The 113385-nt window shown below is 59.8% G+C and carries 110 protein-coding genes, 1 tRNA gene and 2 pseudogenes (1 of these 113 only partly in view); 48 read left to right on the top strand and 65 right to left on the bottom strand.

Annotation, left to right across the window (positions count from 1 at the left end; all coding sequences use genetic code 11):
- Nucleotides 1–175, top strand: the final stretch of a protein-coding gene (locus ACSSVY_RS00565) for an Lrp/AsnC family transcriptional regulator (RefSeq protein ID WP_009816885.1). 284 nt of this gene lie to the left of the window's left edge; only the last 175 of its 459 coding nucleotides appear in the window; the start codon falls outside the window, past its left edge; its stop codon occupies nucleotides 173–175.
- Between the two features lie 6 nt (nucleotides 176–181).
- Here the strand turns inward: ACSSVY_RS00565 and ACSSVY_RS00560 are convergent, their stop codons facing one another.
- From ACSSVY_RS00560 to ACSSVY_RS00515, 10 genes are all read right to left on the bottom strand, one after another.
- The gene (locus tag ACSSVY_RS00560; RefSeq protein ID WP_454267429.1) at nucleotides 182–1162 is read right to left on the bottom strand and encodes a Hint domain-containing protein; all 981 of its coding nucleotides are present in this window, start codon (nucleotides 1160–1162) and stop codon (nucleotides 182–184) included.
- 96 nt (nucleotides 1163–1258) lie between these two features.
- A complete protein-coding gene (gene tdh / locus ACSSVY_RS00555; protein WP_454267820.1) occupies nucleotides 1259–2281 on the bottom strand; it encodes an L-threonine 3-dehydrogenase in 1023 nt (340 codons plus the stop codon).
- 11 nt (nucleotides 2282–2292) lie between these two features.
- A complete protein-coding gene (locus ACSSVY_RS00550; protein ID WP_454267428.1) occupies nucleotides 2293–3486 on the bottom strand; it encodes a glycine C-acetyltransferase in 1194 nt (397 codons plus the stop codon).
- A gap of 77 nt (nucleotides 3487–3563) precedes the next feature.
- The gene (locus ACSSVY_RS00545) at nucleotides 3564–5564 is read right to left on the bottom strand and encodes a hydantoinase/oxoprolinase N-terminal domain-containing protein (RefSeq protein WP_454267427.1); all 2001 of its coding nucleotides are present in this window, start codon (nucleotides 5562–5564) and stop codon (nucleotides 3564–3566) included.
- A gap of 20 nt (nucleotides 5565–5584) precedes the next feature.
- Nucleotides 5585–6667, bottom strand: a complete 1083-nt coding sequence (gene queG / locus ACSSVY_RS00540) for a tRNA epoxyqueuosine(34) reductase QueG (protein WP_454267819.1) — start codon at nucleotides 6665–6667, stop codon at nucleotides 5585–5587.
- A 118-nt stretch (nucleotides 6668–6785) separates the two neighbouring features.
- Nucleotides 6786–7451 (bottom strand): FtsZ-binding protein FzlA, encoded by a 666-nt coding sequence (fzlA, locus tag ACSSVY_RS00535; RefSeq protein WP_009816879.1) that lies wholly within the window; start codon nucleotides 7449–7451, stop codon nucleotides 6786–6788.
- A 59-nt stretch (nucleotides 7452–7510) separates the two neighbouring features.
- The gene (gene mtgA, locus ACSSVY_RS00530) at nucleotides 7511–8230 is read right to left on the bottom strand and encodes a monofunctional biosynthetic peptidoglycan transglycosylase (RefSeq protein WP_454267426.1); all 720 of its coding nucleotides are present in this window, start codon (nucleotides 8228–8230) and stop codon (nucleotides 7511–7513) included.
- 90 nt (nucleotides 8231–8320) lie between these two features.
- Nucleotides 8321–12853, bottom strand: coding sequence for a glutamate synthase large subunit (gltB, locus tag ACSSVY_RS00525; RefSeq protein ID WP_454267425.1), 4533 nt, complete (start codon nucleotides 12851–12853; stop codon nucleotides 8321–8323).
- A 48-nt stretch (nucleotides 12854–12901) separates the two neighbouring features.
- Nucleotides 12902–13324 (bottom strand): GFA family protein, encoded by a 423-nt coding sequence (locus ACSSVY_RS00520; protein WP_454267424.1) that lies wholly within the window; start codon nucleotides 13322–13324, stop codon nucleotides 12902–12904.
- 137 nt (nucleotides 13325–13461) lie between these two features.
- Complete coding sequence (locus ACSSVY_RS00515; RefSeq protein WP_454267423.1) at nucleotides 13462–14895, bottom strand: NAD(P)-dependent oxidoreductase; 1434 nt, start codon at nucleotides 14893–14895, stop codon at nucleotides 13462–13464.
- A gap of 219 nt (nucleotides 14896–15114) precedes the next feature.
- On the opposite strand from ACSSVY_RS00515, the gene ACSSVY_RS00510 reads away from it, so the two are divergent.
- Entirely contained in the window at nucleotides 15115–15918 is an 804-nt protein-coding gene (locus ACSSVY_RS00510; protein WP_454267422.1) for an undecaprenyl-diphosphate phosphatase, read from the top strand.
- Nucleotides 15919–15921: 3 nt separating this feature from the next.
- On the opposite strand, the gene ACSSVY_RS00505 is transcribed toward ACSSVY_RS00510, so the two are convergent.
- The gene (locus tag ACSSVY_RS00505) at nucleotides 15922–16905 is read right to left on the bottom strand and encodes a complex I NDUFA9 subunit family protein (RefSeq protein WP_454267421.1); all 984 of its coding nucleotides are present in this window, start codon (nucleotides 16903–16905) and stop codon (nucleotides 15922–15924) included.
- A 146-nt stretch (nucleotides 16906–17051) separates the two neighbouring features.
- Between ACSSVY_RS00505 and ACSSVY_RS00500 the strand changes: the two genes are divergently transcribed.
- The 6 genes from ACSSVY_RS00500 (at nucleotide 17052) to ACSSVY_RS00475 (ending at nucleotide 23902) form a co-directional block, all read left to right on the top strand.
- A tRNA-Leu gene (locus ACSSVY_RS00500) sits at nucleotides 17052–17137 on the top strand.
- 733 nt (nucleotides 17138–17870) lie between these two features.
- Nucleotides 17871–19133: an imelysin family protein gene (locus ACSSVY_RS00495; RefSeq protein WP_454267420.1), complete on the top strand. Its 1263-nt coding sequence runs from the start codon at nucleotides 17871–17873 to the stop codon at nucleotides 19131–19133.
- A gap of 120 nt (nucleotides 19134–19253) precedes the next feature.
- Nucleotides 19254–20279: a hypothetical protein gene (locus ACSSVY_RS00490; protein WP_454267419.1), complete on the top strand. Its 1026-nt coding sequence runs from the start codon at nucleotides 19254–19256 to the stop codon at nucleotides 20277–20279.
- A gap of 90 nt (nucleotides 20280–20369) precedes the next feature.
- Nucleotides 20370–21845 (top strand): di-heme oxidoreductase family protein, encoded by a 1476-nt coding sequence (locus ACSSVY_RS00485; protein ID WP_454267418.1) that lies wholly within the window; start codon nucleotides 20370–20372, stop codon nucleotides 21843–21845.
- Entirely contained in the window at nucleotides 21842–22828 is a 987-nt protein-coding gene (locus ACSSVY_RS00480; protein WP_454267417.1) for an imelysin family protein, read from the top strand. Before ACSSVY_RS00485 ends, ACSSVY_RS00480 begins: the two co-directional genes overlap by 4 nt.
- 3 nt (nucleotides 22829–22831) lie before the next feature.
- The gene (locus ACSSVY_RS00475; protein WP_454267416.1) at nucleotides 22832–23902 is read left to right on the top strand and encodes a DUF1513 domain-containing protein; all 1071 of its coding nucleotides are present in this window, start codon (nucleotides 22832–22834) and stop codon (nucleotides 23900–23902) included.
- Between the two features lie 253 nt (nucleotides 23903–24155).
- Here ACSSVY_RS00475 and ACSSVY_RS00470 read toward each other — a convergent pair whose 3' ends face one another.
- Both ACSSVY_RS00470 and ACSSVY_RS00465 read right to left on the bottom strand, forming a co-directional pair.
- Nucleotides 24156–24692, bottom strand: coding sequence for a putative glycolipid-binding domain-containing protein (locus tag ACSSVY_RS00470; protein WP_454267415.1), 537 nt, complete (start codon nucleotides 24690–24692; stop codon nucleotides 24156–24158).
- 178 nt (nucleotides 24693–24870) lie between these two features.
- The gene (locus ACSSVY_RS00465) at nucleotides 24871–26067 is read right to left on the bottom strand and encodes a winged helix-turn-helix domain-containing protein (RefSeq protein ID WP_454267414.1); all 1197 of its coding nucleotides are present in this window, start codon (nucleotides 26065–26067) and stop codon (nucleotides 24871–24873) included.
- A 103-nt stretch (nucleotides 26068–26170) separates the two neighbouring features.
- On the opposite strand from ACSSVY_RS00465, the gene ACSSVY_RS00460 reads away from it, so the two are divergent.
- Nucleotides 26171–27406 (top strand): metallophosphoesterase family protein, encoded by a 1236-nt coding sequence (locus ACSSVY_RS00460; RefSeq protein WP_454267413.1) that lies wholly within the window; start codon nucleotides 26171–26173, stop codon nucleotides 27404–27406.
- Nucleotides 27406–30840: an AAA family ATPase gene (locus tag ACSSVY_RS00455; RefSeq protein WP_454267412.1), complete on the top strand. Its 3435-nt coding sequence runs from the start codon at nucleotides 27406–27408 to the stop codon at nucleotides 30838–30840. Before ACSSVY_RS00460 ends, ACSSVY_RS00455 begins: the two co-directional genes overlap by 1 nt.
- Before the next feature lie 30 nt (nucleotides 30841–30870).
- Here ACSSVY_RS00455 and ACSSVY_RS00450 read toward each other — a convergent pair whose 3' ends face one another.
- The 7 genes from ACSSVY_RS00450 to ACSSVY_RS00420 are packed head-to-tail and all read right to left on the bottom strand — an operon-like array spanning nucleotide 30871 to nucleotide 36061.
- A complete protein-coding gene (locus ACSSVY_RS00450) occupies nucleotides 30871–31149 on the bottom strand; it encodes a DUF6522 family protein (RefSeq protein ID WP_454267411.1) in 279 nt (92 codons plus the stop codon).
- 11 nt (nucleotides 31150–31160) lie between these two features.
- Entirely contained in the window at nucleotides 31161–31385 is a 225-nt protein-coding gene (locus tag ACSSVY_RS00445) for an NnrT protein (RefSeq protein WP_454267410.1), read from the bottom strand.
- Nucleotides 31382–31558 (bottom strand): protein NnrT, encoded by a 177-nt coding sequence (locus ACSSVY_RS00440; RefSeq protein WP_454267409.1) that lies wholly within the window; start codon nucleotides 31556–31558, stop codon nucleotides 31382–31384. Before ACSSVY_RS00440 ends, ACSSVY_RS00445 begins: the two co-directional genes overlap by 4 nt.
- A gap of 1 nt (nucleotide 31559) precedes the next feature.
- The gene (locus tag ACSSVY_RS00435) at nucleotides 31560–33443 is read right to left on the bottom strand and encodes a VWA domain-containing protein (protein ID WP_454267408.1); all 1884 of its coding nucleotides are present in this window, start codon (nucleotides 33441–33443) and stop codon (nucleotides 31560–31562) included.
- 5 nt (nucleotides 33444–33448) lie between these two features.
- Nucleotides 33449–34243 carry an AAA family ATPase gene (locus ACSSVY_RS00430; RefSeq protein ID WP_454267407.1) on the bottom strand — a complete coding sequence of 265 codons (795 nt, stop codon included), beginning with the start codon at nucleotides 34241–34243 and terminating at the stop codon, nucleotides 33449–33451.
- Nucleotides 34244–34246: 3 nt separating this feature from the next.
- Entirely contained in the window at nucleotides 34247–35596 is a 1350-nt protein-coding gene (locus ACSSVY_RS00425) for a cbb3-type cytochrome c oxidase subunit I (protein ID WP_454267406.1), read from the bottom strand.
- Nucleotides 35597–35608: 12 nt separating this feature from the next.
- A complete protein-coding gene (locus ACSSVY_RS00420; protein ID WP_454267405.1) occupies nucleotides 35609–36061 on the bottom strand; it encodes a c-type cytochrome in 453 nt (150 codons plus the stop codon).
- Nucleotides 36062–36181: 120 nt separating this feature from the next.
- Between ACSSVY_RS00420 and ACSSVY_RS00415 the strand changes: the two genes are divergently transcribed.
- Nucleotides 36182–36394, top strand: coding sequence for a DUF1858 domain-containing protein (locus tag ACSSVY_RS00415; RefSeq protein WP_454267404.1), 213 nt, complete (start codon nucleotides 36182–36184; stop codon nucleotides 36392–36394).
- Nucleotides 36395–36400: 6 nt separating this feature from the next.
- Here the strand turns inward: ACSSVY_RS00415 and ACSSVY_RS00410 are convergent, their stop codons facing one another.
- Complete coding sequence (locus ACSSVY_RS00410; RefSeq protein ID WP_454267403.1) at nucleotides 36401–37129, bottom strand: Crp/Fnr family transcriptional regulator; 729 nt, start codon at nucleotides 37127–37129, stop codon at nucleotides 36401–36403.
- Between the two features lie 145 nt (nucleotides 37130–37274).
- Between ACSSVY_RS00410 and ACSSVY_RS00405 the strand changes: the two genes are divergently transcribed.
- The 4 genes from ACSSVY_RS00405 to ACSSVY_RS00390 all read left to right on the top strand — a co-directional run bounded on the left by ACSSVY_RS00405 (nucleotide 37275) and on the right by ACSSVY_RS00390 (nucleotide 42057).
- The gene (locus tag ACSSVY_RS00405) at nucleotides 37275–37706 is read left to right on the top strand and encodes a pseudoazurin (protein ID WP_454267402.1); all 432 of its coding nucleotides are present in this window, start codon (nucleotides 37275–37277) and stop codon (nucleotides 37704–37706) included.
- Between the two features lie 56 nt (nucleotides 37707–37762).
- On the top strand, nucleotides 37763–38980 hold the full coding sequence (gene nirK / locus ACSSVY_RS00400; protein ID WP_454267401.1) for a copper-containing nitrite reductase: 1218 nt from the start codon (nucleotides 37763–37765) through the stop codon (nucleotides 38978–38980).
- 14 nt (nucleotides 38981–38994) lie between these two features.
- Nucleotides 38995–39744 (top strand): formylglycine-generating enzyme family protein, encoded by a 750-nt coding sequence (locus ACSSVY_RS00395; RefSeq protein ID WP_454267400.1) that lies wholly within the window; start codon nucleotides 38995–38997, stop codon nucleotides 39742–39744.
- 525 nt (nucleotides 39745–40269) lie between these two features.
- On the top strand, nucleotides 40270–42057 hold the full coding sequence (locus ACSSVY_RS00390) for an OmpA family protein (protein ID WP_454267399.1): 1788 nt from the start codon (nucleotides 40270–40272) through the stop codon (nucleotides 42055–42057).
- 146 nt (nucleotides 42058–42203) lie between these two features.
- Here ACSSVY_RS00390 and polA read toward each other — a convergent pair whose 3' ends face one another.
- The 3 genes from polA to ACSSVY_RS00375 form a co-directional block, all read right to left on the bottom strand.
- The gene (gene polA, locus ACSSVY_RS00385; protein WP_454267398.1) at nucleotides 42204–45014 is read right to left on the bottom strand and encodes a DNA polymerase I; all 2811 of its coding nucleotides are present in this window, start codon (nucleotides 45012–45014) and stop codon (nucleotides 42204–42206) included.
- Between the two features lie 424 nt (nucleotides 45015–45438).
- Entirely contained in the window at nucleotides 45439–46176 is a 738-nt protein-coding gene (locus ACSSVY_RS00380; protein ID WP_454267397.1) for a DsbA family protein, read from the bottom strand.
- 16 nt (nucleotides 46177–46192) lie between these two features.
- Nucleotides 46193–46372, bottom strand: coding sequence for a zinc-finger domain-containing protein (locus ACSSVY_RS00375; protein ID WP_454267396.1), 180 nt, complete (start codon nucleotides 46370–46372; stop codon nucleotides 46193–46195).
- Nucleotides 46373–46446: 74 nt separating this feature from the next.
- Between ACSSVY_RS00375 and ACSSVY_RS00370 the strand changes: the two genes are divergently transcribed.
- Entirely contained in the window at nucleotides 46447–47376 is a 930-nt protein-coding gene (locus ACSSVY_RS00370; RefSeq protein ID WP_454267395.1) for an ABC transporter ATP-binding protein, read from the top strand.
- Here the strand turns inward: ACSSVY_RS00370 and zapE are convergent.
- Nucleotides 47373–48434, bottom strand: coding sequence for a cell division protein ZapE (gene zapE, locus ACSSVY_RS00365; protein WP_454267394.1), 1062 nt, complete (start codon nucleotides 48432–48434; stop codon nucleotides 47373–47375). The two genes, ACSSVY_RS00370 and zapE, sit on opposite strands and share 4 nt — an antisense overlap.
- Before the next feature lie 4 nt (nucleotides 48435–48438).
- Nucleotides 48439–49416: a prolyl aminopeptidase gene (gene pip, locus ACSSVY_RS00360; RefSeq protein ID WP_454267393.1), complete on the bottom strand. Its 978-nt coding sequence runs from the start codon at nucleotides 49414–49416 to the stop codon at nucleotides 48439–48441.
- A 48-nt stretch (nucleotides 49417–49464) separates the two neighbouring features.
- Between pip and ubiG the strand changes: the two genes are divergently transcribed.
- Nucleotides 49465–50211, top strand: coding sequence for a bifunctional 2-polyprenyl-6-hydroxyphenol methylase/3-demethylubiquinol 3-O-methyltransferase UbiG (gene ubiG, locus ACSSVY_RS00355; protein WP_454267392.1), 747 nt, complete (start codon nucleotides 49465–49467; stop codon nucleotides 50209–50211).
- Here ubiG and ACSSVY_RS00350 read toward each other — a convergent pair whose 3' ends face one another.
- Genes ACSSVY_RS00350 through ACSSVY_RS00335 form a run of 4 tightly spaced genes read right to left on the bottom strand, consistent with a single transcriptional unit; the run spans nucleotide 50212 to nucleotide 52486 of the window.
- Complete coding sequence (locus ACSSVY_RS00350) at nucleotides 50212–50661, bottom strand: MarR family winged helix-turn-helix transcriptional regulator (protein ID WP_009816814.1); 450 nt, start codon at nucleotides 50659–50661, stop codon at nucleotides 50212–50214.
- Nucleotides 50662–51492, bottom strand: coding sequence for a carbon-nitrogen hydrolase family protein (locus ACSSVY_RS00345; RefSeq protein WP_454267391.1), 831 nt, complete (start codon nucleotides 51490–51492; stop codon nucleotides 50662–50664).
- A gap of 5 nt (nucleotides 51493–51497) precedes the next feature.
- Nucleotides 51498–51755 carry a glutaredoxin 3 gene (gene grxC / locus ACSSVY_RS00340; RefSeq protein ID WP_454267390.1) on the bottom strand — a complete coding sequence of 86 codons (258 nt, stop codon included), beginning with the start codon at nucleotides 51753–51755 and terminating at the stop codon, nucleotides 51498–51500.
- A gap of 32 nt (nucleotides 51756–51787) precedes the next feature.
- Nucleotides 51788–52486, bottom strand: coding sequence for a double zinc ribbon domain-containing protein (locus ACSSVY_RS00335; protein ID WP_454267389.1), 699 nt, complete (start codon nucleotides 52484–52486; stop codon nucleotides 51788–51790).
- Between the two features lie 47 nt (nucleotides 52487–52533).
- On the opposite strand from ACSSVY_RS00335, the gene ACSSVY_RS00330 reads away from it, so the two are divergent.
- Nucleotides 52534–53352 (top strand): methyltransferase domain-containing protein, encoded by an 819-nt coding sequence (locus tag ACSSVY_RS00330; protein ID WP_454267388.1) that lies wholly within the window; start codon nucleotides 52534–52536, stop codon nucleotides 53350–53352.
- Nucleotides 53353–53412: 60 nt separating this feature from the next.
- Nucleotides 53413–54477, top strand: a complete 1065-nt coding sequence (hemH, locus tag ACSSVY_RS00325) for a ferrochelatase (protein WP_454267817.1) — start codon at nucleotides 53413–53415, stop codon at nucleotides 54475–54477.
- A 71-nt stretch (nucleotides 54478–54548) separates the two neighbouring features.
- Here hemH and ACSSVY_RS00320 read toward each other — a convergent pair whose 3' ends face one another.
- Together ACSSVY_RS00320 and ACSSVY_RS00315 are read right to left on the bottom strand one after the other, a co-directional pair.
- A complete protein-coding gene (locus tag ACSSVY_RS00320) occupies nucleotides 54549–54737 on the bottom strand; it encodes a hypothetical protein (protein WP_037247631.1) in 189 nt (62 codons plus the stop codon).
- 144 nt (nucleotides 54738–54881) lie between these two features.
- Nucleotides 54882–55484: a L,D-transpeptidase gene (locus tag ACSSVY_RS00315; protein ID WP_454267387.1), complete on the bottom strand. Its 603-nt coding sequence runs from the start codon at nucleotides 55482–55484 to the stop codon at nucleotides 54882–54884.
- Between the two features lie 170 nt (nucleotides 55485–55654).
- On the opposite strand from ACSSVY_RS00315, the gene ACSSVY_RS00310 reads away from it, so the two are divergent.
- Nucleotides 55655–56170: a CAP domain-containing protein gene (locus tag ACSSVY_RS00310; protein WP_454267816.1), complete on the top strand. Its 516-nt coding sequence runs from the start codon at nucleotides 55655–55657 to the stop codon at nucleotides 56168–56170.
- On the opposite strand, the gene ACSSVY_RS00305 is transcribed toward ACSSVY_RS00310, so the two are convergent.
- From ACSSVY_RS00305 to hslO, 5 genes are all read right to left on the bottom strand, one after another.
- Nucleotides 56171–56671, bottom strand: a complete 501-nt coding sequence (locus ACSSVY_RS00305; protein ID WP_454267386.1) for a L,D-transpeptidase family protein — start codon at nucleotides 56669–56671, stop codon at nucleotides 56171–56173. It lies immediately after the preceding gene.
- A gap of 75 nt (nucleotides 56672–56746) precedes the next feature.
- Entirely contained in the window at nucleotides 56747–57970 is a 1224-nt protein-coding gene (locus tag ACSSVY_RS00300; RefSeq protein WP_454267385.1) for a class I SAM-dependent RNA methyltransferase, read from the bottom strand.
- A 38-nt stretch (nucleotides 57971–58008) separates the two neighbouring features.
- On the bottom strand, nucleotides 58009–59157 hold the full coding sequence (locus ACSSVY_RS00295) for a CCA tRNA nucleotidyltransferase (protein ID WP_454267384.1): 1149 nt from the start codon (nucleotides 59155–59157) through the stop codon (nucleotides 58009–58011).
- Nucleotides 59154–59756 carry a CoA pyrophosphatase gene (locus ACSSVY_RS00290; protein ID WP_454267383.1) on the bottom strand — a complete coding sequence of 201 codons (603 nt, stop codon included), beginning with the start codon at nucleotides 59754–59756 and terminating at the stop codon, nucleotides 59154–59156. The genes ACSSVY_RS00295 and ACSSVY_RS00290 overlap by 4 nt, the downstream gene beginning before the upstream one ends.
- On the bottom strand, nucleotides 59734–60729 hold the full coding sequence (gene hslO, locus ACSSVY_RS00285; RefSeq protein ID WP_454267382.1) for an Hsp33 family molecular chaperone HslO: 996 nt from the start codon (nucleotides 60727–60729) through the stop codon (nucleotides 59734–59736). Before hslO ends, ACSSVY_RS00290 begins: the two co-directional genes overlap by 23 nt.
- Before the next feature lie 75 nt (nucleotides 60730–60804).
- On the opposite strand from hslO, the gene ACSSVY_RS00280 reads away from it, so the two are divergent.
- Complete coding sequence (locus ACSSVY_RS00280; RefSeq protein WP_454267381.1) at nucleotides 60805–61248, top strand: NUDIX hydrolase; 444 nt, start codon at nucleotides 60805–60807, stop codon at nucleotides 61246–61248.
- Here ACSSVY_RS00280 and ACSSVY_RS00275 read toward each other — a convergent pair.
- Nucleotides 61223–62488 carry a PP2C family protein-serine/threonine phosphatase gene (locus ACSSVY_RS00275; protein ID WP_454267380.1) on the bottom strand — a complete coding sequence of 422 codons (1266 nt, stop codon included), beginning with the start codon at nucleotides 62486–62488 and terminating at the stop codon, nucleotides 61223–61225. The genes ACSSVY_RS00280 and ACSSVY_RS00275 overlap by 26 nt on opposite strands.
- 158 nt (nucleotides 62489–62646) lie before the next feature.
- On the opposite strand from ACSSVY_RS00275, the gene ACSSVY_RS00270 reads away from it, so the two are divergent.
- Entirely contained in the window at nucleotides 62647–62982 is a 336-nt protein-coding gene (locus ACSSVY_RS00270) for an Hpt domain-containing protein (protein WP_454267379.1), read from the top strand.
- Nucleotides 62983–62985: 3 nt separating this feature from the next.
- Here ACSSVY_RS00270 and ilvA read toward each other — a convergent pair whose 3' ends face one another.
- Both ilvA and ACSSVY_RS00260 read right to left on the bottom strand, forming a co-directional pair.
- Complete coding sequence (gene ilvA / locus ACSSVY_RS00265; RefSeq protein WP_454267378.1) at nucleotides 62986–64224, bottom strand: threonine ammonia-lyase IlvA; 1239 nt, start codon at nucleotides 64222–64224, stop codon at nucleotides 62986–62988.
- 39 nt (nucleotides 64225–64263) lie between these two features.
- A complete protein-coding gene (locus ACSSVY_RS00260) occupies nucleotides 64264–65001 on the bottom strand; it encodes a threonine dehydratase (RefSeq protein WP_454267377.1) in 738 nt (245 codons plus the stop codon).
- A 125-nt stretch (nucleotides 65002–65126) separates the two neighbouring features.
- Here ACSSVY_RS00260 and ACSSVY_RS00255 point away from each other — a divergent pair, with 125 nt between their 5' ends.
- The 4 genes from ACSSVY_RS00255 (at nucleotide 65127) to mutS (ending at nucleotide 70540) form a co-directional block, all read left to right on the top strand.
- Complete coding sequence (locus tag ACSSVY_RS00255; RefSeq protein WP_454267376.1) at nucleotides 65127–66353, top strand: argininosuccinate synthase; 1227 nt, start codon at nucleotides 65127–65129, stop codon at nucleotides 66351–66353.
- Nucleotides 66354–66358: 5 nt separating this feature from the next.
- The gene (tmpT, locus tag ACSSVY_RS00250) at nucleotides 66359–66997 is read left to right on the top strand and encodes a thiopurine S-methyltransferase (RefSeq protein ID WP_454267375.1); all 639 of its coding nucleotides are present in this window, start codon (nucleotides 66359–66361) and stop codon (nucleotides 66995–66997) included.
- Nucleotides 66998–67114: 117 nt separating this feature from the next.
- On the top strand, nucleotides 67115–67783 hold the full coding sequence (gene msrA, locus ACSSVY_RS00245) for a peptide-methionine (S)-S-oxide reductase MsrA (protein ID WP_454267374.1): 669 nt from the start codon (nucleotides 67115–67117) through the stop codon (nucleotides 67781–67783).
- A 123-nt stretch (nucleotides 67784–67906) separates the two neighbouring features.
- On the top strand, nucleotides 67907–70540 hold the full coding sequence (gene mutS / locus ACSSVY_RS00240; RefSeq protein ID WP_454267815.1) for a DNA mismatch repair protein MutS: 2634 nt from the start codon (nucleotides 67907–67909) through the stop codon (nucleotides 70538–70540).
- A gap of 14 nt (nucleotides 70541–70554) precedes the next feature.
- Here the strand turns inward: mutS and ACSSVY_RS00235 are convergent, their stop codons facing one another.
- Nucleotides 70555–71115, bottom strand: coding sequence for a nucleotide exchange factor GrpE (locus ACSSVY_RS00235; RefSeq protein ID WP_454267373.1), 561 nt, complete (start codon nucleotides 71113–71115; stop codon nucleotides 70555–70557).
- A gap of 9 nt (nucleotides 71116–71124) precedes the next feature.
- Nucleotides 71125–72189: a heat-inducible transcriptional repressor HrcA gene (hrcA, locus tag ACSSVY_RS00230; RefSeq protein WP_454267372.1), complete on the bottom strand. Its 1065-nt coding sequence runs from the start codon at nucleotides 72187–72189 to the stop codon at nucleotides 71125–71127.
- Nucleotides 72190–72305: 116 nt separating this feature from the next.
- Between hrcA and rph the strand changes: the two genes are divergently transcribed.
- From rph to hemW, 3 genes are read left to right on the top strand one after another with little or no spacing between them, the layout of a single operon-like run.
- On the top strand, nucleotides 72306–73022 hold the full coding sequence (gene rph / locus ACSSVY_RS00225) for a ribonuclease PH (protein WP_009816789.1): 717 nt from the start codon (nucleotides 72306–72308) through the stop codon (nucleotides 73020–73022).
- On the top strand, nucleotides 73015–73623 hold the full coding sequence (gene rdgB, locus ACSSVY_RS00220) for an RdgB/HAM1 family non-canonical purine NTP pyrophosphatase (protein ID WP_454267371.1): 609 nt from the start codon (nucleotides 73015–73017) through the stop codon (nucleotides 73621–73623). Before rph ends, rdgB begins: the two co-directional genes overlap by 8 nt.
- Nucleotides 73586–74776: a radical SAM family heme chaperone HemW gene (hemW, locus tag ACSSVY_RS00215; RefSeq protein WP_454267370.1), complete on the top strand. Its 1191-nt coding sequence runs from the start codon at nucleotides 73586–73588 to the stop codon at nucleotides 74774–74776. The genes rdgB and hemW overlap by 38 nt, the downstream gene beginning before the upstream one ends.
- A 3-nt stretch (nucleotides 74777–74779) precedes the next feature.
- Here hemW and ACSSVY_RS00210 read toward each other — a convergent pair whose 3' ends face one another.
- The 7 genes from ACSSVY_RS00210 to hemJ all read right to left on the bottom strand — a co-directional run bounded on the left by ACSSVY_RS00210 (nucleotide 74780) and on the right by hemJ (nucleotide 82140).
- Nucleotides 74780–75685, bottom strand: coding sequence for a ParB/RepB/Spo0J family partition protein (locus tag ACSSVY_RS00210; RefSeq protein WP_454267369.1), 906 nt, complete (start codon nucleotides 75683–75685; stop codon nucleotides 74780–74782).
- 17 nt (nucleotides 75686–75702) lie between these two features.
- Nucleotides 75703–76512: a ParA family protein gene (locus ACSSVY_RS00205; protein WP_454267368.1), complete on the bottom strand. Its 810-nt coding sequence runs from the start codon at nucleotides 76510–76512 to the stop codon at nucleotides 75703–75705.
- The gene (gene rsmG, locus ACSSVY_RS00200; protein WP_454267367.1) at nucleotides 76505–77110 is read right to left on the bottom strand and encodes a 16S rRNA (guanine(527)-N(7))-methyltransferase RsmG; all 606 of its coding nucleotides are present in this window, start codon (nucleotides 77108–77110) and stop codon (nucleotides 76505–76507) included. The genes ACSSVY_RS00205 and rsmG overlap by 8 nt, the downstream gene beginning before the upstream one ends.
- Entirely contained in the window at nucleotides 77107–78969 is a 1863-nt protein-coding gene (gene mnmG / locus ACSSVY_RS00195; RefSeq protein ID WP_454267366.1) for a tRNA uridine-5-carboxymethylaminomethyl(34) synthesis enzyme MnmG, read from the bottom strand. The genes rsmG and mnmG overlap by 4 nt, the downstream gene beginning before the upstream one ends.
- Before the next feature lie 12 nt (nucleotides 78970–78981).
- Nucleotides 78982–80268 carry a tRNA uridine-5-carboxymethylaminomethyl(34) synthesis GTPase MnmE gene (gene mnmE, locus ACSSVY_RS00190; protein WP_454267365.1) on the bottom strand — a complete coding sequence of 429 codons (1287 nt, stop codon included), beginning with the start codon at nucleotides 80266–80268 and terminating at the stop codon, nucleotides 78982–78984.
- A gap of 27 nt (nucleotides 80269–80295) precedes the next feature.
- Nucleotides 80296–81567: a transcription termination factor Rho gene (gene rho, locus ACSSVY_RS00185; protein WP_045685915.1), complete on the bottom strand. Its 1272-nt coding sequence runs from the start codon at nucleotides 81565–81567 to the stop codon at nucleotides 80296–80298.
- Between the two features lie 123 nt (nucleotides 81568–81690).
- The gene (gene hemJ / locus ACSSVY_RS00180; protein ID WP_454267364.1) at nucleotides 81691–82140 is read right to left on the bottom strand and encodes a protoporphyrinogen oxidase HemJ; all 450 of its coding nucleotides are present in this window, start codon (nucleotides 82138–82140) and stop codon (nucleotides 81691–81693) included.
- 419 nt (nucleotides 82141–82559) lie between these two features.
- Between hemJ and ACSSVY_RS00175 the strand changes: the two genes are divergently transcribed.
- Genes ACSSVY_RS00175 through dnaQ form a run of 4 tightly spaced genes read left to right on the top strand, consistent with a single transcriptional unit; the run spans nucleotide 82560 to nucleotide 85300 of the window.
- On the top strand, nucleotides 82560–83159 hold the full coding sequence (locus ACSSVY_RS00175) for a Maf family protein (protein ID WP_454267363.1): 600 nt from the start codon (nucleotides 82560–82562) through the stop codon (nucleotides 83157–83159).
- Nucleotides 83156–84004, top strand: a complete 849-nt coding sequence (locus tag ACSSVY_RS00170) for a shikimate dehydrogenase (RefSeq protein WP_454267362.1) — start codon at nucleotides 83156–83158, stop codon at nucleotides 84002–84004. The genes ACSSVY_RS00175 and ACSSVY_RS00170 overlap by 4 nt, the downstream gene beginning before the upstream one ends.
- Complete coding sequence (gene coaE / locus ACSSVY_RS00165) at nucleotides 84001–84612, top strand: dephospho-CoA kinase (RefSeq protein ID WP_454267361.1); 612 nt, start codon at nucleotides 84001–84003, stop codon at nucleotides 84610–84612. Before ACSSVY_RS00170 ends, coaE begins: the two co-directional genes overlap by 4 nt.
- The gene (gene dnaQ, locus ACSSVY_RS00160) at nucleotides 84605–85300 is read left to right on the top strand and encodes a DNA polymerase III subunit epsilon (RefSeq protein ID WP_454267360.1); all 696 of its coding nucleotides are present in this window, start codon (nucleotides 84605–84607) and stop codon (nucleotides 85298–85300) included. Before coaE ends, dnaQ begins: the two co-directional genes overlap by 8 nt.
- On the opposite strand, the gene secB is transcribed toward dnaQ, so the two are convergent.
- From secB to ACSSVY_RS00125, 7 genes are all read right to left on the bottom strand, one after another.
- Entirely contained in the window at nucleotides 85297–85791 is a 495-nt protein-coding gene (secB, locus tag ACSSVY_RS00155) for a protein-export chaperone SecB (RefSeq protein ID WP_454267359.1), read from the bottom strand. The two genes, dnaQ and secB, sit on opposite strands and share 4 nt — an antisense overlap.
- 56 nt (nucleotides 85792–85847) lie before the next feature.
- Nucleotides 85848–86666 carry a hypothetical protein gene (locus ACSSVY_RS00150; protein WP_454267358.1) on the bottom strand — a complete coding sequence of 273 codons (819 nt, stop codon included), beginning with the start codon at nucleotides 86664–86666 and terminating at the stop codon, nucleotides 85848–85850.
- A gap of 278 nt (nucleotides 86667–86944) precedes the next feature.
- On the bottom strand, nucleotides 86945–87778 hold the full coding sequence (locus tag ACSSVY_RS00145; protein ID WP_454267357.1) for a hypothetical protein: 834 nt from the start codon (nucleotides 87776–87778) through the stop codon (nucleotides 86945–86947).
- A 92-nt stretch (nucleotides 87779–87870) separates the two neighbouring features.
- The gene (locus ACSSVY_RS00140) at nucleotides 87871–88311 is read right to left on the bottom strand and encodes a winged helix DNA-binding protein (protein WP_009816771.1); all 441 of its coding nucleotides are present in this window, start codon (nucleotides 88309–88311) and stop codon (nucleotides 87871–87873) included.
- A gap of 56 nt (nucleotides 88312–88367) precedes the next feature.
- Nucleotides 88368–89672 (bottom strand): TRAP transporter large permease, encoded by a 1305-nt coding sequence (locus tag ACSSVY_RS00135; protein ID WP_454267356.1) that lies wholly within the window; start codon nucleotides 89670–89672, stop codon nucleotides 88368–88370.
- Nucleotides 89662–90222 (bottom strand): TRAP transporter small permease, encoded by a 561-nt coding sequence (locus ACSSVY_RS00130; protein WP_454267355.1) that lies wholly within the window; start codon nucleotides 90220–90222, stop codon nucleotides 89662–89664. The genes ACSSVY_RS00135 and ACSSVY_RS00130 overlap by 11 nt, the downstream gene beginning before the upstream one ends.
- 58 nt (nucleotides 90223–90280) lie before the next feature.
- Entirely contained in the window at nucleotides 90281–91255 is a 975-nt protein-coding gene (locus tag ACSSVY_RS00125) for a TRAP transporter substrate-binding protein (RefSeq protein ID WP_454267354.1), read from the bottom strand.
- A 116-nt stretch (nucleotides 91256–91371) separates the two neighbouring features.
- Here ACSSVY_RS00125 and ACSSVY_RS00120 point away from each other — a divergent pair, with 116 nt between their 5' ends.
- Nucleotides 91372–94977, top strand: coding sequence for a hydantoinase B/oxoprolinase family protein (locus tag ACSSVY_RS00120; RefSeq protein WP_454267353.1), 3606 nt, complete (start codon nucleotides 91372–91374; stop codon nucleotides 94975–94977).
- Nucleotides 94978–94990: 13 nt separating this feature from the next.
- Here ACSSVY_RS00120 and ACSSVY_RS00115 read toward each other — a convergent pair whose 3' ends face one another.
- Genes ACSSVY_RS00115 through ACSSVY_RS00100 form a run of 4 tightly spaced genes read right to left on the bottom strand, consistent with a single transcriptional unit; the run spans nucleotide 94991 to nucleotide 98902 of the window.
- The gene (locus ACSSVY_RS00115; RefSeq protein WP_454267352.1) at nucleotides 94991–95722 is read right to left on the bottom strand and encodes a peptidase; all 732 of its coding nucleotides are present in this window, start codon (nucleotides 95720–95722) and stop codon (nucleotides 94991–94993) included.
- Between the two features lie 15 nt (nucleotides 95723–95737).
- The gene (locus tag ACSSVY_RS00110) at nucleotides 95738–96538 is read right to left on the bottom strand and encodes a transglutaminase family protein (RefSeq protein WP_454267351.1); all 801 of its coding nucleotides are present in this window, start codon (nucleotides 96536–96538) and stop codon (nucleotides 95738–95740) included.
- Between the two features lie 3 nt (nucleotides 96539–96541).
- Nucleotides 96542–97483 carry an alpha-E domain-containing protein gene (locus ACSSVY_RS00105; protein WP_454267350.1) on the bottom strand — a complete coding sequence of 314 codons (942 nt, stop codon included), beginning with the start codon at nucleotides 97481–97483 and terminating at the stop codon, nucleotides 96542–96544.
- A 3-nt stretch (nucleotides 97484–97486) separates the two neighbouring features.
- On the bottom strand, nucleotides 97487–98902 hold the full coding sequence (locus ACSSVY_RS00100) for a circularly permuted type 2 ATP-grasp protein (RefSeq protein WP_454267349.1): 1416 nt from the start codon (nucleotides 98900–98902) through the stop codon (nucleotides 97487–97489).
- A gap of 293 nt (nucleotides 98903–99195) precedes the next feature.
- Between ACSSVY_RS00100 and ACSSVY_RS00095 the strand changes: the two genes are divergently transcribed.
- Genes ACSSVY_RS00095 through ACSSVY_RS00070 form a run of 6 tightly spaced genes read left to right on the top strand, consistent with a single transcriptional unit; the run spans nucleotide 99196 to nucleotide 103953 of the window.
- A complete protein-coding gene (locus ACSSVY_RS00095) occupies nucleotides 99196–99912 on the top strand; it encodes a succinate dehydrogenase/fumarate reductase iron-sulfur subunit (RefSeq protein WP_454267814.1) in 717 nt (238 codons plus the stop codon).
- Nucleotides 99905–100237, top strand: coding sequence for a succinate dehydrogenase (locus tag ACSSVY_RS00090; protein WP_454267348.1), 333 nt, complete (start codon nucleotides 99905–99907; stop codon nucleotides 100235–100237). The genes ACSSVY_RS00095 and ACSSVY_RS00090 overlap by 8 nt, the downstream gene beginning before the upstream one ends.
- Nucleotides 100234–100575 (top strand): succinate dehydrogenase, cytochrome b556 subunit, encoded by a 342-nt coding sequence (gene sdhC / locus ACSSVY_RS00085; RefSeq protein WP_454267347.1) that lies wholly within the window; start codon nucleotides 100234–100236, stop codon nucleotides 100573–100575. Before ACSSVY_RS00090 ends, sdhC begins: the two co-directional genes overlap by 4 nt.
- A complete protein-coding gene (locus ACSSVY_RS00080; protein WP_454267346.1) occupies nucleotides 100575–102329 on the top strand; it encodes an L-aspartate oxidase in 1755 nt (584 codons plus the stop codon). The genes sdhC and ACSSVY_RS00080 overlap by 1 nt, the downstream gene beginning before the upstream one ends.
- Nucleotides 102326–103285, top strand: coding sequence for a fumarate hydratase (locus tag ACSSVY_RS00075; RefSeq protein ID WP_454267344.1), 960 nt, complete (start codon nucleotides 102326–102328; stop codon nucleotides 103283–103285). The genes ACSSVY_RS00080 and ACSSVY_RS00075 overlap by 4 nt, the downstream gene beginning before the upstream one ends.
- Nucleotides 103282–103953, top strand: a complete 672-nt coding sequence (locus ACSSVY_RS00070) for a fumarate hydratase C-terminal domain-containing protein (RefSeq protein WP_454267342.1) — start codon at nucleotides 103282–103284, stop codon at nucleotides 103951–103953. Before ACSSVY_RS00075 ends, ACSSVY_RS00070 begins: the two co-directional genes overlap by 4 nt.
- On the opposite strand, the gene ACSSVY_RS00065 is transcribed toward ACSSVY_RS00070, so the two are convergent.
- Nucleotides 103950–104693 carry a sulfite exporter TauE/SafE family protein gene (locus ACSSVY_RS00065; protein ID WP_454267341.1) on the bottom strand — a complete coding sequence of 248 codons (744 nt, stop codon included), beginning with the start codon at nucleotides 104691–104693 and terminating at the stop codon, nucleotides 103950–103952. The genes ACSSVY_RS00070 and ACSSVY_RS00065 overlap by 4 nt on opposite strands.
- A complete protein-coding gene (locus tag ACSSVY_RS00060; RefSeq protein ID WP_454267339.1) occupies nucleotides 104690–105598 on the bottom strand; it encodes a LysR family transcriptional regulator in 909 nt (302 codons plus the stop codon). The genes ACSSVY_RS00065 and ACSSVY_RS00060 overlap by 4 nt, the downstream gene beginning before the upstream one ends.
- 144 nt (nucleotides 105599–105742) lie before the next feature.
- On the opposite strand from ACSSVY_RS00060, the gene ACSSVY_RS00055 reads away from it, so the two are divergent.
- From ACSSVY_RS00055 to ACSSVY_RS00025, 7 genes and pseudogenes are all read left to right on the top strand, one after another.
- Nucleotides 105743–106720 carry a Bug family tripartite tricarboxylate transporter substrate binding protein gene (locus ACSSVY_RS00055; protein ID WP_454267337.1) on the top strand — a complete coding sequence of 326 codons (978 nt, stop codon included), beginning with the start codon at nucleotides 105743–105745 and terminating at the stop codon, nucleotides 106718–106720.
- A gap of 76 nt (nucleotides 106721–106796) precedes the next feature.
- A complete protein-coding gene (locus ACSSVY_RS00050) occupies nucleotides 106797–107288 on the top strand; it encodes a tripartite tricarboxylate transporter TctB family protein (RefSeq protein WP_454267336.1) in 492 nt (163 codons plus the stop codon).
- Nucleotides 107285–108775 (top strand): tripartite tricarboxylate transporter permease, encoded by a 1491-nt coding sequence (locus ACSSVY_RS00045; protein WP_454267335.1) that lies wholly within the window; start codon nucleotides 107285–107287, stop codon nucleotides 108773–108775. The genes ACSSVY_RS00050 and ACSSVY_RS00045 overlap by 4 nt, the downstream gene beginning before the upstream one ends.
- A 201-nt stretch (nucleotides 108776–108976) precedes the next feature.
- Entirely contained in the window at nucleotides 108977–109417 is a 441-nt protein-coding gene (locus ACSSVY_RS00040) for a YeeE/YedE family protein (RefSeq protein ID WP_454267333.1), read from the top strand.
- Nucleotides 109418–109420: 3 nt separating this feature from the next.
- On the top strand, nucleotides 109421–109855 hold the full coding sequence (locus ACSSVY_RS00035) for a DUF6691 family protein (protein ID WP_454267331.1): 435 nt from the start codon (nucleotides 109421–109423) through the stop codon (nucleotides 109853–109855).
- Nucleotides 109852–110736, top strand: a complete 885-nt coding sequence (locus tag ACSSVY_RS00030; RefSeq protein WP_454267330.1) for an MBL fold metallo-hydrolase — start codon at nucleotides 109852–109854, stop codon at nucleotides 110734–110736. The genes ACSSVY_RS00035 and ACSSVY_RS00030 overlap by 4 nt, the downstream gene beginning before the upstream one ends.
- 37 nt (nucleotides 110737–110773) lie before the next feature.
- Nucleotides 110774–111731, top strand: a pseudogene (locus tag ACSSVY_RS00025) (SulP family inorganic anion transporter); the annotation flags it as partial.
- 236 nt (nucleotides 111732–111967) lie between these two features.
- Here the strand turns inward: ACSSVY_RS00025 and ACSSVY_RS00020 are convergent.
- From ACSSVY_RS00020 to ACSSVY_RS00010, 3 genes are read right to left on the bottom strand one after another with little or no spacing between them, the layout of a single operon-like run.
- Nucleotides 111968–112414 carry a YeeE/YedE thiosulfate transporter family protein gene (locus tag ACSSVY_RS00020; protein WP_454267328.1) on the bottom strand — a complete coding sequence of 149 codons (447 nt, stop codon included), beginning with the start codon at nucleotides 112412–112414 and terminating at the stop codon, nucleotides 111968–111970.
- 42 nt (nucleotides 112415–112456) lie between these two features.
- The gene (locus ACSSVY_RS00015) at nucleotides 112457–112771 is read right to left on the bottom strand and encodes an ArsR/SmtB family transcription factor (protein WP_454267327.1); all 315 of its coding nucleotides are present in this window, start codon (nucleotides 112769–112771) and stop codon (nucleotides 112457–112459) included.
- Between the two features lie 34 nt (nucleotides 112772–112805).
- Complete coding sequence (locus ACSSVY_RS00010; RefSeq protein WP_454267325.1) at nucleotides 112806–113174, bottom strand: hypothetical protein; 369 nt, start codon at nucleotides 113172–113174, stop codon at nucleotides 112806–112808.
- 56 nt (nucleotides 113175–113230) lie between these two features.
- Here ACSSVY_RS00010 and ACSSVY_RS00005 point away from each other — a divergent pair.
- Nucleotides 113231–113385: pseudogene (locus tag ACSSVY_RS00005) on the top strand (c-type cytochrome); the annotation flags it as partial.

The following is a 113385-nucleotide window of genomic DNA, read 5'->3' as shown; positions in this document are numbered from 1 at the left end:
CGAATGCCACCTCACCGCCGGCACCGCCGACTATATTCTCAAGGTCGTGGCCGAAGATACCGAGGATTTCGCCCGCATCCATCGCCAATACCTCACCCGTCTGCCCGGTGTCGCCAAGATGCAATCGAGCTTTGCGTTGCGCACCGTGTTCAAGACCACGGCCCTCCCGATCTAAGGGTGCCTAAAGCATCGCCATCCGCGCCACCGGCATCCGCGCGCCCACCACGCACCGCGCCTCGCGATAGGTCAGAATCGGGCGCGCGGCGCGATAGGGCGGCAGTCCCTCCGGCAGTTCAGCGCGCAAGAGCCCCGTCGCCACATCCCCCGGAAACAAGCTCTCACATGGGGCACCGCCCGCCGCGTCAAGCAGCGCGTGCCGCTCCAAGAGCAGGTGCACATAGGTCACGCGTGCAACAGGCGCCGCACGGATCGCCCGCCCCTCGATCATCGCCTTGGCGGGCACCAACACCACATGCGCGCCAAAGAGCAACTCTGCCATGGGGGACCAGATCATCACCCGATGCTGCGGCGAGAGCAGCAGTGTATCGCGATTGCCGATGCTCCCCGGCGCGAACCGCACCGGCGCATCCGCTCCAATACCCCGCACCACGCGCCGCCCAGCCCAGAGCACCCGCTGCGCCCCATCATCCCGCGTCTCTACCCTGTCACCGGGTTCCAGCGTCTCGACCCGCCGCGCGCCCTTGGGTGTGGCAATCCTCGTGCCCGCCGCAAAACAGACGAATTGATGGGTATAGCCGGTATTCTGGTCCGAAGTATAAAACCCGGGCGAAGCACCTTGGCTGAAATTCGACCAATACCAATTCTCCAAATCGAATTCCGGCGTCCACACGACCTGCGCCAACGCGCCATTCTCATCCAGACCCTCGAACACCACGATGCCGCCGCCGTTGGGTGCCAGATCGCTGCGCACGACGACGGCATCCTCCAACAGACCGCCCCCGCCATTGCCGGTCCAGCTTACTGTATAGCTTTCTCCAATCTGAAAGAGGTTGGGATTGGCATCCCCCTCATGCGAGGTGACAAGCAGATCGAATGTGCCATTAGGCGGATAATCAAAGGTCGATGTCCCCGACCCAGTGTTGACATTGCCGCCCGTCGCCACCGCGAATTCGTTATCGAGGCCCTCAAAAGTCTTGACCATGCTGCGCCGCTCCTTTGCGGCACCTTGGGTCAGAGACTATGAAACGCGGCCTAACGGCCCCGCTCTATTTGCCTAGAATTGCAGGCAATCCGGCCCTCACCAATCCATCACCACCTTGCCCGAATTGCCCGAAATCATCGCGGCAAAGCCTTGCTCGAAATCATCAATCCCGATCCGGTGGGTGATAAGACCCGACACATCGAGCCCCGATTGCACCAGCGCAATCATCTTGTACCAGGTCTCGAACATCTCGCGGCCATAGATGCCCTTGATATGCAGCATCTTGAAGATCACCGCGTTCCAATCCACCGCAAACTCCGTCGGCGCAATCCCCAACAGCGCCAGCTTGCCGCCATTGTTCATCCGCGCGATCATCTGCTGCATGGCCGGGGCAGCCCCCGACATCTCAAGCCCCACGTCAAAGCCTTCGGTCATGCCGATCTCTGCCATCACATCGCGCAGCTGCTCGCGGCCCACATCGACCACGTGCTGCACCCCCATTCGCCGCGCCAGATCGAGGCGATAGGGGTTGATATCAGTGATCACCACCTTGCGCGCGCCCACCTTTTGCGCGACCAGCGCGCCCATGATGCCGATGGGTCCGGCCCCCGTGACCAGCACGTCCTCGCCCACCAGATCAAAGCTGAGCGCGGTATGCACCGCATTGCCAAAGGGATCGAAAATCGCCGCGATTTCATCGGGAATATCTTCGGGGATCGGCACCACGTTCATCTCGGGAATACAAACATATTCGGCAAAGCTGCCGGGCCGATGCACGCCCACTCCCTTGGTGTTACGGCAGAGATGCCCCCGCCCCGCGCGACAATTCCGGCAGGTGCCGCAGACGATATGCCCCTCGCCGCTCACCCGTTGTCCGATCTTGTACTTCACCGCCGCAGGCCCGGTATCGACGATCTCGCCGACGAATTCATGCCCCACCACCATCGGCACCGGCACGGTCTTGGCCGAAAACTCATCCCATTTCCAGATATGCACATCGGTGCCGCAAATGGCGGATTTCTTCACCTTGATCAGCACATCCGACGGCCCCACCTCGGGCACCGGCACATACTCCATCCACAGCCCCGGCTCCGCCTTGGCCTTGACCAGCGCCTTCATCTCGTTCTGCATCAGATCACTCCCAATTCGCGGCCCACGGTGCCAAAGGCGTCAATCGCCCGGTCCAGCATCTCGCGGCTCAGCCCGGCGCTCATTTGCGTTCTGATCCGGTCCTGCCCCTTGGGCACCACCGGGAAACTGAAGGCGGTCACATAGACGCCCCGCGTGTTCAGCCGTGCCGCCATCTCCTGCGCCAGTTTCGGATCGCGCAGCATCACCGGAATGATCGCGTGTTCGCCGGGCAAAAGCTCAAATCCGAGCGTGCTCATCCGGTCCCGGAAATAGGCTGCATTCTCCCAGAGCCGCGTGCGCCGCTCCGCGCCGTCCTCCAGCATGTCAAACACCCTGAGCGAGGCCCCCGCAATCACCGGCGCCAGCGTGTTGGAAAACAGATAGGGGCGCGAGCGTTGCCGCAGCCAATCCACCACCTGCGCGCTCGCCGCCGTATAGCCGCCCGAGGCCCCGCCCAGCGCCTTGCCCAGCGTGCCGGTCATGATATCCACCCGGTTCATCACCCCGAACCGTTCCGGCGTGCCGCGCCCAGTCTCGCCGACAAACCCGGTGGCATGGCAGTCATCCACCATCACCATCGCATCATAGCGCGCGGCCAGATCGCAAATCTCATCCAAGGGCGCGTAAGTCCCATCCATCGAGAACACGCCATCCGTGGCAATCAGCCGATGTCGCGCCCCCCGCGCCTCACGCAAACACCGCTCCAGATCAGCCATGTCACGATTGGCATAGCGATAGCGCTCCGCCTTGCAGAGCCGGATACCGTCGATGATGCTCGCATGGTTGAGCGCATCGCTGATGATCGCATCTTCCGGCCCCAAAATGGTCTCGAACAACCCGGTATTGGCATCAAAGGCCGCCGCATAGAGAATCGCATCTTCCTTGCCCAGAAACCCGGCAATCCGCGCCTCCAGCTCTTTATGCTCTTCCTGCGTGCCACAGATGAACCGCACGCTCGCCATGCCGAACCCGTAGCGATCCAGCGCGCCATGCGCCGCCGCGATCACCTCCGGGTTATCCGCCAGCCCGAGATAGTTGTTGGCGCAGAGGTTCACCACGCCGCGCCCATCCGCCAGCCGCACTTCGCCCGCCTGCATCGAGGCAATCACCCGCTCGCTCTTGTAGAGACCCTCGGCGCGCAGGCCGTCCAGCCGCTCCGCCATATCAGTGTCAAATCGATCTGCCGCTGTCATGTCGCCCTCCCTTTCAGTGTTCCCGAAATACTCCGGGGGAGTCGCCCATCGGGCGACGGGGGTCGCGCCCCCACCCTTCAAACGGCAATTCTTGGCCGTCCACTCGCCTCTACCACGATTTCCGCCTCCAGAAATACCCGCCTCGCCTCGGCCTGCGCCTCTTTCACGGCGCGCCGCGCTGTCACATGGATGTCGACCGCCCCGGCCGCTTCGGCCTCGGCCTGCGCTTCGGCCCTGAGCACCGCCTCCAACGCCGCCATGGCGACCTCTGATGCGGCATAGTCCACTGGCCCGCTCTCCAGATGCACGCGGTATTTGCCCTCGGACGGCGATGTCACGGTACCGCCTCGCCGGATCGTGACCCGGCCCACCACCGCGCCAATCGCATTGGCCACGCCACCATGCGCGGGCAGGATCATTTCGCATCCCAGCCGGTCGCCCACCGCGCCATAATAGCTCGCCGCAGAGGCGCCCAGCCCGATCACCGGCACCGCCAGCCCGCTCTCGATCCGCACCAGACCGCGATGCCCATCAAGACCCTTTTGCATCAGCACATGCTCTGCCAGCGCCGCCGGCGAGAGGCCAAAATCCATCTCTTCTTCGGCAAAAGCAGTCTCTAACAAAGCCAAACTTGTCTGATGCGTCAACCGATCCACGATCATCCGCGCCAAATGCTCCGGCCCGTCGGCCAGCCTGTTGCCCGATCCTGTCCGCTTGCGCGCCACCAGTTCCAGCGCCATGCGCGCGGCCTCAGCATCCCAACTGTCCAATCCGCCCAGCACATGGCTTGCGTCGGATGGCGTGATGCCCGCGACCTGCACCAGTCCCCGGCGCACCAGACGTGTCAGCGCCGCGCCATCCATCCGCGTCTTGAGCACTTTGCCCACGGGGCGCACATCGTCCCCAATCCGGCCCAACAGAGCCTCTTCGCGCTCGCCAAGGCCTCCGGCCTCGATCCCCGACACCGCGCGCACGAACCGCGCGTCATGCTCACCGGGGGCCGCTGCGCGCAATTGTTCCTCCAGCACGCCATGCACCGCCTCGCGCGCCTCTGCCGCCATCAGACTCACCGGCACCACGCGCCGCGGCCCAAGGGTCACGCCCCCTTCCAGCCCCTCGTCGCGCACATGCACCTCGCTGTCGCCACCCAGACCAAAGGTCCGCATCGCGACCGCCTCGACCATGGTGCGCCATGGGCCGACCCGCGCGCCTTCGGGGTCGATCGCCGGTCGTCCCTCGCGTAGCACCGCCACATCGGTCGTCGTCCCACCAATATCCGACACCAGCGCATGCTCCGCCCCGGTCAACCAGCGCGCGCCCACAATGCTTGCCGCAGGTCCGCTCAGGATCGTCTCGATGGGCCGTTCCCGCGCCTGATCCGCACTGATCAGCGCCCCATCGCCCCGCACCACCATCAGCGGCGCGTGGATGCCCAACTCGCGCAGTTTGCCCTCTGCCCGGTCGATCAACCGCGCGATCATCCCGATCAGCCGCGCATTAAGCAGCGCGGTCAGCGCCCGTTTCGGTCCGTTGAGCTTGGCCGACAGATGATGCGACAGGCTCACAGGCCGCCCCGTGACCGCGCGGATCATCTCTGCTGCCGCCAATTCATGCGCGGGATTACGAGTGGCAAAGAGCGAGGCCACCGCATAGGCCTCAGCCCCTGTTCCAGTCTCTAACCAAGCCAAAAGCGCGTCTTTATCCAACGGCACCGCCTCGCCCCCAGCGTGGTTGTGGCCGCCTGTAAGCACAATCGCCGGATCACCGCCCAAGGCTTCGGCCAGCCCATGCGCCTGCAAATCCGCCGCGCGAAATCCGATATAGACAAGTCCCGCACGCCCGCCTTGCCCTTCCACCAACGCATTGGTCGCCAAAGTGGTCGAGAGCGAGGCCAGACCGATATCGGCCACATCGGCACCGCTCTCGCGCAGCACGGCCTCGACCGCAGCCCCGATTCCAATCGCCAGATCAGCCCGTGTCGTCAGCGCCTTGGCGCTCGCGATCACCTCGCGCTCATCCCGGATCAGCACGGCATCGGTATAGGTGCCGCCCGTGTCCACGCCCAACAACAACGCCATCTGCCTGCCCTCTTTGCCTATCAGGCTAGGGGTGTAGCGGGTTTCACGCGCGATGCCAGCCCGTTTGCGTCACGATCCAGTCGCAGCACGGCCCAGCGCGCCGCATCCGCCACCGCCGCATCGGCATCCTCGCACTGCGCTTGCGCCACGCCGCGCAGGGACGCATCGCCGGAATTGCCAATCGCATAGAGCACATTGCGCAGAAACCTGTCGCGCCCGATCCGCTTGATGGGGCTTCCGGAAAACCGCGCGCGAAACGCCAAGTCGTCCAGCGCTGCCAGCTCCGCCAGCGGTGGAGTCACCAGATCCGCGCGCGCGTGATACTTCACCTCGCGCGCGGCAACGGCAAACTTGTTCCACGGACAGACCGCCAGACAATCGTCACAGCCATAGATCCGATTACCCAAACCGGCGCGCAAATGCTCATCCACCGGCCCCTTATGCTCGATCGTCAGATAGGAAATGCAGCGCCGCGCGTCCAATTGATAGGGTGCAGGAAACGCATCGGTCGGACAGATGTCGAGACAGGCGCGACAGGACCCACAATGATCGACTTCCGCCGGATCAGTCTCTAAGTCCAATGTCGTGAACACGGACCCAAGGAAGAACCAGCTTCCCAACTCGCGGCTCACCAGATTGGTGTGCTTGCCCTGCCACCCGACTCCTGCCGCCTGTCCCAGCGGCTTTTCGGGTACGGGGGCCGTGTCCACAAACACCTTCACCTCTCCACCGCCCGCCTCGATCAACCACCGCGCCAGCCGCTTCAATCGCTTCTTGACCGTATCGTGATAGTCTCTGTTGCGTGCATAAACCGAGATATTGCCACAATCCCGCCGCGCCAGCCCCGCCAGCGGATCGCCCTCTGGCGTATAGCTCTCTCCCAGCATGATCACCGTCCGCGCCTCGGGCCAGAGCACCTCAGGCGCGCCGCGCCATTCGCTGCGCTCCGCGAGCCACCCCATCTGCCCGTGATAGCCCCGCGCCAGAAACGCCGCCAACCGCTCCGGCACATGCCCCACATCCGACGGACGACACAGCCGACAGGCGTCAAACCCTTCGGCGCGCGCCTGCGAAACCAGTCTCTGTTTCAGCCCATTATTCATCATGCCGGCAAATACTCCGGGGTGAATTGGCCGCAGGCCAAGCGGGGCAGCGCCCCTGAGTCATGTCGCATGTTCGAGTAGCTCAAAACCGGTTCCCACTTTTGAGCAACCTGCTTTGTCAAAAATCCAGATCGGCATAATGCGGGGGCGGCGGGAATCCCGGCACCTGATCCGCGAGAATCCCCCGGAACGCCGGGCGCGACTTGATCTTGGCATACCAATCCTTGACCGCCTCGCTGCGGGTCCAATCCACATCGCTGATGTAATCCAGCGCGCTCAGATGCGCCGCAGCGGCAAAATCCGCCAGCGTCATGACATCTCCGGCCAACCACCGGCGATGATCCAGGAGCCACGCCATGTAATCCAGATGGTATTTGACCGCCCGCGCCCCATCCTTGACATTGCGACTGTCGGGAAAGCCCAGCTTCATCACCTTCTTGTTGACCCGCTCATAGACCAGCTTGCTCGTCACTTCGCGGTGAAACTTGTCGTCAAACCACCCGACCAGCCGCCGCACCTCATAGCGCGCATCGGTGCCCTTGGGCATCAACGACGGTTCGGGATATTTCTCCTCGAGATACTCACAGATTGCCGCGCTCTCCGACATGGTCTTGCCGTCGATCTTGAGCACGGGCACCTTACCGGCCGGGTTCCGACGCAAGAAATCCGGGTCCTGCTCCCAATAGCGCTCCTCGACCAACTCGCATTCGATCCGCTTTTCGGCCAGGCTCAGCCGCACTTTGCGACAATAGGGCGACAGGGGAACGTGATAGAGTTTGGCCATGGAAAATCACACCTTGGGTCTTGGGGGTTACCCCTCAATGCCCCCTTTGGCCGCGATTTTCAATCCTCGAAACAGGCGGCCCGCCCGTCTCGGTCAATCGTCGCCGCCCCGTCCAGAATTCCAGCCGCCCGGTTGCGCAAGGCTTGCGACGGCTTTGACGCGGATCGCCCCTTGGGATCGGGCAAAACCGCCGCCAGCCGCGCGGCCTGAACCGCGTTCAGGTCTTGGGCGCTCACGCCGAAATAATGCTGCGCCGCCGCCTCAATGCCAAACACACCCTCATCGAATTCCGCCACGTTGAGATAGACCTCGATGATCCGCCGCTTGGACCAGACCGTCTCGACCACCGGCGTAAGGCTGGCCTCCAGCGCCTTGCGCAGCCAATTGCGCCCATGCCAGAGATACACATTCTTGATCACCTGCTGGCTTAGGGTCGAGGCACCCCGCCCTGATCCTTCGGCAATCGCAGTGCGAATCGCGGCCATGTCAAAGCCCCAGTGCTGACAGAAATTCGCATCCTCCGCCGCCACCAGAGAGCGCGCCATCACAGGCGCTATCCGCGCCATTGGCACCCAGTCGCGCGCGATTGTGCCCAACCGTCGCTCTTCCTGTCCCATGTAATAGGTCTTGGGCGGCTCGATTTCCCGATGCACGGCAATGACGCCCAGCATGATCAAGACGGCCACCACAGCCACACGCCATGCCCACCGCAACAGCCATGCTGTCGGGTTCAATCGTGCCGTGCTTCGCGAAGCACTTGATTTGCGCGCCCGTGCCATGACTCTGCTATAGCGACACCGCGCGCGCAGCAAAACCCGTTTGGCAGCGCTGGCCCGATTTCTTGCAGAGAAACCGGGCCGCAACAGGCTCTATTCTGCCGGAATCGGCTCTGGCACCACACCCAAAGGATGGCTCAGCTTGTTAAGCATCTCCTTGGGGCAAAGCTGGATGAAATTTACCCGCTCCTGATCCCAGTATTGCAGGATATCCTGCCCACAACGGCTTCCGGTCTCGGCCACATGCCGCTCGATCAGCCCTTTCAACTCGGCCTCCCAATGCGGCTCTGTTACGGCGCAACTCACCAATGTCTCGCCATTGACCAGGGCCGGAGCGCGACCTTGCGGATCATAGAGATAGGCCATGCCACCGGTCATCCCGGCCCCAAAATTGGCCCCGATATCGCCCAGAATCACCGCCACACCGCCGGTCATGTATTCACAGCCGTTGCTGCCACAGCCCTCGATCACCACCTTCGCACCCGAGTTGCGCACGGCAAACCGCTCGCCTGCGCGCCCGGCGGCAAAGAGATACCCATCGGTCGCGCCATAGAGCACGGTATTGCCGATGATCGTGTTCTGCGATGCCACCAGCGGGCTTGCCATCGGCGGACGCACCACGATGGTTCCCCCCGAGAGACCCTTGCCAACGTAATCATTGGCATCGCCCGAAACTTCGATCTTCAGCCCCGGCGCGGCAAAGGCACCCAGCGATTGCCCCGCACTCCCCGTCAGTTTCACCGTCAGGTGATCCGGTTGCAGGCTGTTGCGCATGCCAAACTTGCGCACGATATGGCTCGATACCCGCGTGCCCACCGTCCGATGCGTATTCTGCACCGCATAATGCAACTGCATCTTTTCGCCATCGTTGAGGAACCGCTGTGCATCTCGCACGATTTCCGCATCAAGGGTATCGGGCACTTCGTTGCGCGGACGCAACCGGTCATAGCGCTGATCCTTGGCCCCATCGACGGTGATCAGCATCGGGTTGAGATCCAGATCGTCCAGATGCGCCGACCCACGGCTGACCTGCGTCAACAGATCCGCGCGCCCGATCACGTCATCCAGACTGCGCGCACCGATGCTGGCCAGAATCTCCCGCACTTCCTGCGCGTAGAAGGTGATGAGGTTCACCACCTTCTCGGCATTGCCGGTAAACTTGGCGCGCAGCGCCTCGTCCTGCGTGCAGACGCCCACGGGACAGGTATTGCTCTGGCACTGACGCACCATGATACAGCCCATGGCGATCAGCGCGGCGGTGCCGATGCCGTATTCCTCGGCCCCCATCATCGCCGCCATGACGATATCACGACCCGTGCGCAGACCCCCATCGGTGCGCAGCGTGATCCGCTCGCGCAGATTGTTCATGCTCAGCACCTGATGCGCCTCGGTCAGCCCCATCTCCCACGGCAGACCCGCGTATTTGATGCTTGTCGCGGGACTTGCGCCCGTACCGCCATTATGCCCGGAAATCAGGATCACATCCGCCTTGGCCTTGGCCACACCGGCGGCAATCGTGCCCACACCGGATTGCGCCACCAGCTTGACGCAGACCTTGACGTTGGGATTGATCTGCTTGAGGTCATAGATGAGCTGCGCCAGATCCTCGATGCTGTAAATATCGTGATGCGGCGGCGGGCTGATCAGCATGACACCTTCGGTCGAATGCCGCAGCCGCGCAATCAGCTTGGTCACTTTCATGCCCGGCAACTGCCCGCCCTCACCGGGCTTGGCCCCTTGGGCGACCTTGATCTCCAACTCCTCGCAATTGTTGAGATATTCCGCTGTCACTCCAAAGCGACCGCTCGCCACCTGCTTGATCTTGGCCGACGGGTTGTCGCCATTCGCCTCCGGCGTGAAATGCGCCGGATCTTCACCGCCCTCGCCACTGTCCGAGCGCGCCCCGATCCGGTTCATCGCCACGTTGAGCGTCTTGTGCGCCTCGGGGCTCAGCGCCCCTAGGGACATGCCCGGCGTGACAAACCGCTTGCGGATCGCCGTCACGCTCTCGACCTCTTCAATCGGGATCGCCTTGCCCATTGGCTTGATCGCCATCAGATCGCGCAGATGGATCGGCGGATTGGCCTGCATCGCGGCGCTATACCGCTTCCAGAGCTCATAGCTCGCGTTGTTGCACGCGGTTTGCAGGATATGCATCGTCTGCGCGCCCCAGGCGTGGGTTTCGCCAGATTTCCGCGCCTTGTAGAATCCGCCGATCGGCAGAATATCCTGCCCTCCGACATAGGCGCGCCCATGCACCTCTTCCAGCTTGGCCTGGATCCCCGACACACCGATACCGCTGATCCGGCTGGTCAGACCGGGGAAGTACTCCGCGCACATGGCGCGGCTCAGCCCCACCGCCTCGAAATTTAGACCACCGCGATAGGAGGAAATCACCGAAATCCCCATCTTCGACATGATTTTCAAGAGACCCTGATCAATCGCCAAGCGATACCGCGCCACCGCCTCGGTCAGGCTGCCGTCGATCAGGCCGCGTGCGATCCGGTCGGCAATGCTGTCCTCAGCCAGATAGGCATTGACCACCGTCGCCCCGGCACCGATCAGCACCGCAAAATAATGTGGGTCGATACATTCGGCCGACCGCACATTCAGGCTTGAAAACGTCCGCAATCCCTTGCGTGTCAGGTGGCTATGCACCGCACTCGTCGCCAGAATCATCGGCATGCCAACCCGGCTCTCACCTTGGTTCTGATCCGTCAGGATCAGATGCCCGGTGCCCGAACGGATGGCATCCTCTGCCTCGGCCCGAATCCGCTCCAGCCCCTCTTGCAGGGCGTTCTTGCCGGGCGCAAAGGTACAGTCGATCTCAGTCACATCGGCGTTGAACTGTTTGATCATCTCCGCCCATTGGGCATTGCCCACGAACGGACTTTCCAGCACCAGAATTTCGGTCTGCGCGCTTGACTCGTCCAGTACGTTCTTGAGATTGCCGAACCGCGTCTTGAGGCTCATCACCCGATATTCGCGCAAGCTGTCAATCGGCGGGTTCGTCACCTGGCTAAAGTTCTGCCGGAAAAAATGGCTCAGTGGACGATATTGCTTGGACAGCACAGCGCTCGGCGTGTCGTCGCCCATGCTCGCCACCGCTTCTTTGCCATCCTCGGCCATTGGGGCCAGGATTTGCTCCAGCTCTTCGATACTATAGCCCGCCGCGATCTGCCGCTTGCGCAGCTCCGCCCCGGAATAGATCGGCGCTTCGCTCACCACCGCCAGCGCCTCGTCCAATTCGTTGATCTTGCCGACCCACTCGCCAAAGGGCTGCGCATTGGCCAGCCGGTTCTTGATCTCCGAATCGTGATAAAGCTTGCCCTCGGCCATATCCACGGCAAGCATCTGCCCCGGCCCAAGCGCACCCTTTTCCTTGACCGTGCGTTCGTCGATCGGCACCATTCCCGCCTCAGACCCGGCAATCACAAGACCGTCACCGGTCACCACATAGCGCATCGGGCGCAGCCCGTTGCGGTCAAGCCCGGCGCAAACCCAACGACCATCGGTCATCGCAAGCGCAGCCGGACCGTCCCAAGGCTCCATCACCGAATTGCAATAAGAATACATATCCCGCCACGCCTGCGGCAGCTCCTCGGCCTGCTTGGACCACGACTCGGGCACCAGCATGGTCTTGGCCATCGGCGCAGACCGTCCGGCGCGCACCAGCACCTCGAACACCGCATCCAGCGCGGCACTGTCGCTTGAACCTTGCGGGATGATCGGCTTGATATCCTCTGCCAGATCACCAAAGGCCCCGCTTGCCATGCGAATCTCATGGCTTTTCATCCAGTTGGTATTGCCCTTGAGCGTGTTGATCTCACCGTTATGCGCCAGCATGCGGAACGGCTGCGCCAGCCACCATTGCGGGAATGTGTTGGTCGAATAGCGCTGGTGATAGATCGCAAAGGCGCTCTTGAACCGCTCGTCCATCAGATCGGGATAGAACACCGCCACCTGCTCGGCCAGCATCATCCCCTTGTAGATGATGCTGCGGCAACTCAGGCTTGCCATGTAGAATCCCATGATCCCAGCCGCCTGCACTGCCTTTTCAATCCGGCGGCGGATGACATACAACTCGCGCTCGAATGTTTCCTCATCCAATCCCTTGGCATCCGAAATCAGGATCTGCTCGATCTCGGGCCGGGTCGCGTTGGCCTTGTCCCCCAGACAGGAAATATCCACCGGCACATGCCGCCAGCCATAGATCGTGTGACCCATGCGCAGCACTTCAGTTTCCACGATGGTCCGGCACTGTTCCTGCGCGCCGAAATTGGTGCGCGGCAAGAACACCTGACCGACAGCAACCAAACGGCTCTCGTCGGGTTCATGCCCGGTGCGGCGAATCTGATCGTAAAAGAACGGCACAGGGATTTGCACATGAATGCCCGCGCCATCGCCGGTCTTGCCATCGGCGTCGACAGCGCCCCGGTGCCAGATCGCCTTGAGCGCGTTTATCCCTGCCTCGACCACGCGACGCGACGGTTGGCCATCAATCGACACCACAAGACCAACACCGCAAGAGGAATGCTCCTCTTCATGGGCATACATCCCGTTCTCGGCCATCCAGTCGCGCTTGGCCTCTTCTTTGGCGGCCCAGTTGCTATCGAAGTTTGACATCGCAATCACTCCTCATCCTGCGCCGCGGCGCATCCGTTTTATTCTTCATCACGACTGATCCCGCACGGCGCGCTCTGACGCCTCGTATTCTGCCCGCGTCACGCGCTTGTGCCCGCCCGCCAGCGTGACGCTGGTAAATGCTTGGTCAACGTAGATCTCATGCGAGAGCGAAAGCGCGCGCGCCTGATCAAACAACCCCGGCATTATCTCATATGGCCCGTCGTCGTCCTTGATCCAGAGGTGCGTTCCGCAAGCGCCGCACCAAGCCCGTTCGGCAAAAGATGACGAGCGATAGCGCTCCACCGGCCCCGCCACCGCGACCGAGTCCACCGGCACCTCCAGAACCCACATCGCCGCGCCGCTCCACCGGCGGCACATGGAACAATGACAGGCGCTCACCGCCCCGGCATGCGACAGGGCCGTGAGCGTCACAGCGCCGCACAGGCAATGTCCCGTCATGCTTCCCGTCATCGGTCTTAACCCTTCCTTTCGCGGTGGGTCAGGGACGCTGCCCTGTCTGTCATGTCGCGCCTTCTCGTTGCCGGTCATCGGGCGTCGTGTAATCTTGTACAAAATCCACGTAACTTATGTACGGTTTGTAAGGTCGCTCACTCCGCCGCGACGGCCTGCGCGCCGTTCAGGTAATTCAGGATCGCTGCCGCCGAATCCCGTCCGTCCCGGATCGCCCAGACCACAAGCGATGCCCCGCGCACGATATCGCCCACGGCATAAACTCCCTCCATCGCCGTCTGTCCGGTGGTGAACTCGGCCTTAATCGTCCCCCAACGGGTGACTTCCAATTCCTTTTGATTCCAAAGGCTTGGCAGGTCTTCGGGCTCGAACCCGAGCGCCTTGATCACCAGATCGGCAGGTGCATTCTCAATGGCGCCCTCAATCGGCTCCGGGCTCTGCCGCCCTGTGGCATCCGGCGCACCAAGGCGCATCTTCTGCACCTTGACGCTTGTCACCGGATCACCCACAAACCCAACCGGCGCACTAAGCCATTCAAACTTAACGCCTTCTTCCTCGGCATTGGCCACTTCACGCTGACTGCCAGGCATGTTTTCGCGGTCCCGACGGTAGAGGCAGGTGACCGATGTCGCACCCTGCCGGATCGCGGTGCGAACACAATCCATAGCGGTGTCGCCACCGCCAACCACAACGACTCGTTTTCCATCTGCATTCAACTCGCCGCTCTCATACTCCGGCACATCATCGCCAAAGCATACCCGGTTGCTCGCGGTCAGATAATCAATCGCCCGCACGATCCCCTTGGCGCCTGCGCCCGGCCCTTCCAGATCGCGGCTTTTGTAGACCCCGGTCGCAATCAGCAAGGCATTGTGTTTCTTGCGAATTTCATCAAAACTGATGTCAGTGCCCACATTGCAATTTAGCACGAATTTGACGCCACCCTGCTCCAACTGATCGACGCGGCGCATCACCACGTCTTTCTCCAGCTTGAAACCGGGAATGCCATAGGTCATCAACCCACCGCCGCGGTCATAGCGGTCATAAACCGTAACCTGCACCCCTGCCCGTCGCAGCACATCCGCAGCGGCAAGACCACCGGGACCAGCACCAATTATCCCAACGGATTCAACACGTTCTACGCTCGGCTTGATCACCTCGACCCAACCCTCGTCCCAGGCTGTATCGGTGATATACTTCTCAACCGCGCCGATTGTGACAGTGCCGTGACCCGATTGCTCGATCACGCAATTGCCCTCGCAGAGTCGATCCTGCGGACAAATCCGCCCACAAATCTCAGGAAACGTATTGGTCAATTGACTGATTTCATAAGCTTCTTTCAGGCGACCTTCAGCCGTTAGCCGCAACCAGTCGGGGATATTGTTGTGCAGGGGGCAATGGCTCTGGCAGTAGGGCACACCACACTGACTGCATCGCCCCGACTGCTCTTTGGCTTTGGCATCAGCAAATTCCGCATAGATCTCATGGAAATCCTGCCGCCGCGCCGCCGCGCCACGCTTCTCGGGCATGTCCCGTTCGACGGTCACGAATTTCAGCATAGGTTGCTTCGCCACGGCTTATCCTCCCGAGTCACCTTCGTCCGCGAAGGTTTACCCCAGTCGATTTATAATTAAAAGTCACAAACTATGACCTATTATGAATTAATATCTACTGGACAGCACTGACCCTTAGCAAAATTTTCATATTTTAATTCCGATTCGGACCTACAATCAGGTTTGCCTTTGAAACACAATGGTTTATAGGATTGCAAAAATGAGCATAAGGCAGTCCAGATGGCACTTTTCCATATTTTCCTTGTCGCTATCGTGCAGGGGATCACGGAGTTTCTGCCGATCTCCTCATCTGGCCATCTGATCCTTTTGCCGAATCTGTTGGGCATTCCGGACCAAGGGCTGATCATTGATGTGGCCGTGCATGTGGGCACACTCTTTGCCGTCATGATCTATTTCTGGTCTGACTTGCGCGGCGCTGTCGTGGGGCTCCCGCGCCTCATTTCTTGCCGCGCCGATACGCCGGGCGCCCGACTTGCACTACTCTTGATCGTGTCCTCGGTTCCGGTCATGGCCTGCGGCCTCCTGCTGAAACTCTCAGGGCTTGATGAGGCGCTCCGCTCGATCGCCGTGATTGGCTGGACCACATTGATCTTCGGGGTCTTACTCTATTGGGCCGATCAAACCGGAAAGGTCGAAAGAGCGAGCGAAAACTGGAACATGCGGGATGCTATCGTCTTGGGACTGTGGCAAGCAATCGCGCTCATTCCGGGCACATCCCGCTCTGGTATCACCATCACCGGCGCGCGTTTTATAGGGTACGCGCGCGAAGATGCTGCCCGCATCTCGATGCTCATGTCAGTGCCTACAATCATCGCCAGTGGCGTTCTTTTGGGTGGTGAGGCCGTTATGCAAGCTGATCTTGGGCTCTTGCGTGATGGCGCTATTGCCGCCGCTTTCGCCTTTGTGGCGGCATTGCTGGCCCTCAGCCTGATGATGCGTCTGCTCCGCAGCGTGAGCTTTACGCCCTACGTGGTCTACCGTTTGATCCTAGGTGTGACCCTGCTGGCGATCGCTTATACGTGACACCTAGCGCGCGCGCAGGTTTTTGGCCGATTCCTTGATCGCGGAATATTGGCCGGCAGGACGGAACCGCCACAGATAATCGGACAGAACAGCCCCCAAAGCCATAGGGGATATTCCAAGAGAATCAAAGCCCTTGGCCTGCTCAGACACCACATTATCAACACGCAGGCTACGGACCTGATCGCGCGTGATCTGCGGCGGAATCAACCCAAATGTCACAGTCTCCACCAGTTCCATTACCCCTGCCAAAATCGCAGCCACCCCAAACGGGATATTCACAATCAAACGAGATCTGCGGATCACCCCGAGCATTTGCTGCATCAAGGTACGAAAGCTAGCCACCTCTGGCCCACCCAATTCGTAAATGCCCGGCGCAGCCTGTCCCATGGCACCCATGACCGCCGCTTGCGCTACGTCATCCACGTAAACCGGTTGAAACCGCGTCTCGGCCCCGACAACGGGCAACACCGGGCCAAACCGCGTCATTGCGGCAAATCGGTTGAAAAACTGATCCTCCGGCCCAAAGATCACCGATGGCCGCAAGATCACAGCTCCCGGAAAATACTTGAGAATCCCAGCCTCCCCTGCTGCCTTGGACCGGGCATAGGCGCTATCCGACTCTGCATCCGCACCGATCGCGGATACGTGCACCAAATGCGCCACGCCCACCTCCGCCGCCATCCGCGCAACCCGCGTTGCACCTTCGGCTTGGATCGCGTCAAAACTGTTCTTGCCCTTGCGATCAAAGGTGCCCACGCAGTTCACCACCGCATCGGCTCCCTGCATCACAGCTCGTACGCTGGCATCATCCCGGATGTTGCAAAACACCGGCTCAACTTGACCGACGACGCCATAGGGTTTGACATGAATCGCCTCGTTGGGACGTCGCACCGCGACACGCACCCGCCAACCGGCCTGCGCCATGCGCCGCGCGATATAGCGGCCCACGAACCCTGATCCGCCGTAGATGGTGACTAGCTTTGACATTTTGGCCTCCGGGGCTGTGCGCATTCGCTCACTTTCCTACCGCTCTCGCGCGGTTTGGACAAGACGATAAGGCAATTGCACAACACCCGTAAAATCGCCGTTGACACTATGATGGGCGAGCGATAAACGCCTGCTTCACGACACCTGCCCAGGTGGCGGAATGGTAGACGCGCTGGCTTCAGGTGCCAGTGGCCGCAAGGCCGTGGAGGTTCGAGTCCTCTCCTGGGCACCAATTTCCATTGAAATCATTGACTTTTCATGCTCGTTTCGTGACAAACGCGACACCGCGTTTGGCGACAGTTATGAGCCTTTTGGTTGAAATCGAGCTAGAACATCTGAGGCTCGGGAAGGCCAGCAAGGCAAAGTGGCGAGGGCCGATAAAGCCCGAGAAACGACAGGCGTTGCTGATCAAAGACAGTTTAGAATACAGCGCTACAGGGTCTGGCAATAGACATTGTCGTTGTGCCCGCCTCAGTTGGTGTCGCTACAGTCTCTCAGTGAAGTCGGGTTCGGGTTTTGCGGACAACATCTCGGCCTCAGGCAGGCACCCTCTTGCAGTCAGGTCGAACACAGAAACATCGGCCTTCACCAGAAGGGATGAGGGCAGAGCCCGAGTCCAGATGCTATCAATGTCGATCTGCGATAGCGGAATGCCCATTAATGCGCCCAAGAGGAGCAAGCCGTCTTGACCGCAGTTTTCAACCGCTTCTCCACGAAATGTGCCGCGTCCGGCATTCTCGCCTGCCAAGTGGCGCGACAGCGCTCCACACGCGCAGAATTGGGCGAAAGCCTGACGGAAAATATTGGGTATTGCCTAAGCTTACTAAATCAGTCAACTTACAAGCGGGCGCTTCGGATGCACTGGAATTGTCAAGTTGGCCGTTATCGACCGCGGAACAAGAAACATGTGCCAAAACTGACACCGTTGCAGCGCGAAACGTTGAAACACACAACAGGACAGATAGATGCTCCGCACCATATTGACCTCCACCGCCATCGCCACTGCGCTGTTGGGTTCCGCTCAGGCACAGACCGCAAATGAGGTGCTCGACACCTATGCAGATATCGCCGAGGCGAACTATGGCGACAGTTTGCAAGCTGTCCGGGCACTGGAAAAGGCAGTCAAGGCGATGGTCAAAAACCCCTCAGCCGAGTCCATGTCCGCCGCTCGCGAAGCCTGGTTGCAAGCGCGCGTCCCCTATCAGCAAACCGAGGTCTTTCGCTTCGGCAACCCGATCGTCGATGACTGGGAAGGTAAGGTGAATGCGTGGCCGCTGGACGAGGGGCTGATCGACTATGTCGACGGACTCTACGGCGGTCCGACCGATACAAACCAGTTTGCAGCGCTCAATGTGATCGCCAATCCGAGCTTCTCTCTCTCGGGAAAGGAGATTGACGCGACCGAGATAACGCCAGACTTGCTAGAGAACATCCTGCATGAGGCTGATGGGATCGAGGCGAATGTTGCCACAGGTTATCATGCCATCGAATTCCTGCTTTGGGGGCAGGATCTCAATGGCCATGGTGACGGCGCAGGCAGCCGCCCTTGGACCGACTATGCCCAGAATGAAGACTGCACCAACGGCAACTGCGAACGCCGGGCTGACTACCTGATGGCAGCGACCGATCTTCTGTCATCCGATCTCGAATGGATCACCGCGCAATGGGCAAAGGGCGGCGAAGCCCGTACGACGATTACCGCAGAGGAACAGGCGGGGCTCACTGCCATTCTGACCGGCATGGGGAGCCTGTCTTACGGTGAGACGGCGGGCGAGAGAATGCGGCTCGGCCTGATGCTCAACGATCCCGAGGAAGAGCATTCCTGCTTTGCCGACAACACCCACAATGATCACTACTACAACGGCGTTGGTATCCGGAGCGTCTACTTGGGCAACTACGTGCGCACCGACGGCACGACGGTCAGTGGCGCCTCTCTTTCCGACCTTGTCGCGGATATCGACCCAGAATTGGATCGAGAGATGCGCACACGTTTGGCCGAAGCGGTTTTGGCCCTTGGCCGTATCAAGACAGCCGCCGAATCTGGCTTTGCCTATGACCAGATGCTGGCGCGCGGCAACGAAGGCGGAGAGGCGCTGATCATGGGTGGCGTCGATGGTCTGATAAACCAGACCCGGTCGATTGAGCGCGTTGTCACGGCATTGGATCTCGGCGGAATCGAGATCGAAGGCTCTGACAGCCTCGACAATCCCTCGGCAGTCTTTCAGTAACGCCAATCGCCTGCGGTCCTGCTCGGCGGACAGGAAAGCTATCTTGCAGATAGGTATGTTATCACATAACACATAGATGACGTTGCAGACCGTCATCCAAGAACAAACCAAGGATCAGTTATGAAAACCCTACCTTTATCGCTTGCCGCTTGCGCGGCACTCGGCGCGACTGCGGCACAATCACAAGAAATGAACTCGCGGTTCTCTGCCGAATTCTCGGTCGAACTGCAAAGCGATTTCACAGTCGAGTCCTCAGCACCCGGAGGCGAGATCAACAACACATTCGCCACCGTCGAGGGTGCGCTTTCGTTCGCCTTCACGTCCCAAACCTCAATCAACAGCACCGTGGTTCTGGAACAGATCACCCCACCCACCTCTGACAGCTTTCTAGAGGATCATGGACTCTACGCTGAAGAACTCTATTTCGCGCACGACTTCGGCGCAGCACAGGTGGTGCTTGGCAAGTTCAACCCCGGCTTTGGAACGGCTTGGGACGTGGCGCCGGGGATATACGGCGTCGATTTCGCAGAGGACTACGAGGTCACCGAAAGGATCGGAGCGGGCCTCGTGATCCCATTCTCCACTGGCCAAATTGAACATGAGCTCAGCGTGTCGATCTTCAGCGCAGATCGCAGCGTGCTCAGCGAGTCGCTTGGCGAGAACCGCGGGCGCACCAATCGCAATGATGGTGGCGTATCGAATACCAGCGGGCCGGAGTCCTTTTCCATCACCCTATCGGGAGCCTTCGGCGCGACCGCCTATAACCTCGGCCTGCAATCCCAAGCGCGGGGTGTCGGCGACGTGGAGGATCAGAACGGCATCGTGGGCGGCGTCAGCCATGATTTCGGATCCGGTTCTATGCCTGTCACGCTGCTCGCTGAAGTGGCCTATTTCGATCATTTCGACGGCACCGCCGACAGCGCCACCTTTGCCACAGTCGGAGTTGAAGCTCTGGTCGGGCCTGTCACGCTCTCAGGAGTCTATGCGTTGCGCGACGTCGAGACCCTGCCACGCGATCATCTGGCCACGCTCTCTGGCGAATTCGAGATCCTCGAAGGTCTCAGCGCCGCGTTGGCCTATCGTTATGGCGAAGAGGGTGGAGATGAGACCCATACCATTGGCGCGCTGCTTGCCTATGCATTCTAAGGAACGCTAAAGAAGATCATGCCCGTGTCCAAGTCAAAGCCATATCAAGTTATCCTTCAAGTCGTGGGATTACTCAGCATCTGCGCGGGCATGACCGTCGCCCAACCTCTAGAAGACATTCATCTCGACACCGTGCCCCGCACTGACGCAGAGCGCGCGCGCGTGGCCAATATCACGGCCCTGCCCAAGGATTTCTCGGCGCCTTGGCAATTCGAAGAAAATTCCGCCGGCGCGCAGACCGTTCGGGCGCGCGGGACGCCCGATGCCTTTTCCCAGCCCGCCGACAACCTGACCTTCGAACAGGAGCTGGATTTCCGGATCGGCAATGGAATGTTCCGGCGAACCTGGGTCTCGGCACCGGCGTCGACGCTGGCCTCGGATGGTCTGGGGCCGTTGTACAACGCGCGCTCCTGCCAGCGCTGCCACCTCAAGGACGGTCGCGGCCACCCGCCCGAAGGACCGGAGGACGGGTCCGTGTCAATGTTCTTGCGAGTCTCGATCCCGGCACCGGAGCCGTCAGAGATCAATGCCTATATTGAGGGCACACATGCGACGGCCCCCGATCCCACCTATGGCACGCAGCTTCAGGACCTCAGCCTGCCGGGCCATGCACCAGAATACCAGCTTCGGATAGACTATCAGGATGTCAAAGTTGACATGTCAGGGAGTGAGGTAGCCACTCTCCGAAGCCCGACCTATACTGCCGCCGATCTCGCCTATGGCCCACTTCACCAGAACGCCATGCTGTCGCCCCGCATCGCCCCGCAGATGATCGGTGTGGGACTATTGGAGGCGATTCCAGTGCAGGATATCCTGGACTGGGCCGACCCTGACGACACCGATGGTGACGGCATCTCGGGTCGTCCCCAAATTGTCTGGTCCGATGTACATGACCGGCCCATGCTGGGCCGGTTTGGCCTGAAAGCGGGCAATCCAACCGTGCTGGAACAGACCGCAAGCGCGTTTGCGGGCGATATCGGAATTTCAAATCCCATCCATCCAGCGGGGTCGGGCGACTGCACTGATGCGCAGACCGATTGCACCGCCGCCGTGCATGGTGATGACCCCGAACAGAATGGCTTCGAGCTTGATCAAGTTGGGCTGGACCTTGTGACCTTTTACAGCCAGACATTGGCCGTTCCGGCCCGGCGAGACGTGAGCGATCCAGAGGTGTTGCGTGGGCGCGAGGTGTTCTTCAAGACCGGCTGCTCGGCCTGCCACCGCCCCAACTTTGTCACTTATCGGCTGAAAGACAATAACCCGGCCAGCTTTCAGTTGATCTGGCCATATACCGACATGTTGCTGCATGATTTGGGACCGGGCTTGGCCGACGACCGCCCCGAGGGGCGCGCGAATGGTCAAGAATGGCGCACCGCTCCGCTCTGGGGTTTAGGCATGACCGAGACCGTTTCCGGCCACACCTATTTCCTGCATGATGGACGGGCGCGGTCGCTTCTTGAGGCCATTCTTTGGCATGGCGGTGAGGCGCAAAAGGCCCGTGAGCGGATTGTCTCGATGCCACCCGACGACCGCAACGCTCTGATCCGCTTCTTGGAGAGCTTATGAGACCTCTGCCCATCATCAGTCTGACCCTCGGTCTTGCCACACCAGCGCTTGCGGGGGTGGATACCGCATTGAACCAACACATCCTGCCCGGCTTCAACGCCTTCGCACAGAGCGCCGACACGCTAGCCGACGCCGCTGCCAAGGATTGCCAGCCAGACTCGGTACGGCCCGCCTATCAGGCCGCCTTTGATGCCTGGATGCGCGTGGCTGATTTGCGTTTGGGCCCATCCGAAACCGGTGCGCTGTCCGTCGGCTTCTGGCCGGATCCGCGCGGCTTTACCCAGCGCACACTGTCCCGGTTGGTTGCCGAAGAAGATCCGGTGGCGGGCGACCCGACCGGCTATGCGGATGTTTCAATTGCCGCCCGTGGCCTCTTCGCGCTGGACATGCTGATCTACGACCCGGCGTTTTCCAGCTACGTGTCCGGCAGCTACACCTGCGACCTTGTCGCCACACTTGCCGCCGATTTGAGCAATCAAGCCGAGGCGTTGGACTCCGACTGGCAAGAGGGATTCGCCGCCACACTGCGCAACGCGGGCGAGACAGGTAACACGACTTTCCTGTCAAAGGACGAGGCTCTGCGCGCGCTCTACACGCAGGTCCTGTCGTCACTGGAATTCACCGCGAAGAGGCGGCTGGGTGAACCCATGGGCACCTTCGACCGCCCGCGCCCTGAATTGGCCGAGGCACGTCGATCCGGGCGCAGCCTGCGAAATGTAGTGCTTGCAGCCGAGGCAGCGCATGGGCTGTCCGCTGCACTGGCCGATTGGCCCATCCCCGCGACTGACGCGGCGCTGGACACTGTGCAAGAGGCCGCCAAACGAATTGGATCCCCAACCTTTCAAAACGTGAGCGATCCGCAAGGACGGCTACGCGCCGAGGTATTACAACAAGCAGTGACGGGTTTGCGCACGGCAATCAAAAATGAGATCGGCGCGCGCTATGGCATTGAACCCGGCTTCAACTCGCAAGACGGAGATTAAACCATGACATCGCGCCGCCAATTTATTGCAGCGCTCTTGGCCACAGGAGTTGCTCCGCGCATTGGCTGGGCAGCCGTAGGAAATCCCGCCTATCTGGCCGCCGCAAAGGATTTGGGCGGGCGCTTTGCTCTCTATGGGCTAAGCGAGGGCGGCGCAGTCACATTCCGCGTGCCGCTACCAGCTCGCGGCCATGCCGGGGCCGGTCATCCGCGTCGGGCCGAAGCTGTGGCCTTTGCCCGCCGTCCAGGTCTATTTGCGCTGGTGATCGACTGCGCATCGGGCGATGTGCTGCACCGATTGGCTCCACCGCCGGGGTATCACCTGAACGGTCACGGCGTCTTTGCCGAGCGAGGCGCGCTCCTGCTCACCAGCGAACAAAAGGCTGATAGCAGTGAGGGCATGATCGGTGTCTGGGATGTGGAGGCAGGATACACCCGTGCCGGGTCATTCTCGTCAGGTGGCATCGGACCGCATGAGATCCGCCTCATGCCTGATGGAGCGACATTGGTCGTCGCCAACGGCGGCGTCGCCACCGACCCAGCCGACCGTGCCAAACTGAACCTTGCTACGATGCGGCCAAACTTGTCATACCTGACTTTGGATGGCTCGTTGCGGGACCGGTTCGAGCTCGACAGAGATCTGCATCAGAATTCGATCCGGCATCTGGCGGTTCGGGCCGATGGCCTGGTGGGCTTTGCAATGCAATGGGAAGGTGCGCCGGGCGCGGCAACCCCATTGTTGGGACTTCACCGAGTGGGAAAAGCCCCCGTTCTGGCCGAGGCTCCGTTGCCTGATGAACTGGCCATGCAGGACTATGCCGGAAGTGTTGCCTTCAGCGGCGATGGCGACGAATTGGCTATCACGTCGCCCCATGGCGGACGGCTTCATAGGTTCAGGGACACCGGCGCTTTTCTGGGTGCGATATCCAGATCCGAAATCTGCGGGCTGGCCCCCTTACCCGGCGGCTATCTGGCGAGCGATGGCCTGGGCGGCCTGATGACTATCGGGCGAGAAGGGCCGGCAGTTTTGGCGCGGCTGGGTTGCACCTGGGACAATCACATCGTGACCCTCTGACGGCTCCACAGCCTTTCATGATCCTATAATCTCGTCGTTTCAATCCAACGCGGCGAGCCTGAAAAGTTCTCTCGTGAATAGTGAAACAGAGACTCGATTGACACGTTTTATCATGCGCCCAATACATGAGGGTGGCACTCGTACCATCAACACGAACTCTGGTGGAGCGTCAGCCAGAGAACGCCACACCCGGTTCCAACGCCGGGTCATTAGGGACAGCTATCGGATCGCATCAACTATTCTCAATCCGCGATCACGTCTGAGCAATCCAATGCCCGCTGTAGCTTCGAACGATGTTGTGTTTGTCCACCAAAAGGTGGGCTGTCATGCCCGTTTCGGTGTTCAGGCAGTCGTAGGTCTCGTTTGAAATGCGTCGAAATACGAGGCGAAGAGGCGTGAGTCGTTCCGTCTCGAGATCGAGCCTTGCGACCAAGATCTCTGTGTCCTCACCTAGGCCGAGGTTCAGGCGACGGATGGGCAAAGTAAGAGCGGCAGGCGTAAAGCCCAGATAAATATCCTTGGCACCGGTGACCTGCGGGAACGGTGCGCCATTCAACATCCATGTGTCATCAGGCGCCCGCCGCACAAAGATGCGCGACTTGGACCCGATACGAGCGCGCCGTGTTGTCCCATCGCCCCGTGCCCGAATACGGTAGCGCAAAATATTCCAGTCCGCATCCGTCGACGAACCGTCAATCAGATAGCCACCCTCAGCGTCAGCAAAACGGCAGGCGTCATTTCCCGGACGGTCCTGCCTGACCCAAACGACTGCATGTGCTCCTGCGATCATGGTAAAGACTCCCTCCATCTAGATATCTTATCACACTGAGGTTTTCGATCACCATATATTGCTCCTCACTGAGGCTAAGGCAGCCGTGGCCTGTCTTGGTTCAACACTTTGATCGGGCGAAAGGGTTTGTCGTGACGCTTTGGTGAGGGTGGTGTCTCCGCCGCCGAGAGGCATGCAATCAAATCCGGAGCCAATCGCTCGAAAAGTCGATGGCATCAGCGTTGGCCAAGTGTTTCACGCGTTCCAGTTCTGCCGTGAGGCTGGCGAGTCGTGCCTTACCCATCTTGACGCCAACCTCGGGCCAGAAGGCTCGGACGTTCAGGGTCCCTCCGTCGCGTTTGACATCAAGGCGGCCGATCAGGCGATCTCCCTGCAACAGCGGAAATACATAATACCCATAGCGCCTTTGCGCTTCGGGAACGAATATCTCAATTCGGTAATGAAACCCAAATAGCCGTTCCGCACGTGACCGGTCACGCAAGGCCGGATCGAACGGAGACAAGAGGCGCACGCGCGATGAAGGCTCCGGCAGGGACGAGACATCATCGAGAATGGCTTTGGTTGTGAAACTGCGCCGTAGTGAGCCATCTGCCATGGCAATATCCGCTTCGATGATGCGTCCGTCCGCTGTTGCGGTCTGGCACCAGGCTTTAGCCTCCTCTCGCGTCACGATGTCAAAGAAACCAGCAAGCTCCCCACTGGTCCCGAATCCAAGTCTGTCGAGCGCGCCCATCATGGCCCAGTCTATGATCTCGGCCTCGTCTCGTTGGTCTTTCAGGTGTTCTGTCGGGATCACCCGCTCGGAGAGATCGTAATACTTCCGAAATCCCTCGCGATGACAGACCGCGAGTCTGCCAGACCGCCACAGGAATTCGAGGGCCGTCTTGGACGGATGCCAATCCCACCAGCCAGACGTCCCCCTCTTTTCGTCTTTTCCGACATCAAGAGAGCAGGCGGGCCCGTGGTCGGCTATGTGCTGGAGAACGGTATCGATTTCGGCATCCCATCCCTCTCGGCGCCATTGCGGCCAACGCGCCCTCATGCGCGCTTCGTCTCTGACGAACTTCAACCGCCACATCGGATAGAACTGCATCGGGACGGCGGCTGCATCGTGAGTCCAGTGTTCGAAAGCGGACCGATGCCGGGCAACGAGATACGTTAAGTTCTGTGGTCGGTATTTACCTTGTCTGGACCACAGGATCAGGTCATGGGCCCGCGCCAGCGTGTTGACGCTATCGACTTGCACAAATCCCAGGGCATGCAGCAGCCGATTGAGATCTGCGCCCTTGCCAGTTCCCGCGTCGGGTCGTAGCAAAAGATGCCTGTCCAAAAAAAGACGGCGCGCAGTGCAATTGTCCAGAAGCGGGCGAAACATCTCGTCAGATGTATCCTTGATGCTGATCCGGAGCAATTGGGATTACCAACCACAGCTTGAGCTTTCCCGCTGTGGCTGACATGGTCCAAGTGGGAGGCGTGTTTTGATCAGGATCCTGCATACAGCTGACATCCATCTCGACTCGCCGCTCAAATCTTTAGCGCTGCGCGACCAAGACCTGCGCGCGACAGTCGCAGCAGCGACGCGCGCGGCCTTTGTCCGGATCATCGACCTCGCACTTTCGGAACGCGTCGCTGCGGTGCTCATCGCGGGCGACCTCTTTGACGGCAAGGAACGGAGCGCGCGCACGGCCGCGTTTCTGACCGGGCAGTTGGATCGCCTGCGCGACGCGGGCGTCCGAGTGTTCTACATCAAGGGGAACCATGATGCCGAGAACCCGATCACAGGCGCGCTCGATCTGCCTGACAATGTGCATGTCTTTGATGCGCGCGGTGGCAAGGTTCAACTGACCGAGGATGTCTGGGTCCACGGCGTCAGCTTTGCCGACCGCCACGCACCCGAGAGCCTCTTGCCGCGCTTTTCAGCCCCTGTGCCGGGGGCAGTCAATATCGCCATGCTGCACACATCTCTGGCCGGGGCGGCTGGGCACGACATTTACGCGCCCTGCGCATCCGGTGATCTGGTGGCCATGGGTTTCGATTATTGGGCGCTTGGCCATGTCCACAAGCGTCAGGTTCATTCAGAGGCACCTTGGGTTGTGATGCCCGGTATGCCGCAGGGCCGCGACATCGGCGAGTCGGGCCCAAAATCCGCATGCTTGCTGAGCATCTCGGAGGGCAAAATCGCTGTGGAGGCGGTGCAAACCTCGGTGGTGGAGTTCACTGCCCTACCTTTGGATATCTCGGATGTGGAGAGCGACGACGCCCTGCGCGCATGCCTGCGCGAACATATGCGAAACTTGGCAAGTGGTCTGCGCGCCCCGGCAGGGGTTGTCCGCCTGACCCTTACAGGCGCGCCGGACCGGCATTGGCAAATCCTGCGGGATCGGGCTTACTGGGAGGAACAGGCTGCGGCGGTTGCCCGCGACACAGGCTGCCTCTGGCTCGACAAGCTCACCTTCGAGATTGACGCACCGTCAGTCGGCGAGGGCACTGGCAGCGCCACACGGGAGCTGGCAGACCTCATGGAAACGATCCGGGCCGAACCCGGCTTTGCCTCCACAAGCTGGGCAGAGGTCGATGAGGTGATTGGCGATCTGCCACAAGCACTGCGCGCCCGTCTCTTGCCCGACGAAACAGTGGCCCGGTCTCTGACTGATCGTCTGGCCGAGACGGGCGCGCGCCGGGTTCTGGCGCGGATGAAAGGTGCCGAGATCTGATGCGGCTCCGAAGCCTTTCTCTAGATCGCTTCGGGCATTTCACCGACCGCGCATTTGATTTCGGTGTTGTCGGCGACAGGCCAGATTTTCATATCATCCACGGCCCGAACGAGGCCGGAAAGACCACCACAATGGAGGCGGCACTGCGCCTCTTTTACGGGTTTCCACTGCGTGACGGATATGCGTTCAAGCATCAACGCCCCAATTTGCAAGTCTCGGGCCTGCTCGAGATCGACGGGCATCCCCGCCGCTTTACACGCCTGCCCAAGCGCAGCGGGTCATTGGTTGATGAGACAGGCACCGCCCTACCTGAGGCAGCGTTGGCAGCGCATCTGGGAGGCCTGTCAGAAGAGGATTACCGCAATCTGCTCTGTCTCGATGATGACACGATCGAGCGCGGCGGCGAAGAGATTGCGCAGGCGCGGGGCGATATCGGTCGGCTGTTGTTTTCCGCCGCCGCAGGAGTGGCGGATCTGAGTAACGCGCTCGAGGACGTACGGGCACAAGCAGATGCACTCTGGCGCAAGCGGGCACAGAAAACCCGCGTGGCTGATCTGAAACGTGATCTGTCAGAGGTGGAGAAGGCGATCCGCGAGCGCGATGTCACAGCCAGCGCTTGGCGCGGCCTCAAGAAAGCGTTGGCCGAAGCGCGCGAGGCTGAGAACACAGCCCGCGCAACCCGCGACACCATGTACGAAAGGGCAGCCGGGATTGCCGCCCGCCATCGGGCCTTACCCCTTCTGACCGAAATCGACGCGCTCGTCCTGCGTCTCGCGCCCTTCGAAGCATACCCGGAGCGCTTGGATTTCGACCCGGAACGCCTCGTCATATTGCTGGCAGAAGAGACCGGAGCCAAGGCTGATATCCGACGCCTGACCACCGAGATCGAGGCATTGACCGCGACCCAACAAAGCCTCCCGCACGCGCCAAAGCTGGCGGGTCTTGCTGAGGAGTTGGAGGCGCTGGACGACGTGCGCGCCCGCGATGTCACTGCCGGGCTGGATCTTGATCGTCGGCGTGATCAGGTTCGCGAAGCCGAGGCCGCAATGGCCCGCGCCGCACGCGATCTTGGGTTGCCTGAAGAATGTGATCCGCGTGCGCTGGTACTGTCCCCGGCGCAACTTGCAAGGATCGAGACCGCACGCGAGAGGGTGCGAGACGCAGAGTCCGCCGCGCAGATGGAGGCGCGCGAAATCGCCGCTTTGACAGAACGTCGCGACAAGGCGCAGACCGCCCGCGACGAACTGACCGGCAAACCGCAGACCGCACAACGGGTCGGCGACATTCTGGCGCGGCACGACTTGGATCGGCTGCTTCCGGCTCTTGCCAAGGCGCGGCAGGCGATGGAAGCCGCCGAAGACGCAGAGCGCCGGACCCTGGTCGCCCTCTCGATTGGCACCGTGACGTTTGAAGTGCTGCCCGACTGCCCGACGAGCGCGACCCGAGCGCTGGAATGGGCCACTCTGCACAGGGACATCACCCAGAAAATCGGCACGGCCGAAGACGCGCTCGCCCATCATCTTGCAGATGTCGCCGCACGTCACGCGCAATGCGAACACCTCACGGCACGCGGCCGCTTTGTCCCCGATACCGAAGCACGGGCTCTGCTGGCCGAACGCGACCACCTCTGGCAGGCGCATCGCATCTCGCTTGATGCGACAAGCGCGCAGGCGTTTGAGAATTCCATGAAAACCCTCGACGCGGCCATGCTGTCCCGACTGGATCAGGCCAGCGATCTAGGGCAGCTCCGCCAGATCGAACAGGCCCGAGCAGAGGCGCAGGCGCGTTCAGTTCAAACTGAAACCCGGCTGACGGAATTGCGCGATCAGCGAACCGCGCTTGAGGCCTTGGTGGAAAGCGCTGCCGCCACAATCGGTCTGCCGGTGCCACTCTCACCTCAGGAATGGCACGACTGGGTTACGCGTCAGGGGGCCGCGTTCGAGGCCAGAGAAACCGTCCGACACTTGCACCAGAAACATCACCCCGACCTTGACCGCGCGCAACGCCTGCTCGAAACGCTTGCGCCGCATCTGACTCTGGACGCCCCCGAGTTCGACGCCGCGGTGGCCGCTGCACGCAAACTGGCAGAGGTCGAGCGAGAGGTGATTGCCGCCTTTGACAAGGCGCAAGACAAGCTTGAAGCACTCGAAAAAGACTTGGCCGCGCGCCGGATAAATTGCGAAACGCTGCGGAAAGAGGCGGACACGGCCCGGAAAGCATGGGACGCTCTTCTGTTCGACTGTTTCGGTGATGCAATAATACCAGATACAGTGCTTGCCTCGCTCGAGCCGCTGCGCGTCCTGCGTGCGCAGGACGAACGGCGCACAGAAGCCGCACAGCGCGTCGCGACTATGCAAACCGATCAAGCCAGCTTCGCTGAGGCGGTCGCAGCACATGCCGCCACCCATAACCTGCCCCTGCAAGAAACGCCTGCCGCCACCTATCAAATGCTGCGCGAGCGGTCTAACGCGGCCAAGGCCGCCGAAGCGCAGGCGACAGAACTGGCCGATAGTATCGAATCGGCCCGCACCGCTCTGACCGAGGCGCAAGATCGGCTGGACGCCGTCGCGCGCGAGGTCGCTGCCATGGGCCAGATTTTTCCCGAGGATGCGTTCGTCGATACGCTCGATGGGCTCCGCCGCGCTGCGTTGCAAGCGCAGCAGATCATCTCCGACCGGAACGAAAAGACCAAACTGGAGCGTCAGAGCCTCACTGAACTGGGGGCAACAGACCTCAAGACGGCCCGCGCGATGCTCGACGGTGTCACCCTTGCAGGCCTGGAGGCGGAGGCTGGGACCGTCAAATCTGATCTGAGCACCGCCGAGCGAAACCTGACCGAGGCAACCGAGTTGCGGGTCACCGCCGAGCAAGCCCTCTCCCGCGTGACCGGAGACGCTGATATCGCAGCACTCGCCGAACGCAAGGCCACGCTGGACCTCGAGCTGGAAGACGCAGCGCTGGACCATTTGGAACTGTCGCTCGGTCACCGGCTGGCGGAAGAAGCAATCCGACGCTACCGCGACACTCACCGAAGCGGCATGATGTCCGCGACCGAACGCTGCTTTGCCATGCTGACGCAAGGCGCCTATTCGCGCCTTACCACCCAGCCCGATGGCAGTAATGAAACGTTGCTCGCGGTCGACGCCGGGGGAACTTCCAAACGCGTCGCCGAAATGTCAAAGGGCACGCGTTTTCAGCTCTACCTCGCCCTGCGCGCCGCCGCCCATGAACAACTTGTTGCTCAAGGCACCTGCTTGCCGTTCTTCTGCGACGACATCTTTGAAACATTTGACGAAGACCGCACCAGTGCTGCCTGCCGCGTCTTGGAACAGATCGGTCGCAGCGGACAGGCGATCTATCTCACTCATCATCGCCATGTCGTCGACATCGCGATGCAGGTCTGCGACAGCAAGCCCATCGTGCACGAGATCTGAGAGCCCTCGGACATGTAAGGCCAAAGGCTCTTACGGCAAGTGACTACCGTTCAGCGCGCGGGGACCGACATCGGTCCGCATCGTCTTTAGAACTGTGCCATCTGTGGAGCATGTCAGGCGCACGGTTTTGCCACCGTGAAAGAAGCTGAGGCGTATCCGTCCGGCGTCTTTGCCTTCGCCGGTTTCAAACCGGCTCGTAATCTCACCTGCACGCATCTTTGCCTGAACTTCTGCTGGTGTCAGGCCCAGCAGGCCAGACAGATCCGTTGCGTCCACGACGGGTTGCCCATCTCTGATTTCAATCTTCATTGCCCGTACTTTCACTCTGCCACATCCATCAAATGCCGGATGTGGCGTGCGAAATACCATGTCGCCGGCACCCCGATGACGCAACCCAATCCAATCGACCAGCCGGTTGTCGCCACGGGCCCACCGATCCAGCTAAAGATCAACGACGCAAAAAACACGTTGACCGCTGCCGCCCCCGCCCCAAAGGGATAGAGCGCGAGTGCGATCCGTGCCGCGGACCATCCGTGGCGTGTCACTTGCGCGCCACCAACCGCTGCACCAGAACCAGCGCTGCGATCATCGCGATGCTGCCCAAGGCGAACCATAACTCTGCCGTAGCTGACTGAGCTTGTGGGATGGGTCGGTCAAAGCTCTTTGCGAAGACCGGTGATGCGATAAGAGTGGTAAAAACGACTGTCAGACAGCGCATGTCAATTCTCCTGTGTCAGGGTGCGATAGATATCGGGCAAGGCGCGGGTCAGGCGCTCGGGGTTCGGCAGAAGAGAGAAGCCGCCACGCCCAAAGATGCGGGCAAACCAATCCTGACCGTCCTCGTCAATGATGATCCCATGCAGGCTGTGACCTGCCTTGCGGGCCTCTCGAACGGCCATGTGACTGTCTTCGATGCCGTACCGCCCCTCGTAATGGTCAAGATCGTTGGGCTTGCCGTCAGTCAAGACGATCAGCAGTTTGCGCGCACTTGGCTCAGCCGCCAACTGGGTGCTGACGTGGCGGATCGCCGCCCCAAGCCGCGTGTAATGTCCGGGTTTCAGCGCGCCGATATTGGCGATGATCTCGGGGGACATTTGATCCTCGAACCTCTTGCAGCGGGATAGAAACACCCGGTCCCGGCGCAGCGACGAAAACCCCCAAATTCCCAGCCGATCCCCTGCCGCGTCGATCCCTGCAGCTAGGGCGGCCATCGCTTCGCGGGCCACCTCAATCACAGACGTGTCGCCAATCGCTGCTTCGGTAGAACGAGACGTGTCGATCAGGAACGCCACTGACAGATCACGATCGGTCTGACGCGCCGACTGCCAGATGCGGTCAGAGCCACGCCCCGTGGCCAAGAGGTCCGCGCGCGATGTCAAGAGCGCATCAAGGTCGAGTTCTGTTCCCTCAACCTGACGCGGTTGCAGGATACGGCGCGGGCGGAGCGCCTCAAATTGTCGGCGCACTTCGCGCATGCGGCGTTCACTCGGTACAAACACTGTGTCGGCAGGTGTCACAGGTGCATCCAGCACACGGCAATGATCCGTCAAATAGCTGCGCGACCGGTGGTTCCATTCAGGATAGGTATATGTGCCGGCCAAAGCCTCGTGATCAGCATCCGCCGGCGAGAGGTCAAGATGCAGGCGCAGGCGCGTTGCGGCCTTTCGATTCTGTTTGGACAGGGTGATCTCGTCCTGATCGTCAGCAGCCTTTTGGGCGTTCTCTTGATCGTCATCATCGACGCTACGGTTGAGGTTCATCGATTCGACCCAAGAGAGGATCGATTCAAAACGGTGGATGATAAAGCTGTCTTTGCGGTTCTGCTGGTCCTGATCCTTGCGCCGCCCCAGTTTACGGCTGGTTTGCGCCGCATCCGGCGGTGGCCCCGCAGTGTCAGCCGGGTCATCGGTCGCCGCGTTGCCACGGCCCGGTGCGGCAAACCGAATCCAGATCGGGACTGGCGCAAATGGCATATGGCCACGCGCCTCTGATGTGGAAATGATATCAGGAGACGATCCGCACATCTGGTTGCAAATCGCCGTTTCAATGATTGCTTCCTGAGCTGGTCGAAACACATCTGGCCGCGCCTTGACGCAAAGGCTGGTCATGGCCGCGTAAGCAGGTCTCAAGCCGGGACAGATAGCATACGCCGCATCAGCCGCCGCAGCGTTGGCACGGATCTGAACGCAGTCCCAAGCCGGGCCGTCACCCGCCAAATCAAAGTTTCGGAGATCGCTGGTCGCCGCCAGTGCGGTCAACCAAAAGAACGCCGCTCGGTTCAACGTCGGATCAGGAAAATCGGCGATGAGGGGCGGAAGGCTCAGCCGCTCGCCATCAAATCCGGCGACCCATTCGCGGTCCCGCTCGGCCCCCAACTTGCGGCGCAGCGGTTGACGGTGGCGCACAAGCGTCGCCGGTGCCTCGCAGAGCTCCACTGCTGCCGCCCCCCCAAGGGAGCGGAACAACATTGCAAGACTGGGCCTGACCGAGCGAAGCGCGACACCAGCCTCGGGATGGCCGGTATTCGCCCCGATCCCGCTTGCCATGTCATGCCAGAGGTTGCCGACCGTTTCTTCGGGTTCCATGAGATCGCGAAGTTGCATCTTTCTTATCCGTAGATTGTGGCGATGAGATCGCGCAACGCCTGCTGCACGTCTGGCTCGTCACTCAAAGGTTCGATTACTGCGGCCTCCAAGGCCTGATCCACGCCCATTCCGTTCGCCATCAAGGTGGCGGCGTAAATCAGAAGGCGCGTCGAAACGCCTTCCTCCAGATCCATGCCCGATAGATTGCGAATATGGCCGGCCAGCCGCACCAAAGGTGCGACGCGTCCGGGCTCCAAGCGGCTTTCTTTGGCCACAACCGCGATCTCCGTTTCGAAATTCGGGAAACTGAACGAGATCGAGAGAAACCGCTGGCGGGTAGACGGCTTCAATCGCTTGAGGACATTCTGGTAGCCTGGGTTGTAGCTGGCCACCAGCATGAACCCCTGCGGAGCCGCCAGTTCTTCGCCGGTCCGGTCTATCATCAAGGTTCGACGCGTGTCTGTCAGGGGATGCAAAACGACTGTCACATCCTTGCGCGCCTCAACCACCTCGTCGAGGTAACAGATCCCGCCTTCGCGCACGGCACGGGTCAACGGGCCGTCGACCCAGACAGTCTCGCCGCCCTTGAGCAGATACCGTCCGATAAGATCCGAGGCCGACAAGTCGTCATGACAGGCCACAGTATAGAGCGGCTTGCCCAGACGGGCGGCCATATGCTCGACAAAGCGGGTCTTGCCGCATCCGGTCGGCCCCTTGAGCAAAAGGGGCAAACCGTTGTCATAGGCCATCTCGAACAATTCGCATTCACGACCCGTCGTCTGATAAAACGGCAAACTTGGTTTCAGTGCCATATTCATCGCTCATTCTCCAGGAACAGTGGTGGCGAGACCGGGTTGGATGACCTCGGACTTTCGGACGACCAGCAGCGAATAGATGTATAGCAAGGCACCGATGACCACCGCAGCCCCTGCACCAAACCGCATCAGATAGAACAAGGACAGGCCGTCCTGTACATCCATGTAATAGTCGCCAACCACACGCTGCATATGCGTCTGGATTGTGCCTGCAAAGGTCAGCACGAAAGTCATGAAGGCCATGCCGCCAGTCATCAGCCAGAAAGATGCCATGTTCAGCACCTGATTATAGGGCGCACGTCCCCGCAGGATCGGCATCGCATAGGTGAAGATCGCGAGATTCAGGGCGACATACGCACCATAAAAGGCAAGGTGTCCATGTGCTGCGGTGATCTGCGTGCCGTGACTGTAGAAATTCACACCATGCAGCGTGTGCAGAAATCCCCAGACGCCCGCCCCAAAGAAGGCCACGGTGGACGACCCAAGCGACCACAGCAGAGCGGCCTTGTTCGGATGGTTCTTGCGGCCTTTCCAGACCATAACAAAGGCAAAGGACATCATCAGGAAGAAGGGGATGACTTCGAAGGTCGAGAAGATCGAGCCAACCCATTGCCAGTAGCCCGGCAGACCGATCCAATAAAAATGGTGCCCGGTGCCAAGGATGCCCGAGAAAAGCGCCGTGGCGACGATGACATAGAGCCATTTTTCCACCACTTCACGGTCCACGCCTGTCAGCTTCAGCAGCAAAAAGGCCAGGATCGCAGCCATCACCAATTCCCAGGTCGCTTCGACCCAAAGGTGGACAACGAACCACCAGTACATCTTGTCGAGGCTGAGGTTGTCAGGGTTGATGAAGGCAAAAACCCACAGAAGAGACAGCAGCCACAGACCCATCAAGAGCACGTTGGTGATCGCAGTCTTCTTGCCAGCAAGGACCGTCATTGAGATGTTGAGAAGAAAGATCAGGGCGGCGACAAGGATGCCGAACTTGACCCACAGAGGCTGTTCAAGGAATTCCCGCCCACCGTGGATACCCACCAGATACGACCCGACCGCGCCCAGCGTTCCCACGACAAGGATGATGAGCTGAAGATAGGCGAGCTTGGGCGACCAGATTTCGCGCTCCGATTCCTCGGGAACCAGATAGTAAGCAGCCCCAAAGAAACCCAGCAGAAGCCAGACGATCAGGGCGTTGGTATGGATCATGCGGATGATATTGAAGGGCAGTATCTCGGCCAGAAAATTGGGTGAGACATAGACCCAGCCCGCCAGCAACCCACCCAGCACCTGAATGCCGAACAGGGCCATAGCGGCAACGAAATAATAGAACGCAACGTGTTGGGATTTGTATTTCATCGATTCTACTCCTTAGCCAGCATCATTGGGCGGCCAGCCCTGCGTGTCGGTTTGATCGGCCCAACGCAGAAATTCCGCGAGTCCGCGGATATCTTCGTCGGTGAGGTTGAAATTCGGCATCTGGCGGCGGCCCGGTGTGCCGCTTGGCTGGCTTTCCATCCAGCCTTTGAGGATCTCGAATGCGTCCTCGGGGCTATCCTGAACACCCCAGCGGGTCATGACGTTACCCACCTCCGGCGCGAAGTACGCGCCTTCGCCGTGGAGCGTATGGCAATTGATGCAAGAGTGCCTTTCCCAGACATGCTTGCCGTGGATCACCTCTTCACTGAGGGCCATGCCCGCCGTCGAGGTTTGCACAACATACTTGTGGCTATGGACGGTCATCGCCACGAAGATCACGACAAAAAAGATCGAGCCCCCGTAGAAGATGTTGCGCGCCCTCGATTTTGTTAAGATTTCAGCCATGGTCAGGCCTCCTTGAATTCGGGATGGCCTGTTGTAAGCGGGCTCTCGACATCAAAGTTTGTTGCAGCGCAATGTTTGGCACGATTGCGTGACTAGGGTTGTTGGAGAAAGGAGCGCTCGATGCGGCACCCCCAACCAGATGACCCGGATCTCTCACTTATAGAGTTGATGACGCTCTGGCCTCAGACGATACCGGTCTTTGTCCGGCACCGGATGCTGTGCGTGGGGTGTCTCGTCAGCCCGTTCCACACGGTCACGGACGCCTGTGAAGAATACGATCTCGACGAAGGAGAATTCCTTGCGGAGCTTAAAGTGGCTACCGGGTCGGCGTGATCTGTCTCAGCTCTGACTGAGCACCACAAGAGCATGCGGATCACACACCTTGATGCGCTTGCGTCTGCTCTCAACAAGCCCCTGCTTTTCCCATCCGCTCAGCAAGCGGCTGACCGTGTGCAACGTGGTGGCCGTCAATTCCGAAAGATCCTGGCGCGTGATCGGAAAATCAATCTCGATCCCGCCCTCGACTTTGCGTCCGGTCTGATTGATCAGGCGCAAAAGCGCATTTGCCACCCGCTGCTCGACTTGCTGTGTCGCCAGTTCAACGATACGTGTGTTCATCTCACCGACACGGTGGCCCAGTGTCTTGTAGGTCTCGGTGGCAAATCCTTCATAGTCAGACACGAATGTATCCCATAGGCGCGTAGGCCAACTCAGCGCGATAGAGTCCGTCGCAGTGATCGCGGTGGCAGGATAGGTGGTCCGCCCAATGGCCTTGGCGATACCCAAAAGTTGACCCGCTGGAATGTGAAGCGCTGTCACTTGTTCCCCGGTTGGCGTGATGCGCACCACCCGCACATAGCCATCGAGCAGCATATAGAAGCGCTCGGCAGGATGACCTTCGCTGAACACCGCCACGCCGACCTCATAGCGCCGCGAGGTCGCCTGATCCAGAATCGTACGAATCTGACGCCGCTCAAGCCGTGAGAACGGCGGCAGATGCGTCAGCAGGCTTTCGTCAAGCCGCGGCAATGTCTTGCGGGCGGGAAGAGCATCCATAAAGCGCGTCATCGCACAGATCCCAGTGCAACGCCACAACCGGATCATCCGGCATCACTGCATCTATCGTTCAGGAGTTTGCGCCAGAGCAAAATCGCGTCGGCGAAATCCGATACTCTTGTGACCAAGCCATAGAGCGACATGAAAGGAACAAGACATGATCCGTAAACTGACAACCGGCCTCGCCCTCGCGGTCCTGATGGCACCTGCGGCCTTCGCTGACACCTTTGAAGTTCGGATGCTGAACAAAGGCTCGAACGGGGAGCGCATGGTTTTCGAACCGGCGTTCGTTCACGCGGCCCCCGGTGACACCATTCGCTTTCTGGTCGCCGACAAAGGCCACAACGCCGAAATCAACGCTGGAATGCTGCCAGACGGGGCTGACCCCTTCGCCGGCAAGATCAACGAAGAGATCGAAGTCGTGCTCGATGTCGAGGGTGTCTACGGCGTGATCTGCAAGCCGCATTACGCAATGGGAATGGTGATGACCATCGCCGTCGGCGACGTGGACGCACCCGACTCATTTCTCGAGGGGCGCGTTCCGCCCAAAGCCAAGCAACGCTTTGAAGAACAAATCGGAAATCTCTGACCCATTTTCGGCGCTCGGGCTTAGGCCCTGCCGCCATCAACCTCATGGAGGACACGATGACCAAAATCATCAATCCCGGACTTGTGAACACCAGCCGTCGAAACGTTCTGCGCGGCTCTATGCTCGCTGGCGCAGCTGCGGTGGTCGGGGCCGGAGCAATGGCGGCATCGCGCGCACCGAGACTCACCACGGCCAACACGACATCCGCCAACCTCTACAAGGCCGCCAGCCAACAGGTGTCTGAAACCACGGCCAAACCGGCCGATCTCTCCGGCTATACGCGGGTCAGACAAGAGTTGGTCGCACCACCCTTTGCTCCCGCGCACGAGCAGGTTGCCACAGGTGGACCCAAGATCATTGAGATCACCATGGAAACCACGGAACGCCTGATGGTGGTGGACGAAGATACCGGCGCATCGATCTGGGCGCTGACCTACAACGGTTCGGTCCCCGGCCCTCTTATCATCTGCCATCAAGGCGACATGGTCGAACTGACGCTGCGCAATCCAACAGACAGCATGATGGAACACAATATCGACTTTCACGCGTCCACCGGCGCTTTGGGCGGCGGCGGTCTGACCCACGTCTATCCCGGTGAGGAAACCATTTTGCGCTGGAAAGCGACCAAACCGGGCTGCTTTACCTACCACTGCGCACCCGGTGGCGCGATGATCCCTTACCACGTTACACATGGGATGAACGGCGCTGTCATGGTTCTGCCACGCGATGGCCTGAGAGACGGCAACGGCAACCCACTCAAATATGACAGCATCGCCTATATCGGAGAACAGGATTACTACCTGCCGATGGATGAGAACGGCGATTTCCGCAGCTATGAGGCTGCCGGTGACGACTATGCTGACAGCCTCAATGCGATGCGTACCTTGACCCCGACGCATTCGGTGTTCAACGGCGCAGTCGGAGCCCTGACCGGAGAGCGCGCGCTGCGGGCCACGGTCGGCGAGACTGTCTTGATGATCCACAATCAAGCGAACCGCGACTCGCGTCCGCACTTGATCGGAGGGCACGGCAATTTTGTCTGGGAAAGCTCTTTCACCGACGCTCCGATGACCGGCATGGAAACATGGTTCGTGCGCGGCGGCAGCGCCGTGGCGGCGATGTACACCTTCGAACAACCGGGCGTTTACGCCTATGTGAACCACAACCTGATCGAAGGCGCGATGCTTGGCGCAACCGCTCACTTCGTCGTTGAGGGCGATTGGGACAACGAGTTGATGGAACAAGTCGTCGCCCCTCATGCCTTTGCCACATAACCAGAGAGTTTGACATGACAACCGCCGCCGCAAATCGCCCATCGCTGTTCAGAACGTCCCTTCGTTTCGTGGCACTTGGGCTCTTGTTGGCGGCCATCGCCGGGGTCGCGCTTACGCAGCGCGGCCCCGAACCGGCCTCTGCGCCCATCATGGCGCATCAGCCGGTGGTGTTTCCGGATGGGCATCTGCTCTACGTGCAGCGCTATGAGGTGACGATTTCTGAGTGGTCCATCTGCGTGGCTCAGGGGGCGTGCAGCCTGCAAATTCGTGCCCGTCCCGGCCACGATCCGGCGGTCACGCCCGCAACCGGTCTCAGCTATCTGGATGTTCAGGAATACATCGCCTGGATCAACAAAGTTCCAGGCTATTCCTACCGTTTACCGACCATAGAAGAGTGGAACGTCATGGCAGCTTCGGTGCTTCCCAAAACCACCGACCCCGTATTCACCGATCCATCACTGACATGGGCATCGGCCTATCTTACCAAGGGCGCAGCGCCCCGTGCCCTCAAACGCCAAGGCAGCTTTTCATCCTCGCCCGAAGGCATTGCAGACCTTGATGGCAGTGTTTGGGAATGGACGCAGGACTGTTACTCCGGGGTCTCCGAAGTTGTGGATCTAGACCGCTGTCCTGCCTTTTTCGTTGGAGGCGAACACGTCGCTGCGATGTCCTACCTCGTCCGCGACCCGGCACGCGGTGGCTGCGCTGTCGGTAGCCCACCGGCCCACCTTGGCATGCGCATAGTCACAGATCGTCCACTCTAATCCGTCCTGCCTTCGGCTCCTTTCGAGGGAGGGGAAAGGGGACCAAAACTTCCTATATCCACAATGTGCAGACCAGACCCTTGCCAAGCGCAAGGCTCTTTGGCACGGGCCGGTGTTGCCCTCATGTGTGGCGACCGGTTGGTTCCGTAATTCGCGCACTTGTCCGATGAGATGTCATCTGTCTCATTCATGTCGAAAGTTCAGATCACCTCGGGGCCCTTGTCCCCCAATTTGAGACCCAAGCCGTACCCTGAATCAGCTAACGCCGAGCCATTTGATTTCGCTTGAAGAGGTCGCGGCGCACCTGTGGCACGGGATGGCCGTTGCGCCGTTGACACCGGTTCGCGGACACCCAAGAGCGCTTCATTGCCGAAATGTGCTTCACAATTGGCGGGGTATCGCCGAATCGCTGACACAATCGACACTGTTCCGCTGCCTGGCCTTGACGGGCCCAGTCACAAGGGCCTTTTGATGTAAGGCCCGGCGCGGCGCAAATCTTCTTTTCTTTCAATGCGAGGAAACGACATGACCGGCAGTTCCCTGAAATCGACCACCGCGATCGTGATCGCTCTCTCCCTGCTCCAACCCTATCCCGTGGTGGCACAATCCAGTTCGGACGCACAGGCTGCGCAAGAGATCCCAATTCAAACGCCCGAAGAAATCTGCGCCGAAGCACAGATCCTTGATGAGTTGACATGTGATCTACACATTGCCGAACTCAAAGCGACGGCCGCCAGCGAATCCGAGGCCCAAGCCGCCGTTGAGGAGCAACCGGTCGAAGACCCAGAGGCGCAGGCCGATGCAGAAGCAGCGCCGGAAACGCAAGCCGAAGCCGCTAAAGAAGCCGAAGCCGAAGCCGACGCCGCAGCAGAGGCGCAAGCCGCTCAAGACAGCGCTGCTGAGGCAGAGGCCAGAACCGCAGCGGAGGCGCAAGCCGAAGCAGAGGCCGCAGCAGAGGCGCAAGCCGCTCAAGACAGCGCTGTTGAAGCAGAGGCTGCCGCAGAGGCAGAGGCCGAAGCCGCAGCGGAAACGCAAGCCGATGCAGAGGCTGCCGAGGCAGAGGCCGACGTCGCAACTGACACTAATGCAGCAGAAGCCACTGCGGACGCAGAGGCAACGCCCGAATCTAACGCCGAAACCTCTGCCGAACCACAAGACGCACAGGAACCAGAGGTCGAGCCAAAGACAGAGACCCAGTCAGCAGAAGAAGAGCCCGCTGAAAATACGCTTCCCGTTACCGAGAGCGGGTCTACCCAAGCCCTTGCCGCCGAAACAGATAGCGAACCAACCGCTGACGTGACGACCGAGACTGTGACCGAAGAAACAAGCCGTTCCAGTGACGAAGAGTTTAAGGAGAACGCCCCTGACGCGGCGACCGCATCCACACAAACCACTGCGGCACAGTCCAATAACAACAACGGAATGAGCGATTTGCAACGTGCCGGATTGGTCGCCCTTGGCGCGGCGGTCGTGGGCGCGCTCGTGTTGAACAACAAGCGGGTAGAATCAAACACCGGCGACCGGGTTGTCGTTGTCGATGAGAATGACGAGTACCAGATCCTCAAGGACGACGATGCTCTCCTGCGCCAACCCGGATCAGACGTTCGCACCGAACGCTTCAGCGACGGATCAACCCGCAGCAATGTGATGCGCGCCGATGGCTCTGAAATCATCACCATCCGCGATGCAACTGGCCGCGTGCTGCGACGAGTACAGGTTGACCCCAACGGGCGCGAGTATCTGCTCTTTGACGACACCCGCAGCTTTGAGCCGGTAGAGGTCCGCAACCTGCCCAAGCCTGCCAATGACTCCTTCGACTATCAGGCCGCCAGCGACCGCGACGCCCTGCGCCGCGCCCTGCTAGCCGCTGACCGAGGCGACATCGGCCGCACATTCAGCCTGCGTCAAGTGCGTGAAACCGTCGAGGTCCGTCAACTGAGCCCAGAAATCAATCTGCAGAATGTCACCTTCGCCAGTGCCTCCGCGGCGATTCAGCCTTCTCAGGCAGAAAATCTGCGTGAGATGGGGGTGATGATGCGCGATCTTATTGCGGAAGACCCGACCGAGTTGTTCCTGATCGAGGGCTATACCGACGCTGTCGGCGCACCCGGTTACAATCTGCTGTTGTCTGATCGCCGCGCCGAATCAGTCGCGCTGGCCTTTAGCGAGTATTTCGACGTGCCTGCAGAAAATATGGTTGTCCAAGGCTATGGCGAAAGTTACCTCAAGGTGCCGACGCAGCAGGCCGAACGCCTGAACCGCCGCGTCGCCGTGCGCCGGATCACGGCGCTCGTCCAGAACGCCGCGCGGTAAAGAAATATGAGATAGGAAACACGACCCTCACCGCCTTTAAGCCTCTCTGATGCACGCGTAAACGCGGCCATGAGAACACCCCTAGCGTTCGGTTTGCGCTCCCTAGCCGCTTTGGCGAGCCTGAGCGCCGGTAAGTCTTGCCAGTCTCAATGCGCCTCTGCCCAGTTCGCACCCTGTCCCGCATCCACGACCAAAGGCACATCGAGATGCACAGCCGGGCTTGCAGCTCCCTGCATCACATCGCGCGCAATCTCGATCAGTCTGTCTGTAGCCTCTTCGGCCACTTCAAAGATCAACTCGTCATGGACCTGCAAAAGCATCTTGCAGGGCAGCCCTTCAATCGCGTCCGGCATTCGGATCATCGCGCGGCGAATGATGTCGGCGGCGCTGCCCTGAATTGGCGCATTGATCGCCGCACGGCGGGCAAATCCGGCGCGCGGACCTTTGGCGGCAATCTCGGGGGCGTGGACCTTGCGGCCAAACAGAGTCTGAACATAGCCGTGTTCCTTGGCAAAGGCGACCGTCGCATCCATGTAATCCTTGATCCCCGGAAAGCGTTCGAAGTACCGGTCGATAAATCCTTGGGCCTCGGACCTCGGGATGCGCAGGTTGCGCGCGAGACCAAAGCCCGAAATCCCATAGATGACCCCAAAGTTGATCGCCTTGGCCTGGCGGCGAATCTCGGGGGTCATCTGATCCAGCGGCACATTAAACATCTCTGATGCCGTCATGGCGTGGATGTCATGCCCCTCTCTGAACGCCTGCTTGAGCGTCTCTATCTCCGCCACATGCGCGAGAATGCGCAGCTCGATCTGGCTGTAGTCGAGACTGACAAGGCGGTGGCCAGACGCGGCAACAAAGGCCTCGCGGATGCGGCGGCCCTCCTCGCTCCGCACTGGGATGTTTTGCAGATTGGGATCGGTCGAGGCGAGCCGCCCAGTGTTTGCCCCCGCTTGGACATAGGATGTATGAACTCGTCCCGTATCCGGGTCGATATGATCCTGAAGCGCATCGGTATAGGTCGATTTCAACTTGCTCAACTGCCGCCAATCAAGCACACGCGCCGGCAACTCGTGTTCGGTCGCGAGGTCTTCAAGCACATCTGCACCGGTCGCATATGCTCCGGTCTTACCTTTCTCGCCGCCCGAAAGACCCATCTCATCAAATAGGATTTCCCCCAATTGCTTGGGCGACCCAACATTGAAGCTGCGCCCCGCAAGCTCGTGGATTTCAGACTCCAACGCTGCCATTTTCTGAGCAAACTTGCCCGACATGGCACGCAGCGTGGCGCGATCAACCTTGACGCCGTAGCGTTCCATCTGGGCCAGAACCGGCACCAAAGGGCGCTCTAGCGTTTCATAGACCGTCGTGACGCGGGCGCGGTGGAGTTGCGGCTTGAAGGTCAGCCAGAGGCGTAACGTGATATCTGCGTCCTCAGCGGCATATTTCACCGCCTCATCAACCGGCACACGGTCAAACGTCACAGCAGTTTTGCCAGACCCAAGCAGCGATTTGATCGGAATCGGCGTATGCGTCAAATACCGTTCTGACAGCGCGTCCATACCATGACCATGCAGCCCCGCATGCAGCGCATAGGACATCAGCATCGTGTCGTCGATCGGCTCGACCGTAATGCCACGCGCGGCAAATATCTTGGCGTCGTATTTCATGTTTTGGCCGATCTTGAGGATGGCATCATCCTCCAGAACAGGCTTAAGGGCGGCGAGAACATCTGCCACCGGCATTTGCCCCTCTGCCATTTTGTCAGACCCAAAGAGGTCATCCGCCGCGCCGTCCTTATGCGTCAGCGGGATATAACAGGCCCGGCCCGGTGCGATGGCCAGGGATATACCGACCAGATCAGCCTGCATTTCATTGAGCGAGGTGGTTTCGGTGTCAACCGCCACATAGCCCTGCGCCCGGATCGCTGTGATCCACGCGTCGAGGCTCTTTTGATCCGACACGCGCTCGTAGGTTTCAGGCTCTATTGCAGGCCAATCCGCGACGGATTGCCCCTCATCCGCCGCTTGCTGTGGCGTCGGTTCGGGAATGCTAGGTGCGTCTTTCCCCAAGGCATCCGCGATGCGTTTCGACAGGGTGCGAAACTCCATCTGCGCCAGAAAGCCCAGCAAAACATCCGGATCAGGATCGCGCACCTCGAGGTCGTCAAGCGTGAACTCAAGCGGTGTGTTGCAGTCGAGCTGCACAAGCCGCTTGGACATCTCGATCTGATCGCGCTTTTCAATCAGGGTGTCGCGACGCTTCGGCTGCTTGATTTCCCCAGCGCGGTCCAGAAGCGCCTCCAAAGAGCCGAATTCGTTGATCAGGAGCGCCGCAGTCTTGATCCCGATCCCCGGCGCGCCCGGCACGTTATCGACACTATCACCGGCCAAAGCCTGCACATCGACCACGCGGTCAGGGGTCACGCCGAACTTCTCACGCACGCCGTCGACATCAATAAGCCGGTTCTTCATTGCATCCAGCATCTCAACGCCGTTACCGACAAGCTGCATCAGATCCTTGTCAGACGAGATGATCGTCACGCGCCCGCCCAGATCGCGCGCCTGACAGGCAAGCGTGGCGATGATGTCATCCGCCTCAAACCCCTCGATTTCTTCACATGCAATGTTGAAGGCGCGGGTCGCCTCACGAGTAAGCGGGATCTGCGGGCGCAAGTCCTCGGGCATCGCCTCGCGATTGGCCTTGTATTCGGGATAGAGATCGTTGCGGAACGTATGGCTGCCCTTGTCGAAAATCACCGCCACATGCGTCGGCGCGTCAGGACCGTTATTCCCTTCTACATAGCGTTGGAGCATGTTGCAAAACCCCGAGACCGCCCCGATGGGAAGTCCGTCGGATTTGCGCGTGAGCGGTGGCAACGCGTGATAGGCCCTGAAAATGAACGAAGAGCCATCAATCAGATGCAGGTGACAGCCTTTTCCGAATTGCATGGTCATGAGAGCCCCGCTCAACTGTTTGAATTACGTCTGATGGTGTGCCACGAAGTGCCCGCTACTTCCAGACAGTTCATGCTCTGCCAAGATGTCGCCACATTTTCTCCGAATTGGCGACACAGTTTTTCCAACTGCCCCGTAGATCAAACCGCCTCGACTTGACACACTGGGGTTGCGGAGGGCGGCCCGCCCAAGTTTTTCAATGGTTTTTAAGTAGTCGTTTCAGGCCCTGTGCCTCCGCACGAAAATATACCCGCAGCGCCGGTCAGGCGCAGTTTGGCCGGCAGCCGCAGATCAGCGGAGACGCAAGATGGCAGACACAGCCCCAAAACCCAGAGAGCCCGCACCGGCATCCGGTATACCTCGCAAACCCATTTCAACACCAAAGATGATCTTTAAAGATTTTGCATCCATCTGACGCCACGGTTCACCGGCACGGATAGGGCACAGGTTCAGCCCGCTCCATGACCAGAATGCGATGCAACTGACGTGTTGTCAGGTTTCCCAGAATGACAGTTCGGCCGATCACAAAACCAGGCGTGCCGTAAAATCCCAGTTGCCGGGCCAGCATCGCGGATTGGTTCAGTCTCTGTGCTACTCGGGCAGAGTTCATATCATGCAAGAGACGGTCACCGTCTATGCCCTGATCTGCGGCCAACCGTCTGAGATAGGCGTCATTGGGCAGGAACGGAGTGCCCATCAGACGGGCGTGAAAGGCGGCATAGGCCCCCTGCAACCCGGCGGCGAGCGAGGCGCGGGCAGCAACCTGTGAGGCCGATCCGAGCAGCGGCAACTCGTGCCAGGTCACGTCTACGCCGCCCTCTGTCTCAATCTCCTTGAGGGCTGGCGAGAGCGTTCGGCAAAAAATGCAGCGCGCATCCGAGAAATACGCCAATGGAACTGTATCCTCGGGTCGCTCTGGGCCAAAGAGCGCCGCGCAGTCAATAGTGGTCCCCGGCGCTCCGGCGGGATCATCGCTTACATCCAAAAGCGCCAGGGGCTGCCCTGCGGAAACCTCACTTGTCACCAGACGCCGAAAACCGGGCAGACCGGGCATCGCCTCAAATGTCAGGGATGGCTCAATAGCACGCCGGATAAGGGTGCCGCCGCCATAGACACTTGCAACCGCAGCACCGGAAACAAGCAATCCGCGGCGCGTCAGCATGATGTTTGCCTGAATGTCAGACCTTGCCCTCGAACTCCTTGTGGACCAGCTTGGCATCACAATAGGGGCACTCGACAAACCCCGTCTCATGCGGGATTTGCAGCCAGACACGGGGATGGCCCAGCGCGCCCTCACCCCCGTCGCAAGCGACACGATAACTGTCAACAATGCGGGTTTCCGGGGCTTGCGTGACCATCGAGACGTTTCCTTTTGCCGTGCTTTCCACTAGGTCCGAATATGAGTGAACACGAGCCAAGGGGCAAGAGCAGCATGGCGGCAAATGCCATTGAAATCCGCGGACTGACAAAGATCTACGGCGGCAGTCGCAATAGCCCAGAGAAACTGGCTCTCAAGGGGATTGATCTCGATATCCCTCAGGGGTCTGTCTTTGGTCTCTTGGGGCCAAATGGTGCGGGCAAATCGACGCTGATCAACATTCTGGCAGGGCTTGTGGTCAAGACTGCCGGTCAGGTGACGATCTGGGGATTTGATCAGGATCGCAACCCCCGTCAGAGCCGCGCTTCGATAGGCGTGATGCCGCAGGAATTGAACCTTGATCCCTTCTTTACCCCACGCGGCGCGCTCGAAGTGCAGGCGGGGCTTTACGGCGTCCCCCGCCGCGAGCGGCGCAGCGACGAGATCTTGCGACTGGTTGGGCTGGAAGATAAGGCCGAAGCCTATGCCCGCACCCTTTCAGGCGGTATGCGCCGTCGGCTGCTTCTGGGCAAGGCGCTGGTGCATCATCCACATATTCTTGTTCTCGACGAACCAACCGCAGGCGTAGACATCGAACTGCGACAGATGTTGTGGGAAAATGTCCGGCAACTGAACCGGCAGGGAATGACGATCATCCTGACCACGCATTACCTCGAAGAGGCCGAGGAAATGTGTGACGAAATCGCCATTATCAATCTCGGAGAGGTGGTAGCGCGCGACAGCACCGCCAATCTTTTGGGCAGGCTCGATCACAAAACGATGATCATTCAACCCGACAAGCCGGTTGCAACCCTGCCGCATGCTGAGGGTCTGACAGTCACGAAACGTGGCGATGGTGCGCTGGTGATCACCTATAAATCCGGTGCCACCTCCGCCGAGGAGGTGCTCGCCGCCGTTCATGCCGCCGGCATCAGCATTCGCGATGTGAAAACCGAACAGGCGGATCTACAGGATGTTTTCTTGGAACTGACGCGGAGCCGCTAATCCTCCCGGCCCCAGCCTTCGGACTGCATTTCCCGCATCCGGCTGGCGGTGCGCTCAAACTCGAACGATCCCTCTCCCTCGATATAGAGATATTCCGGCACCGCCGCCGCCGAACAGATCAGCCGCACGCGAGCCTCATACAGAGAGTCGATCAATGTGACAAAGCGCTTGGCTTCGTTGAAATTGCTGCGCCCCATTTGCGGGATATTCTCTAGGATCAATACCCGCGCCGCCGCGGCCAAAGCCAGATAATCCGCCGGGCCCAGAGGATTGCCGCAGAGATCATAGAATGTGGCCCGAGCCACGCCATTGTGAAACGCTGGAATTTCCACCGCCCGTTTGTTGACGATGATCGTATGTGGCCTGCCGCGCCCACCTGTCAGATCCTGCCAAATCGTCTCTATCTCAGCCCGACTCTCTGAATTGATCGGGCTAAAGTAACTTGGACTGCCAGTCAGTCGGTCTTGCCGGTAATCAGTGGGGCTGACCATTTCGTGAATGACCATCCGCTCTTTCAACAGGTCGATAAACGGCAGAAACAACTGTCGGTTGAGACCGTTTTTGTAAAGATCGTCCGGCAGGCGGTTTGAGGTTGTGACAACCACAACGCCTGCCGCGAACAGAGCCTCAAAGAGTCGCCCCACGATCATCGCATCGGTGATGTCGGTGATCTGCATTTCATCAAATGCCAATAGGCGGACGGATTTGGCAACATCAGCCGCCACCGGGGCCAGCGCATCCTTCTCATTCCGGGCCCGCGCAGCATGCAATCCGGCATGGATTTCCTGCATGAAGGCGTGAAAGTGCACGCGCCTGCTCGGCACCTCCAGCGTTTCGACAAAGAGGTCCATCAGCATGGATTTCCCACGTCCAACGCCGCCCCAGATGTAGAGGCCCTTGGGTGGCTCTGCCGAACGGCGAAACCAGCCCTTCCTCGGCAACTCGGCCAAGGCAACACGCATCCGCTCAAATTCGGGCAAAAGTTCCTCTTGCGCCGGATCACGGGTCAATTTGCCATCAGCCACGAGGCGGGCGTAGAGATCAGGCAGGGTTTCCATCAACCTATCGTGCGATGCGGGCAAGCTTCTGCATCACGCCCACAAGCTCGGCACTGATCCCCGGCTCTGACAGGGCATGCCCCGCCACCGGGATCATCCGCAAATCAGACTTTGGCCAGCGCTCGGCCAATCGATGCGCCGTCACAGGAGGGCAGATCATATCATAGCGCCCCTGCACGATCGTGCCGGGAATGTGTCCTATCCGACCCATCCGGTCGAGGATCTGCCCATCGTATTCCAGAAAACCGCGATGCGTGAAATAGTGATTCTCAAGCCGGGCGAAGGCGCGCGCATAATCGGCGGGGCTGTCACCTCCGACGCCTGTAGAATGCACAGATGCCAAGGCGTTCTCCCATGCGGACCATGCCTTGGCAAAGGCGACCTCCTCACTGAGATTGCCAGAGAAAAGACGCCGATGGTATGCGGCGATCAGGTCATCCCGTTCCTCTTCCGGGATCAACTCCACGAACCGCGCCCAGGTTTCAGGCCAGAATGATCCGGCACCGCCTCCGTAAAACCAGTGCAATTCGGCCTCGGTCATTGTGAACACACCGCGCAGAACCAGATGCAAGACTCGATCAGGATGGCTCTGCCCATAGATGAGGGCCAGCGTCGCCCCCCAACTTCCGCCAAAGACGATCCATTGCTCGATACCGAGCTTTGCGCGAATATGCTCTATATCGGCCACCAGATGCCAAGTTGTATTTGCCTCGACACTTGCATGCGGGCGCGACCGACCACAGCCGCGTTGATCGAACAGGATGATCCGATAGACCGCCGGATCAAAGTAACGCCGCATCGCCGGACTGCACCCGCCCCCCGGCCCACCATGCAGCACAATCACCGGAAGGCCATCGGGGCGGCCCGATTGCTCCATGTAGACACTATGCCCATCGCCCACATCCAGCATTTGCCGATCAAAGGGCTCGACCGGGGGATGAAGATATTGCACTGCGCTCTTTTGGCCTGAGAATTTGTCCATGGATGTCCTATATAAGCCGCGAGACCAAAAGAGCATATGGAGAGCAGAATGCAAGCCGCTCAGAGCACGATTGATCCCACCGAGGTTGCCAAGTTCGAGGCGATGGCCGCGGAATGGTGGGACCCGAACGGGAAATTCAAACCCCTGCACATGCTCAACCCCTGTCGCCTCGATTATATCACCGCCCAGATCGCGGCGGAATTCGACCGTGACTTGCGCGACAAGGCACCCTTCGCCGGCCTGCGCCTGCTCGATATTGGCTGCGGTGGCGGCCTCCTGAGCGAGCCGATGGCGCGTCTGGGTGCCACCGTGATCGGCGCCGATGCCGCCCCCCGCAACATTCCCGTCGCACAGGTCCATGCCACACAATCCGGCCTCGACATCGACTATCGCCACACCACGGCCGAGGATCTGGCAGCGGCGGGCGAACAGTTTGACACCGTGCTGAACATGGAAGTGGTCGAACATGTGGCCGATCCGCTGACCTATCTCACCGCCTGCCAGCAGCTTTTGAAGCCGGGCGGGCTCCATATCTGCTCGACCATCAACCGCAACCCCAAAAGCTATGCCATGGCCATCGTTGGGGCCGAATATGTCATGCGCTGGCTGCCCAAGGGCACCCATGATTGGGCCAAATTCATCACCCCGGACGAGCTTTTCGATCTCTTGCGCAACGCCGGATTGGAGCCGGTGGACCGCAAGGGCTTCGTGTTCAACCCGATCACTTGGGGCTGGCGCCTGTCCGACCGGGATCTGAGCGTCAATTACGTGACCGCGAGCGTCAAGCCCAGTTGATCAAGTTCCTGGCGGCTCCAGCCGCGCCCGTAACTCGCGCAACACCGGCAGGCTGGCGCGCACGCGGTCCTCGCCCAGATCGCGAATCAGGTCCGACACCATAGGCGTGATCGCGGCCATCGCGGCATCGCGCGCCTGACGGCCCGACGGGCTGATCGCCACCATCTTGCGCCGCGCATCGTCCCAATCGGGGCGGATATGCACATACCCCGCCCATTCCAGTTTAGACAGCGTGTTGGTCATCGCCCCACGCGTCACATGAAAGCTTTTAGCCAACTGCGCCGGGCTGCGTTCATCCCCGATCCGCGCCAGATGGTTCAGCACCGAGAAATGCGAAATTTCCATACCCTTGGGCAAAACCCGCGTCAGCCGATTTCGAATCAACTGCTCATTCGTGAGAATCTCGCTAAAGAGCGCCACGGCGAGGGAATTGCTGGTCGTGTCAGTCATTCAGGGCCCGTCAAACGCTCGATCATGGCGCAGCGAAGGCACGCGCCTGCGCGCTTGTGCCACCGCATCGGGGTCAAGATCAACCATCACGATGCCCGGCTCCGTGCCGCCATCAGCCAGAACCTCGCCCCAAGGGGCTACAACCAGACTATGACCATGGGTTTGACGCGTGCGGCCGCTGGTAGCGGTATGTGTGCCGGTCTGCGCCGGGGCCAGCACGAAACACCCGGTTTCAATTGCGCGGGCGCGCAACAGCACCTCCCAATGCGCGGCACCGGTGACATGGGAAAACGCCGCTGGGACCGTCAGAATAGTTGCGCCCGCCTGTGCCAAACGGCGATGCAGGTGCGGAAAGCGAATGTCGTAACAGATCGTCAGGCCCAGCTTGCCCAGCGGCATATCGGCCAGAACTGCGCGGTCTCCGGGGCGGAACCCATCCGATTCGCGATAGGTTTCCTCGGGGCTGACGTCCACATCGAACATGTGGATCTTGTCATAGCGCGCGACAACGCCGCCGTCCGGTCCGATCAAAAAGGAACGATTGGCAAAACGCCCATCGGGATCGTCGGTCCTCAGCGCGAGTGACCCGATCAAGAGCCAGACACCGGCCTCAGCCGCGCGCGCGCGGAGGGCCGCCAACGTCGGATCGCTCTCTTCCGGATGCAGCACGGATTTCTGATGCGTGCGGCTGCCCGAGACACAATTCGTGACCTCTGGAGTCAGAATGAATGTGGCACCATCCGCAATTGCCGTATCCATCATCGCCCGCGTGATCGTCAGATTTGCCTCTGGATCATCACTGCTGTTGAGCTGAAGAAGGGCCGTGCGCATGATCCTCACCCGCGCAGCAGCGCATCAAGTTTGCCCGCCTGATCCAGCGCGTAGAGCTCATCACAGCCCCCGACATGGGTGCTGCCAATGAAGATCTGCGGCACAGTATGGCGCCCGTTTGCCCGTTTCAACATCTCGGATTTGCGCGCAGGCTGGGCCAAAACATTGATCTCAGAGAAATTCACACCCTTCTTTTGCAAGAGGCGTTTGGCAGAATGACAAAAACCGCAGAGCGGCGACGTGTAGATTTCGACTGGTTGCATGGTTAGGTATCCCGTTTCGCTTTGTCGCGAACTTATGCATCCTTGGCCGCGCGCGCCAGTGTCAGAATGCTCACTTCCCCGGCACCTGCGGAAAAACAGGCCTGTGCAGCGACGGAAAGCGTCGCACCAGAGGTCATCACATCGTCAACAATCAGAATGAATCGACCTGCCATCTGCGCCCGATGTCTTGGATGCACGCGGATCGCATCCGCGAGCATGGCATGCCGCACCTCGACGCTCATTCCTTTGAGGGTTTGCGTACGCTTGGGGCGAATCAACAGATCAGGACAACAGCGCAACCCGGTCTCACGCGCGACGGCCTGCGCGAGCAGCGCGGATTGATTGAACCGCCGCGACAGCATCCGCATCCAATGCAGCGGTATGGGCGCAATCAGCGTATCGGGTCGTAACAGGGGCTGCGCTGCCCGCGCCATCCATTTTGCCGCCGGACGTACCACGTCGTGCCGGTCTCCATGTTTGAGCATCAAGACCAGTTTACGCCCATTCTCGTGATAGCGCATCGCCGCGCGTCCCTGTGACCATGGTCGCGCGATGTGCAGACAATCGTCGCAATACTCGGCTCCCGCATGCACCTCACCGGGCAGAGGCACACCGCAGGTGTCGCAGACAAGACCAGAAATAAACGGCGTATCGCGCCAGCACGGACCGCAAAGGCCAAAATCGCTCTCCACCACCGCCCCGCAGAGCGTACAGCGCGGCGGATAGATCATGTGAACCGCCGTTTGAAAAGCCGCTGTCAGCACTCTATTCTCGCCCCATGACCCAAACGCCCCTGACCGACCGCGCCGCCCTGACCAAGAATCGCCAGCGTGCTCTTTGCGCGCCGGTTCTGTTCCTGCATGAGATCGCCGCCGCTGAGGTCGAGGATCGCCTGAGTGTGGTTAACAAATCCTTTACCGCGCCCGCCGTGGTGACGGGTTTTCCACAGTTCTGGCACTCCCGTATGCCAGAGGCGCACATCGTATCTGATGACGAGGTGCTGACACTGGACCCCGGCGCGCATGATCTGGTCGTTCACGCGCTCTGCCTGCACTGGGCGAATGACCCCGTGGGCCAGCTCATTCAGGCTCGACGCGCCTTGCGCCCCGATGGCCTGCTCCTCGTGGCGCTCTTTGGCGGTGCCACGCTCAGCGAATTGCGCAGCGCACTGGCACAGGCTGAGGCAGAGATCAGCGGCGGCCTCTCGGCCCGCGTCCTGCCCATGGCCGAGATCCGCGATCTGGGCGGTCTGATGCAGCGCGCAGGCCTCACCCTGCCGGTGGCCGATACCCTGCCCCTCACCACCAGCTACGCCAACCCTATGGCTCTCATGCGCGAACTCCGGGACATGGGCGAGGGCAACGCAATGAGCGCTCGGCGCAAGACGCTCTCCCGCCGCAACGTGCTGCTCCGTGCCTGCGACATATATGCACAAGCCTTCGGCACAGCCGACGGGCGCATCCCCGCCACCTTCGAGATGATTTTCCTCACAGGTTGGGCCCCAGACGCCAGTCAACCCCAACCCTTGCGTCCCGGATCAGCCAGCGCGCGGCTGGCGGATGCGCTGGGCGCGGTCGAGAGGCCCCTGAAAGATTGACCTTTCAAGCACAGCCTATATGTCACCTCTGATCAAAAGGTGACAGGAATGACCCACGCCATGCTCGATGCCAGCCAAAATGCCGCCCGCCCCGAACACGCCGCTGCCGATCACCCCAAGGTGCCGCGTGCGAAAACCGGCGTGCTCCTGGCCAATCTTGGCACGCCCGATCACTACACCTACTGGCCGATGCGCCGCTATCTCAACGAATTCCTGTCCGACCGCCGGGTGATCGACTATAGCCCGTGGAAATGGCAGCCGCTCCTGCAGCTCATCATCCTGACCAAGCGGCCCTTTACCAGTGGGCATGCCTACAAATCCATCTGGAACGAGGAAAAGGGCGAAAGCCCGCTGATGACCATCACCCGCGACCAGACCGCAAAGATGGCAGCGTCGATGCAAGAGCGCTATGGCGATCAGGTGATGGTCGATTTCTGCATGCGCTATGGCAATCCCTCGACCAAATCCAAGGTGCGCCAGATGGTCGAGGCGGGCTGCACCCGCATCCTCTTCTTCCCGCTTTATCCGCATTACGCCGGTGCCACCTCTGCCACCGCGAATGACCAATTCTTCCGCGCCCTGATGGATGAGACATGGCAGCCCATCGCCCGCGTGGTCGAACCCTATTTCCAGAACCCGCTCTATATCGAGGCGCTCGCGCAATCGGTCGAGCGCGCCTATGCTGCGGTCGAGACGCGACCTGAAATCCTCGTCGTGTCCTATCACGGCATGCCGAAACGCTATCTGATGCAGGGCGACCCCTATCATTGTCAGTGCCAGAAAACCACGCGCCTGCTCAAGGAGCGGCTTGGCTGGACCGACACCGAAATAACGACCACATTCCAATCCGTCTTTGGCCCCGAGGAATGGCTCAAGCCCTATACAGTGGATGAGGTCGCGCGGCTGGCGCGCGAAGACGGCAAAAAACGCATCGCCGTCATGGCCCCCGCCTTTTCCGCCGATTGCATTGAAACGCTGGAAGAGATCAACGAGGAAATCCGTGAAAGTTTCGAAGAGGCCGGCGGCGAGAAATTCACCTATATCCCCTGCCTCAATGATGACGACGCCCATATTCGGGCTCTGTCATCTATCGTCGAGTCGAACCTGAAGGGCTGGCTCGACTGATAACGCCGCGTCCCGCAAACAAAAAAGGCAGCGGTTTCCCACTGCCTCTTTTACATAGTGCAGATGCTGGATTAGTCAGCAGCGATAACCGCAGCAACAATTGCCAGCAGAACCAGCGGAACCCACACGCCAGCGGCGGACGAGCTTGCATTGGTTTCTTCAACAACGACCGGTGCCTCAATGACGGGCTCGGACAGGTTACCTGCAAAAGCGGTCGAAGCGGCAGCGCTCAGGGCAGCAGCGAGAACGAGTTTCTTCATGATTATCCTCCAGATATTGGCCTGACGCTGCATAGCGCAACGGCAAGCACCCAAGACTTAACCTCGTAGATTTTTCTAATCAGCAAACTTGATCGAATGCAAATGTATCTTGAGGAGGATAGTGCGAGAAGCGCTAAAATCTCGTCAAATTAGCAACACTTGCGTGCCAACTTTGGTCAAACTGAACAACTCGGCGATGTGTTCATTGTAGAGACCCACACAGCCATTAGATGACCTGCGCCCGATTTTGCGAGTGTCATGCGTGCCATGGATGCGGTAATAGGTCCAGCTGAGGTAAAGGGCGTGGGTTCCCAATGGGTTATCTGGTCCCGGCGGCACAAACGCAGGCCATTCCGGGTTACGCTGGAGCATGGATGGCGTCGGACGCCAGCTTGGCCCCTCGACTTTGCGAACCACTGCGGTCCGGCCACGCCGTGTCAAATCTTCCGTCAGCGGTACGGAAGAGGGGTAAAGTTTGTAAACCGATTGGTCCGCACTCCAGAAATGCACCGCGCGCGAATCGATATCGACCAGAATCGCACCATTGTTGAGACTCGAGAAATATGGTCGCCAATCGAGCATCCTGAAGCCCGAAATATTGCGGCGTACCGTTTCTTCGATATCGCGCTCCATCTCGACAGTATCGTCACTATCAAGGCTCTGCGCGAGGGCAGGCGCACCCATCAATGCTGCGGCACCCGTCAGAAACGTCCGCCGATTCCAAGAAATGCGAGAGTTTGAGGCCATTTGCGTATCTCCACCCGGTCATAGCAGTCATCAACTGAATATATGGCGCGAAGGACGCAGTCGCAAATCAAACAACACCCCTCAGGCAATCTAGCGCGCATGTGGGTTTGAATCGCAACGCAAGCCGGGCTAAAGCAAATGTTGAAACAAATATCAGGTGGTTCTGGATCATGGCGCGTCTCTACATTCTAATGGTGTCGGCTCTTTTGGCTCTTTCGGCCTGCGCCGCACCCCCGGCACCGCCGCAAATAGGCTCTGACGGAAAGCCGCTGCCGCGGGTCTACCGAATCAGCGCCGGCCAAACGTCTGAAATTCAGTTCCGCATGCTCGATTCGGTGAATTCCCTGCGTCAGGCCTCCGGCCAGCCACCGCTCACACTCGATTCGTCCCTTACCGCCGCCGCCGCGACTCATTCCCGTGACATGTCGATCCAGAACCGGCCATGGCATTTCGGCTCTGATGGATCCTCGCCGATCGACCGTATTCGCCGCGTTGGCTATTCTGGCAATCTGGTGGGCGAAACCATATCGGAAACCTACGAGACCGAGCTTCAGACCCTCGCCGCATGGATGGAAGAAGAGGGAACGCGTCGCGTGATCCTGTCCCCCGACGCGCGCAAAATGGGGTTCTCATGGCTTCAGGAACGGGGCGGCAAGATTTGGTGGACTATGATTTTGGGAAGCTGATCACGCATTCAGCGTGATCGGCGTCCCGTCGCGAACCATTGCGTAGACATCTTCCATCTCTCGGTTCTTGACCGAGATACAGCCCGCTGTCCAATCCCGGCTGAGAACGGCAAGAGCATTCGGTTCGCCGTGGATAAAGATATCCCCGCCCGGCGTTTCGCCCATCGCCTCGGCATAGGCAATATCCGCCTCGTTCGGATAGGAAATCCCCAGCGACAGATGAAACGAGCTGTTCGGGTTGCGTCGGTCGATGAAATACTCGCCCTCGGGCGTGCGGCCATCACCCTCGAATCGTTTGTGTCCCGCAGGGGCAAAACCAAGATCGACCTTGTATCGCTTGAGGACCTTGTTGTGATGCAACAGATACATCTCGCGCTCACCCTTGTTGACGATGACTCGCGTCACCTCAGGGCCACGGTAGCTCCGGAATTTGGAATTTGTGCCACAGGCGGACAGAGCACATAGCCCCGCCATCACCACAAAGCGCCTCTTCAGTTTCATTGTTTTTGATCCGCTTACTGCTCGCGACTCTTTTACCTCAAACCAAAGCCCTTGCGGTAGAGATTTTTCACGAAATCACGCGATATTCAGCCTGAATCCCGCCACCAGTTCCACATGTGACGACCACCTGAATTGGTCCACCACCCGCACCGGGCCCATCTTGTAGCCCGCCGCTATGAGAACCCGCGCATCGCGGGCAAATGTCACCGGATTACAGGACACATAGGCCAGACACCGCAGTCGTGATGTGGCGATTTCCGCAATCTGCGCTTCGGCCCCGGCGCGAGGCGGATCAATCACCGCAGCGTCGAACCGCGATAACTCATCCGGCAGGAGCGGACGACGAAAGAGGTCCCTTGTCTCGGTGCTCAGCGGGTAGAGCCCTTCGACCCCACGTCGTCCGGCATCAAGCGCCGCGAGCATCGCCGCATCACCCTCGACCGCATGCACCTGCGCACGCTGCGCGAGCGGCAAGGCAAAGGTCCCACACCCGGAAAAGAGATCAACAATCCGGCGCGCGCCCGATAGAATCGTCTCTGTTTCCGCCAAAAGCGCCGCTTCTCCCTCTGCAGTCGCTTGCAGGAACGCGCCCGACGGCGGCACTACGCGCGCGGCGCCAAACATCTGCTCCGGCGCGCGGCGAGTCACCACAACCTCATCACCCCAGGCCAATCGTGCCCAATCGTGCCGCTCCGCCAGTGACGCCAGCGCGATCCGTAGCGGCCCATCTAACGGCTTGCCGTCCATGACCGCCACGTCAAGCCCAGCGCGTGACTGCGTTACACTGACCGCCAACATAGCCTTTCGGCTCGTGCCGATCTCGGCCAGATCAGAGGCCACCACCAAACCGCGAATCACATCGGGATGGAGCAGCCGACAGTCGGGAACCTCGATGATTACATCACTGCCACGCGCATGAAACCCCGCCATCGCACCCTTTTTCGTGCGCTTTGCGGCAAATGTCGCCCGACGCCGTGATTGCGGTGGCGACACATGGATCGGCAGAAATTCGGGCGTGATCCCATGCGCACTCAGCGCCGAGCGCACAAGGTCTTGCTTCCAGTCGGCGACAAACCCGTCCGAGCCATGTTGCACCTGACAACCACCACAGGACCGAAAATGGCGACAGGGGGCCGTAACCCTGTCCGCCGACGGCGTCACGATCCGTACTTCGGTCAAGGTCTGCCCCACCAGCGTGCCAGACACCCGCTCACCAGGCAGGGTCAGCGGTGCAAAGACTGGGCCTTCGGCGATGCCGTCACCCAGATGGCCCAGTCGTATGATGTCATGCTCGCTCATACCTGCGGCTTTAGCCTGCAAATCGGCCATACGAAAGCCTAGCAGAGCAGATCATCACGGCTGAGGGTAAACCGCGAGTCGATCCAGCGTCTCTCCAACGCCTGCAACCGTGCGCCAAGCGCCGGACCTGAATAGTCCGGCATAAGATCTGCCGCCGCGACAGGGAACCGTGCCGCGGCCCCCATTTTGAGGTTTTCGTCATTCTCAGGGTTCACTGGTGTTTCCAGCCAAGCACCGCGCAAGAGCAGAATCGCCTGACCTTCCTCGACCCCATACCGATAGCCCAGTTCTGCCGCCTGCATCAGCCCTGCAGCCTTCTCTTGCAAATGTGCCAACCGTCTTGTGTCCGATTTCGACAAACGCAACCGTTCCGCCACCGACTCGCCTCCCAGCGCGGCAAGGCGCAAGATCGCATCTGGAGCTATGTTTGTCTCTGTTTCCTGATGGATCAATATCGCCAACGGACGCGCATCGGCCCCGGGCAGTACCGCATTGAGCACCCCAGCCTCCTGCATCGCCGCCACCGATCGTGTCGGATCGGGTGCACCCAAGAGCTTGCACATCTCGGCTCCCACTCGCTCTCGCGACAGCCGTGCCAACCCCTCCAGATTCGCCGCGCAGGCCGCTAGCCCGTCAGCATCAAGGCCGCCCTCAGGGTCGCCATACCAAGCATGAAACCGGAAAAACCGCAGAATCCGCAAATAATCCTCGCGAATCCGTTGATCGGCATTCTCAATGAACCGTACCCGGCGCGCGCGCAGATCCTCTAGTCCGGCTAGTGGGTCAATCACAGTTCCATCGGACTGCGCGTAGAGCGCGTTCATCGTAAAATCGCGCCGCCGCGCGTCGCTGTGGATATCCATGGAAAAGGCCACCACCGCATGGCGGCCAAATGTCTCCACGTCCTCGCGGAAGGTCGTCACCTCATGCGGAATGTGGCTCGATACCACCGTAATCGTACCATGCTCTATGCCTGTCGGCACCGGTTTCAGCCCCGCCGCCGCGGCCAATTCCATTACCACCTCTGGCCGCGCGTCGGTGGCGATGTCTATATCCCCAACTGGCTCACCCAAGAGCGCATTGCGCACGCAGCCCCCGACAAAGAGCGCGAGATGTCCCGCCCCGGTCAGCATGCGACAGACCGCTTGCGTCGCCTCGGCCTCGATCCACGCCCCCGAAACCTTCATTCCGGTCCCGCCAAATCTGCCATGTTGCGTAGAATCCGCGCTGTGGCGCCCCAAATATAATAGGGGCCATAGGGCACCGCATAGTAACGCCGCCAATCCCCACGCCAGCGACGTTTTTCGATCCTGTAGCGGCCCAACTCGAGCACATGCGCCAATGGCACGTCAAACACTTCATCGACCTCGCCCTGCTCGGCGCGTGGCCGAAATGGCCCATGTATCCGTGCCAGAACCGGTGTCACGTCAAACCCGGTGACGGTCTCATGGCGCGGCAGAAACCCCAGAACTTCAACCAATCCACGATCAAGCCCGATCTCTTCCTCCGCCTCGCGCAACGCAGTTGTCGTGATATCCGGATCACCAAGATCCTGTTTGCCGCCCGGAAATGCGATCTGCCCCGGATGATGCCGGAGCTTTGATGACCGCTTGGTGAGGATAACGCGCGTCTCAAATACAGGCACCAACACGGCCGCCGACCGCAACTTGCGCCCCTCTGGCAGAACGACACCTGGGTTCAGATCATAATCCGAAGACGGCGCGCGCTCGGCCCGCAGCGCCAAAAGCACCCGATCGAGCGGGTCAGTCACCGTCCGCGGTCCCATCCTTGGCCTCGAACCCCACGGTTGCCGGGTCCAGCCGGTAATGCGCCCCGCAAAACTGACAATCTGCGGTCACGATGCCCTCATCGGTGGTCATCGTGGCGATGTCGCGCGCCGAATAAATCGACAGGCTGCTACGCACCCGCTCTTCGGAACAGGTGCAGCCAAACCGCACCGCTTGCATGTCAAACACCCGCGGCCCTTCTTCGTGAAACAGCCGCACCAGCAATTCCGTTGGCGTGACCGACGGCCCGATCAATTCCAGATCCTCAACCGTATCGAGCAGAACATTGGCGCGAGTCCAGTTCTCGGCCTCGTCACCCATCAGGATATCTTCCGCCTGCAAGAGCCCGCCTTCGCCCGATCCACCGCCACTGGCAAAGGGCGACGCCTTCGGCATATGCTGTAGCATCACGCCACCCGCGCGCCAATGCTCTCCGCCCTCCGGCTCGGTGGATTTACCAAAACTCAACGCGAATCGCGTTGGCAACTGCTCGGATTGGGCAAAATAGGCCTCAGCACAATGCCGCAGCGCCTCGCCCGCAATGGGTGTAATCCCTTGGTAGGGCGTGGTGCCCTTACCTTGATCCAGCATGACCGCGAAATAGCCATCGCCCAGTTGATCGAATGGGCGCGCATGACTCAAGCGCTCGCGGTCAAAACTGGCATAGGCGCGCATCCGGGCCGGTTCGCCGGGCTCGCTCGGGCCATAATAATCGGTGGCGATCATACGCACCGCGCCGCGCGTCTGCACCTGCAGGGACAGCTTCCAGCGCAATTCGATTGTCTGACCGATCAACGCGGTCAAAAGCGCCATCTCGGCAATCAACGCCTCGACCTGAGGCGGGTAGTCATGCTGTTTCAGGATTCCATCAAGCACTCCGTCCAGACGCACGACGCGGCCACGGATGTCGGCGCGGTCTAGCTGAAATGGCAGGATCGTATCATCCCAAGCGATTCTCTGTCCAAGTGTCATGGGCTTTCCTTTGGGGTCTCGACTTGGCATATCGCGACTGTACCGTCAGGACAAGTCAGGCCCGGGAGACACAAAGTGATCAGACGATTCGGAGAGACGCCAGAACCCGGTATCGCCTACCGTTTGCGACCGGGCGCCTATGCGATCCTGCCGCGTCGCGGGCGGCTGCTCGTCACCCATCAGGCGGACCCGGTGCCAGAGCTGCAATTGCCCGGCGGCGGTATTGACCCGGGAGAGTCGCCGCTCCAGGCCCTTCACCGTGAGGTTTTCGAGGAAACCGGCTGGCTGATTGCCCGACCTCAGAGGCTCGGCGCCTTTCGCCGCTTTACCTATATGCCGGAATACGGGTTTTGGGCCGAGAAGCTCTGCATGATCTACCGCGCTCATCCGGTGCGCCGATTGGGCGCCCCCAGCGAGCCGGGGCATCGCCCAGTCTGGATCACGCCGCAACAGGCGGCGCGCGATTTAGGCAACGCCGGGGATCGGCATTTCGTCAGCCGGGAAACGGGCTGCCTTTGAACTCCAGTAGTACGGCGGAAATATCGTCGTCAAAGTCACTATCCCCCGCAAACTCAGACAGTTTCCACAAAAGAGATTCGAGAAACGCCATCCCGCGCGTCTGTCGCAAATCCCGCAAGATCCGCGCCAGCCCCTCATCGTGGAGCAGATCACCAGACCGACCAGAGCATTCTATCACCCCGTCGGAATGAATCAAAAGCCTGTCGCCCGGCGCCATCATCACTTCGAACTGCTGAAATTCTGCCCCATCAATCAGGCCTACAGGCAAACCACCCGACCCGATAAACTCCACCGTCCCATCCGCACGCTGCAATGCAGGATGCGGATGCCCCGCCTGAGACAGGATCACGCGCCCGGTTTCCAGATCCACATCGGCAAGAACGAGGGTGAAGTAATGCTCGGTCTCCATCTCCGACATGATCAAGCGATTGAGCATTGCAATCGCCTCCGCTGGAGGGCGCGCCACGAAACGACCGTCACGCGTCTTGCGCAGGGCGAGGTTCTGTTCCGGCACCGACGCCGAGAGATACCCCGCCAACCGCGCCGTCATCAGCGCTGAACTGATACCATGACCCGAGACATCAATTCCGTAGAGCCCGATGCGTGTATGCCCAATGGGAAACATGCCGACCAGATCACCGCCAACATGCCCCGCCGATTGCAGCATCAAGGATACCTCTGCCGTGCCGCAATCGCGATAGCGCTCGCTCACCAGCGATTGCTGCAGCTTCTTGGCTTCGATCAAATCACTGTCGAGCGAATCATAGAGCGTCTGTAATTCGTCGAGCGTGGATTTGATCAGCCGGTTCTTCTCGGTTAGCTCGCGCTCCATCCGCAGAATCCGCGCGCCCGCCGAAATTCGCGCGCGCAGCTCCGCGGCATTGACCGGCTTGGTCAAGAAGTCATCGGCCCCGGCATCAAGGCCCAGCGCAACTTCATCCTTGTCACTCTTGGACGTGAGCAGGATGAAATACCCATAAGTATCGCGCGACATCTCTCGAAATCTCTTGCAGAACTCCAGCCCGCTCAATCCCGGCATCATCCAATCACTCATGACGAGATCGGGCGGATCATCACGGCACAGAATCAGCGCGGCGTCGCCTGAATCGGCTTCCTGTACCTCGAATCCCCAGCGCTGCAACGACGCGCTCAGAATTCGCCGTTGCAGGCGGCTGTCATCCACCACGAGCACGCGGCGGATCACCCCGCCGCCCGCATCCGCCTCTGCCGCCTGTTCCATTCGTGATCGCACCCGGGCCACCTTTGTCCTGTCCTGACCCTGTCTAACCACACAAAGTTTAACAGCCCCTGAATGTTAAAATTCGCGCGGCTGTCCCGACGGCATTAACCTTTCCGTAGCTCTTTGCCCGCAGTCTTGCCGCAGGAATCGGAGGCTCAATGATGATCGACTGGAACCGCGTTCAGGATCTGCGCGACGAAATCGGGGCTGATGCCTTTGGCGAGGTGGTGGAGCTATTTCTCGAAGAAGTGGATACCGAAATCGAGAAGCTGCGCCACACTGGCCCCAATCTGCACCTCGAAGGGCATTTACACTTTCTCAAGGGCAGCGCCCTCAACCTCGGCTTTGCCGCCTTTTCTGATCTCTGCCACCGGGGCGAACAGGCCGCTGCAGCCGGTCGATACGGCGCGATCAGCCTGCCTGAAGTTCTGTCATGCTACGCCCACTCAAAATCAGAGTTTCTCTCCGGTCTTGATCGGGTCATCGCCGCCTGAAGCTCAGATCAGAAACTCTGCCAGCACCTCATCACGGGTGATGTCGCGATACTCAAAGCCAGCAGCATCGAGCCGCGTCAGGATCGGCTCGAAATTCTCGGTCCGTGTCGTCTCGATCCCGATCAGAACAGAGCCGAAATTGCGCGCCGATTTCTTGAGATACTCAAACCGCGCAATATCGTCTTCAGGTCCCAATATCTCCAGAAACTCGCGCAGCGCGCCGGGCCGCTGCGGCATCCGCAGGATGAAATACTTCTTCACACCCGAGAACCGCTGCGCGCGCTCCTTGACCTCCGGCAACCTCTCGAAATCGAAATTACCGCCCGAGGTGACACACACCACCGTCTTGCCCCGGATCACGTTTCCCAGATCCTTGAGCGCATCCACCGCCAGCGCCCCCGCAGGCTCCAGCACGATCCCCTCGATATTGAGCATCTCGAGCATCGTGGTGCAGAGCCGGTCCTCTTCGATCACCATGGCCTGCGACGGGTCCAGATCCGCCAGCCGCGCAAAAGTGCGCGCACCGATCTGCGCCACCGCCGCCCCATCGGCAAAGGTGTTCACATGCCGCAGGCGCACAGGTTCGCCCGCTGCCAGCGCCGCCCCGAGGCACGCGCCCCCCGCCGGTTCCACCAGCGTCAGCGCTGCCCGCGCGCCGACATAGCTGCGCACGCCCGCCGATAGCCCGCCACCCCCAACCGGAAGGATTAGATGATCTGGCATGCCGCCCAACTGCGCCTCGATCTCGACCGCAACGCTGGCTTGCCCCTCGATTACGTCCTCATCATCGAACGGCGACAGGAAATGCCCGCCCACCTGCGCGCAATAGGCCTGCGCCGCCGCAAGCGTGTCGTCGAAATAGTCGCCCGTCAGCCGGATCTTGACCGCATCGCCACCAAAGGTCTCGGTCTTGCCAATCTTTTGCTGCGGCGTCGTCACCGGCATGAAAATCACGCCTTTGACCCCGAAATGCCGGCACATATAGGCCACGCCCTGCGCATGATTGCCCGCACTCGCACAGACAAATTGTGTCGTCTCAGGTCGCGCCGCCAAAACCTTGCGCATCGCATTGAACGCCCCGCGCAGCTTGTAGGACCGCACCGGGCTCAGATCCTCGCGCTTGAGCAGGATCTCGGCGCCATAGCGCTCGGACAGGTGATCATTGCGTTGGAGCGGTGTCGGCTCGAACACGGCGCGCATCAAAGCCTCTGCGGCGCGGGCATTTTCCTGAAACTCGGTCATGCCCGCCTCAGTGCCGCAATCGTGCCCCCCTGACAAGGCTCAGAGCGCGCGCTTTTCGATATAATAGCCGTAAAGCGTGGTCAGAACGCTGATGTTGACCAGACCCGACACCACCGTGCCCAGCACCATCAACACGGCCCCGATCACCGGCGCCAAGAGCAGCAGCCCCAGCAAAAGCTGCAGCGCGAATTGCGCCGCACCCAGAATGAGAACAAGGATCAGGACCGTGACGCTGCTGCCTTCGGTCGCGGTCCACGCCTCTTTCAACGTAAGCGGCCGCCCGATCGCCGCCGCAGGCAGCATCGTCGAGAGCCGAAAGAACACCACATTGGCCGCTACAATCACCAAGACACTCACAATGGTGACAATCAGGGGGGCCAGCCCGCCAATAACCCCAACCAGCAGAAAGAGGGGCAACATCAGGCCCATCATCACAAGGCCAAGCCAGAGCGAATGTCCGATATAAGACAGCATGCGATCCGTGCGCAGCATCGGCACCCAGCCTCGGGGATATTCCGCCAAGAGGATAAAGCGGTGCCACGCCACAATGACCCAGAGCGCCAGACCGATCAGGACAAGCGCCAAAAGGATCAGCCCCGCGATCTGTCCCCCCGTCGCACCCTCGGCATCCGTCCCGTCCATCGAGACACCCAGAACCGCAAACAGGGCTATCACCGCGATCCCGATCCCCATCGGCACCAACACAATCCGCACCACCTGCGGCAGGTTGTTGAAAATCATCTGCACCGAATGGATGAAAATACGCCACGCCGCCATAATCGCACCTTTTGACAATTGCCTGATGTGGCTAGCACAACCAGAAGCGCAGTCAACCACGTCCACTTGCCCATCACCGCAAAAGCCGCTACTCCGCCAGCCAGATTTGACGCAAGGGGAATGACATGTCCGCGCCCAAAAAAGTTGTTCTGGCCTATTCCGGGGGCCTCGATACCTCGATCATCCTGAAATGGCTCCAGACCGAATATGGCTGCGAGGTTGTGACCTTCACCGCCGATCTCGGTCAGGGCGAGGAGCTCGACCCCGCGCGCCAAAAGGCCGAGTTGCTGGGGATCAAGCCCGAGAACATCTATATCGAGGATGTCCGCGAAGAATTCGTGCGCGATTTCGTCTTTCCGATGTTCCGCGCCAATGCGCTCTACGAGGGGCTCTACCTCCTGGGCACCTCCATCGCCCGCCCGCTGATCTCCAAACGTCTGGTCGAGATTGCCGCCATGACCGGTGCCGATGCCGTGGCCCATGGCGCCACCGGCAAGGGCAACGATCAGGTGCGGTTCGAGCTTGCAGCCTATGCGCTCAACCCCGATATCAAGGTGATCGCGCCCTGGCGTCTCTGGGATTTGACCAGCCGGACCAAGCTCATTGCCTTTGCTGAAGAAAACCAAATCCCGATCGCCAAGAATAAACGCGGCGAGGCTCCCTTTTCGGTCGATGCCAATCTGCTGCACACCTCCTCCGAGGGCCGCGTGCTCGAAGACCCCGCCGAAATGGCCCCCGATTACGTCTATCAGCGCACCGTCAGCCCCGAGGATGCGCCCGACACGCCCGAATATATCGAAGTCAGCTTCGAGCGTGGCGATGCTGTGGCCATCAATGGCACCGCCCTCAGCCCCGCCACGATCCTGACCGACCTCAACGAATTTGGTCGCAAACATGGCGTTGGGCGGCTCGATTTCGTGGAAAACCGCTTTGTCGGCATGAAATCGCGCGGCATCTACGAGACACCCGGCGGCACCATCCTGCTCGAGGCGCATCGTGGCATCGAACAGATTACCCTTGATAGCGGCGCGGGCCATCTCAAGGATTCGCTCATGCCGCGCTACGCGGAACTGATCTACAATGGCTTCTGGTTCTCACCCGAGCGTGAAATGCTGCAAGCCGCCATCGACAAGAGCCAAGAACATGTCACTGGCACCGTCCGCCTTAAACTCTACAAGGGTTCAGTGTCCTGCGTCGGTCGCTGGTCCGATCACAGCCTCTATTCCGAGGCCCATGTCACCTTCGAGGATGACGCCGGCGCCTATGATCAAAAGGACGCCGCAGGCTTCATCCAGCTCAATGCGCTGCGCCTGAAACTCCTCGCCGCCCGCAACCGCAGGCTCAAGGGCTAACCATCATGGAGGCTGATTTCTGGCATACCCGTTGGGAAAACATGCAGATCGGCTTTCACGAGGGCACGGTCAACCGCATGCTCTCTGCCCATCTCGGCGCGCTGGGCCTTGATCCCGGCGCGCGGATTTTCCTGCCGCTCTGCGGCAAGACCCGTGATATCGCCTGGCTCTTGGTCCAAGGCTATCGGGTTGCTGGTGTAGAGCTCAGCGAAATCGCCGTGAAACAGCTATTTGAAGAGCTGGCCGTCACACCCGAGGTGACAGCGCACGGCCCCCTCAAATGCTATGCCGCAGACGGTTTGGATATTTTCGTGGGCGATATCTTCGACCTCACCGCTGATCTGCTCGGTCCGGTCCATGCCGTTTACGACCGCGCTGCGTTCGTTGCCCTGCCCGACACGATGCGAGGGCGCTATGCCGGGCATCTAGCAGCACTCACCGACCTTGCCCCGCAATTGCTCGTCACCTTTGAGTACGACCAGTCGGTCATGGCGGGCCCGCCCTTTTCCCTCTCCGAGGCAGAGGTACGCGCGCAATACGGCACACGCTACCAGATCACACAGCTTGCCGATCTCGACGTGCCCGGCGGGCTCAAGGGTGTCTGCCCCGCGCGGGAAAAGGCCCTGCGCCTGACAGCGATCTAGCAGCCATCCGCTCACGTGCAGCGAAACATTGCTCAATAGACCGTGACATCCCGGTGTCGTGCGTTGGTGAGCCGCGCGATTTGCTGCATGATAGCAATCAAACAGGAGGGCAATCCAATGAACGCACATCTTCGGGAGATCAAGGCGGCGGCTCTGGCGATGCTGATCATCGTTGGGCTCTGCGTTAACAGTAGCCGGGCGCATGCCGCCGCGACCGAGACTTTGGTTGTTGCAGGCGGTTGCTTCTGGTGCGTCGAATCAGACTTTGAACAGGTCAAAGGCGTGATTGAGGCCGAGTCGGGCTTTACCGGCGGCACGGTGGAGAGCCCGAGTTACAAACAGGTAACGGCCGGTGGCACTGGCCATTTCGAGGCGGTTCAAATTACCTTTGACCCGGCACAGGTCAGCCGCGCGCAATTGCTGCACCTCTTCCTGCGCTCGGTCGACCCAACCGACGCCGGTGGCCAGTTCTGCGACCGGGGCGATAGCTATCGCACAGCGATTTTCGTCACTGATCCAGCACAAGAGCAGATCGCCCAGAGCGCTATAACCAAAGCCCAGGTGGCCTTGGGACGGGACATCGTCACGCCAATCCTTGACGCACAGACCTTTTATCCCGCCGAAGCCTATCATCAGGATTACTACAAAAGCACCGAGATCGTGCTGACCCGCTTTGGCCCCCGAACCAAGGCCAAGGCCTATAAACTCTACCGTGAGGCCTGCGGACGGGATACCCGCGTCCAAGAGCTTTGGGGCAAGGACGCTCCTTTCACCAGCGGCTCTTGACCGCAACGGCCCTCGAGCGCCCAAGCTGCGCTTTGGGCTTTCGCCACCTGACACAGATTTGTAAGGTCAGCCCCAAGAACCAAAGGGGGCAAGGTGAGTAACGCGGGACCAACCGTCACGCCGATGATGGCACAGTATCTGGAGATCAAGGCGCACTATCCAGAGGCGCTCTTGTTCTACCGGATGGGTGATTTCTATGAGTTGTTCTTTGACGATGCCGCCGCCGCCGCCGAGGCGCTCGATATCGCACTGACCAAACGTGGCAAACACCTCGATCAGGACATTCCAATGTGTGGCGTGCCCGTTCACGCCGCCGAAGGTTATCTTCTTACCCTGATCCGCAAAGGGTTCCGGGTCGCGGTCTGCGAGCAGATGGAAGACCCCGCCGAGGCCAAGAAACGAGGTGCGAAATCGGTGGTGCGCCGCGAAGTTGTGCGCCTTGTTACCCCCGGCACCCTGACCGAAGAGAGCCTGCTGGACGCCCGGCGACACAATTATCTCACGAGCTTTGCCAATGTGCGCGACGCGGGCGCGCTGGCGTGGGTCGACATTTCGACCGGCGCATTTCATGTCATGCCGATGGCAACTGCCCGGCTCGGCCCCGAACTTGCCCGCCTTGCCCCGCGCGAGGTGCTGCTGGCTGAGGCAGATGTTCTGAGTTTAGCCGAAACAGTCTCTGAGTCTGGGGCATCATTGACGGCTCTGGGCCAAGCAGCTTTTGACAGCACCGCAGGAGAGCGGCGGCTTTGCGCCCTCTTCGGTGTCGGTACGCTTGACGCTTATGGCCAATTCACACGACCCGAGATCGCCGCGATGGGTGCCATCGTCGATTGGCTCGACATCACGCAAAAAGGCAAGCTGCCGCTGTTGCAGCCCCCTGTGCGCGAGAGCGAAGCACGCGTGATGCAGATCGACGCCGCCACAAGGCGCAATCTCGAACTGACCCACGCCCTGAATGGTGGCCGCGCCGGATCCTTGCTCGCCACCATCGACCGCACCGTCACGCCCGGCGGTGGGCGGCTCTTGGAGCGTCGGTTGTCGAGCCCAAGCCGGGCGCTTGACGTGGTGCAGGCGCGACTCGAGTCAGTGCAATTCGCGGTGGAACAGTCTCGAATTTGCGCCGATCTACGCGACACCTTGCGCAAGGTGCCTGACCTTGATCGCGCCCTCTCTCGCCTTGGGCTTGACCGGGGCGGTCCTCGGGATCTGGCGGCGGTGCGCAATGGCTTGTCCCAAGCGGCGAACATTGCCGAACGGCTCACGGACAGTGACTTGCCGCCGCTCTTGGCCGAGGCGGTCTCAGGCCTCACTGGGCATGACACACTGCTGGACCTGCTGGATCAGGCACTGATTGCAGAGCCGCCGATTCTGGTGCGCGATGGCGGCTTTATCGCGCCCGGCTTTGACGGAAGCCTCGATGAGGCGCGACAATTGCGCGACGAGGGGCGCGGCGTGATCGCGCGGATGCAGGGCGAGTTCATTCAGCAAACCGGCATTCAGTCGCTCAAGATCAAGCACAACAATGTGCTGGGGTATTTCATTGAAGTGACCAGCACACATGCCGACCGCATGTTGACGCCCCCGCTGAACGACCACTTCAAACACCGCCAGACCACCGCAAATCAATTGCGCTTTACCACCATCGCGCTAACCGAGATGGAAACCCGTATTCTCAACGCGGGAGGTCGGGCGCTGGAGATTGAAAGGCGGCTCTATGACGACCTGAAAACCGCGATTCTGGCGCGCGCCGCCGAGATCGCCCAAACCGCGCGCGGGCTGGCGGAAATTGATCTGTCCACCGCACTTGCTGATCTGGCTCGTGCCGAGACCTGGTGTCGACCCAAAGTGGATCAGAGTCGCGCCCTTCGGATCACAGGCGGGCGGCATCCGGTGGTAGAGCGCGCCCTGCGTGCCCAAGGCGGCGCGCCCTTCATCGCCAATGAGTGTGATCTTGGCGATGACAGTGATATCTGGCTGCTGACTGGACCGAATATGGCGGGAAAATCCACCTTTTTGCGTCAGAATGCGTTGATTGCCCTTCTGGCGCAAATGGGCAGCTATGTGCCCGCGAGATCGGCGCATATTGGCATGGTCAGCCAGCTCTTCAGCCGCGTCGGGGCCTCGGACGATCTCGCGCGCGGCAGATCGACCTTCATGGTCGAGATGGTTGAAACCGCGGCGATCCTCAATCAGGCGGACGATCACGCGCTCGTCATTCTGGATGAGATCGGTCGTGGCACCGCCACCTATGACGGTCTGAGCATCGCTTGGGCCACGCTGGAACACCTGCATGATGTGAATGGCTGCCGCGCGCTCTTTGCGACCCATTACCATGAGCTGACCAACCTCAGTGACAAACTCGCACGCGTCGAGAATGCCACCGTGACCGTCAAGGAGCACGACGGCGACGTGGTCTTCATGCACGAAGTGCGTCGTGGAGCAGCGGATCGCAGCTATGGCGTTCAAGTGGCGAAGCTGGCTGGCCTGCCCGCTGCGGTCGTGGCGCGGGCAAGGGTCGTGCTTGACGCATTGGAGCGAGGTGAGCGGGAGGGCGGTGGCGCGCAACGGGCCCTGATTGATGATCTGCCGCTCTTTGCCGCGACGCCCCCGCCGCCGCCCACCCCGACAAGGCGCCACTCGGTGGTGGAAAAACGGCTGGAGGATATTCTACCCGACAGCCTTAGTCCACGCGAGGCGCTCGACCTGATATATGAGCTCAAGGCCCTGGCAACCGACACGGCGAGCAAGGCGGGCTGACACCCACGCGACACTCAACCCCGGTTAGACGACACCCCGACCTGCGCCGGTCGCAGGATGCGGTCATGGAGCATGAACCCTTGGGTCGAAACCTGAATGATCTCGCCTGCCTTGGTGCCGGGCAGCGGGGCCTCGAACATCGCTTCATGCTGCTGCGGATCAAAACGGTCGCCGACCTGCGGATCTATCACTGTGATGCCGTGCTTGGTGAAGACATTGCGCAGCTCGCGCAGCGTCAGCTCGATCCCTTCGAACAGTGCCGCCGACCCGGCGCGCTGCTCTTCGGTCACGGTTTCAAGCGCACGTTTCAGATTGTCATAGATCGGCAACATATCACGCGACAGCTTCGATCCACCATAGTTCTCTGCCTCACGGCGATCCTTTTCGGACCGCTTGCGAGCGTTCTCCGCATCCGCAAGCGCACGCATGAACTTGTCGCGCAGGGCGTCCCGCTCCGCGCGCAGGGAGTCAAGCTCGAGCGCCTCATCGCTGATGTCTTCATCCATTTGCTCACGCTCTGCGGCGGCTGCTTCTTCGATATCGTCGAGAAAGCTGTCTTCTTTCGGCTCTGCCATTCTTCACCTCTAGCTCCGGTCGGAGATCAGTTTGCCCACGAGTTGCGCCGTGTAATCCACAATCGGCACAATCCGTCCATAGTTTAGGCGCGTCGGGCCAATAACGCCCACCGCACCGATGATCTTACGGTCAGCGTTCATATATGGAGAGACCACCAAAGAGGAACCCGAAAGTGAGAAAAGTTTGTTCTCAGAGCCAATAAAAATGCGCACACCGGCCCCTTCATCGGCCAGTTCCAGAAATTCGGCAATGTCGCGCTTGCGCTCCAGATCATCGAACAGGATTCGAATCCGCTCCAGATCCTTTTCTTCGGCGGTCGTGCTCAACAGATTGGCGCGGCCCCGCACGATCAAACGCTCGTAATGGTCGCCCTCGCCCTCCCACACGGCTAGGCCACTGTCGATCAGATCGCGGGCAAGCTGATCGATCTCCTGCCGCCGCGCAGAAATCTGCCGCGCGATCACGGTTTGCAGGTCCGACAACGTTTTTCCCTCAATCAATGCATTGAGGAAATTCGCTGCCTCGCGCATCGAACTGGGCGTTTGTCCCGGTGGTGGCGTAAAAATGCGGTTCTCAACATGGCCATCCGAAAACACCAGCACGACAAGGGCACGATCATGGCCGAGACTGACAAACTCGATATGCTTTATCGGCGCCTCATGTTTGGGAGCGAGCACCAATGACGCCCCCCGTGTCACCCCTGACAGGGCCGCCCCGATCCGGTCGAGCGCTCCGGCGACATCCTGCGAATTGCTGCCGACGGTCGCATCAATCGCCTGACGGTCGGTCGCTTCGAGATTGCTGACCTCGAGCAAGCCATCCACGAACATGCGCAGCCCCTCTTGGGTCGGAATACGCCCAGCGCTGATATGCGGGCTGCCCAAGAGACCCATATACTCCAGATCCTGCATCACGTTGCGGATCGTGGCGGCGCTGACCTTTTCGCTGAAATCCCGCGTCAGGGTCCGCGAGCCAACCGGGTCGCCCTTGGCAAGATAGCTTTCGACCACGCGACGGAACACCTCGCGCGAGCGGTCGTTGAGCTGATCCAGAAGCGAACTGGCGTCATTCATCAGATGGTATTCCTGTCTAGGATGTCATTAAAGACTGCGCGCGGCAAAGGTCAATCGGGGTTGCCATCACAGGCCTTGCACATATATCCCGGAGCCAACAGTGAAAGGGACATGTAATGCGACCTTCGGGTAGGAATTTAAGCGAAATGCGGCCAGTTTCAATCGAAACCGGTGTTTTGAAACATGCCGAAGGCTCCTGCCTGATCAAGATTGGCGATACGCATGTGCTCTGCACCGCCACAATCGAAGAGCGCGTGCCGCCATTTGTCAAAGGGTCGGGTCTGGGTTGGGTCACGGCGGAATATGGGATGCTGCCGCGCTCGACCAACAGCCGCATGCGCCGCGAGGCTACGGCGGGCAAACAGGGCGGGCGCACAGTCGAGATTCAACGCCTCATAGGTCGCAGCCTGCGCGCGGGCGTGGACCGGGTCGCCCTGGGTGAACGACAGATCACAGTCGACTGCGATGTGATCCAAGCGGATGGCGGCACGCGCTGCGCCTCTATCACCGGCGGCTGGGTCGCACTCAAATTGGCGGTTCAGAAATTGATGAAGGCAGGCGATGTGATCAGCGATCCGTTGATTGACCCCGTTGCGGCGGTATCCTGCGGGATCTATGCGGGGCAACCTGTTCTCGACCTCGACTATCCCGAAGATAGCGAGGCCGGTGTGGACGGCAATTTCATCATGACCGGAAGCAAACGCCTGATCGAGGTGCAGATGAGCGCCGAAGGCTCGACCTATAGCCGTGATCAGATGAATACCCTGCTAGATCTGGCCGAACAAGGCGTTGATCTTCTGGTCGCGAAACAGCGCGAGGCAACGGGTGCGTAAATTCACCGACGATCGGCTTCTGGTCGCCACCCATAACGCGGGCAAGCTGGGGGAAATTACCGCCCTGCTTGCGCCCTATGGTGTGGAAGTCGTGGGCGCGGCTGCCCTCGGCCTCGAAGAGCCAGATGAAACCGAGACAACCTTTCTTGGCAACGCGAGGATCAAGGCCCATGCGGCTGCGCGCGCCACGGGTTTGCCGGCCCTGTCGGACGATTCGGGTATCGTGATTGACGCCCTGGATGGCGCACCTGGCGTCTATACCGCAAATTGGGCCGAAACAGAGACGGGTCGCGACTTTGGTATGGCCATGCGCCGGGCCCATGACGCGCTGGTTGCGAGCAAGCAGGCGCAACCCTGGACGGCTCGGTTTTGTTGTACTCTGGTCCTTGCTTGGCCGGACGGGCATGATGAAGTCTTTGAGGGTACGGCCGAAGGGTGGGTGGTCTGGCCGATGCGCGGCGCGCAGGGCCATGGCTATGATCCGATGTTTCAGCCGCTTGGCCATGACGTGACCTTTGCCGAGATGGCCCCGACAGAGAAAAACCGGATCAGCCACCGCGCCGATGCGTTCCGCAAGCTGGTTGCAGGTTGTTTTGCCTGAGGATTGGCAAGATGGGGGCTTTGGGCTCTATATTCACTGGCCCTTTTGCGAGGCCAAATGCCCCTATTGCGACTTTAACAGCCATGTGGCGCGCGAGATTGACCAAACCCGTTGGTGCAATGCCTATTTGGCCGAGACTGATCGCTATGCCGCTCTTTTACCGGGTCGGGTTCTCAACACCGTCTTCTTTGGCGGCGGCACGCCCAGCCTCATGGCACCTGAATCGATCGCAGCGCTCATAGAGCGGATCAAGGCCTCATGGCCCATGGCCAATGCGCCCGAGATAACCCTAGAGGCCAATCCAAGCTCGGTCGAAGCTGGACGCTTTCGTGCTTTTGCCGAGGCAGGTGTAACACGTATCTCAATGGGCGTGCAGGCCTTGAACGACATAGATCTCAAACGCTTGGGACGTATACATTCAGTTGCAGAGGCGAGGCAAGCCTTTGATATAGCAAGAGAAAACTTTGATAGAGTGAGCTTTGATCTTATCTACGCGCGCCAGGATCAAACCCTTGACGCCTGGAAGGCGGAATTGCGCGAGGCTCTGGCAATGGCGGTGGATCATCTGTCGCTCTATCAACTGACCATAGAGACAGGCACGGCATTTGGGGACCGCTATGCAGCGGGAAAGCTGCGCGGCTTACCAGAGGATGAGGCGGCGGCGGATATGTATGAGGCAACGCAGGAGATCTGTGACGCTGCAGGACTGCCCGCCTATGAGGTTTCAAATCACGCGCGGCCGGGGTCCGAATCGCGTCATAACCTGATCTATTGGCGCTATGGAGATTACATCGGCATCGGTCCGGGCGCACATGGCCGCATCACACGCAATGGGCAGAAACACGCGACCGAGGCCCATCGTGCGCCGGGGCGCTGGCTCGACTCGGTGGAAACGGCCAGTTCAGAGCGTAAGCCAGTGCGCCTGTCAGGACAGGATCAAGCGGTTGAATATCTCTTGATGGGTCTGCGTATTTCCGACGGCATTGATCCGGGCCGGTTTGAAAAACTTGCAGGCCAACCGCTTTCGCCCCACGTCGTTGATCACCTGCAACAAATCGGGATGATCGAGCCGCTAGGCACCCGCCTTCGTGCGACCCGCGCCGGACGCGCCGTGTTGAATGCTGTGATTCGCGATCTGCTGCCAGACGTGTGAACGTCAGATGCTGAGCATTCCAATCAGACGGTCCAGCTGATCCAGCGACGCGTAGTGAATGGTAATCTGACCGTTCTCCCGACCCGGGATGTGGTCAATCTGGACCTTCATCGTCAGATTTGCAGAGAGATCTTCTTCTAGTGCCTTGGTATCTGCGTCTTTCAGCGGCTCCTTGCGTGGCTTTGACGTTTGGCCGCTCTCTCTGAAAATATTGCTAGGACCAGATTTGGCCAATTTCTCCGTTTCTCGGACCGATAGCGACTTTTGAATCACCTGACGGGCAAGGGCGGCTGGATCGTCAACCGTGATGAGCGCTCGGGCGTGACCCGCAGAGAGCTTGCCGTCGCGAACATAGCTCAAGACCTCTTCTGGCAGAGCCAGCAAACGGATGGAGTTTGCAATATGGCTGCGGCTCTTGCCCAGGGCTTCGGCCAGCTTTTCTTGTGTATGGCCGAATTTCTGCATCAACTGCTGATAACCAGAGGCTTCTTCAACAGGATTGAGATCGGCCCTCTGAATATTCTCGATGATGGCGACTTCAAGAACCTCTGTGTCATCAAAGTCGCGGATCAATACCGGTATTTGGTGAAGTTTAGCCATCTGTGCTGCGCGCCAACGGCGTTCTCCGGCGACAATCTCATACTCATCAGCACGACCGGACACCAGTCGAACGATCAACGGCTGAATGATGCCCTTTTCAGAGATTGACCGAGCAAGGTCTTCAAGCAAAGTCGCATCAAAGGACCGCCTCGGCTGATTCGGATTTGGGCGGACCTTTTCCACTGGCACCATGAAATCCGGTCGACGCGGCGCATCATCCTTGCGGGCCGTAACATCGGCAGACACATCCGCCATCAACGCCGAAAGCCCGCGACCCAATCCACGCGGCTGAGATTTCTTGCTGGTCATAGGCTTGTCCTCTCCATTCAGGCCGCGATCCGGGCGCTGTTTTGCATCAACTCCTGCGCCAGATCGCGATAGGCCTGCGCGCCTTTGGACAGGGGATCATAAGAGAGAACCGACATCGCATAGGACGGCGCCTCACTCACCCGGACATTCCTCGGAATGCGCGTCTTGAACACCAGATCCCCCAGATTGTCCCTGGCATCCTGCTCCACCTGCGTCGAAAGATTATTGCGAGCGTCAAACATCGTCAGGACTACACCTTCGATTCTGAGCGTTGGATTTGCGGTCTGGCGTATCTCGCGGATGGTCAACATCAACTGAGACAACCCTTCCAGCGCAAAGAATTCACTTTGAAGCGGCACAAGAATAGAGTGCGCGGCGACCATGGCGTTTACCGTCAAAAGGTTGAGCGAGGGCGGGCAATCAATCAGAACATACTCAAACTCATAGGCGTCCATCGCCGGCTGACGCAACGCATCATGGAGAAGAAAACTGCGTTTCTCATTGGAAATCAATTCGATATCAGCAGAGGATAAATCCACTGTCGCAGGAATGATCGACAGATGATCAACGCCGGTCGGCTGAATGACGTCGTCCAGGGAAATCTCGTCCAAAAGCAGATCATAGGCCGTAAACGTCCGGGCCTCCGCCTCAATTCCCAGCCCGGTCGACGCATTCCCCTGTGGGTCAAGATCGACAATCAGCACGCGGGCCCCGGTCTCTGCCAGTGCAGCGCCAAGATTGATCGTCGTTGTAGTCTTGCCGACCCCACCTTTCTGGTTGGCAACTGCGATGATCTTTGGCCCCTCGGGTCGCGTCGGATCAGGCACGGGCAACTCCTGTGATGGCAAAAACAACCGAACCGGTTTCTGTAACGCTTTTAGCAAGCTGATAGTCAAAGCGCCACTTTCTTTGTGCCGCTTTCAACTCGATTTCCCAGGTAGCGCCCTTTGGAAAGAGCGCCACGCCCTCTGCAGTCAGATGACGTTCAGCAAAAGCCAGAAGCCCATCAAGATCCGCGAGGGCGCGCGCCGACAGGACCGTCGCAGCCTGAGGCTCTGCGCTCTCTATCCGCTCATTGAGAACGGTCGCGGCGGCCCCCGTTTCCCGGATGACCACCCGCAGAAACGCTGCTTTCCGAGCGTCGCTCTCGATGAGCGTCATACGGCGCGGCGACCCGGTCTCTTGTGCGAGCACCGCAACGACAAGACCGGGAAATCCACCCCCAGACCCGAGGTCAACCCAATGTCCGACAGGATGCGGTGCGAGATCGCAAATCTGTGCGGAATCTGCAAAATGTCGTGTCCACATCTGATCAAGACTCGCTTTAGACACAAGGTTGATGCGAGGATTCCATTTGGCAAGAAGATCAGCATAGATCTTAAGCCGCTCCTGTGTTTCACGTGAAACATCAGGCAAGCCTGTCACGCAATCTTCTCCCGCGCAGCTTGCCGCAGCTTTGCCAGAATGAGACTCAGGGCGGCGGGCGTCATTCCCTCGATCCGCCCCGCCTGCGCGAGGTTCTCGGGGCGCACGGTCGTGAGTTTGCTTTTGAGCTCATTCGACAGTCCCTCGATGGACCCATAGCCAAAAGACCTTGGAATAACATAGGATTCGTCCCGCTTCAGCTTCGCGACATCACGGTTCTGTCGCTCGATATATGTCGCATAAAGCGCGTCTTTGGCGATCTGTTTCTGCGTCTCAATGTCGATCACGGCAAACTCAGGATCTAGCCGCACAAGATCATAAAACGCTACATCTGGATAGGATAAGATCTGGAATGCGTTCCTTCTCGCACCGTCATGATTTACATTCAGACCGAGATCTGACAGTTGACGCGGCGTATAGCTGGCTGTTTCCAACCGGCGCCTCGCAGCGCTCAGGCGCTCCATCTTCTCCTCAAAGGCCAGTTTGCGCGGCGCGCTGACGCACCCCAACTCAAGCCCGAACGGCGTCATCCTCTGATCTGCATTATCCGCACGGAGCGATAATCGGAATTCCGCCCGAGAGGTGAACATGCGGTAAGGCTCGCTCACGCCTCGGGTCGTCAGGTCGTCAATCATCACTCCGATGTAGCTATCCGTTCGACTGAACTGAGCGGGCGCACGCCCCAAAGCCTCAAGCGCGGCGTTCAGCCCTGCAACCACACCCTGTGCGGCCGCCTCTTCATAGCCGGTCGTCCCATTGATCTGGCCGGCGAGGTAGAGACCCGGCACAGATTTAACCGCAAGCCGGCTATCAAGCGCGCGCGGGTCGACATAATCGTACTCAATTGCATATCCAGGCTGTAGAATCTCTGCCGCCTCCAGCCCATGGATCGACCGAACATAGGCCTCCTGAACCTCTACGGGCAGCGATGTGGAAATTCCATTTGGATAGATCACGTCATCAGAAAGACTTTCCGGCTCAAGGAATATCTGATGTGAGCTCTTATCAGAAAACCGAACAATCTTATCCTCGATCGAGGGGCAATACCGGGGACCGATACCATCAATATGTCCGCCATACATAGCCGAGCGTCCAAGATTTTCGCGAATTATATCATGCGTTTGCATGTTCGTATGCGTAATCCCGCAAGAGATCTGGCGTGCGGACGGCGTCTTGGACATAAACGAGAAAAGCGTGGGATCGTCATCGCCGGGCTGCTCTTCTAACCGCGCCCAATCAATCGTCTTACCATTAAGCCGGGGCGGCGTCCCGGTTTTGAGACGTCCCATTGCCAAACCGAATCCATCCATACGCTCCGCCAGCGGGATGGATGGGCGGTCGCCCATACGCCCTCCAGGTCGGGACACTTCGCCAATATGAATGACACCGCGCAAGAACGTCCCGGTTGTCAGGATTACAGTAGCACCAGAAATCTCGCTGCCATCAATCAGCCGCACCCCCGCAACGCGCTCACCTTGCATCAGAAAATCGGCGGCCTCCCCCACAATGACGCTGAGTCCTGAGCAGCTTTCGATCTCCGCAAGCATCTCTTCGCGATAAATCTTGCGATCCGCCTGCGCTCTTGGCCCCTGAACAGCAGGGCCTTTCCGCCGATTGAGCAAACGAAACTGAATGCCGGCGCGATCTGCGACACGCCCCATCACGCCATCCAGCGCGTCAATCTCACGCACGAGATGTCCTTTGCCCAGGCCTCCGATGGCCGGGTTGCACGACATGACGCCAATTCCGGCCCGGGTCAATGTAACCAACGCCGTGCGCGCGCCCATGCGTGCCGCAGCATGCGCGGCATCAGCACCGGCATGCCCGCCTCCAATGACAATGACGTCAAAATGTTTCACGTGAAACACCTTTCATTTGCCCAGACAAAAGCTGGCGAAGATCTCATCCAGAACGGTTTCGACATCAATGCGTCCTACCAGAGAATCAAGCGCGCGAATAGCCACCCGCAGTTCTTCCGCAGCGATCTCGGCCATTACCTCGCCTAGTGGCAGCGTGTCCAGACTGACTTGCAAAGCTTTGAGGCCACGCGCCATCGCCTGCCGATGCCGCTCGCGGGTCGCAAGCCCCGCTCCCATGGCCCGCGCTCCCAGAACAGTTGCAATCCGATCGACCAATTCCGATAGGCCCGCCCCGGTCTTTCCGGATACAGCACCCGTTAGATCGCCGGAAATGTCCGCTTTGGCCCGGACGACAATATCCTCAGCCTCTGGCGCGAACTCAAAGTCGCCACCCTCTTCAATCAGGAACACGCGTAGATCCGCCTGTGCCGCGCGCGCACGGGCGCGCTCTATGCCAATAGATTCCACTGCATCTGTAGTTTCTCTCAGCCCAGCCGTGTCAAGCAACGTCACCGGGAGCCCCGCCAAATCCATCCGAACTTCGATCACGTCTCGCGTGGTGCCAGCATACTCAGAGGTGATCGCCGCATCTCGGCCGGCCAACGCATTGAGCAATGTCGACTTTCCAACATTCGGAGCTCCCACGATTGCAACCTCAAAGCCCGTTCGAATTCTCTCACTCACCGAAACGCCAGCGATTTCGGCCTCAAGCCCCTGAATCACACCCTGAATTAGGTCGGTGACCTCTGGCGAGACGTCCACCGGCACCTCCTCGTCGGCAAAATCAATGGTTGCCTCCAATAACGCCACGGCACGAATCAAACTGCGACGCCATTTTTCACATCTTTCCCCAAGAGCACCAGAAAATACCCGCAGGGCTTGCTTACGCTGCGCCTCCGTCTCGGCCTCAATCAGATCGGCCAGCCCCTCGACCTGCGCCAAATCCAGCCGTCCATTCTCCAATGCGCGCCGGGTAAACTCTCCAGCCTCGGCAGGGCGCAATCCGTCAATCCGCCCAAGATTCGCGAGAACAGACGCCACGACCGCGACACTTCCGTGCAGTTGAAACTCTGCCGTGATCTCGCCGGTAAAACTCTCGTTCTTAGCAAAAATTAGCACCAAAGCCTGATCGAGCCGCTCGCCGCCTTCATCCCGTAACACCCGCAACACCGCGCGACGTGGTTCAGGCACATCCCCACAAAGTCGCCGGCAGGCCTCGGACGCCAGGGGTCCGCTGACCCGAATGACGGCCACGCCTGCTTTCCCCTGAGCCGTCGAAAGCGCATAGATCGTGTCCATCGGAACGCCTCCGCCTCAGTGCAGACCTCAGGTGTTCATCGAATCAAAGAATTCAGCATTCGTCTTGGTCTGCTTCAGCTTCGACAACAAGAACTCGACCGCGTCTGTCGTGCCCATCGGATTCAGAATGCGCCGCAGGACAAAGGTTTTCTGCAAATCGCCCTTGTCGATCAACAGATCCTCTTTCCGCGTGCCGGACTTGAGAATATCAATCGCCGGGAACACGCGCTTATCCGCCACCTTGCGGTCCAACACGATCTCAGAGTTGCCTGTGCCCTTGAATTCTTCAAAGATCACCTCGTCCATCCGGCTTCCCGTATCAATCAGCGCCGTTGCGATGATCGTCAGCGATCCACCCTCTTCTATATTCCGCGCTGCGCCAAAGAACCGCTTGGGCCGCTGCAACGCATTGGCATCCACCCCCCCGGTCAGAACCTTGCCCGAGGACGGCACAACCGTGTTATAGGCCCGGCCCAATCGCGTGATCGAATCAAGCAGGATCACGACATCCCGCTTATGCTCCACCAATCGCTTCGCCTTCTCGATCACCATCTCGGCGACCGCCACATGTCGCGTCGCGGGCTCGTCAAAGGTCGAGCTGACGACCTCACCCTTGACCGAGCGCTGCATATCCGTCACCTCTTCCGGCCGCTCATCAATGAGCAAGACGATCAGATAGCATTCCGGATGGTTCTTCTCGATGCTATTGGCGATATTCTGCAACAACACCGTCTTACCCGTCCGCGGCGGCGCCACGATCAGTGACCGCTGACCCTTGCCGATCGGAGCCACAAGATCAATGATCCGCGCCGAACGATCCTTGATGGTCGGGTCTTCAATTTCCATCTTGAACCGCTCATCGGGATAGAGCGGCGTCAGGTTGTCAAACGCGATCTTATGCCGGGCCCGTTCCGGGTCCTCAAAATTGATCTGTGTGACCGAGGTCAGCGCGAAATACCGCTCGGTCTCATCGGGCTGCTTCATCTGCCCTTCAATCGTATCGCCAGTCCGCAGCGAATATTGCCGGATCATATCGGGCGAAACATAAATATCATCCGGACCTGGCAGATAATTGGCCTCTGGAGAGCGGAGAAATCCAAACCCATCCTGCAACACTTCCAAGACCCCATCGCCGTAAACCGTCCAGTCCTCTTCGGCCCGCTCCTTGAGGATCGAGAACATCATCTCGCCCTTACGCATGGTCGAGGCGTTTTCGATCTCCAGCTCTTCGGCGATCGTCAACAGCTCCTTGGCGGTCATTGCCTTGAGGTCAGCGAGGTTCAAACGGTCTTCAGACATGATAATTCCTATGGTGACACCCGATACCGGATGCATCTCTCAGTCATTGATGGGAATTCAAAAGCCACCAGGACGGTAGCCCAACGCCTACATAGGCAACCCCGCCCCATTCGTCAATCTGACTCAGAACTTGACCACAACCGACAGCACGATCACCACCATCGCCAGCGTCGGCACCTCATTCATTATCCGATGCTGACGCCCGGTGCGCGTATTGGCTCCCCGCGCGAACTCTTTGCGCCGTGCGCTCAGCCACATATGAAACCAGGTCATCACAAGGAGTCCTCCAAGTTTCGTGTAGGGCCAAACGGATCCCCAATCCACGATCCCCGGCGTCATCACGAGGAGCAGACCAAACGCCCAGGTCGCGATCATTGAGGGCGTCATGATGAACCGCAAGAGCTTGTATTCCATAACTTGAAACACCGAATCCCGGCTATCACCCGGCTGCGATTGTTCGGTATGATATACAAACAGGCGCGGCAAATAGAACAGGCCCGCCATCCATGCGATGACCGACATGATATGAAACGCTTTGATCCATGGATAGGTCACACTCAAGAGATCAGACATTCAATGCTCCATTCCGTCCTGATCCTCTTAAATATTAATAGATAGATTAGAAAGGATGTAGTGTGATGAAGAGAGCGTGAAATCTGTGGATCATTATGCTCTCCACAGACCCATGCACAGGTGGATAACTCTGTTGGTAAATTTCAGTAACCGAAAAACGAAAATGAAATTTTATCAATATTATGTTTTTACATCAGTTGTTTACAAATAAACAATCAAAACTGGTATCATCACATCCGCTCTGGATAACTTTCTGTGCCTCGCCGCCATCCCCATACCGCAGTTATCCTTTCCCACAGGGGATAGACCGCCGCGAGTCCTTCCGGATACCCCGAGTTTTCCCCCGCATCACAGATGGGATGGATTTTCACCTTAATTGTTCCTAAGAAACCCCTAACGTTATGCAGCAGGTTATCCACATGAGCGCACCGATCATTCTGGCCTCGGGGTCCGCCATCCGACAGACCTTGCTGCGCAATGCCGGCCTCACTTTCGAGTGTGTCACGCCCCGCGTCGACGAAGACACGGTGCGCACCGCTCTTCTGGCCGAGAATATGTCGCCTCGCGACATTGCCGATGCCTTGGCTGAACTCAAGGCAACCAAGGTCAGCGCCAAACATCCCGACGCTCTGGTCATTGGATGCGACCAAGTGCTTGATCTTCAGGGGCATTTGCTCTCAAAACCGGAAACCGCCGATGCAGCGCGCGCGCAATTGCGTGCCATGCAGGGCAAACGCCACGACCTTCTGTCTGCTGTTGTGATCTGTCAGGCCGGTCGCCCCCTCTGGCGGCATGTTGGACTGGCGCGCATGACGGTTCGGCCGTTTTCCGACGTATGGCTCGACGGCTATATGGCGCGAAACTGGCCGGATATCGCAGAGTGTGTCGGAGCCTACAAGCTCGAGGCCGAAGGCGTGCGGCTGTTTTCTCGCGTGGAAGGGGACTATTTTACAGTGCTTGGCGTGCCGCTGCTCGACCTTCTATCCTTTCTCACCCTTCGAGGAGACCTCCAACAATGAGCGATGATAAGAAGCCTTTGGCCAGAATTCCATTGGCTGGCGTGATCGGGTCCCCCATTGCCCATTCCAAATCGCCGCAACTGCACGGCCACTGGCTCAGGTCGAATGGCATAGCAGGCTATTACATTCCGATGGATGTCTCGGGCCCGGATTTGGCAGATGTGTTACGAACCTTGCCCAAACTGGGGTTCGTGGGCGTCAATATCACTGTCCCGCACAAGGAACGCGCGCTCGATCTGGCGGATCTCGTCACGGATCGCGCCACATTGATTGGCGCCGCCAACACGCTCATCTTCCGCAAGGACGGCAAGATCCACGCTGACAACACCGATGGCTACGGCTTCATCCAGAACCTGCGCCAGAATGCCCCCACTTGGCAGCCAAATGCTGGTCCTGCGGCGGTCTTTGGGGCGGGTGGGGCGGCACGCGCCGTGGTGGCGTCGCTGCTCGACGTCGGCGTACCCGAGATCTTGATTTCCAACCGAACCCGCATTCGCGCCGAGTCGCTGCAATCCGAGTTTGGCAAACGCCTGACAGTGGTTGATTGGGTGCAGGCCGGCAACATGCTGGAAGAGGCGACGACAGTGATCAATACCACGTCACTTGGCATGATCGGCAAACCCCCGCTGCGTGTGCCGCTCGATGGCCTGCGACGGGGCGCGCTCGTGACGGACCTCGTTTATGCGCCGCTCAAGACGCGGTTCTTGATTGAGGCCGAGCAAATGGGATGTGTGACGGTCGATGGCCTCGGCATGCTCTTGCATCAGGCGGTGCCAGCGTTCGAGCGGTGGTTTGGGGTCCGCCCCACCGTCGACAGCGCCACACGCGCCGCCGTCTTGCGATGACCTTTCTTATCGGCCTGACGGGCTCTATCGGCATGGGCAAATCCACGACGGCGCAACTCTTCGCGGAAGAGGGCTGCGCAGTCTGGGATGCCGACGCCGCCGTTCACCGCCTCTACGCGCCCGGCGGCGCGGCAGTCGCGGCGTTCGCCGCCGCCTTCCCCGATGCAATCCAGGACGGCGCGGTGTCCCGGACCCGCCTGAAAGAGATCATATCCCGTGACCCAGATGTGCTCGGCCGGATCGAACGGATCGTGCATCCGCTTGTCGCACAGGACCGCGCCGACTTCGTACACAACCAGGGGACACAAGGTACAAAGCGTACCCCTATCATTGTGCTCGATATCCCCCTTCTGTTCGAAACGGGGGCTGATCGCGAGATGGACGCCATTGTCGTTGTCTCGGCCCCACCGGAGGTGCAGCGTGCTAGGGTTCTGGAGCGGGGTAAGATGACCGAGGTTCAGTTCGAGAACATCCTTCAAAAACAAATGCCTGATACTGAAAAACGTACCCGCGCTGATTATGTGATCGAAACCGACACCCTTGAATCCGCCCGCCAACAGGTGCAGGCTGTGTTGGCGGATATCAGACGAAAGAGCATCCATGCGTGAAATCGTCCTGGACACGGAAACCACTGGTTTTGAACCAGAATCTGGCGATCGCATCGTCGAGATCGGCGCTGTTGAGCTTTACAATCACATGCCCACGGGCCGCACGTTTCACAAGTACATCAACCCACAGCGCGCCATGCCCGAAGCAGCCTTTGCCGTGCATGGCCTGGGCGATGATTTTCTCCGCAACAAGCCCTTATTCACTGAAATCGCTCAGGAATTTCTGGATTTCGTGTTGGATGCCAAGCTGGTCATCCACAACGCCGCCTTTGATATGAAGTTTCTCAACGCCGAATTGGGCTGGCTCAAACTGCCGCATCTCCCTTGGGAGCAGGCCATCGACACCCTCGCCATCGCGCGCCAGAAATTTCCCGGCTCCCCGGCTTCTCTGGATGCGCTATGTCGCCGGTTTCAAATAGATAATTCCGCGCGCACTCTGCACGGCGCGCTGCTCGACTCAGAAATTCTGGCAGAGGTCTATCTCGAACTGATCGGCGGGCGTCAACCAGATTTTGCGCTCTCGAGCGCGTCATCCACCAGATCCAGTGACATGACTGAGCCTGGCGTCTGGCGACCTCATCCAAGACCCGCCCCCCTCGCGCCGCGTCTGACAGAGGCTGAGGCCTCCGCCCATCAGGCCTTCGTGGCCAGGATGGGCGAGGCCGCTCTCTGGCGCAAATCGTCTTAGGCGTCAGCCTTCGGTGCAGCTGCCTGTGCCTGACGGCGCGCGATTTCTCCACGATAAAGCTGAACGAAATCAATATTTTCAAGGTTCAGCGGCGGGAATCCACCGTCATGTGTCACGTCGCTGACAATCCGGCGAATGAAGGGAAAGATCATCCGTGGGCATTCGATCAGAAGGAAGGGATGCAGCTGATCATCCGGCACGCCTTCGATGTGAAAGACACCGACATATTCCAGCTCCAGAACGAATAGAACCTCATTCGCAGCTTTGTTTCTGGAGTTGATGTTGAGTTTGACGACCACCTCATATTGATGCTCGACGCTGCGTTTCTTGGCATCGAGATTGACGGACACCTGAACATCCGGCTGGACTTCCCCGCCGGTGCCCCGCTGCGCCAAAACATTTTCAAAGGACATGTCGCGGATAAATTGCGACAGGATGTTCATTTTCATCTGCGGCGCTTGCTGTGCTGCACCATTTTCCTGATCGGCCATGGAAACCTCCTCATGGGACTATGCCGGGTTTCCCTTATCAGGACCACGGCTCTGCCTCAATGGTGATCCCGCGCCGTCTTGAGATTCAGCTTTTCCAAGGCTGCAAACAATGACTTGCGAAAAAACGGCTTTGCCATCACCAGATTTTGATCGCGCGGGATCAATGCGCCAAGAACTTCCTGTTCCGGGCGCCCGCTTAAAAAAAGGATGGGGAGGTTGCCCAGACCGCTCCGGATATACTCCAGCTCTCGCGGTACGGCCTCCAGCCCCCCGATGTGGTCGGCGTCAATGATCAGAAGCGACCATCTCTCCGGCCGCGCAGTCAGATCGCCGATCATGGTGTCGTGGTCCGAGCAGAGATGAACTTCACACTCATATTCCGCCAGCCATTCACAACATTTGCGGCTATCCCTGTCGCTCGCCGCGCTGACCGCCACGCGGCGCACGCGATTCAGGCGTTCTTGCTTTGGCTGATAGGAAATCCAAACCGCTGGGTCTGTGTCGATAAGTCGGTCATAGGATGTAACGGCCACGGTAGGATCACGGCGCGCCGCGGGACGCCAGTCTGTTTGCAAGACAAAGTAGCCTCCGACCACAAGCAAGACAAAGCTCAGTTGACTTGCATAGGCGATCAGGACGGCCCACCAGACTGATCCGACAGAAATGACACCAGCGGCAAAGGCGAATGCCGACACCACAACGCTCAGCATAAGGACCCCAAAAGCAAAACTTGGCTTGGACTTTCCGTCACCATGCGAACCATGACTGCGGTCGGAATTCGCAGTCTCACACGGCGCTCCATAGCGCGGTTTGGAAATCATCCTATTCAAGGCATTCTCTTTTGGCGGGTTCCCTCGAGACTTGGCGAAACACAACCAACGATAGCAACGGACTGGTCACACGGAAATGCGATCATCGCACGCCCTATACAAGCAACAGAGACACACCTTACGCAAAACATTGAAACCACAAGATATAAAATTCAAAAGCACAGCCACCTGACAAAGGTACCAAACCGATCGCACATGTTAAAGTGGATATTAAGAACGAACCTATGCGGGCAGATGTTTGCCGAGCAGACCGCACCAATCTGATGCGCAAGGCTGCAACGATGTCGCGATTGCCCACTCTACGATCCGAAATGCGTCATCACTTAGCTTGAAGCTCTGCGCAGCAGCGGTGCCATCACAAGCGGTGTGAGGTACATTGGCACCTGATAACACCCAATGAAAAGCAGCAAGTCAGAGGCCGTCTCTGGCGGCAAAGCCCCGAGAAAGAGCGCCAGGTTGCGATTACCGGCGATGACTGCCATAGCCGGTGCTGCCTCGCCCTGACCCCGTCGCGTCAGAGTTAGATACACAGCGACCTGTGCGCCGAAATTCAGGCCACAGACCACCGCAAGCGTCACCCAGACATCAGACGTCGAGTCACGGAGCGCTGGACCCACCGCTGACATTAATCCAATCACGACGAAGGCCATCACCGCCGTTATCACGCCTTCTACTGCCTTTTCGCCGTGCGCCGTCCGAAAAAACGCCGCACGCTTGCGGAGCAAGAGCCCCGCTCCCCCGGCCAGCGCGATCACCAGCAAGAGCTTTAGAGCGGCCATCGCCACCACTTCGGGTGCGCCAAAGACTGGCATCAACCAGAACACCGGGATCACCGTGAGAGGCAAAAGCATTGTTCCAACAATGAGTTGCCGCAAAGCAGGAGCGGGATGGCCTCCGACCATGAGCGTTAGCCCGGGACTGCCCGTGAGCGGTGCCGCTGCAAGGACGAGCACCACCCCGATACCCAGAACTGAGGCCAATCCACCGGATACCCACAAGAGACCAATCGCCATTACGGGCATGACCATCTGCATGACCACCGTAATCCCGAGATATCCCGGAACCTCGCGCCAAGCCGGAAAGGCGTCCAACACGTCAACTCGCAATGTGCTGAGAAATAGCAGAAAAACGACCATTGGAAAGATCAGGGGCGCCATGGATCCGGCGAAGTCAGGAGCATAAACACCCCCAATCAACCCGAGCACAAGCACCAGTCTCCCGTGCCGCGCCAATGCGTGCAGCAGGGGGATCAAATCGCTGCCGCCCCGCGTGCCGCTTGATCATAGCCGCCGGATAGCGCGCGCAGCAGCGCAGCAAGCCGGGAAATCTCCGCCTTGTCCACGCCCATCTGTTGGACGGATCGCACCAGCAGTGCCTCGCGGACCCGAGCATATTGGGCGCAGTACTCTTGCCCGGCCTCGGTGATGGTGATGGTCTTTTCCTTGCCGCTGCGGCCAGATCGGACAAGACCCTGTTTCTCCATCTTTTTCACGGCATAGTTGACCAGATGCGTATCCTCGATATTGAGGACAAGACAGATATCGGCAAGGCTCTTGGCGCGCTCCCGGTGATGCACCAGATGCACGATCAAAACCTCCAGCGGTGTCAGGCCCGGCATCCCCGCCGCCGTCATGCAACGGACCATCCAGCGTTGAAACGCATGGTTTGCCATGGTCAACGCGAATTCCATCTCCGAAAGCTCCGGCAATCCTGAATTGGCCAGATGCGCAGATGAGACGACTGGCCCTAACGGGCGAGCATTGTCTGAGGAATCCATAGGGCAATCTCCGGAAACAGGGTCAGAATGGCCGTGGCCAGAACCAAGAGCAGAAAGAAGGGAAAGGCATAGCGCGCGATCTCGAAAATGCTGCGCCCGGTGATGGATTGCAGCACAAAGAGGTTGAATCCCACCGGTGGCGTGATCTGGCTCATCTCGACCACCAGGACAAGGAAAATGCCGAACCAGATCGGATCGATCCCAGCGGCCAAAACCATCGGCAGGATGACCGATGTGGTCAGCACGACGATGGAAATCCCGTCTAGGAACATGCCAAGGATAACAAAGAACACCACAAGCGCCGCAAGCAGCAGATTGGCCGAATACCCCTGTTCTCCAATCCATGTCGCAAGCGCGCGCGGAATACCGGTATAGCCCATGGCGACCGTCAAAAAGGCTGCACCCGCTAGGATAAAGGCAATCATGCAGGTCGTGATCGTCGCCCCGCGCAGCGCCTCCCACGCACTTTGCCAATCAAGCGAACCGCCCAAGGCCGAGAGGATCAACGCGCCAAGCACACCCACAACGGCCGCCTCAGTAGGCGAAGCGAGGCCCGCGTAAATCGAGCCGATCACGGCGACAATCAACAGGATCGTTGGACCAAGAAGCGTGATAGCGCGCAGCTTCTCGGTCCATTTCGTCTGAGGTTCGCGTTCCGGCATGCGGTCCCGGTTCATCAGCGCCCAGATCATCGTATAGCCCGAGAAAAGTGTCGCGAGCAGAATCCCAGGTCCGATCCCGGCCAGAAACAGCCGCGCGATGCTCTGTTCCGTCGCGGCCCCATAGACGATCAGAATGATCGAGGGCGGAATGAGAAATCCAAACGTGCCAGATCCCGCCAGAGTGCCGATGATCATCCGATCATCATAGCCCCGCTTGGTCAGTTCCGGCACCGACATCCGCCCAACAGTTGCCGTCGTGGCAGCGGACGATCCCGAGACTGCGGCAAACAGCGCGCAGCCAAAGATATTGGCATGGAGCAACCGACCCGGCAACCGCCCTGTCAGCGGTGCAAGGCCCGAGAACATGTCCGACGAGAGCCGCGAGCGAAACAAGATCTCACCCATCCAGATGAACATCGGCAGCGCCGTCAGATCCCAGATATTGAGTGCGCCCCAGACCTTGGTGCCAAACACCAGCTCCGCTGGCGCAGAGCTGGCCAGTGTCATCGCAACAAGCCCAACGGCGATCAAAGCGAACCCAACCCAAAGACCGAGCGCCAGAATGCCAAAGAGCACGACCATCAGGATCAAAGACAGAGTTTCAATGCCCATCCTGAATGCCTTTCTTGTCTTCTGCGCGCTGGAATGCGGGCTCTCGCCCGCGCAATACTGCGACCAACTCGTCGCAGAGGGCCAGCCAGAACAGGGCCAAACCCAGCACCATGACCGACTGTGGCACCCACAGCGGAAACTTTGCCATCCCAAAGGACACGGCGCTAAAGGTCCATGAATCCCACGCCTGCACGCCCGCGCTGTAGAACGCAAAACCGCAGAGCCCAAGGGCAAGCAATAGCGCCACGGCAGCCAGAAACTTGGCAATGCCGGGTGGGACGGACTGTGACAAGAGCGTCACCCGCACATGCCCGCCAGCTCGCAATGTGCCCGCCAAGGCAAGAAACACTGCGCCAACAAACAGGAACCCCCCAAGCTCCGACAGCGATGTGATCGCGATACCTACCGGCTCTTGACCAAGGGCCAGCAATGTCTTGTCGATCACCCGGCCCAGCACCTGCACCAGAACCAGCAGAGAAATCGCTACCAGCGACAGGGCAGCCAGCACAAAACCCGCGCCGTAAAGACGGTCAAGCAGCCCGCGTAGCATCCGCAGCCCCCCATTGTCAGTGATTGGTGGCGCGGGACAATGCCCGCGCCTCTGCCGTTCAGCGCGCGGTGTAGGCGGACAGGATTGCCTCTCCGGCATCGCCGGCGCTCGCCTTCCACTCTGTCGCCATGGTTTCCCCGATCGCACGCAGCTCACGCGCCAGTTCCGCGGAGGGTGAAGACACCTGCATGCCATTTTCCTTGAGAATGGCGATTTTCTCTTCGGTTTCTGCCATCGACATCTGCCAACCCCGCGCTTCGGCCATGGCAGAGGCTTCAAAGAGCGCCTGCTGTTGCGCTTCGGTCAGCGCTTCAAACGCTTCGGCGTTAACAAAAACCATGTTCTTGGGTAGCCAAGCCTGCGTATCGATATAATGGCTGACAAAATCCCATGCCTGCGACGCTACGCCGGTCGAGGGCGACGTGATCATCGCAGCAACGCGCGAGGTCGAGAAAGCGGTCGGGATATCACCGGCCTCAACTGTGGTCGGAACGGCGCCCATCAACTGCGCCAGCCGCTCTGTTGCAGTGTTGTAGGCGCGGAAGCTGACACCTTTCATCTGCTCGACCGACGTCACTTCCTCGGTCAGATAGAGGCTTTGACCCGGCCATGGCACAACATAAAGCAGAACCAACCCCTGCTCCATTAGCTTGGCACTGATCTCGTCCCGCGAGGCATCCCAGAGCTTTTTGGCATCGTCATAACTCGCCGCCAGAAATGGTACCGAATCGACCCCGAACACCGCATCCTCATTGGCCAGTTGCGACATCAGAATTTCGCCGATCGGTGCCAAACCCCGGCGCACGGAATCGCGGATCTCGGGATGGGCATAGAGCGAACCCGCCGAATGCACGGTGATGGTCAGCTCACCATTGGTCGCAGTTGCAACATCTTCGGCAAATTGCATGATATTCTGCGTGTGAAAGACCGAATCGCCATAAGGCGTAGGCATATCCCACGCCGTTTGTGCCTGCGCGGCCCCAAAGCTGAGGGCAAAGGCCCCCGAGAGGGCAAGTGTGGTAAGGTGTTTCATTGTCGTCTCCCTGATTGAGCGATGTGACCGGTTGTAGCCCCGGTTCAAGGAAAGCTTGACGGATCATTTATAATTTGTCAACAAAATGTAAATGAAGCACAACGGGGATGGATGAGATGAACAAGATCTGGGATTTCTGGATTGATCGTGGCGGCACATTCACCGACGTCATCGGGCGCAGTCCCGAAGGTAGCATTGAACCGCTCAAGCTATTGTCCGAGAATCCAGAGGCGTATGACGACGCCGCGATTGAGGGTATCCGCCGTCTCTTGGGCGGTACGATTGACGCTTCCCGCATCGGCACGGTGCGCATGGGCACCACCGTGGCAACCAACGCGCTCTTGGAGCGCAAGGGCGATGCCACGGTTCTCTTGATCACGCGCGGCTTTCGCGACGCGCTGCGCATCGCCTATCAGGCACGGCCTGATATCTTTGCCAAGGAAATCCTGCTGCCCGAACAGCTCTATTCCCACGTAATTGAGGTGCCTGAACGCCTGCGCGCTGATGGCACGGTTGAAACTCCGCTCGACCTGACAGCTATCACCAAAGGTCTGACCGAGGCCCGCGCCGCAGGGATAGATGCCGCCGCTATTGTCCTCATGCACGCGTGGAAAAACCCCGCGCACGAACTGGCCTTGGCCGACGCGGTGCGCGATGCAGGCTTTGCGCAGGTTTCGGTTAGCCACGAAGTCTCGCCGTTGATCAAGCTGGTAGGGCGCGGCGATACGACCGTGGTCGATGCCTATCTCTCGCCCATCCTGCGCCGCTATGTGGCGCGGGTGGCATCGGCGCTTGGTGCGACGCCGCCGGGCGAACCCGGCCCCACACTGCAATTCATGATGTCTTCGGGGGGCCTCACCGCAGCCGAGCGGTTTCAGGGCAAGGATGCGATTCTCTCCGGCCCTGCCGGGGGCGTTGTCGGCATGGCGCAGACCGCTGCGATTGCCGGGTTTGACAAGGTCATCGGTTTTGACATGGGCGGCACCTCGACCGATGTGGCGCATTACGCGGGCGAATATGAACGTGCCTTTGACACCGAAGTGGCAGGCGTCCGCATCCGCGCGCCGATGATGCGCGTGCATACCGTGGCGGCGGGCGGCGGCTCGATCCTTCATGCCGAACCGGGGCGGTTTCGCGTGGGCCCTGATAGCGCCGGCGCCTATCCCGGCCCCACCTGTTACCGCAATGGCGGGCCGCTGACCGTGACCGACGCCAATGTCATGCTGGGCAAGCTCAACCCCGATTTCTTCCCGCCCATCTTTGGCCCCGATCAGGATCAACCGCTGGATCGTGATACCGTTTCGGCGCGCTTTGCAGAAATCGCCGCAGAGGCGGGCGACGGCAAATCGCCCGAAGAGGTGGCCGAAGGCTTTGTGCGCATCGCTGTGGAGAACATGGCCAACGCGGTCAAGAAAATCTCGGTGCAGCGCGGCTATGACGTGACCCGCTATCTCTTGAATTCCTTTGGTGGCGCGGGCGGGCAGCATGCCTGCCTCGTGGCTGACGCTTTGGGCATGGAAAAGGTTCTGATCCATCCGCTCTCGGGGCTTCTTTCGGCCTATGGGATCGGTCTGGCGCGCGTTAGCGCGTCACGGCAACAGATGGTGGTAGAGCCATTGGATGAGGGCAGTGATAGCGTCATCACAAGCGTGCTCGATGATCTGACTGCGCAGGTGATGCAGGAAATGCAGGCCCAAGGCGTGACTGGGGCTGAAACCCGTCCGCGGCTCTATCTGCGCTATGATGGCACCGATACCGCCCTGCCGGTGGCCTATGACACCCCGGCGCAGGCGCGCGCCGAATTCGAGGCGGCGCATCTGGCGCAGTTCGGTTTTACCACACCCGACAAGCGCGTGATCATCGACAGCGCCGAGGTCGAGGCCACCGATACCGTCCTTCCCGACGCCCCCGAGAGTGAGGCCGCCCGCCAGGTGGCTGAGGCGCAGACCGACACGCGCACACGGCTCTTTTGCAACGGCGATTGGACCCCTGCGAGCGTGTTCCGCCGCGCGGGTCTGACACCTGGCAATATCGTCACCGGGCCCGCTCTGATCATCGAGGAGAACCAGACCATCGTGATCGAACCCGGCTGGCGTGCCGAAATCACAGCGCATGACCATGTGCTCTTGTCGCGCCACGAACGGATGGCGCGCGATATGGCCATCGGCACGACCGAGGCCGATCCGATTCTGCTTGAAGTCTTCAACAACCTCTTCATGTCGATTGCCGAACAGATGGGCGTGACCCTGCAAAACACCGCACAATCGGTCAACATCAAGGAACGTTTGGATTTTTCCTGCGCGGTCTTTGACGCCACGGGCGCCTTGGTGGCCAATGCCCCGCATATGCCGGTGCACCTCGGCTCCATGGATCGCAGCGTCGAGACGATCATTCGCCTGAATGAAGGCGATATTCACCCCGGCGACGTTTTTGCCCTCAACGCGCCCTATAACGGTGGCACGCATCTGCCCGACATTACCGTTGTCACGCCGGTCTTTAACGAGGGCGGCGAAAGCATCCTCTTTTGGGTGGCATCGCGCGGCCATCATGCTGATGTCGGCGGGACGGCCCCCGGCTCGATGACGCCGCTTGCGACCACGGTGGATGAAGAAGGCGTCTTGATCGACAATCTCAGGCTGGTGGAAAAGGGACAATTCCGCGAGGACGCCTTGCGTGCGATCCTCGGTGATCACCCCTACCCCTGCCGCAACATCGACATGAACGTGGCCGATCTCAAGGCGCAGATTGCCGCCAATGCACGCGGGATCAACGAGCTCCGCAAGATGGTCGCCAACTTCGGCCTCGACGTGGTTCAGGCCTATATGGGCCATGTTCAGGACAACGCCGCCGAGGCGGTCGCGCGGGTTCTGGAAAAGCTGTCGGACGGTTCCTATGACTATGAAACCGACACAGGACAGGTGATCCGGGTCAAGATCACCGTCGACCGCGCCGCACGCGAAGCGACGGTGGATTTCACGGGCACATCCGAGGTCCGCAAGAACAACTTCAACGCGCCAGAGCCTGTGACGCGCGCCGCCGTGCTCTATGTCTTCCGCGTGATGGTCGAGGCACCGATCCCGATGAACGCAGGCTGCCTGCGCCCGATCCGGATCATCGTGCCCGAAGGCTCGATGCTCTCGCCCCGCTATCCGGCGGCCGTGGTGGCGGGCAATGTGGAAACCTCGCAGCATGTGACCAACGCGCTCTTTGGCGCGATGGGGGCGATGGCCAACAGTCAGGGCACGATGAACAATCTGACCTTTGGCAATGACGAGTTCCAGTATTACGAAACCATATGCTCTGGCTCGCCCGCCGGTCAGTTCAACGACGGGCGGCAGTTCCACGGCACTTCGGGCGTGCACGTGCATATGACCAACTCGCGCCTGACCGATCCTGAGATCCTCGAGTTGCGCTTTCCCGTGCTGCTCGAGAATTTTGCCCTGCGTCCGGGTTCGGGCGGCAAGGGGGCGGCCAAGGCCGGCGATGGCACGATCCGCACGTTGCGGTTCCTGACCCGGATGGATTGCGCCATTCTCTCATCCCACCGCAACCGTGCGCCGCAAGGGGGCGCGGGCGGCAGCGAGGGCGAGGCGGGCCGGACCGAAGTGCGCCGCCTATCGGGTGCAATAGACGTGCTGAACGCCTGTGATCAGACAGTGCTTGAGGCGGGCGAAGCCGTGACGGTGATCACGCCGACTGCGGGGGGGTTTGGCCGGGTTTGATCCCGGCCGCCCTTCAAATCTCGGGGTTTGGCAGGCTCTCGAACGCGCGTTTGAGGGCATCGCCCCATCCATCCGAAATGGTGCGGAAATAAGGATCGTCCAACTCGATGCGATGCACCTCGGGCAGCTTCAGGCTGTTGGCCTCGTAGATGCACATATCCAGTGGGAGACCAACTGAAAGATTGGCCTTGATGGTGGAATCAAAGCTCACCAACAAGAGCTTCATCGCATCGGCAAAGCTCATGCTCGGCTCATAGGCGCGCACCAGAATGGGGCGGCCATATTTGGTCTCACCGATCTGGAAGAACGGCGTTTCGGAGCTGGCTTCGATGAAATTGCCCTCGGGATAGATCAGAAACAGGCGTGGCGGACCGCCCTTGATCTGACCGCCAAGGATCATTGTGGCGTTAAAGCTGCTATCGGCGCGCTGTCCGGTGCTGGCATGGGTTTCGATCACATCGCGCAACGTGCCCGCAACCAGTCGTGCAGCCTGAAACATCGAGGGCACCGACAGGATCGTCGGGTCGCGCTCGTCATGTGCCTTGGTGCGCTCTTCCAGCAGGCTGATCACGGCTTGAGTGGTTGCCAGATTGCCCGCTGTCAGCAGAACCATCGCCCGCTCACCAGGCATTTGCCAGTGATGCAGTTTGCGAAAGGTCGAGATATTGTCGAGCCCCGCATTGGTGCGTGTGTCGGACATAAAGACGATGCCGCGATCAAGACACAAGCCCACGCAATAGGTCACCTATGAAATCCTCTGTCACTGTTGCTGGGTCACCCGCAGCGTCACATCCATGTTCTCACCCGCCACGCCATAGCGGTGACCGGCGATCGGTGCAGCCTCTGTGTAATCGAGACCCGTTGCAACCCTGACATAGCGCGTATCAGGCGAGATCGCGTTTGACACATCAAAACCAACCCAGCCCAACCCTTCGACATGGGCCTCTGCCCAAGCGTGGGTCGCACTTTGCTCATCCTGTCCGTCCATCCGCAGATACCCTGAAACATACCGCGCCGGAAGACCCATTGCGCGTGCGCAGGCAAGGAAGACATGCGCATGATCCTGACAGACCCCGTGACCGGCGGCCAAAGCATCCTCTGCGGACCAGGCAATTTCGGATTTCCCGGTCTCATAGGCGATGGCGGCATGAATTCGGGCCGACAGGTCGTGCAACCGCTCCAGATCACTATCGCCTTCGACACTCCGCAGAATGTCGCGACAGCCTTTGCCAGCGCGGGTATGATCTGTTGCGCGCTGAAACAGCCACAGCGGCGCCAATCCTTCATGCGGCCCCACGATCCCGGCCTGATCGGCCATTTCCACAACGCCCTGAGAGTGGATCACCAATTCGGTGACGCCCTGATCAAAGCTGAACAACATCACATGATTGCGGTGGTGATCTGTGAACTCTGCCTCTTGCGTTGCCCCCTCTACGGTGATCGACCAATTGATCACGGCCTGCCCGCGCGTTGGCTTGGGGTAGAGCTTGATCTGCTGCACACCATACGGCACGGGCGTGGAGTATGAATAACGAGTGATATGACTGATGGCGAGACGCATGGGCTATCCGTTAAATCTGTACTCGATTTCGATCTGGTGGCTCAGCTTGCTCAGATGGCCAAGCACCTCCTGCACATATTCGTGCAGGCCATAATCAAAGATCGCAGCGACGTCATGGCTCATGAACCGGCGGCAGAGCGTGTCCGCCAATTGGTGGCACGGCAGGCGAAGATCGTAATCCGTCGCCAGATAATTGAGATTGTCGCGCAGTTTGGCACAGCAAAAGTTTAGGCTTCGCGGCATGCGTTTGTCGAGGATGAGGAATTGAGCAATGCCCATCGGCGTGACATCGGGACCAATGGCAAGCCGATATCCTCCTTCCCCACTGACTGACCGCAGAATCGTATCCCACTGCACATTGTCGAGCCGCGATCCCACCGCCGCCGCCGATGGCAACAGCACGTAGTATTTTACGTCGAGAATGCGGGCCGTGTTATCCGCCCGCTCGATAAAGGTGCCGATGCGAATGAAATCGTAGATTTCGTTGCGCAGCATGGTCCCGAGAATAGAGCCGCGCACCAGCGCGTTGCGTTCCCGGATCAGCGACAGGACCTTGGGCAGATCCCGAGTCGCAACCTTGCGGGCAAGCGCGACCTTGAGCAGCATCCAGAAGGAATTGACCGCCTCCCACGCCTCATGCGTGAGGGCCGTGCGCACCAGTCGCGCGTTGTGGCGCGCCTGTGTGACGACGGCCATGACTGAGGATGGGTTGTCCGGGTCGCGCAGCATCCAGTCAATCGCCAGTTCCGGTAGCACCTCGTCGTGTTTTTGTTGATAGCCATAGGACACCGCTGCTGCCTGTAACACTGAAAGCCAGTCATCCGCGCCACTGCCCGCCCGCGTCAGGGCGATCCGCTGCCCGGTTTCGATCATACGAGCGGTATTCTCGGCACGTTCCAGCAGCCGCGCCATCCAGAATAGACCTCCGGCCGTTTTCCCCAGCATCCTCTAGTCCTCCAGCACCCAAGTGTCCTTGGTGCCTCCACCTTGGGACGAATTCACCACCAAAGAGCCTTTCTTCATCGCCACCCGCGTCAGTCCACCAGGCGTCACATTGATCCCCTCGGGCGACATCAACACATAAGGCCGCAGATCGACATGCCGTGGCGCAAGGCCCGCTTTGGTGAACACTGGCACAGTCGACAGGCTCAGCGTGGGCTGCGCGATATAATTGCCGGGCCGCGCCCGCAACTTGCGTTCAAAGTCCTTGAGTTCCTTCTTGCTCGCCGCAGGGCCGATCAACATGCCATACCCGCCTGATCCATGCACCTCCTTGACCACCAGCTCTGACAGATGCGCCAGAACGTAATCGAGGCTCTCTTTCTCATTGCAGCGCCATGTCGGCACGTTTTGCAAAATGGGTCGCTCGCCGGTGTAGAATTCGACGATCTCGGGCATGTAGCTGTAGATCGCCTTGTCGTCGGAAATGCCGGTGCCGGGGGCATTGGCGATGGTGATACCGCCTGCGCGGTAGATATCCATGATCCCCGGCACGCCAAGCGCCGAGTCGGGGTTAAAGTTGAGCGGGTCAAGGAAATCGTCATCCACCCTGCGATAAAGCACGTCAATCGGGCGATAGCCGCGCGTGGTCCGCATCGCCACCCGCCCGTCAACGATCCGCAGGTCATGTCCCTCGACCAGCTCGACCCCCATCTTGTCGGCCAGAAAGGCGTGCTCGTAATAGGCCGAATTAAAGATTCCGGGGGTCAGCACCGCCACGGTGGGCGTCCCGTCGCAGGCCGCAGGGGCCGAGGCCGCCAGCGACCGCCTTAGATTGCGCGGATAATCCGAGACCGGACGTACCCGGTTGCGGCTGAACAACTCTGGAAACATGCGCAGCATGGTTTCACGGTTCTCCAGCATATAGCTGACACCAGAGGGCGTGCGCGCGTTATCCTCGAGCACAAAGAAATCGTCCGGCCCGGTCCGCACAAGGTCAATGCCGGTGATATGGGTATAAACCCCACCGGGCGGCATCATCCCGATCATTTGCGGCAGAAACGCCTCATTGCTCGAGATCATCTCTTGCGGCAAGCGTCCGGCGCGCAGGATTTCCTGCCGGTGATAGATGTCATGCAAGAAGGCGTTGATCGCACACACCCGCTGTTCGATGCCACGTTCCAACCGTTGCCATTCGCGCGCCGAAATGATGCGTGGAATGATATCGAACGGGATCAGACGCTCCTCGGCTTCGGACCGTCCATACACATTAAAGGTGATGCCCGTCAGGCGAAAGAGATCCTCCGCCTCACGGCTTTTGGCACGCAGGCGGGCGGCGTCCTCGTCGCTCAGCCAGGCGTCGAATGTGGCATATGGGCTGCGAATCTGCCCGTTCTGCCCCTGCATTTCATCAAACATATCCATAGGATCATGGTTTCCCTGTCCGGGGCCCTGTGCAATCGAAATTGTTGCGACAGGACGGGCCCGATGCGGTTTTATGCCCGCTTATCCCTCAACCATGCACAATTTTTAGGCTTTGGCAAAGGCTTGTCATTCGGGAGCCTGTGATTGGTTCGCCTGTGTGATGCTCCGTATATGATAGAATGACTTACAGAAACCATTAGCATTTATTCCTTTTTGTTAGCAAAACTCATAATTATAAACGATGTCAGAACCGCCAAAATCAGCCAGAGGATGCCGTGACCCGAACGCGCGACATGTTGAAAGTGACCGTACAGCGGGGCGAGGCGGGCGAAACCCGGATGCAGCGCTTTGATGTTCCGGCCCGCGAAAATCAGACAGTTCTCGATGTGGTCAGTTGGATCCAGCAAGAGGCAGATCCGACGCTGAGTTACCGCTTTGCATGCCGCGTTGGCATGTGCGGCTCTTGCGCAATGATGGTGAATGGCGTGCCGCGCTGGACCTGCCGCACGCATGTCAGCCGCGTCGCGAATGACGGTCGCCTCGACATTGCCCCCCTGCGCAACCTGCCGGTGATCAAGGATCTGGCGACCGATATGGACCCGTTCTTTGACAAATGGGTCGCCGCCGAGGCGCGGCACCATCCGACGCGCGGGCGGTTCGAAGAGTTTGACCCGATCACGCCCGACAGTCCCGAGCGGGCCGAAGCCAACCTCGGAATCGAATGCATCAACTGCGGGATCTGCTACGCGGCCTGTGACACGGTCGCAGGCAATCCCGATTACCTCGGTCCGGCCGCCCTACAACGCGCCTGGACCTTGCTCAACGACAGCCGCGATTCGGGTCGTACTCGCATCCTCGCTGCGGTTTCTGGCAAGGGCGGGTGCCATAACTGTCACTCCATGGGCAGTTGCGCGCAATATTGCCCCAATGAGTTGAACCCGATGCGCGCAATTGCCGGGTTAAAGCGTGAAACCGTCAAGGCGGCATTGCGAGGAAAGCGCGATGCTTGATCTGCGGCTCTACATGGCGCAACGCCTGAGCGCGCTGGTGATGGCGCCCTTGGTCCTTGGGCATATCGCGGTTATGATCTACGCCATTCAGGGTGGGCTCAGCACGGCAGAGATCCTTGGCCGCACCCAAGGCAGCCTCCTTTGGTTCCTGTTCTACGGCACCTTTGTCCTCGCCGTCTCTGTCCATGCCGCCATAGGCCTGCGCGTCATCGTGCATGAATGGCTGCGCTTGCGCGGCATCGCCCTTGACGTGCTGACATGGGGCATCTGTGCGGCCCTCGTCACCCTTGGCCTCAGCGCCGTCTTTGCGGTGACGTTACCATGAAACACCCGCCCCGCTCGCACCCGCTCTGGTTTGCCTTTGTGCTGCACCGCGTCTCTGGTCTGGCGCTTGCGCTCTTTCTTCCTGCGCATTTCTGGCTCTTGGCGCAGGCGATTACCGCCCCAGCGCGGCTTGATGGCTTTCTTGCCTTCGCCGAGAACCCGCTGGTCAAGATCGCTGAATTCGGCCTCGTCTTTCTGCTTGCCGTCCATATGTTCGGCGGCCTGCGCCTGATGGCGCTTGAATTCCTGCCATGGTCCGACCGTCAGAAAACGTTGGCGGCGGGGGCGGTCGGCGCGGCCCTCTTTCTGTCCGGCACGTTTTTCCTGAGGGCGATCTGATGACCCATATCGACCGACACGACACCGATATTCTGATCATCGGCACAGGCGGTGCCGGGCTCTTTGCCGCGCTGCATGCCCAGCAATCCGCACCGGCGGGCACGCGGATCACCATTGCCGTCAAGGGTCTCATTGGCAAATGCGGCTGCACGCGCATGGTGCAGGGTGGCTACAACGTGGCGCTGGGCGGCGGGGACAGCGTCGAGCGGCATTTCATGGACACCATAAAGGGCGGCAAATGGCTGCCCAATCAGGATATGGCGTGGAAACTCTGCGAACAGGCGGTGGTGCGTATCCACGAGCTGGAAAATGAAATCGGTTGCTTCTTTGACCGCAATCCAGATGGCACGCTGCATCAAAAGGCCTTTGCCGGGCAGACCGCCGACCGCACGGTCCACAAGGGCGACCTGACCGGTATCGAGATCATCAGCCGCTTGATGGAGCAGGTTCTGGCGCGGCCAGTGGACAAGCTGCAAGAACATCGCGCGATTGGTCTCATCCCCACGCGCGACGGCAGTGCCTTGGCGGGCGTGCTCTTCATCGATATGCGCACAGGCGGCTTTCGCCTTGTCCGGGCCAAGACGGTCCTTATGGCCACCGGTGGCGGGCCGACGATGTACAAATATAACACGCCCTCGGGCGACAAGACGATGGACGGCCTTGCCATGGCGTTGCGCGCCGGGCTGGAACTGCGCGATATGGAAATGGTGCAGTTTCACCCCACCGGATTGCTGGCCGGCGACCATACGCGGATGACCGGAACCGTGCTGGAGGAGGGGCTGCGCGGCGCGGGCGGTCAATTACTCAACGGCGCGGAAAGCCGCTTCATGTTCGACTATGACCCCAAGGGCGAGCGGGCCACACGCGATGTCGTCAGCCGCGCCATCTATGCCGAGATGCGCAAGAACAACACCTCGGCGAATGGCGGCGTCTTCATCTCCATGGCCCATCTTGGCCCTGACAACGTGCGCGCCAAATTCCCCGGCATGGTCAAACGCTGCGCCGATAGCGGATTTGACCTCGCGGGCGGTCTGGTCGAGGTGGTGCCAACCGCGCATTACTTCATGGGCGGTGTGGTGGTCGATCCCGATACCCGCACCGCGATGGAAGGGCTCTATGTGGCGGGCGAGGATGCAGGCGGCGCGCATGGCTCGAACCGTTTGGGCGGCAATGGTGTGGCCAATTCCACCGTCTATGGTGGCGTCGCGGGTGATGTCATGGGCGCGGATATCCGCAGCATGGGCGCGCTGCGCGATCCCTGTCCCAACGCGTTGCAGGCCGAGATTGACCGCGCCCTGCATCCCCTCACTTGCCAGCCCGCGCCCGTCCATCCCCTGCGCGCGGCCCTGCAAGACGCGATGTGGGAGGATGTCGGCGTCATGCGCACCGCTACGGGCATGGAGCGTGGTTTGACCCGCGTTGCCGAGGTTTCCGATGCCCTGATGGATGTTGGCGTCGCAGGCGATAATCTTGCCTTCAACCTCACATGGCACGACTGGCTCAACCTGCGCTCGCTCTGCGACGTATCCGAGGCGATCACGCTGGCGGGCCTTGCGCGCGAAAACTCGCGCGGCGCGCATTACCGCGAGGATTTCCTGGATGAAGGTGATCTTGACGCTTCTTACTACACGGTGATCACCCAAAAGGGTGGCGATCTGACCGTCCGCCGCGATGCGGTGCAATTCACCATCATCCGCCCCGGCGAGACAATCCTGCCCGAGAGCGAACCCGAAACATTGGTGGCCGCACAATGATCTCTATAGACCTCATCCAGAACACCGCCGAAATCTTGATGGACAAGGCGGCCATTGAAATCCCCGAGGATTACCTGACCGGCCTAGAGGCTGCGGCGGAAACCGAGGATGGCGATCTCTCGTCCTTTGTCCTTCAGGCGATGCTGGAGAATTACAAGGCCGCCAAAGAAGACCGCCGCGCGATGTGCGGCGATACCGGCTGTCCGCGCTGGTATGTGAAAATGGGCAACGAGGCCCGGATCGAAGGCGGGCCGGTCGCGCTCGAATCTGCGCTGCGCCGCGCCACGGCCAAGGCGACCTATGACGTGCCTCTACGCCCCAACCGCGTGCATCCGCTCTGGCGCACCGATCACAACAACAACGTGGGCATCGGCGCGCCCGAAATCGAATATGCCTATGAGCCAGAGGGTGATTGGATCGACCTGATCACCGTCCACAAGGGCGGCCTCTTTGGCACCGATTACCGCATGCTCTTTCCCTCTGACGGGATCGAGGGGATCAAACGGTTTTACCTCGATAGCCTTGTCGCCTTTGGCAAACGTGGTCTGGCCTGTCAGCCTGCGATCATCGGCATTGGCCTTGGGGGGTCCAAGGATACCTGCATGGTTCTGGGCAAGCGCGCTGCCTGCCTGCGCGTCGTGGGCAGCGAGAATCCAGACCCAAGGATTGCCGCGCTGGAGCGCGAGTTCAAGGATCTGGGCAATTCCATCGGCATGGGGGCCATGGGATTTGTCGGCAAGAACATGGTGATCAATTGCAACATCGAGGTGGGCTATTGCCACACCGGGGGCATGCAGATGTCGGTGCATGCCTTTTGCCTGTCGTCCCGCCGGGCGGTCGCGCGCCTATATCCTGATGGGCGCGTCGCATACCGCACCGATCCCGATTGGTTCACCCCCTATCAGCGCCGCGAAACCGTCGAATGGCTGGGTGGCGCGCAGGAGGCGGCAGAATGACGAAACCCCGCGAAATCCGCCTGAGCACCACGCCGACGCCCGAGGCGCTTGCTGAGCTGCGCCTTGGCGATATCGTCTATCTTGATGGGTTGCTCTACACCGCGCGCGAAGGCGTTTATATGCGCGCACTTGAGGAAAAGGCGAATATCCCGCTGGAATTGCCTAGCCAGAGCGCTGCGAATTTCCATTGCTCCCCCGCCGCCGCCATTCGTCCCGATGGGTCGTTCAACATGGGGGCTGTCACGGCAACGGCCTCGTTCCGTTTTGCCAAATGGTTGCCCGAGTGGATGGCCAAGACTGGTGCCAAGCTGATCATCGGCAAGGGCGGCATGTCGTCCAAGGATTACAAATCCTATTTCGTGCCCAATGGCGCGATCTACCTCTCGACCGTGGGCTATGGCACCGGCGCGCTCTTGGGTCGTGGCATCGAAAAGGTCGAGGCGGTGCATTGGCAAGAAGAACTGGGTCTGGCGCAGGCAATGTGGGTCATTCGCTGCAACAAGATGGGGCCGTTCATCGTGGCCTCTGATCTGGACGGTAATTGCCTCTTTGAGCGCGAGAATGCCAAGATCGCCAAGAACCTCGAACGGGTCTATGAAGGCACGCGCCCCGCGACGCTCAAACGCTATGGCGAGACGGATGACCGCTCTGATGAGGTGATTGGCTAGAGCATTTCGCGCGCCAGCAAGACTACGCCCGAAACAAAGGTCATCACAATCAACAGGCGACGGAATGCGGCATCGGGCAGACGCTTGAACACCGCAATTCCGGCCTGCGCGGCAGCGAGCGAGGATGGGATCGCAATCGCGATATAGATCAGAGTTTCCCGCGTATAGGCTCCCTTGAACGCCAGAAGAGCCGTTGTCACTGCCAAGACGACCACGTTGAATGGTTGCAGCACGGCGCGCGTCTCATGCTTGGGCCAAGGGCGCAGCGTGCACCACATCATCGGCAGCGCCCCCGAGAGCGAAGCCGCGCCTCCAAGTACGCCCCCCAAAAATCCCACGAGCATATCCCAAAGCGGCGTTGGCCGCTCGAACCTTGGGAGATGCGCCCGAAAGGAAAAGTAACCGCCATAAACGAGCAGCATGGACGCCACCACCGCCTTGAGCGTGCCCGCGTCAATCACACTCAGGATCAGAACGCCCAATGGTATCCCCGCCAGCCCCGGCACAAGGAAACGCGCCAACCGCCGTTTGTTCTGGCCGATGGCGTGGCGCACCACCCAGACCCCTTGCAATCCCGTGATAACCGAAAGCACAACGAGCATCGCCACGGCCTGCAACGGCGGCAGCACGGTGAGAAAAAATCCAAGCGCAAAGAGCGCCGTGCCAAACCCTGCCAGCCCGTTGATGAACCCGCCCGCCGCAGCCCCTGCGATGATGTAGGCAACGATTTCCGCGTTCATGCAGCGGTGCTTCGGGCAGAGGGGGTAAAGATACCGATATCCACCGCTCCAAGCAGAGCCATGTGAATCTCCTGAATGATCCGAATACGCGGGTTGTCGCGGCGATGCGCCAACGTCAATTGCCGCACTGGCGCTCCGGTGGGCAACGGCAGTCGCCGCAGCGGCAGCGGTTGAACCCCGCGCACACAGCGCGCCGGAACGATGGACACACCAAGCCCCGCCAACACCATGCTCGATATCGCCTCTAGCCCCTGCAACTCCATGGTGACCGACACGGCAATGGCATTGTCGCGCAGCCAGCCGTCGATCAGCCCGCCCACCACGGCATCACGGCTGAACCGGATAAACGGATGTCGGGTCAAAAGGTCTCGCACATCGTTGCCTTCGATCTCTTGCGGCACCAGCAGTTCCATGGGCTCCTGCGCAATATCGGCATGGTCGACTTCGGGCGGTAACGGTCCCTGCCGCGACAGGATTGCGGCATCAAGCGCGCCCCGCTCGACCTCGGCAATCAAGGCGGTCGTCATGCCCGGCACAATGCGCACATGCAAATCCGGAAAGCTGTCTTTGAGCAGTCGCACGGACAATGGCGTCAGCCCGGTCAGCGTCATCGGCACAGCGCCCAAAGAGATTTCGCCGCGAAACCCCTCATCGCCTAAAACCGAGGGCACGATGCCATCATAGGCGCGCACAATGTCGCGCGCCCGCGCGACAAGCGCACGACCGGTTGGGGTCAACTCCGGAGACCGTCGCGATCGGTCAAACAGCGCAATACCCCATTCCTCTTCGAGACTTCGCATCTGCTGGCTGACGGCGGCATGGGTGACAAACACCGCCTCGGCAGCGGCGCTAAAGGTCTTGTGATCGTCCACTGCGATCAGGGTGCGCAAGCGCCGGATTGACATGCCCTGCCTCTTCCGTAAGATTTTGTAACACAAGCTGTAACGGAATATTGCTTATATTAAGCGTGCCTTAAAGTTACACCTAAAGCCGACGGCGTTGCAATCCGCGATCACCCTGCCGCCGACACCACAGAGGAGGAGGAAAACATGAAGCTGAGACAGTTGGGCGCGGTTTGCGCCATGGGACTTGGCCTGACGGCAACCGCCGCAGTGGCCGAATATCCCGAACGCCCCATCAACATGGTCATTCCCTATGGCGCAGGCGGCGCGACCGATATTTCGGCCCGCACCATCGCAGAGCCGTTGGGCACCGTGGTCGGCAAGCCGCTGGTCATGTCGAACATCACAGGGGCAGGGGGCGCCACCGGATCTGTTGCGGTGCAAAACGCCAAGGCGGACGGCTATACCATGCTCTTTGCCCGCGTCGGCTCGCACACGGTCAACCCGGCGATGAAGGCAACGCTCCCCTATACACTCGACGATTTCCGCTTTGTGACGGTCTATGAAATCAGCCCCGTCGCCTGTGCCGTGCGCCCTGATTCCGGTATCGAGACGATCGAGGATCTCATCGCCCTGACGGAATCCGAGGGCTCCAGCTATAGCTCTTCCGGCGTGGGCTCGATGCTGCATCTCGCGGCGGTGATGGTGCTGGACGAATTCGGCGTCGAGAACCCGCTCGACAAGGCGATCCACATTCCCCAAGGCGGCGGTGGCGAGGCGGCAACTGCTGTTCTCAATGGCACCGTGACCTTTATCTGCACCAACACATCGGCGCTCGCCAATTTCGTGGCCAATGGGCAGTTAAAGCCGATCCTCGTGACCACCGCCGAACCGGTACCAGGCTTCGACGCGCCGACCGCTGTTGATCTGGGCAAACCTGATCTCACGCAGCTTGTGGGTTGGACTGGCATTGCCGGGCCGGATGACCTGCCGGACGATGTGGCCGCCAAATGGGGTGAGTGGATGACTGCCGCCGCAGGAGCCCCGAAATTCGTGGAGCAGATGAGCGCAATGGGCTCGGTGATCAATGTCATGAGTCCCGAAGAGGCCAACGCCTTTATCCAGACGCAATATGAAACCTTCCGTGCGCTGGTCGATAGGCTCGGCATGCGGATCGAAGGCTGAAGTCTGTCGCACGCATAGGCCGGGCGCAGAGATGCCCGGCCTACCAAGGCCAGCAAACTGATCGGGGAGGGTCAGGGTGAGCAAACGCGCAATTCAGCTGCAACTGGGCATCGGTGCCTGTGCAGCCTGTCTTTTCCTGATCCTCTACGCCATTCCGTATTGGATCTCGGCTCCCAGCAATATTCGCAATATCGTCCTCTCGCCCCGGTTCTGGCCCTATGCGATTGCCGGGCTGACCGGGCTTGTGGGCTTGGGCATGCTGTTTGCCAACCGCAAGCCGGATGAGGATGACGCCCCCGTCAATGACCCGATCGAGGACCCGCGCGCGGGTCTGATCAGGCTGGCGGGCATGGCGGTGCTGATGGCTGTCACCTTCTGGCTCTTGCCCCGCATCGGCATGGTCTGGGCCGCGATGCTGGCCTTTGCGGCCCTCGCCTTTCTGGTCAGGACACGCCATCCCAAAACTGCGCTGATCTGCGCTCTGGTGGTTCCGCTCCTGCTCTATGGCTTTTTTGCGCATGTCGCAGGCGTTGCCATCCCGCAGGGCGACTATGTGAGGTTGCCATGAGCATGATTGACAGCATCATGGCCGGTCTCGCGCTGGTCGGCAATGTCGAGGCGCTTGTCTCGCTGGCCATCGGTATTGTGATCGGCGTCATCGGTGGCGCGATTCCGGGCATTTCGGCCACGATGGCGGTGGCGCTGACGCTGCCGTTTACCTTTCCGATGCAGCCGATCAACGGCATCTTGCTGCTCCTCGGCGTCTACAAGGGCGGCATCTTTGGTGGGTCGATTCCGGCCATCCTGATCAAGACGCCGGGCACGCCCGCCTCTTCGGCCACGGTACTTGACGGACATCCGATGGCCGCCAAAGGTGAGGCGGGGCGCGCGCTGGGCATGGCTCTCTGGGCCTCTTGCACGGCGGATCTCATCTCGAACCTGTCTCTGATCCTGCTTGCAGGCTGGCTGGCCTCTTTCGCGCTCAGCTTTGGCCCGCCAGAGTTCTTTGCTCTGATCCTTTTCTCGCTCACCATCATTGCGGGCGTCTCGGGTGAGAGCCTGTTGCGCGGTGCTCTCGCGGCGCTTTTGGGCCTGCTCTTGGCAACCATCGGGCTTGATCTCGTCTATGGCACAAACCGTTTCACATTTGGCCACCCCAACCTGATGGGCGGGTTGAATTTCATCGCGGTGCTGATCGGCCTCTTTGCCATCCCCGAGGTCATCAACATGGTCTGGCACCCCACCGGGCACATGGGCAAGGTTCAGACCTTGGGCAACAAATGGGTCACGTTCGCTGATTACAAACGCTGTTTCCGCTCCATCGTGCGCGGCAGCTTCATTGGCGTCTTTCTGGGCTCTATCCCCGGCATCGGCGCGGCCCCTGCGGCCTTTCTGTCGTATTCTGAGGCACGGCGCAAATCCCCCAACAAGGCCAATTTCGGCAAGGGTGAAATCGAGGGCGTCGCCGCCTCTGAGGCCGGCAACAATGGCGTGGCCGGCGCCACTCTCATCCCGCTACTGGCACTTGGCGTGCCGGGCGATGTGATCACCGCGATCATAATCGGGGCCTTCATGGTGCATGGATTACAGCCGGGACCGATGATGTTCGTGATGAACGTTGATATCATCTATGGCCTTTTCATCGGCCTGATTTTTTCCTCGGGCCTGCTCTTTATCGTGGGCGGGCTGGCAATCCGGGGATTCAAGCCGGTGGCCGATATCCCCAAGCGCATCTTGATGCCAATCGTTCTCGTGCTCTGCATCTATGGGGTGTTTGCCGTCAACAACAGCATCTTTGACGTGGCGGTGATGTTCGTTATGGGTTGGGTCGGATTTGTGATGACGCGCTACCATATCCCCGCCGCCCCCTTTCTCATTGCCTTCATCCTCGGCCCGCTGCTCGAGGATAATTTCCGCAAATCCATGCTCATGTCCGGGGGAGCGCCGGACATCTTGCTGCGCGGGCCGATCACATGGTTCTTCTGGGCTTTGACCTTGCTAGCCGTGGTGGCGATTGCGCGGGGCACATTGGACAAGGCCCGCGAAAAGAGCTGAGACGCTGTCAGTTCAAGCGGCGCATACACGGCATAACCATACCACATCTATCCCTGTTCAACCGTCGGGTCGGGCGTGATAAGATTTTCGTGACATACCGCTCAGGGGTATGAAAAAGAAACACGTCTTCATATATTCATAAATGATGATATAATGGAAGTCGGCTCCAGAGAGCCGGGTTTTGACGTGAGAGGATACGATATGGTGGGTGTTGAAACAGAGTTTACCCCATTGGCGTCACTGGCTGGTGGTGTGTTGATCGGTTTATCTGCCGTGCTGCTGATGGTGTTTCAGGGTCGGATATTGGGGGCCACGGGAATCTTGTCGGGCTTGATGTCCGGTGATGTGCCGGGCGACAAGAGGTGGCGCGCGGCGATGATGGTCGGCATGATCGCGGGACCGCTGCTGGTCTTGGCGCTGACCGGGCAAATGCCCGTGGTCGAGGTGCCGATCAGCCTGCCGATGATCCTGATTGGCGGGTTCATCGTGGGCATCGGCGTCACCTTTGGCTCAGGCTGCACCTCTGGACACGGGGTCTGCGGCATCGCGCGGCTGTCACCACGCTCGATCGTTGCCACGTTCTCCTTCATGGCCGTGGCCTTCTTGACGGTCTATATCATCCGTCACGTTATAGGAGTCTGAACCATGCGCATCCTGTCCGCTTTGCTCGTAGGCCTTGTGTTTGGTGTGGGAATTGCCATCTCGGGCATGATAAACCCGGCCAAGGTGCTCAATTTCTTTGACGTCGCAGGCACATGGGACCCGAGCCTGATCTTTGTCATGGGGGGCGCGCTGGTTACCACATTCATCGGCTACCGTGTGGTGCTCAAACGCCCCGCACCGATTGTCGAGGCAGAGTTCAAGCTGCCCACCAACACGGTCATCGACGCGCGCCTGATCGGTGGATCAGCGGTCTTTGGCCTCGGGTGGGGCATTGGGGGCTTTTGCCCCGGTGCGGCAATCCCGGCTCTTGGCTCGGGCAAGCCCGACGTGGTTGCCTTTGTCGCAGCCCTGCTTGCCGGGATCTGGGTGGCGCGCGCCATACAGACGAAACAGGCAGAGAGAAAGGTGACAGCATGACCGATTTTCCCGTGGACATGACCGTGACGCCAGAGGTCAAGGCGTTCTTTGATGAGGCGACCAACACCATCAGCTATGTGGTCAAAGACCCCGGATCGCGGGCCTGTGCCGTGGTCGATAGCGTGATGGATATCGACATGGCGGCGGGACGGATCACCTATGATCATGCCGATGCCATGATCGCCTATATGTTGGATCACCACCTGACACTGGACTGGATCATCGAGACGCACGTCCATGCCGACCACCTCTCGGCCGCGCCCTATATCCAGCAAAAGCTGGGCGGCAAAATCGGGATTGGTGAAAAAATCCTGATTGTGCAGGACACCTTTGGCAAGATCTTCAATGAAGGCACCGAATTTCAGCGCGACGGGTCGCAATTTGACGCCCTGTTCAAAGATGGCGACACCTACAAAGTGGGCGGCATGCAGTGCTTTGCCATGCACACGCCCGGTCATACGCCCGCCTGCATGGTGCATGTGATGGGCGATGTGGCCTTTGTCGGTGATACGCTCTTTATGCCCGATGGCGGATCGGCGCGCGCCGATTTCCCCGGCGGCGACGCGGGTGAACTCTACGACAGCATCCAAAAGGTGCTGCGATTGCCCGACGATATGCGCCTCTTCATGTGCCACGATTATGGCCCGAATGGCCGTGACATCCAGTGGGAGACGACCGTGGGTGCGGAAAAAACGCATAACATCCACGTTGGCGGCGACAGGACGCGCGAGGAGTTCGTGAAATTCCGCACCGAACGCGACGCGACTCTGGATATGCCCCGTCTGATCCTGCCCTCCTTGCAGGTGAATATGCGCGCCGGTGAGGTGCCACGCGACAGCGACGGCAACCCGATGCTGAAACTGCCGGTGAACAAGCTCTGAGACGTTGCCGTCTCGGACGGGGCGCGGAACAAGTGACATGGATTTGAAATCCCTCGGGCGCGTCCTGCCGGTACTGGATTGGGGCCGCCACCATAACCGGCATGCGCTGACAGATGACGGCGGTGATCGTGACGATCATGCTGATCCCGCAATCGCTGGCCTGCGCCCTCTTGGCGGGCCTGCCGCCCGAGGCGGGGCTCTACGCCTCAATCCTGCCGATTATTCTCTACGCCATCTTTGGCACCAGCCGCGCGCTGGCGGTGGGTCCGGTGGCGGTGGTGTCCCTGATGACCGCTGCCGCGATTGGCGATGTGGCCGAGGCGGGCACAGCGGGCTATGCCGTGGCGGCGCTGACCCTTGCCGGGCTGTCCGGCCTGATCCTGCTCACCATGGGCATCCTGCGCCTAGGGTTTCTTGCGAATTTCCTGTCGCATCCGGTGATTGCGGGGCTCATCACCGCCAGCGGCATCCCGATCGCCGTCAGCCAGTTGAAACATCTCTTGGGGGTCAAGGCCAGCGGTGGCAGCCTGCCGGAAATGCTCTGGTCTCTGCTGTGGCATCTGGCGGACATCAGCATTCTCACGCTGCTGATCGGCGTGGCTTCTGCTGCCTTTCTCTTCTGGGTACGGCGCGGCCTGAAACACCTGCTGATGCAGCGCGGGTTTGGTCCGCGTGCGGCCGATATGGGGGCCAAGGCGGGCCCGGTCATCGCGGTGGCCTTCAGCACATCTCCGGTCTGGCTCTTCGGGCTCGATCAGCATGGCGTTGCCGTTGTTGGGGCGGTGCCCCAGGGATTGCCACCGCTGACGCTCCCGTCCTGTTCGCCGGGGCTGATCGGCGCGCTCTTTGTGCCCGCGCTTTTGATTTCCGTGATCGGCTTTGTGGAATCCATGTCCGTCGCACAGACGCTGGCGGCCAAGAAACGCCAACGGATCGACCCGGATCAAGAGTTGATCGGTCTGGGGGCCGCCAATATCGGCGCGGCCTTTACCGGCTGCGGCATGAATCCATATGTGGCCACCCAAGACGCGCCCAGCCACCCCGAGGTGACAGCACGCCCGACCATCGCCCCCCAAAAGAGCGCCTGTCGGTTCCGCAGGAATTCCCGCGAAGCGAGCGCGGCCACCGTAATCAGCGCGGACACCGCCAGCCCGACCCAAATCGTCGGTAACCCGGTAAATGCGCCTAAAACCTGCGCATAGGATTGACTGTCAAGCGCGGGGCTGGTGGCCTAAGTCGCCATGATGCGCAACTGCGCAAACGGCCCGGACATCATGATATAGGTCGAAATTCCCATCACCAACACGATCACAAAGGCCCGCAGATCACCGCCTCCAAACCGTGCCAATGCACCAAATCCACAGTTACCCGCCAGCGACATGCCATAGCCAAACAACAGCCCGCCCAAAACGCTCGCCAAGGGTGACCAAGGCGTGATCCAATAGGCATTTGCGGCAATATCGAACAGATCCAGCCCAGCAAGACCAAAAGCCGAGAGACCAGCCACCCCTATCGCGAGCCCCCACATACGCAACCGTATGTCACTCTGCTGATAGAGCAGATCTTCGATGACTCCCAAGGTGCAGAATCGCCCCACGCGCGCCGCCAGCCCAAGAACCGCGCCGCCAGCAAAGCCACAGAGAACTATGAGCAGGGTTTCAGGAATGCCGCCAGGCATGATGCTTCTCCGTTTGACGTGGGCAAGGATCTGACGGGTTGGTCAAGGTTGCTTGCAAAACAGGTCGTAGACCACTTCGAGCATCCGTATCGCGCGCCGGTCTGTCAAACGGTAGAAGATCGCCTTGCCTTCACGTCGTGGTGTAACCAGCCCCTCCAGCCGCAACCGAGAGAGCTGTTTTGACACCGCCGCCTGCCGCGCCGAGAGCAACTCTTCCAGCTCAGTCACAGTCTTTTCGCCAGTCGCAAGATGGCACAGGATCATCGGCCGCCCCTCATGGCTGATCGCCTTGAGGAACTCCGCCACCGTATGGGCAAGGGTGAGCATCGCATCGACGCTTTCTTCGAAAACGTCCATCCTAGGAGGGGGGGGAGCGGCGCAGCATCGCCGGCTACGGCGCCTTGGTGGCATCGGGATGCGCATCCAAGAGCTGTGTCAGCAGAAACCAAAAGAATTCGTCGCCTGCATAGCCCTCGATCCGACCAAGCTCCTCGCCGTTCTCGACCAGAACAAAGGTCAGGGTAAAGACCGGGTTGCTGCGAAAGACGATGTCTTCCGGCAGCGCGTTGATCTGCACCCGGCGCAGGGGCGCGCGGCTGCCCTCGATGGTCTTGGGATAGGCCGGGGCAATCTCGGTATTCCACTGCTCGCACCAGTGACAGCCGTGCCGCTCGACCATGACCAGCTCGGCCGCTGAGAGCGGACCGAACAGGCCGAATGTCAGAGAGAGGCTGACGAGAAGGGCAACGAGCGTATGCATCGGTGTTCCGATTGACGGACAGACTAAAACATATGATATTTTGAATATGTTTGCGGATCAACCCGTCTGAGGATGCCCCATGTTCGATGTCTCACTGCTCAGCGCCTTCGTCTGACGGGCGCGGCCTCCCCGAAGGATCGGGCGACGTCTGGACCGGGGATGAGGTTTTTGGCGAGCATTGCGCGGTCTGCCACGGCGATTTCGCCGAAGG

The organism is Roseovarius sp. MBR-51, assembly GCF_053628575.1.
The sequence above is the reverse complement of the archived record's forward strand: the minus strand, read 5'-3'. Positions and strand labels throughout refer to the sequence as shown.

Bases quoted from the DNA above. Each gene is read 5' to 3' on its own strand.
- ACSSVY_RS00560 (WP_454267429.1), bottom strand. From the start codon at position 1,162: ATGGTCAAGACTTTTGAGGGCCTCGATAACGAATTCGCGGTGGCGACG.
- tdh (WP_454267820.1), bottom strand. From the start codon at position 2,281: ATGAAGGCGCTGGTCAAGGCCAAGGCGGAGCCGGGGCTGTGGATGGAG.
- ACSSVY_RS00550 (WP_454267428.1), bottom strand. From the start codon at position 3,486: ATGACAGCGGCAGATCGATTTGACACTGATATGGCGGAGCGGCTGGAC.
- ACSSVY_RS00545 (WP_454267427.1), bottom strand. From the start codon at position 5,564: ATGGCGTTGTTGTTGGGCGTGGACACGGGCGGCACCTATACCGATGCC.
- queG (WP_454267819.1), bottom strand. From the start codon at position 6,667: ATGAATAATGGGCTGAAACAGAGACTGGTTTCGCAGGCGCGCGCCGAA.
- fzlA (WP_009816879.1), bottom strand. From the start codon at position 7,451: ATGGCCAAACTCTATCACGTTCCCCTGTCGCCCTATTGTCGCAAAGTG.
- mtgA (WP_454267426.1), bottom strand. From the start codon at position 8,230: ATGGCACGGGCGCGCAAATCAAGTGCTTCGCGAAGCACGGCACGATTG.
- gltB (WP_454267425.1), bottom strand. From the start codon at position 12,853: ATGTCAAACTTCGATAGCAACTGGGCCGCCAAAGAAGAGGCCAAGCGC.
- ACSSVY_RS00520 (WP_454267424.1), bottom strand. From the start codon at position 13,324: ATGACGGGAAGCATGACGGGACATTGCCTGTGCGGCGCTGTGACGCTC.
- ACSSVY_RS00510 (WP_454267422.1), top strand. From the start codon at position 15,115: ATGGCACTTTTCCATATTTTCCTTGTCGCTATCGTGCAGGGGATCACG.
- ACSSVY_RS00505 (WP_454267421.1), bottom strand. From the start codon at position 16,905: ATGTCAAAGCTAGTCACCATCTACGGCGGATCAGGGTTCGTGGGCCGC.
- ACSSVY_RS00495 (WP_454267420.1), top strand. From the start codon at position 17,871: ATGCTCCGCACCATATTGACCTCCACCGCCATCGCCACTGCGCTGTTG.
- ACSSVY_RS00490 (WP_454267419.1), top strand. From the start codon at position 19,254: ATGAAAACCCTACCTTTATCGCTTGCCGCTTGCGCGGCACTCGGCGCG.
- ACSSVY_RS00485 (WP_454267418.1), top strand. From the start codon at position 20,370: ATGACCGTCGCCCAACCTCTAGAAGACATTCATCTCGACACCGTGCCC.
- ACSSVY_RS00480 (WP_454267417.1), top strand. From the start codon at position 21,842: ATGAGACCTCTGCCCATCATCAGTCTGACCCTCGGTCTTGCCACACCA.
- ACSSVY_RS00475 (WP_454267416.1), top strand. From the start codon at position 22,832: ATGACATCGCGCCGCCAATTTATTGCAGCGCTCTTGGCCACAGGAGTT.
- ACSSVY_RS00470 (WP_454267415.1), bottom strand. From the start codon at position 24,692: ATGATCGCAGGAGCACATGCAGTCGTTTGGGTCAGGCAGGACCGTCCG.
- ACSSVY_RS00465 (WP_454267414.1), bottom strand. From the start codon at position 26,067: ATGTTTCGCCCGCTTCTGGACAATTGCACTGCGCGCCGTCTTTTTTTG.
- ACSSVY_RS00455 (WP_454267412.1), top strand. From the start codon at position 27,406: ATGCGGCTCCGAAGCCTTTCTCTAGATCGCTTCGGGCATTTCACCGAC.
- ACSSVY_RS00450 (WP_454267411.1), bottom strand. From the start codon at position 31,149: ATGAAGATTGAAATCAGAGATGGGCAACCCGTCGTGGACGCAACGGAT.
- ACSSVY_RS00440 (WP_454267409.1), bottom strand. From the start codon at position 31,558: ATGCGCTGTCTGACAGTCGTTTTTACCACTCTTATCGCATCACCGGTC.
- ACSSVY_RS00435 (WP_454267408.1), bottom strand. From the start codon at position 33,443: ATGCAACTTCGCGATCTCATGGAACCCGAAGAAACGGTCGGCAACCTC.
- ACSSVY_RS00430 (WP_454267407.1), bottom strand. From the start codon at position 34,243: ATGAATATGGCACTGAAACCAAGTTTGCCGTTTTATCAGACGACGGGT.
- ACSSVY_RS00425 (WP_454267406.1), bottom strand. From the start codon at position 35,596: ATGAAATACAAATCCCAACACGTTGCGTTCTATTATTTCGTTGCCGCT.
- ACSSVY_RS00420 (WP_454267405.1), bottom strand. From the start codon at position 36,061: ATGGCTGAAATCTTAACAAAATCGAGGGCGCGCAACATCTTCTACGGG.
- ACSSVY_RS00415 (WP_454267404.1), top strand. From the start codon at position 36,182: ATGCGGCACCCCCAACCAGATGACCCGGATCTCTCACTTATAGAGTTG.
- ACSSVY_RS00410 (WP_454267403.1), bottom strand. From the start codon at position 37,129: ATGACGCGCTTTATGGATGCTCTTCCCGCCCGCAAGACATTGCCGCGG.
- ACSSVY_RS00405 (WP_454267402.1), top strand. From the start codon at position 37,275: ATGATCCGTAAACTGACAACCGGCCTCGCCCTCGCGGTCCTGATGGCA.
- nirK (WP_454267401.1), top strand. From the start codon at position 37,763: ATGACCAAAATCATCAATCCCGGACTTGTGAACACCAGCCGTCGAAAC.
- ACSSVY_RS00395 (WP_454267400.1), top strand. From the start codon at position 38,995: ATGACAACCGCCGCCGCAAATCGCCCATCGCTGTTCAGAACGTCCCTT.
- ACSSVY_RS00390 (WP_454267399.1), top strand. From the start codon at position 40,270: ATGACCGGCAGTTCCCTGAAATCGACCACCGCGATCGTGATCGCTCTC.
- polA (WP_454267398.1), bottom strand. From the start codon at position 45,014: ATGACCATGCAATTCGGAAAAGGCTGTCACCTGCATCTGATTGATGGC.
- ACSSVY_RS00380 (WP_454267397.1), bottom strand. From the start codon at position 46,176: ATGCTGACGCGCCGCGGATTGCTTGTTTCCGGTGCTGCGGTTGCAAGT.
- ACSSVY_RS00375 (WP_454267396.1), bottom strand. From the start codon at position 46,372: ATGGTCACGCAAGCCCCGGAAACCCGCATTGTTGACAGTTATCGTGTC.
- ACSSVY_RS00370 (WP_454267395.1), top strand. From the start codon at position 46,447: ATGGCGGCAAATGCCATTGAAATCCGCGGACTGACAAAGATCTACGGC.
- zapE (WP_454267394.1), bottom strand. From the start codon at position 48,434: ATGGAAACCCTGCCTGATCTCTACGCCCGCCTCGTGGCTGATGGCAAA.
- pip (WP_454267393.1), bottom strand. From the start codon at position 49,416: ATGGACAAATTCTCAGGCCAAAAGAGCGCAGTGCAATATCTTCATCCC.
- ubiG (WP_454267392.1), top strand. From the start codon at position 49,465: ATGCAAGCCGCTCAGAGCACGATTGATCCCACCGAGGTTGCCAAGTTC.
- ACSSVY_RS00350 (WP_009816814.1), bottom strand. From the start codon at position 50,661: ATGACTGACACGACCAGCAATTCCCTCGCCGTGGCGCTCTTTAGCGAG.
- ACSSVY_RS00345 (WP_454267391.1), bottom strand. From the start codon at position 51,492: ATGCGCACGGCCCTTCTTCAGCTCAACAGCAGTGATGATCCAGAGGCA.
- grxC (WP_454267390.1), bottom strand. From the start codon at position 51,755: ATGCAACCAGTCGAAATCTACACGTCGCCGCTCTGCGGTTTTTGTCAT.
- ACSSVY_RS00335 (WP_454267389.1), bottom strand. From the start codon at position 52,486: ATGATCTATCCGCCGCGCTGTACGCTCTGCGGGGCGGTGGTGGAGAGC.
- ACSSVY_RS00330 (WP_454267388.1), top strand. From the start codon at position 52,534: ATGACCCAAACGCCCCTGACCGACCGCGCCGCCCTGACCAAGAATCGC.
- hemH (WP_454267817.1), top strand. From the start codon at position 53,413: ATGCTCGATGCCAGCCAAAATGCCGCCCGCCCCGAACACGCCGCTGCC.
- ACSSVY_RS00320 (WP_037247631.1), bottom strand. From the start codon at position 54,737: ATGAAGAAACTCGTTCTCGCTGCTGCCCTGAGCGCTGCCGCTTCGACC.
- ACSSVY_RS00315 (WP_454267387.1), bottom strand. From the start codon at position 55,484: ATGGCCTCAAACTCTCGCATTTCTTGGAATCGGCGGACGTTTCTGACG.
- ACSSVY_RS00310 (WP_454267816.1), top strand. From the start codon at position 55,655: ATGGCGCGTCTCTACATTCTAATGGTGTCGGCTCTTTTGGCTCTTTCG.
- ACSSVY_RS00305 (WP_454267386.1), bottom strand. From the start codon at position 56,671: ATGAAACTGAAGAGGCGCTTTGTGGTGATGGCGGGGCTATGTGCTCTG.
- ACSSVY_RS00300 (WP_454267385.1), bottom strand. From the start codon at position 57,970: ATGAGCGAGCATGACATCATACGACTGGGCCATCTGGGTGACGGCATC.
- ACSSVY_RS00295 (WP_454267384.1), bottom strand. From the start codon at position 59,157: ATGAAGGTTTCGGGGGCGTGGATCGAGGCCGAGGCGACGCAAGCGGTC.
- ACSSVY_RS00290 (WP_454267383.1), bottom strand. From the start codon at position 59,756: ATGGGACCGCGGACGGTGACTGACCCGCTCGATCGGGTGCTTTTGGCG.
- hslO (WP_454267382.1), bottom strand. From the start codon at position 60,729: ATGACACTTGGACAGAGAATCGCTTGGGATGATACGATCCTGCCATTT.
- ACSSVY_RS00275 (WP_454267380.1), bottom strand. From the start codon at position 62,488: ATGGAACAGGCGGCAGAGGCGGATGCGGGCGGCGGGGTGATCCGCCGC.
- ACSSVY_RS00270 (WP_454267379.1), top strand. From the start codon at position 62,647: ATGATGATCGACTGGAACCGCGTTCAGGATCTGCGCGACGAAATCGGG.
- ilvA (WP_454267378.1), bottom strand. From the start codon at position 64,224: ATGACCGAGTTTCAGGAAAATGCCCGCGCCGCAGAGGCTTTGATGCGC.
- ACSSVY_RS00260 (WP_454267377.1), bottom strand. From the start codon at position 65,001: ATGGCGGCGTGGCGTATTTTCATCCATTCGGTGCAGATGATTTTCAAC.
- ACSSVY_RS00255 (WP_454267376.1), top strand. From the start codon at position 65,127: ATGTCCGCGCCCAAAAAAGTTGTTCTGGCCTATTCCGGGGGCCTCGAT.
- tmpT (WP_454267375.1), top strand. From the start codon at position 66,359: ATGGAGGCTGATTTCTGGCATACCCGTTGGGAAAACATGCAGATCGGC.
- msrA (WP_454267374.1), top strand. From the start codon at position 67,115: ATGAACGCACATCTTCGGGAGATCAAGGCGGCGGCTCTGGCGATGCTG.
- mutS (WP_454267815.1), top strand. From the start codon at position 67,907: ATGATGGCACAGTATCTGGAGATCAAGGCGCACTATCCAGAGGCGCTC.
- ACSSVY_RS00235 (WP_454267373.1), bottom strand. From the start codon at position 71,115: ATGGCAGAGCCGAAAGAAGACAGCTTTCTCGACGATATCGAAGAAGCA.
- hrcA (WP_454267372.1), bottom strand. From the start codon at position 72,189: ATGAATGACGCCAGTTCGCTTCTGGATCAGCTCAACGACCGCTCGCGC.
- rph (WP_009816789.1), top strand. From the start codon at position 72,306: ATGCGACCTTCGGGTAGGAATTTAAGCGAAATGCGGCCAGTTTCAATC.
- hemW (WP_454267370.1), top strand. From the start codon at position 73,586: ATGCGTTCCGCAAGCTGGTTGCAGGTTGTTTTGCCTGAGGATTGGCAA.
- ACSSVY_RS00210 (WP_454267369.1), bottom strand. From the start codon at position 75,685: ATGACCAGCAAGAAATCTCAGCCGCGTGGATTGGGTCGCGGGCTTTCG.
- mnmE (WP_454267365.1), bottom strand. From the start codon at position 80,268: ATGGACACGATCTATGCGCTTTCGACGGCTCAGGGGAAAGCAGGCGTG.
- rho (WP_045685915.1), bottom strand. From the start codon at position 81,567: ATGTCTGAAGACCGTTTGAACCTCGCTGACCTCAAGGCAATGACCGCC.
- hemJ (WP_454267364.1), bottom strand. From the start codon at position 82,140: ATGTCTGATCTCTTGAGTGTGACCTATCCATGGATCAAAGCGTTTCAT.
- ACSSVY_RS00175 (WP_454267363.1), top strand. From the start codon at position 82,560: ATGAGCGCACCGATCATTCTGGCCTCGGGGTCCGCCATCCGACAGACC.
- ACSSVY_RS00170 (WP_454267362.1), top strand. From the start codon at position 83,156: ATGAGCGATGATAAGAAGCCTTTGGCCAGAATTCCATTGGCTGGCGTG.
- coaE (WP_454267361.1), top strand. From the start codon at position 84,001: ATGACCTTTCTTATCGGCCTGACGGGCTCTATCGGCATGGGCAAATCC.
- dnaQ (WP_454267360.1), top strand. From the start codon at position 84,605: ATGCGTGAAATCGTCCTGGACACGGAAACCACTGGTTTTGAACCAGAA.
- secB (WP_454267359.1), bottom strand. From the start codon at position 85,791: ATGGCCGATCAGGAAAATGGTGCAGCACAGCAAGCGCCGCAGATGAAA.
- ACSSVY_RS00145 (WP_454267357.1), bottom strand. From the start codon at position 87,778: ATGGCGCCCCTGATCTTTCCAATGGTCGTTTTTCTGCTATTTCTCAGC.
- ACSSVY_RS00140 (WP_009816771.1), bottom strand. From the start codon at position 88,311: ATGGAATTCGCGTTGACCATGGCAAACCATGCGTTTCAACGCTGGATG.
- ACSSVY_RS00135 (WP_454267356.1), bottom strand. From the start codon at position 89,672: ATGGGCATTGAAACTCTGTCTTTGATCCTGATGGTCGTGCTCTTTGGC.
- ACSSVY_RS00130 (WP_454267355.1), bottom strand. From the start codon at position 90,222: ATGCTACGCGGGCTGCTTGACCGTCTTTACGGCGCGGGTTTTGTGCTG.
- ACSSVY_RS00125 (WP_454267354.1), bottom strand. From the start codon at position 91,255: ATGAAACACCTTACCACACTTGCCCTCTCGGGGGCCTTTGCCCTCAGC.
- ACSSVY_RS00120 (WP_454267353.1), top strand. From the start codon at position 91,372: ATGAACAAGATCTGGGATTTCTGGATTGATCGTGGCGGCACATTCACC.
- ACSSVY_RS00110 (WP_454267351.1), bottom strand. From the start codon at position 96,538: ATGCGTCTCGCCATCAGTCATATCACTCGTTATTCATACTCCACGCCC.
- ACSSVY_RS00105 (WP_454267350.1), bottom strand. From the start codon at position 97,483: ATGCTGGGGAAAACGGCCGGAGGTCTATTCTGGATGGCGCGGCTGCTG.
- ACSSVY_RS00100 (WP_454267349.1), bottom strand. From the start codon at position 98,902: ATGGATATGTTTGATGAAATGCAGGGGCAGAACGGGCAGATTCGCAGC.
- ACSSVY_RS00095 (WP_454267814.1), top strand. From the start codon at position 99,196: ATGTTGAAAGTGACCGTACAGCGGGGCGAGGCGGGCGAAACCCGGATG.
- ACSSVY_RS00090 (WP_454267348.1), top strand. From the start codon at position 99,905: ATGCTTGATCTGCGGCTCTACATGGCGCAACGCCTGAGCGCGCTGGTG.
- sdhC (WP_454267347.1), top strand. From the start codon at position 100,234: ATGAAACACCCGCCCCGCTCGCACCCGCTCTGGTTTGCCTTTGTGCTG.
- ACSSVY_RS00080 (WP_454267346.1), top strand. From the start codon at position 100,575: ATGACCCATATCGACCGACACGACACCGATATTCTGATCATCGGCACA.
- ACSSVY_RS00075 (WP_454267344.1), top strand. From the start codon at position 102,326: ATGATCTCTATAGACCTCATCCAGAACACCGCCGAAATCTTGATGGAC.
- ACSSVY_RS00070 (WP_454267342.1), top strand. From the start codon at position 103,282: ATGACGAAACCCCGCGAAATCCGCCTGAGCACCACGCCGACGCCCGAG.
- ACSSVY_RS00065 (WP_454267341.1), bottom strand. From the start codon at position 104,693: ATGAACGCGGAAATCGTTGCCTACATCATCGCAGGGGCTGCGGCGGGC.
- ACSSVY_RS00060 (WP_454267339.1), bottom strand. From the start codon at position 105,598: ATGTCAATCCGGCGCTTGCGCACCCTGATCGCAGTGGACGATCACAAG.
- ACSSVY_RS00055 (WP_454267337.1), top strand. From the start codon at position 105,743: ATGAAGCTGAGACAGTTGGGCGCGGTTTGCGCCATGGGACTTGGCCTG.
- ACSSVY_RS00045 (WP_454267335.1), top strand. From the start codon at position 107,285: ATGAGCATGATTGACAGCATCATGGCCGGTCTCGCGCTGGTCGGCAAT.
- ACSSVY_RS00040 (WP_454267333.1), top strand. From the start codon at position 108,977: ATGGTGGGTGTTGAAACAGAGTTTACCCCATTGGCGTCACTGGCTGGT.
- ACSSVY_RS00035 (WP_454267331.1), top strand. From the start codon at position 109,421: ATGCGCATCCTGTCCGCTTTGCTCGTAGGCCTTGTGTTTGGTGTGGGA.
- ACSSVY_RS00030 (WP_454267330.1), top strand. From the start codon at position 109,852: ATGACCGATTTTCCCGTGGACATGACCGTGACGCCAGAGGTCAAGGCG.
- ACSSVY_RS00020 (WP_454267328.1), bottom strand. From the start codon at position 112,414: ATGCCTGGCGGCATTCCTGAAACCCTGCTCATAGTTCTCTGTGGCTTT.
- ACSSVY_RS00015 (WP_454267327.1), bottom strand. From the start codon at position 112,771: ATGGACGTTTTCGAAGAAAGCGTCGATGCGATGCTCACCCTTGCCCAT.
- ACSSVY_RS00010 (WP_454267325.1), bottom strand. From the start codon at position 113,174: ATGCATACGCTCGTTGCCCTTCTCGTCAGCCTCTCTCTGACATTCGGC.